This is a genomic window from Sciscionella marina DSM 45152, assembly GCF_000379465.1.
In the GTDB taxonomy this organism is placed as follows: Bacteria; Actinomycetota; Actinomycetes; order Mycobacteriales; family Pseudonocardiaceae; genus Sciscionella; species Sciscionella marina.
This window is the reverse complement of the sequence record NZ_KB905458.1, coordinates 1-111,240: the sequence shown is the minus strand read 5'-3', so window position 1 is coordinate 111,240 and position 111,240 is coordinate 1. Positions and strand designations below refer to the sequence as shown.

The window sequence follows — 111,240 nt, the reverse complement described above, 5'->3', positions numbered from 1 at the left end:
CGTCGATCTCGGTCAGATCGGCGGGGTAGGTGAGCTTGACGACGTACATACCGAGAAGCCTAACCGGCGCGTTACACTGGCCGTATGCAGTGTTCGCAGCGTATGAGTGCGTGGTGGGCCGCCTGACGGCGGCCGAGTCGAACACGCGATGGAAATGGCCGCCCAGAGGGCGGCCGTTCTGCGTATCCGGTGGCTCCTCGGGCGGCGAGAAACCGACAAGGAGCTAAGGCATGATCCGCTTTTCCGGCGCAACTCCGTCCGGCCGGGTCCATCTCGGCAATTACCTCGGCGCGATCCAGCACTGGGCCGATCGCGCCGACTACCACGGTGACCTCTATTTCGTCTCCGATCTGCACGCGATGACCAAGCGGTACAGCCCGGCGCAGCTGCGCGTGCTGACCAGGGAACTGCACGCCACGCTCATCGCCTCGGGCATTCCGGCCGAACGGATCTTCGTGCAGTCCGATCTGCTCGCCGAACACGCCTCGCTCTCCTGGATTCTGGAATGTGTGTGCACCTTCGGCGAGGCGCGGCGGATGACGCAGTTCAAGGAGAAGTCGAAGGGAGAGAACGGGGTCCGGCTCGGTCTGCTCACCTATCCGACACTGATGGCCGCCGACATCCTGTTGCACGGTGCGCAGGAGGTCCCGGTCGGGGACGATCAGCGCCAGCACGTGGAGCTGGCGCGGTCGCTCGCGCGGCGGTTCAACACCGAGTACGGCGAGGTGTTCACGGTTCCGCGCGCGGTGACCCCGCCGGTCGGGGCGCGGATCATGGACCTCGCCGAACCGAGCCGCAAGATGGCGAAATCCAGTGCCGACGCGGTGGGAACCATATTCCTGCGCGATGAACCGGAAATCATCGAGCGCAAGATTTCCCGGGCGGTCACCGATTCTTCCGGAATTGTTCGCTACGCTCCCGAAGAACAACCAGGAGTGACGAATCTGGTGGATATTCTGTCGACCATTCGCGGGGAAAACCCCAGGGAGCTCGCGGAGTCGATAACCGGCTATGCGGAACTCAAGCGAATGGTGACCGATGCCGTTCTGGATCGGCTCCGGCCCATTCGCAAGACGATCGACGAGCTGCTCGCCGATCAGGCCGAACTGGACCGGTTGCGGGCCGACGCCGCCGAACTCGCGGTCGAGCGTGCCCGGCCGCGGTTGCATGCCGCAATGCAACTTGCAGGAATCGGCTGAGTGGTTCGGGGGCGGTCAGTTGCGCTTCGGTATCTGGCCGATCCCTCCGCATTGTTTGCAGGTATTGCCGTTACGATCCATGCCGCTTCCGTGGCAGCCCGAACATTCTTCCATCTCGAAAGCGACCATGGGAACAGGAAATCGCATGGCAGGTGTATTGGCAATCCGCTGTCTGAGGGAAACGTCCCCGGTCGGTACGGAAACGTGATCTTCTCCTCTTGTCATCGCTCGCTCTCTCGGATCGTCCGCAGCCCGGTGATCAGGATATGCAGGCTGTACCGGAAGTCGTCCACCTGCGCCGATCCTTCCCGGTGGCGCTCGAGCAGGCTACGCGCAAGCACCGGATAAGGGAAGCTTTCTCCGGTGATCAGCGCGTGTTCCTCGGTCTGGGGGGCGCGGGTCTGATCCTCGACGGCGCGGCCGAGTACGAAGTGGATGATCGCGCCCGAGGCGCGGGACGCGTCGGAGAGCGGGAAACCCGCCCGGTGCAGGGTTTCGGTGACCAGCTCGGCGAACTCGCCCAGCGCGCGGGCGCGGATCAGGTCCGCGCCCGAGGCGATCCGTGCCCCATCGCGGACGCCGAGCAGGCCCTGCCACAGGGTTTCCGCCGCTTCGGTGAGCCAGGACCACCACGGTTGCCCGCGATGCCCGGCGTGTAACGGGGTCAGCGCCGGGGCGAGCAGTTGGTCGGTCATCTCGTCGAGCAGGGCGCGTTTGTTCGGGAAATGCCAGTACAGTGCGGGAGCCTTGACGCCGAGCTCGGTCGCGAGCCTGCGCACCGTGAGCTTGTCCAACCCCTCGGAGTCCAGTAGCCGCAAGGCGATCTGGGCGGCGTACTTCTTGTCGATCGGCAAGCCCGACTCCTCTCGGCTGGGTTGACAGCCTAACAAAGCCGTTTCATGGTTTAATCTCTTTAACAAGTTAAGGAGATGATCATGGACGCGGATGTGCTCATCGTCGGTGCCGGGCCGGTGGGACTGTTGCTGTCGGCCGAGCTCCGGCTCGGTGGCGCGGAGGTGGTCGTACTGGAAAGATCGGCGAAGCCGAACGAGGAGAAACGGGCGCGGGCGATCGGTCCGCTGGCCTTCGAGGCGCTGTGCCGGCGCGGCCTCGGCCCGGAAATCGCCGAATACACCGGGATCGGGCTCGCCGACCTCCGGCACGATCACGGCAGCACGCTGCGGCATTTCGCCTGGATATTCAAGATCGAGGAGGAACCGGGGCGCGCGGGTGCGCCGATCTGGCAGCCGGATCTGGAACGGATACTGCGGGAGTACGCACGCGGACTCGGGGTGGTGGTGCACTGGGGGACCGGGGTCGAGACGGTCGTGCAGGATTCCGCTGGGGTCACCGCGGGTGCGGCCGGAACACAATGGCGCGCCCGTTATCTCGTCGGCTGCGACGGCGGGCGCAGCACGGTGCGCGGGCTCGCCGGATTCGCGTTCCCGGGAACCGAACCGACCATGATCACCAGGGTGACCGAGGTGGATCCGGAAAAGCTCGGAGAACTACCGGAGGCCGGGGATTACCCGGGCGGCAAACTGATGCACGGCGGAACGTTGCTCGGCACCACGGAGTTCGGCACCGGCACCGACGGTCCACTCACGACGGAGGAGCTGCGCGCCAGCATCCGCAGGATCACCGGCGCCGATGTGCCGATCACCGAACTGCGCGAGCCGCGCAAGTTCACCGATCGCGCGCACCAGGCGAGCACCTATCGCAGCGGGCGGGTGCTGATCGCCGGGGATGCCGCGCATGTGCACTCGCCCAACGGCGGACAGGGACTCAACCTCGGCCTGGTCGACGCGGCGAACCTCGGCTGGAAGCTCGCCTCGGTGATCGCCGGGACCAAAGGGGAGGAGCTGCTGGACAGCTACCCGAGCGAACGTCACCCCGCCGGTGCCGCCGTGCTGCGCAACACCCGGGCCCAGTCCGCCTTGCTGTGGCAGGGCGAACACATCGGTGCACTGCGCGAACTGCTCGCTGAGCTGATGGATCTCCCCGCGGCCAACCGATATTTCTGGCGGCTGCTCACCGGAACCGGGGACCGCTATGAATTCCCTTACCCGGCAAGCCATCCGCGCACCGGGTTCGCCTGCGGTGACCTGGAACCGGGCGGCCGCCCGGTCGCCGAGTACACCGAGGACGGAACGGCTCTGCTCGCGCTGCCGCGCGGTACCGCCGTGCCCGTACCGGAGCGGGTGCGGGTGCTCGAGCTCGCCGCGCCCATCGAGGAGGACCTGAGCGGGGTGCTGATCCGCCCGGACGGCACCATCGCCTGGGCGTGCGCGGGCGAGGACACCGATGGGCTCGCGATCGCGCTGCGCACCTGGTTCGGCGGATAAACTCACGTTTCGCGGGTCAGCGTCGTCTACCGGGTGTGCTACCGATGCTGGAGTCCCATCAATACTGGAGTCCTGTCAAATGAAGGCGTTCGAAGAGATCGTCGCCGAACACGGCGCGACCGTGCTCCGGGTGTGCCGGGCAGTGCTCGGGCACGCCGATGCGGAGGACGCCGCGGCGGAGACGTTCCTCGCCGCGCTCAAGGCGTATCCCGGGCTTCCGGAGACCGCCAATGTGCAGGCGTGGCTGGTCACGATCGCGCACCGGAAGGCGATCGATGCCACCCGCGCGGCGAAGCGGAGAGCGGTCACCGTGCCCGAACCGCCGGAGCGCCACTCCGGGATCGGGCGCCCCGAACAGGCCGATCCGGATCTGTGGTCGGCGCTCGGCGAACTCTCGCTGACCCAGCGGGCCGCCGTCGCTTATCACTATCTGGCCGGTCTGCCGTACAAGGAGATCGCCGAGATCACCGGTAGCAGCACCGCGGCCGTGCGCAGAGCGGCGGCGGACGGGGTGCGGAAACTCCGCACGATCTACCCAAGGGAGTGCGAATGATGACCGCGGACAAGGACATCGCCGGAATGCTCGCCGGGGACGAGACCGAGGCGCTCGCCCGTCTGCATGCCCGGCTCGCCGAACAGGCCGCGAGCGAGGGCGTGCTGGACATCGCCTACCGCACGCATGACACCCCGGTCGGGCGGCTGCTGCTCGCCGCGACCGAGGCCGGTGTGCTGCGGGTGGCCTACGAACGCGAGGAACACGAGCGGGTGCTGGCGAACCTCGCCGACACCGTGAGCCCGCGAATCCTGCGCGCACCGGGCAGGCTGGACCGGCTCGCCACCGAACTCGACGAGTACTTCACCGGAAAGCGGACCGGTTTCGATGTGCCGCTGGATCTGCGGCTGAGCAAGGGATTCCGCCGCGAGGTGCTCAGCCACCTGGCGGACATCGGCTACGGGGAGACCGCGAGTTACGCGGGAATAGCCGCGGCCGCGGGCAGTCCGCGTGCGGTGCGCGCGGCCGGTTCGGCCTGTGCGACGAACCCGATCCCGGTCGTGCTGCCCTGCCATCGGGTGGTGCGTTCGGACGGATCGCTTTCCGGGTACGTGGGCGGAGTCGAAGCGAAACGGAAACTGCTCGAACTGGAGGCGGCGTGAACACCAGCGTGAACATCTACGAGAAACGTGTGGCCGCGGCGGACTGGTCAGCGGTGCACCGCGAGGTCGACGAGTACGGCTGCGCCTTGTTGCCCCGGCTGCTCACCGAGACCGAATGCGCGAGCCTCGCCGAGCTCTATCCGGAACCCGAACATTTCCGGTCCACCATCGATATGCGCCGTCACCGGTTCGGCGAAGGGGAGTACCACTACTTCGCCGAACCGTTCCCGGAGCCGATCGCCCGGCTGCGCGAGGCGCTGTACCCGAGGCTGCTGCCGATCGCGCGGGACTGGGCGCAGCGGCTCGGCAGGCAGGCCGAATGGCCGGACACCCTCGCCGAATGGCTGGAGATCTGCCACGCGGCAGGGCAGCGGCGGCCCACCCCGATCCTGCTGCGCTATGCCGAGGGCGGATGGAACGCGCTGCACCGGGATCTGTACGGGGACAAGGTTTTCCCGCTGCAGGTGGTTATCAACCTGAGCAACCCCGGGGTGGACCACACCGGTGGGGAGTTCCTGCTCGTCGAACAGCGGATGCGGGCTCAGTCACGGGGCACGGCCACCGTGATCCCGCACGGGCACGGGCTCGTGTTCACCACGAGGGACCGCCCGGTGCGCTCGGCGCGTGGCTGGTCGACCGCGCAGGTGCGGCACGGGGTGTCCGCGGTGCGCAGCGGCCTGCGCTACACCCTGGGCCTGGTCTTTCACGATGCGGCCTGACCCGCGGTTCAACTCGGGCCATCGCCGGTCGGCCGCACTCCGGCCTGCTCGATCATGAGCATGGTGGTCCGCTGCGGCGCGATCGGCCGCGGGGCCGCAGGCCCCGGGGAACGGTGATTCCCTGACCTTGGCCCAGTTCGGCGCTGTCGTGCCCGTCCAGTTCGATGATCAGGCGCCCGTCGATGACGGAGCAGAACTCGTCTTCCTCGTCGTGCCGATGCCAGTGGTGCTCACCGGAGACGACACCGAGGCGGATCACCGAATCGTTCACCCGGCACAGCGTCTGGTTGAACCACGGTTCGGTGACCGCCCGCGCCAGAGCTGGGACATCGATGTGCTCCAGCGGCTCGTATTTCGGGTCCATGTGGATGACGTGAGGCATCGGATCAGGCATGGCCGGGCGCCGTTTCCCGCCGGTTCGCGCTATCGGCGGATTCGGCTGATTGCTCGGCGATCGCGTGCACCGTGGGCGCCGCGATCCGGCGATAGTCCTCGGTGGCCAGGGCGAGGGAACGGTCCAGGCGCGCGGCGTTGAAGAAGATCTCCTCGTGCTCGAACAGCGCGGGGTCCACGACGAGCTCGAGTTCGCCGGTGAACGTCAGCGGCAGGATGGTGCCGCTGACGCTGCCGGAAAGCCGTTCGGCCGTCTCGTTGTCGGCGAATCCCGCGTAGCGCCCGTTGCAGAGCGCTTTCAGTGCAGCCAGATCCACCCGGGTGTTCCCGGGAACCACGGCGAGCGCGTACTTTCGCGTTTTCTTGTCCACTTTGATCAGGACGACGACGCATTTGGCCGCCTGCCGCACCGGATGCCCGCGCAGTTCGCTGACCGGTTCCGTCCGGCCCTCCGGAGCATGGTCGATCGTCCGATACCTCGCGCCGTGCTCGTCCAGCAGTCCGATCAGTCGCTCATACGTACTGACACCCACGTTCGCTCACCAATCGTCTTGGAAGGTTTGCTTGATTTCCCGGATCCGGTCCTCATCGCGCCGGTAGAACACCCACTGCTTGCTGCGCTTCGCCCGCAGCAGCCCCGCCGCGGTGAGTACCTTCAGGTGTTCGCCCGCGGTCGGCTGACTGACCTCCAGCTTCTGCGCGATCAGCACCCCGCAGACGCCGTCGGTCAGCAGATCTCCGTCGACCTGCGGGGGAAAGTGTGCGACCGGATCGCGCAGCCACTCCAGAATCTGCAGCCGCCGCCCGCTGGCCAGTGCCTTGAGAACCTCGACCTCCATCAATTAGGGAGTTTGCTAATTGGCTAATCGTTTGTCAAGGTCCGATGCACCGGTGCCGCGCGAGCACGTGCGACCGGGAGCGGCACCGGCTCCCCTCTAAGATCGGCGGTGTGCGAGACCGCGAGCGCCCCGAGCTTCCCCTGGTGCTTCGCGCGTCGTTCGGTCTCGGTCTGCTCGGTGTGGCCACGAGTGCGGCCGGGGTGCTCACGATCGGCTTGCTCGCCTGGCTCAACGGTGCCCCGGAGCGGTTCGGCAGGCATGTCGGTCTGCTCGCCACCGTGGGCATCGGGCTGACCGCCTTCGCGCTCGTGGTCGGTATGTCGGTGAACACGGCGCTGCAGCGGCGGGCGATCGGCCCACTGCGCGAGGGCGGGGAACTCACCGCGGTGCAGGCGACAGCGGTCTATCGGCTCCCCGCGCGGCTGATGCTGGTCTCCGGGGCGCTCTGGCTGCTCGGGGTGGCCGTGATGAGCGTGCTGATGTTCAGCCTGCTCTCCTATACCGACGCGGCGACCGGGGTCGCGTTCATCGCGCTCGGCGGGATCACCACGACCGCCTACGCCTATCTCGCGACCGAGCGGCTGCTGCGCCCGGTGATGAGCCGAGTGCTCGAGTCGTACCAGGCGCGCAGGGGAACGGTGCTCGGCAGGCTCGCGGTGACCTGGGTGCTCTCCGGCGGGGTTCCGCTCGTCGCGGTGGTCATCGCGCTCTCCTACACCCGCTCGAGCCAGGACGAGCGGATCCGCGTGGTGTTCGTGCTCGCCGGGATCGGGGTGTTCCTCGGGATCGCGAGCACGGTTCTGCTCGCCCGCTCGGTCGGGCTCCCGCTGCGCCGGATGCGGACCGCGCTCGAGCGCATCGCCAGGGACGATTTCGACGCCCGGGTGGAGGTCAACAACACCACCGAGATCGGACTGATGCAGGCCTCGGTGAACGATCTGGCCCGCGGGCTGCGCGAACGCGAGCGCATGCGGGACCTGTTCGAGCGCCATGTCGGGGATTCGGTCGTGGACCACGCGATGTCCGTCGGTGCCTCGCTCAGCGGTGAACTCACCGAGGTTGTGGCGCTGTTCGTGGATGTCATCGGTTCCACCGAACTGGCCTACGCCCTGCCGACCGAGGACTTCGTGGCCAAGCTCAACCGGCTGCTCGGCGGAGTCGTCGCCGAGATCGACCGGGAGGGCGGGCTGGTCAACAAGTTCGAGGGGGACGCGACGCTGTGCATCTTCGGCGCCCCGGTGCAGCACGCCGATCCGGCGAGCGCCGCACTGCGGGCCGCGCGCCGGATCCGGGACTCGGTCACCGAGGCCGGGGAACTGGATGTGGGGATCGGGATCGCGGGCGGGCGGGTGTTCGCCGGTCAGCTGGGCACCAGGAGCAGGCTGGAGTACACCGTCATCGGGGACGCGGTGAACGAGGCGGCGCGGCTCACCGAGGCGGCGAAGGCGCTCCCGGGGCGGGTGCTCGCCAGCGAATCGGTGATCGAGCAGTGCAGTACGGGGGAGCGGGAGTGCTGGTCCGAGCACGCGCGCCTGGAACTGCGCGGGCGCGCGGACGAGACGCTGTGCTTCACGAGTCAGCGCTGAGCCGCGTCGTCAGCAAAGCTCGCGCAACACCGTCAGCGCGGCGGTGATCAGCGGATGCCCGCCGGCACCCCTGCGGGTCACCGTCAGCAGCGGCCTGCTCGGCGCGGGATCGGCGAGCGGGGTGCGCACCACGGCCGGTTCCGCGGGCAGCCGCACCAGCCTCGGCAGCAGCGCGATCCCGAGGCCGCGGCCGGCCAGCCCGGCGACCGCGGACCACTCGAACACCTCGTGCGCGATGTCCGGAGTGAACCCCGCGGTCCCGCACAGCGCGAGGATGGTCTGCCGGTAGGCGGTCTCCGGCATGCCGAGCACCCATTGTTCGCGCGCCAGATCGGCCAGCCGCACCCGGTCCGCCCCGGCCAGCGGATGCTCGGGCGCGGTGAGCAGGTCGTAGGGATCCTCGAGCAGCGGGAGGCTTTCGAAGCCGGGGTCCTCGAGCGGCGGGCTCTCCGGGGTCGCCATGGTCACCGCGAGGTCCACCGCGCCGCGGAAGAGCAGGTCGAAGCAGGCGGGCGGTTCGGCCTCGACGATCCGCATCCGGACCTCGGGAAAGCGCTCCCGCATGGTGACCGCGGCGGGTGCGAGCAGGGCCGAGACCGCGGTGGTGATTCCGCAGACCCGCAGCTCACCGCTCGGTGGCGCGTCCGCGTGCAGCCGGGCCTGCGCCTGCTCCCAGCACTGTTCGATCGCCTCGGCGTGGTGCAGCAGTTCGCGCGCCTTCGGGGTCAGGTACACGTGCCGCCCGTGCGGTTCGAGCAGGGTGACGCCCAGCTCTTTGCCGAGCTGGCGCACCTGCTGGGAGGCGGCCGAGGGGGTCAGATACAGCGCGTGCGCCGCGGCGGTGAGCGTGCCGTATTCGGCGAGGGCGCGCAGCACGCGCAGTCGGCGCAAGTCGATCATCAACTGCCGATTCTAAACAGAACCGTTCAGAAATCGAACCTGGTCACGGCGGGTTCACGGCGGCAGACTCGGCCGTCGTGTCCTGGTCGATCGCAGTTCTCATCGCCGTTTCCGGTCTCGCCGCGGGTATCTCGGGAACGGTCACCGGCCTCGGCTCGGTGTTCTCCTATCCGGCCCTGCTCGCGGCCGGGATTCCACCGGCGGCGGCGAACGTGACCAATACCTTCTCCCTGGCCATCGGCACCGTGGCGGCGGTACCGAGCTCCCGGCGCGAACTCGCGGGGCAGTGGGGAGCCGCGCGCGCGCTCGGGCTCGCCTGCGTGCTCGGCAGCGCACTGGGTGCGGCCCTGGTGCTGCTCACCCCGTCCGGCGCGTTCGAGCGAGTGGTGCCGTTCCTGGTGGGTGGTGCGGCACTGGCGATCCTGGCGCCCCGGCCCGCGGTGCACCGGGTACGCACCTGGCCCGCCGTGCTCGGCGTGTTCGCGGTCGCGGTCTACGGTGGCTATTTCGCCGCCGCTGCCGGGGTACTCGTGCTCGCCGTGCTGCTCGCGACGCGCAGCGGCAGCCTCGTCCGGCTGAACGCGCTGAAGAACCTGCTCACCCTGGTCGCCGATGTGGTCGCCGCGGTGGCCTTCGCGCTGTTCGGGCACATCGTGTGGCTCGCCGTGCCGCCGCTGGTGTTCGGCCTGCTCGTGGGCTCCTGGCTGGGCCCGGTGATCGCCCGCGTGCTGCCCGAGCGGCTGCTGCGCTACGGCATCGCGCTCGCCGGGGCCGGGCTCGCCGTGAAACTGGGGTTCGACGCGTTCGGATAGGGCTTGTGCTCGACCTGTTATGTGGTGTCTACTACTGCCCTGCCGCCGTCCGGCGCGACTTCTGGAATACCACCCGTGGTATCGCGCGCCCGGCAGTCCTCTATCACGTGACCCTGGGTCAAGTGAAGACCTTTGTCGCCCTCATCACCCGGTTGTTTTTGTTCCCCCTGGTAGCGCGGCTGTGTGTGAATCGTGTTTCTGAAATTGCGGGCAGGTTTCTGTTAGCTTCGGCTGGCGAGTCGGAGAGCGGTCCCCGGCAGTGTGCGAAAAAGACGTGCATCGCCAGGCGGGCTATTGAGGGACTGGTGACAAGAGTGAGTGATTCGAGTGGCGATACCTCGGGCGTCGTCATAGCCGAGCCCACGGTCGCCGATGGTGCCGAGCTGTGGCGGATCGCCCGCGATTCAGGAAAACTCGACCTCAACTCCTCGTACGCGTATTTGCTCTGGGCGCGAGATTTCTCCGCTACCTCCGCGGTGGCGCGGGTGGACGGTGCGATTGCCGGATTCGTTCTCGGATATCGGCGACCGGAGGCACCGGAAGCGCTGTTGATCTGGCAGGTTGCCGTCAACGCGAGGGCGCGTGGACGGGGTGTTGCCGGGAAGATGCTCGATCATCTCGTGCAACGCCTTGCGCCGGAGGTCTCGCATCTGGAGACGACGGTAACCCCGGACAATGCGGCATCGATCGCATTGTTCGATTCCTTCGCGAAGCGTTGGTCGGCGGATATGGAAACCAACGAGCTATTCGCCTCGACACAGTTTCCGGATGAGCACGAACCGGAGAACTTGTACAGAATCGGTCCGCTCGTAGGGCGTTAGTCACATTCGTTTGCGATGGCGCATGCGATGCGAATCCGAGAAAGCAGATGACAAAGAAATGAATATTTTCGAAACGTTTGAATCCGAAGTCCGCAGCTACAGCCGCGGCTGGCCGGTTATTTTCGATCGTGCGAAGGGTAGTTATCTGTACGAGGAGGACGGCAAGCCCTACCTCGACTTCTTCGCGGGCGCCGGCGCGCTGAACTACGGGCACAACAACCCGATCCTCAAGGAAGCGCTGCTCGAGTACATCTCCCGGGACGGCGTCACCCACGCCCTGGACATGGGCACCGTGGCCAAGCGGGAATTCCTCGAGTCGTTCAGCGAGCGGATCCTCAAACCGCGCAACCTGGACTACAAGGTGCAGTTCCCGGGGCCGACCGGGGCGAACGCGGTAGAGGCCGCGCTCAAGCTGGCCCGCAAGATCACCGGCAAGGAAGCGATCGTGAACTTCACGAACGCCTTCCACGGCATGACCCTCGGCGCGCTCTCGGTCACCGGGAACTCGATGAAGCGCGGTGGCGCGGGTATCCCGCTCGTGCACTCCACGCCGATGCCGTACGACAACTACTTCGACGGGACGACCCCGGACTTCCTGTTCTTCGAGCGGCTGCTCGAGGACTCCGGCAGCGGGCTCAACGAACCCGGAGCGGTGATCGTGGAGACCGTGCAGGGCGAGGGCGGGATCAACGCCGCGCGCATCGAATGGCTGCAGGGGCTCGCCGAACTGTGCGAGAAGCACGGGATGCTGCTGATCGTCGACGATGTGCAGATGGGCAACGGCCGCACCGGTCCGTTCTTCTCCTTCGAGCACGCCGGGATCACCCCGGACATCGTGACCGTCTCCAAGTCCATCGGCGGCTACGGGCTGCCCATGGCCCTGACCCTGTTCAAGTCCGAGCACGACGTCTGGGGCCCCGGTGAGCACAACGGGACCTTCCGCGGCAACAGCCCGGCCTTCGTCACCGCGGCCAAGGCGCTGGAGACCTACTGGGCCGACGACGAGTTGGAGCGCTCCACCCTGGCCAAGGGGGAGCGGCTGGCCGCCGCGCTCGGCACCCTCGCCGAGGAGAACGCCGAGGCCGGGCTCCTGGTCAAGGGGCGCGGGCTGGCTCGCGGGCTGCAGTTCCCGAGCGGTGATCTCGCGGCGAAGGTGTGCGCGAGCGCGTTCGAGCGCGGCCTGCTCATGGAGACCTCCGGACCTTCGGACGAGGTCGTCAAGCAGCTCCCGCCGCTGACGCTCACCGAGGAAGAACTGGAGCAGGGAATCGCGATCATCTCCGAAGCCGTACGCTCCGTCATGGGCTGACGAAAGCCCAGCCGACAGCGACGTTTGGAGGAAGAGTTGATCGTCCGTTCGCTTAGCGACATCGAGGACACCGACGACGACATCAAGAGCGAGAACTGGCGCAGCAAGCGCATCATCCTCGCTCGGGAGAAGCTCGGTTTCTCGGTGCACGAGACGACTCTCTACGCGGGCACGGTGAGCGACTTCTGGTACGCCAACCACATCGAGGCCGTGTTCATCACCCAGGGTGAGGGTGAAGTGGAGAACAGGGAGACCGGAGAGGTTTTCCAGCTCAAGCCGGGCACGATCTACGTGCTCAACAACCACGACAAGCACCAGGTCCGGCCGAAGACCGAGATCAAGTGCGTGTGCGTGTTCAACCCACCGGTGACCGGCCGGGAGACGCATGACGAGAACGGCGTCTACCCGCTGATCACCGAGGACGACTGACAGTCCGCGAGGCACAGGAGGCCAGGCGACGATGACCGCGACCGAAGTGCGTAGCGAGGCCCACGACCGTTATCCCACGAGGATCACCGGCGAGACGCATCTGCTGGAGCGGGTCGAGCCGACGGTCTGGTCCGATGAAGCGGACGGACCGATGGACGCGGGTGATCTCGCGGCACACGCCGCGCGTGGTTACTCGATCGTCGATGGCCTCCTGTCCCCGGCAGAGGTACAGGCCTACTGGTCCGAGTTGCACCGGCTCTATGTGGACGAGGGGCTGCGCTCGGATGAGCGGCTGGCCTTCGACGCGGAGACCGGGGAGCTCACCTCGATCTTCGCGGTGCACGAGATCAGCGAGCTGTTCACCGAACTCGTGCGCGATCCCCGGGTGCTCGACCGGGCCCGGCAGGTGCTCGGTTCCGAGGTGTACGTGCACCAGAGCAAGGTCACCCTGGTTCCCGGGTTCACCGACCCCGGCTACTTCTGGCGTTCGGAGTTCGAGCGCTGGCACGCCGAGGACGGGATGGCGGCACCGCGCGCGGTGAGCGTGTCGATCACGCTCGCCGACGCGTTCGCCTCCGGCGGGGCGATGATGCTGATGCCCGGATCGCACCGCACCTTCGTCAGCTGTGGGCCGGACAAGAACCCACCGCGTACCGATATCACCAAGCTCGCGGCCGAGCACGGCATCGAGCAGTTCACCGGCCAGGCGGGCGCCGCGCTGCTCGCCGACTGCAATGTGCTGCACGGGGCGGGAAGCAACATCACCCCGTACCCGCGCTCGAGCATCTGGCTGGCCTTCAACAGCGTGGAGAACCCGCTGGTCGAACCGTTCAGCGCGGAGGCGCGCCGCCCTGAGCATCTGGCTAGCCGTCAGGTCGACACGATCGAGTACTGATAAGTGCGTACCCCTGCTAAATGTGACCTAGAGCACGCATGGCACTGTGTTGATCACCTGATAGCGCAAGCTAGGGTGGCAGGACGGTACGGAACACGATGGCTCAGTTACGTACCGTAGTTCCTCGCGGTGACCATGCCGATTTCGACGCTCGGGGTCCGAATCGGTGTGGAACCGACGTGGAGTACGGCCCCGTGCCGTCCGCTGTCAAAGCGAACGGTTCGGGGCCGTTTTATGTCTTTCCCGCAGGCACCGGCGACCGGGATCAGCCGGTGAGGACGAGTTTTCCCTTGAGGTGACCGTCGTCGAGCAGCCGGTGTGCCTCGGCGACCCGCTCGAACGGGAACGTCTCCTGCACGTGGACCCGGAGCCTGCCCTGTTCGGCGAGTTCGGCGAGACCGCGCAGGGCGAACGGATCGGGGTCGACCGCGATGCCGCTGAACCGCATGTCGGCCGCCTCGAACCTGGCGGCGAGTTCCGCGTCCTCATCGGCGACCGCCGTCACCAGGTGACCGCCCGGGCGCAGCACTGCGAGCGAGCGCCCGGTGGTGTCGCCGCCGAGCGTGTCGAGCACGAGGTCGATGTCGCGGACCGTCTCGGTGAAATCGACCCTCTGGTAGTCGATCACCTCGTCGGCGCCGAGTCCCTTGACGAACTCCCGTTTGCTTCCGCTGGCGGTCGTGATCACGCGCGCGCCGAGTGCCTTCGCGAGCTGGATCGCGATGTGGCCGATCCCGCCGCCACCGCCGTGGATCAGGACGCGGTCGCCCTCGGTCACGCCGCCGAGGTCGACGAGGCCCTGCCACGCCGTCAGTCCGGCGACCGGCAGCGCAGCGGCCTCGACAGGCGAGAGCGACGCCGGTCTGGGCGCCAGGTGCAATGCCGGGGCCGACACGAATTCGGCGTACGCGTTGGCCGCCCGGGGGAACAGCGGCATCCCGAATACTTCGTCGCCGGGCCGGAACCGGCCGGTCCAGGCCTGCTCGACCACGCCGCTGAGGTCCCAGCCGAGGACGAACGGCGGCTGGCCGATCAGGGGGAACTCCCCGGAGCGCAGGCGCGCCTCCAGCGGGTTCAGCCCGATCGCCCTGACCCGGACGAGGACCTCGGTCGGCAGCGGCTGGGGTTCGGGCGCGTCCACGATGGTCAGTACCTCGGGACCGCCGAACGTCTGCTGGGTGATGGCTCGCATGACTCTCAGATTAGGTTTCCGATAGGTACCGGCAGGTACCTTGGAATCGTGAGCGGATTCGGTCCCGGGGACCCTTTTCTCGCCGATTGTCCGGCGCGGCTGGCGGTCGAGCTGATCGCCGACAAGTGGACGGTGGTCGTGCTCGCCGGTCTCAGCAAGGGCCCGGTGCGCCATGGCGAGCTCGTCGAGGCGATCGGCGGCATCTCGCGCAAGATGCTCACCCAGACGCTCCGGCGGCTCGAAGCGCACGGGCTCGTCCGCCGCCACGCTCATGCTTCAGCGCCGCCCCGCGTGGAATACGAGCTCACCCCGCTCGGCGCGACGCTGACCGGGCCGATTCACGCGCTGACCGAGTGGGCGAAGGCGAACGGCGACGCGATCCTCGACGCGCTGGACGCTGATTCCGGGACGGTCGCCAACCACGGCCGAGACTAGGGCGCGGCGTCGAAGGCCCGGATCGCCGCCTTGGTCGCGGTCATCCGCCAGGCCTGTTCGAGCAGCCCGGCGATCTCGTCCCAGTCCGGGGAAGCGGCATACAGGTCCACGCCGATCCAGCCGCGCGCGCCGAGATAGGCGGGCACGAAGTAGCGCACCGGATCGGTACCGACGAGCGCTTCCTGTTCACCGGGCGGCGCCTTCACCCAGAGCGCGAGCCTGCCATCGCCGTGATGGTCCACGAGAAACCACGCGATCCGCTTGCCACGTACCAGGAATCCGGTGTGCCCGTGCCCGTGCGCGGGTTCGGTCCCGGGCAGCCGTTCGGCGAGCTCGACCAGTTTCGCCCGCGCGTCCTCGCGTTCGGCCGCACCCCAGCCCATCAGGCGAGCCCGTGTTCCCGGGACTCGACCTCGATCGGGGCGAGGCTTGGCCGCTTCGCGGTGACCCCGTCGCCCATCGAGCGCCCGGTCAGCTGGCGGCGCGCCCAGGGCAGCATGTAGGTGCGCATCCAGTCGAGGTCCTTGCGCCGGGAGCGGAACCAGTCGAGCGGGGCCTGCTCCGGCCACGGGGCGTTCCACTCCTGCCCGGTAGGCACCCCGAGGGCCGTGGCCACCCGCAGCGCGATCCTGCGGTGCCCTTCCGGGGTGAAATGCAGCCGGTCATCGGCCCAGGCGCGGGAATCGCCGAGCACCCGCATCCCCCACAGATCGATCGCGGTCGCGCCGTAGCGGCCCGCGATGGACCACAGGTGGCTGTTGTACAGCGCGACCTTGCCGCGCACGGTGCGCATCAGCGGCATGTGCTTGGGATCGGGACCGTTGAACACGACCACATCCGCCCCGCTCTCGGTGAGCCGGGCGACCATGTCTTCGAACCGGCCCGCGAGCGCGTCGATATCGCAGCCGGGCACGATCAGATCGTTGCCGCCGGCACACAGGGTCACCAGATCCGGTCGTTCGGCGAGCGCGATGGGCAGCTGCTCGGTGACGATGTCGTTCATGACCTTGCCGCGCACGGCGAGGTTCGCGTAGGTCAGCCCGGGCTGGACGGCGGCGAGCAGTTCGGCGAGCCGATCGGCCCAGCCGCGGAAACCACCGTCGTCAGCGGGATCGTCCAGGCCCTCCGTGAAGCTGTCGCCGAGCGCCATGAAACTGCGCCACCGCATATGCGTACACCTCCCCGAGCGCCTGCCATGATCAAGGCGAGCATGCCTTATCGGCCGATGGCTACGCCACCGTCAGTTACCATGCCGTAGGTTGTATCGGTGAATCCGCGGGTCGGCGTTACCGAAAATGTGTGCGCTGCGTAGTGATCTGGCACGCGTGCACGAGCAGGGTCACGGTCAGCCCGACGAGCAACAGGGCGACCGGGACATGCGCGGCCATCACATCCGCGTCCCCGAGGGTCGCCTGGACGAAGGTCAGGACGAGCACCACCGCGCCGAGCACGGCCGGCCAGAGCAGCCGGCCGCGGCGCCACAGCCAGAGCGCGCTGAGGGTGGCCAGCAGTGCCGTGGCATGGACGAAGTAGGCGCCGAGGCTGTGCAGGGCGATCGCAGCGCTCGAGCCACCGAGCACGACTCCCGCGGTTACTCCCTGCAGTATCAGAAACACCAGGAGCAGGGCGCTACTTCCGCGCAACAGCCAGATACCGGCGCGATCGGCCCCTGCAAGAGCCTTGTGCATGATGGAAGTATGCGCCTTCTCGGTGTGATTTTCGCGTATTGGTGCCAACGGGGCGAGTTAGGGGACACTAAGTAGGTGGACAAGAGTGCGTCTGAGGACTCTCGTCCGTCGCGAGCGGGAGTCAGCGTGGATGCGGGTGTCCTGCGGGACACCCGCACCCGAGACAGCGGCGGACGAATGAGCCGCAGTGGGTTTCTGCGGTGATTGAGGACGACGCGGCAGATCGCCGCGCTGGCATGCGAAGGTACTTCGCCAACGTTGCAGCGCAGCAGGACATGGAGTTCTCAGATGTGCTCTAAGACTGAGCAGCGGCGGGAATCGTTCGCGAGCCTGCTCGGGGGGCGAACCGCTGCGATCGACGCGAGCCTGCCACCGGTCGGGTTCGTCATCGGATGGCTCGCGAGCTGCCAGTCCATCGAGATCGGCGCGGCTTCGGCGATCGGGCTCGCCCTGGTGATCGCCGTTCTCCGGCTGATCCGCAAGGAGAAACCGCGCGCGGTCATCGTGAGTGTCGCGCTCGTGGTGATCGCCGCCCTGATCGCGCTGCACACCGGGCGCGCCGCGGATTTCTTCCTGCTCCAGTTGCTCTCCAACGCCGCATCGGCGCTCGCCTGGCTGGCCAGCATCGTGGTGCGCTGGCCGTTTCTGGGGATCATCGTCGGCGTGGTGCTCGGCCAGAAGACCCGCTGGCGTAAGGATCCCGCGCTGGTGCGCGCCTATTGCCTCGCCAGCCTGGTGTGGGTCGCCCAGTACCTACTGCGCATCGCGGTCTACGTGCCGCTGTGGCTCGCCGATGAGACGGTCGCGCTCGGGATCGCGCGGCTGGCCCTTTCCTGGCCGGTACAGGTGGTCTGCCTCGCCCTTTCCTGGCTGGTGTTCCAGCGGGTGCTGCCGCGCGAGCATCCCGGGATCCGTCACCCGGTCACCGGGTGAGGCGCGGAGTCGTCCAGCAGTTTCGCGGCGAGCCAGGCGGCACCGTCCCCGCCGTCCCCGGAACCGAGCGGTTCGGTCCCGGTCACCGCTTCGAGGCGGGCGCGCAACCGGTCGGTGAGCGGGCCACCGGGACCGATCAGCCCGCCGGTGAGCACCACCGGCCCGGTGTCCGTGCCGCGTGCGGTCATGGCCAGCCGGACCAGGTGCTCGACCGCGGCGTCCAGGATCCGGATCGCGGACTCGTCCCCGGCGAGCGCGGCCTCGCTGACCAGCGGGGCGAACCGGGCGACCCGGATCGGCGAATCGGCATTGGCCGCGGTGATCACCTCGCTGGACTGGGCGCGCCGCCGGTCGAAGCCGTGTTCCAGGGTGAGCGGGCCGACCGCCTGCTCGTAGACCGCGCGGGCGAGCGGTCCGAGCTCGCCATCGTCCCGCAACAGCGTGTCCAGGCAGGCCCGGATCGCCTCGCGGCCGAGCCAGAACCCCGAGCCCTCGTCACCGAGCAGCCAGCCGTAGCCACCGGCGAGCCGGACCTTGCGGTGTTCGCGCACGCCGACCGCGATCGAACCGGTGCCCGCGACGAGCGCGGTACCGGAAGGGGCGCCGGTCGCCGAGGCGAAGGCGATCTCCACATCGGAGAGCACGGTCAGTTCGCAGTCGATCCCGGTGCTGCGCCAGGCTTTCTCGAAGATCGCGGCGATCTCCGGATCCACCAGTTTGGAGTCCCCGGCCAGTCCGAGTACCGCGGCGCCGACCTGGCCGGGATCGTGCTCGGCGAGCGCGGCGCGCACCGTATCGGCGATCCGGCCCGCGGCCACCTCCGGCGGGTACGAGTTGGGGTTCGAGCCCTCCCCGCGCGCGTTGCCGAGCACGGCTCCGTCCAGGCTGCCGAGCTTGGCCCTTGTCGAGGTGCCGCCGGCGTCGATGCCGACTACGAGCGGATTCATCGGGTCTCGGTGACCTTGTGCAGGCCGCGCGGGTTGTCCGGATCGCCGCCGCGGGCCAGCGCGAGTTCGAGGGCGATCTGCTGCACCGGGATGATCTCCAGCACGGGGGCGAGCTCCTCGGCGCACTCCGGGGTGCGCAGGTTCGCGTTCTCCGCCGAGCCGACGGTGAGCAGGTCCGCGCCCGCGGCTCGCACCGTGTCCAGTACCGGGCCCATGGCCGCGCCGCCCTTGCCCGCGCTGGTGATCGCCAGCACCGGGGTCTGGCGGTCCACCGCGGCCACCGGACCGTGCAGCAGGTCCGCCCCGCTGTAGGAACGGGTCGCCAGGTAGGCGGTCTCGGCGAGCTTCAGGCCCGCCTCGTGCGCGCTGGCCAGCGAGTAACCGCGGCCGCAGGCGATCAGCCGGTCGGCGAACCGGTACCGGTCCGCGGCCTCGGCGACCGGCACCTGCAGCGCGCCGGTCGCGAGCGAGCCGATCTCCCTGGCGTGCTCGGCCCTGCCACCGCGCCAGGCGTCGATGAGCAGGTACAGGGCGAGCAGGGTCGCGGTGTAGCTCTTGGTCGCGGCCACCGCGCGTTCGGTGCCCGCGCCCATGTCCACCGCGAGCTCCGCCGTCTCGTGCAGCGTGGAGTCCGGAGTGTTGGTCACCGCGACGGTGAGCGCGCCCGCGGCCTTGGCGGTCTCGGTGACCTCGAGCAGGTCGGGGGAGCCGCCGCTCTGGCTCGCGGTGATCAGCACGACGTCGGTCAGATCCGGCCGGGCGCCGTAGATGGTCGTCGTGGACGGCGAGACGAGCCCGACCGGCAGCTGGACCAGCGTTTCGATCAGGTACTTCGCGTACAGCGCCGCGTGATCCGAGGAACCGCGGGCGGCCAGCAGCACGAACCGTGGCTTGTGTGCCGCGATCCGTGCGCCCGCCTCGGCGATGGCCCCGTGGTTGGCGACGATGCCGTCGAGTACGGCCGGCTGTTCTGCGATCTCCGCGCGCATGAGCGCCCCTGGTTCGGTCACGCTGCCAGGTTAATGGTCTCCCGCCTCGTACGCTCGGTTCCGGTTCCGGTTCACCGAGCGTGCGTGTCCGTGAGCAGCCGGCCGAGCAGGACCGGGTTGATGTTCCCGCCGGAGACGACCGCGGCGATCCGGCCCTGCGGCAGCGCGGCGCCGTGGTGCAGGAAGGCGGCCGGGGCCACGGCACCGCTCGGTTCGGCGATCAGCCGCGCCTCGAGTGCGAGCCGCCGGACGGTGCCGGTGATCTGTTCCTCGGTCACCGTGAGCACGCCGTCCAGGTGTGCGCGCAGGTGCGCGAAGGTGAGCTCGGAGGGGGTGCTGCGCAGCCCGTCGGCGATGGTGCGGCCCCGTTCGGCACGCGACCATTCGCGGATCACGCCCGCTTCCAGGGATTCCCTGGTGTCCGCGGCCAGTTCCGGTTCCACCCCGTAGACCAGCGCCTTCGGGCGGTGCGCCTTGATCGCGGCCGCGATGCCCGAGGCGAGCCCGCCACCGCTGATCGGCACCAGTACCGCGGCGATGTCCGGCGCGTCCTCGGCGATCTCGCTGCCGATGGTGCCCTGCCCGGCGATCACCGCGGGATCGTCGAACGGGGCGATGAGCGGGTATTCGCGTTCGGCGGCGAGCCGGTGCGCGGTGCTCTCCCGTTCCTCGGGGTCGGTGAGCACCACCTCGGCCCCGTGGCTCCGGGTCGCCTCGATCTTGCGGGCGGGCGCGGTCTCCTCGATCACGATCACCGCGGGCAGCCCGGCGAGCTTCGCGGCGTAGGCGACCGCCTGGGCGTGGTTTCCGCTGGAGTACGCGACTACTCCATTCGGCCGGTCGAGCGAGCGGATCGCATTGACCGCGCCGCGCAGTTTGAACGCGCCGATCGGCTGGAGATTTTCGGGTTTCAGCAATAGTTCGCGGTCAGCCTCGCCGAGGAACGAGGGGAGCAGTGGGGTGCGCACCACGGAACCGGCGATCCGGTCTGCCGCGGCCGCGATCGACGTGCTGTCAACGAGTTTCATAACACCGATCTTATCCTGAGTGTCCATTGTGGACAGATGGGCGTGTGCTCGGCCACGTTCGTGCTAGCCTTGTAACACCGAGGGGGCTTTCGGCGCTAACTGTTCGAGATCACAATTCATCGGCGGGGACGAAGTGAGTAAGGATTCCGAGGAAGGCAAGGGGCTTGGCGTCAGGCCCGTGCAGGTGCTGGCGTATGCCCTCGCGGCGGTCGCCTCCGCCGTGCTCGGTTCCTTCTTCGGATTCTCCGGGACGGTCATCGGCGCCGGAGTGGCGAGCGTGATCTCCACCGTCGGCGCGGCACTTTTCCAGCGCGGCGCGGAGAAGACGACGGAAGCGGCAAAGAAGGCGGCGCGCAATACGGGAGCCCTGCGTGCCCAGCCTTCGGCCGCCCAGCCTCCGAATGCGCAGTCCCCGGGGACCCGGCAGGCGCAACAGCCTCAGCAGGCGCAGCGCACTCAGCAGGGTCCGCAGCCACCGCAGCAACAGCCGCGCACCTCGCCGCTGCAGCAGAACAACCCGGGGCGGGCCACCACGGCCCGCGCCTACCGTCCGGTGGACCCGACCGAGCAGATCGCGAACCTCGCCACCCCGCTGCACGAGCAGCGCACCCGGTACATGGGACCGAACGGCCCGGCGCAGCAGCCGACCCAGCAACAGCGGACGCAGGGTGTGCCGACCGGGCACCGGCCACCGGCCGAGCCGCAGGCCCAATCGGGAACACCCTGGTGGCGGAGGCACCTCAAGCTGCTGATCGGCATGTTCGTGCTGATCTTCGTGATCGGTGTCGGCGGGGTTAGCGCGATCGAACTGCTTTCCGGCGGACCGCTGTCCGGAGGACAGGGCGGTACCTCCTTCGGCAGGCTGGTCAGCGGGGACACCTCGGCCAAGAACAAGGACCAGTCGCCGGCCGATCAGGACAAGGACACCAGCGGCAGCGAGAACGGGACCGAGGAGACCGGGACCACCACGACCACCACGCGGGAAACCACGACGACCACCGAGCAGACCCGCGAGACCGGTGGTAACGAGCAGCCGACCGGGCAGAACGGCCAGCAGCAGTATCAGAACCCCCAAGGCGAGAACGCCCAGGGCAAGAATGCCCCGGAGGCTACGCCGGGAGCCGGCTGACCAGTTCGGCCGCCGCCCACTGTGGATCCTCGGCCTCGGTGAGCGCGCGCACCACGACGACGCGCGAGGCACCCGCGTCGAGTACCTCGTCCAGGCGTTCGGCGTCGATCCCGCCGATCGCGAACCAGGGCCGTTCGGTCGCGAGCTCGGCGACTCCGCGCACCAGGTCGAGCCCGGGGGCGGGGCGACCGGGCTTGGTCGGGGTCGGCCAGCACGGTCCGGCGCAGAAGTAGTCCACCCCGGCCTGTGCCTCGGCGGCCCGTGCCTGCGCGGTGGAATGCGTGGAGCGCCCGATAAGCACATCTTCGCCGACGATGTCCCTGGCAAGTTCGACGGGCAGATCGTCCTGGCCGAGATGCAGCACATCCGCACCGGCGAACCGGGCGATGTCGGCCCGGTCGTTCACCGCGAGCAGCGCACCGTGCCGGGCACACGCCTCGGCGAGTACTTCGAGCGCGGCCAGTTCCGCCGCGGCTTCGAGCGGCGCACCCCCGGTCTTGTCCCGCAACTGCAGGATGTCCACCCCGCCGGAGAGCACCGCATCGGCGAACTCCGCGAGGTCCCCCTGCTCGCCGCGGGCGTCCGTGCACAGATAGAGCCGTGCGCGGTCGAGGCGCTGTCTGCGTTGCTCCCCATCGAATCCAGGCATGGTGTCGACCCTAACGGGCGCCCCGGTGGACGGTGTCCGCATCCACGAAACACATTCGGTCGCCGAACGGATCCGCGGGGTGACAACGTGCTCGGGGATGTCGCTCGGCATGCGGGCGACACCGGCGCGGGGGAGTAAGGTTGTGGTGTTCGCACGGGAGCCGGGGTGACCGGCTGAGAGGGGACCTGAGCCGGTCCCGACCGTCGAACCTGATCCGGATAATGCCGGCGCAGGGAGCGTGGGAATGCGGTCGCAACGGGAAATCATCGTGGTCGGCGCGGGCGTGATCGGGCTGTCGATCGCGTGGCGCACGGCCCGCGCGGGTCATCGGGTCACCATCCTGGATCCGGATCCGCACGGCTCGGCCTCCTGGGTGGCGGGCGGCATGCTCGCCCCGATCGCTGAGGCCTGGCCGGGCGACGAGGAGGCGCTGCGGCTCGGGCTCGCCTCGATCGAGCGGTGGCCGCGGTTCGCCGCCGAACTCGCCGCGGACGGGCACGATCCGCTGCTGCGCACCGAGGGAACCCTGCTCACCGGGGTGGACACCGCCGACCGGGAAGTGCTCGACACCCTCGCCGGGTACCTCGACCACCTCGGGCACCCGGTGGAGAAGCTGACCGGTTCCCGGTTGCGGCGGATGGAACCCCTGCTCGGGCCCGCGGTGCGCGGCGGGCTGCACATGCCGGGTGATCTCGCCGTGGACAACCGTGCGCTGCTGCGCGGACTGCTCGCCGCCGCGACCGAACGCGGGGCGGTGCACATCCCGGAGCGGGTGGCCGAGATCGGGGCCCACCGGGTGCGCACCGAACAGGGCGAGGTGTTCGAGGCCGATGCGGTGGTGCTCGCCGCGGGGGCGTGGAGCGCACGACTGCATCCGGAACTCGCCGAATCGGTGCGGCCGATCAAGGGCGAGGTGCTGCGACTGCGCGCTCGCCGCGGTTCGCTTCCCCCGCAAGGGAAAACCGTGCGCGGCATCGTGCACGGGCGGCCGGTCTACCTGGTGCCGCGGGCAGACGGGGAGATCGTGCTGGGGGCAACGCAGTACGAGGCGGGGTTCGACACCGCGCCCGCGCTCGGCGGGGTGCGTGACCTGATCGCCGACGCCGAGACCCTGGCGCCGAGCCTCGCGGACTATGAGCTCACCGAGGTCTCCGCCGGGGTGCGCGCGGGAAGCGTGGACAACGCGCCCGTGCTCGGCGCGCTCTCCGACGGGGTCATCGCCGCCGCCGGGCACCACCGCAACGGTCTGCTGCTCGCCCCGCTCACCGCGGACCGGATCACCGAGTTGTTCCTGAAGGAGTTGGTATGAAAGTCACCGCGAACGGTCAGGTACACGAACTGCGCGAGGGCGCGCTGACCGAACTGCTCGACGCGCTCGGCACCCCGGAGCGCGGGGTCGCCGTCGCCGTGGACGGGCGGGTCGTCGCGCGCGGGCAGTGGTCGGAAACCATGCTCACCGAGGGCGCGAAGATCGAGATTCTCACGGCGGTGCAAGGTGGATGACGCGCTCGTGATCGCGGGCACCAAGTTCGGCTCGCGACTGATCACCGGAACCGGGGGAGCGGGAAATCTCGCCGTGCTCGAACGGGCTCTGCTCGCCTCGGAGACCGAACTGACCACGGTGGCCATGCGCAGGATGGACGCCGAGAACGGGACGGGCGTGCTCGACCTGTTGCGGCGCAACGACATCGCCCCGTTGCCGAACACCGCGGGCTGTCGTAGTGCCGCCGAGGCCGTGCTCACCGCGCGGCTGGCCAGGGAGGCGCTGGAGACCGGCTGGGTCAAACTCGAAGTCGTCGCCGATGAGCAGACCCTGCTTCCCGAACCGGTGGAACTGCTCGAAGCGGCCGAACAGCTCGTCGAGGACGGGTTCACCGTGCTCGCGTACACCAATGACGATCCGGTGCTCGCGCTGCGCCTGGAACAGGCCGGTTGTGCCGCCGTGATGCCCGCCGGTTCACCCATCGGCACCGGCCTGGGCATCAACAACCCGCACAACATCGAGCTGATCGTGGCGCGCGCGCAGGTGCCGGTCATCCTGGACGCCGGGATCGGGACCGCGTCCGATGCCGCGCTGGCCATGGAGCTCGGTTGCGCCGGTGTCCTGCTCGCCACCGCCGTCACCAGGGCGAGCGATCCGGAGGGGATGGCCACCGCGATGCGGCACGCCGTGCTCGCGGGCAGGCATGCGCACTGCGCTGGGCGCATCCCGAAACGGTTCTGGGCGCAGGCCTCCAGCCCTGGAGTGCCCGAGCCCTGATACGGCGACCCTGACAAACGCGGAACATCGGACATGGTTCGCTCGTTGCCTGCACAACGCAGAGAGGATGCGGGCTATGACGACTGGACAACTATCGAGTTCCTCGGCTTCGGAGGACCCGACGAGCGACGATGCCACCAAGCGGCTGTACCTCGTCGTCGCACGGCTGTCCCGGTCCCTGCGCAGGCGCGGGGACATGCACGGTCTCGGCCACGGCGCCGTTTCGGCCCTGGCCACGCTCGTCGTCTCGGACGCCATGCGGCTCGGCGACCTCGCGGCCAAGGAAGGTGTGGCCGCGCCGACCCTCTCGCGGATGATCGCCGCCTTGGTGGACAAGGGTTATGTGGCGCGGGAACCCGATCCCGCCGACGGCCGCGCCTCGCTGGTCGCGCCGACCGAGCTCGGCCGGGCAATGATCATGGAGATGCGGTCCTCGCGCATGCAGGAGCTGCACCGCCGGCTTGGCCGGCTCGACCAGGCACAACGCCAGACCCTGTTCGAGGCCCTGAATTCGCTCGAGACCCTGATCTCCGACGACTGAGTACGACTGAGATCGAGCTCACGCACCCGCAGCGGGGATGCTTTATGTACCCGCCCGGCTACGCCGTGCTAATACTTGGTTAGTACCACTAAGCAAGTATCAGCCGGTGTGGAGGTGTGGGTATGACGGTCGAATACCAGCAGTGGGACATCGTCTCCAGCGTCGGGCTGACCGCGCTCGCGGTCGCTGCCGGGCGCGCACTGGAGGCGAACGGCGCGACACCGCTGGTGAAGGATTCGTTCGCGGAGCAGTTCGTGCACGCGGCGAACCCGCCCGAACCGTTGCCGACCCGGCCGGACGACGCGGACGGCCCGGTCTGGGGACAGATGGCCACGCACATGGCGCTGCGCACCCGATTCCTCGATGATGTCGTGCTCGAGGCCAAGCCGAGCCAGCTGGTGATCCTCGCTGCCGGGCTGGATGTGCGCGCCCACCGGCTCGCCCTTCCGCCGAACTGCCGGGTGTTCGAGGTCGACCAGCCGAAGGTGCTCGAGTTCAAGCAGCAGGTGCTGGACGCCGAAGGCGCCGAACCGGCCTGCGCCCGCACCGCGGTGCCCACCGATCTGCGCGATGACTGGGTTTCCGCGCTGCGCGAGTCCGGGTTCGATCCGGACGAGCCCTCGGTGTGGCTCGCCGAAGGCCTGCTGCCCTATCTGCCGGGACGTGCCGAGGAAGAGCTGTTCGACCGGATCCACGCGCTCTCCGCCCCGGGTAGCGCGCTCGCGGTGCAGGTGCACGACGGGGACTTCACCGCGATGTTCGAGGATTCCTTCGTGGTGGACACCGCCCAGGCGCTCGGGGTCGACCTGCAGGGACTGTTCAGCACGGAACCACGCCGCGATCCGGGGGAGTGGCTGCGCTGGGCCGGCTGGGCGACCACCGAAACGGGCGCGGCAGAACTGGAGCAGCGCTACGACCGTCCACTCCCGGAGGACGGCGGGACGCTGGCGCGCGCCAACCGGTTCCTGGTGGCGCGCCGGTAGATCATTGCTTTTCCGGCCAGAACAGGTAGCTGATCAGGATCAGCGCCCAGATGCCGATCGGGATCCCCGGCCAGAAGGACCGCAGTTCCCCGTGCGCCAGGCAGATCCCGCCCCAGATCGCGGTCAGCAGCACCGATCCGCCGAGGAAGTAGCTCCACTCCGCGCGCCAGGCATGGCGTTCCTCGCGGTCGAGTTCGGCGCGGCTGCGCGGCAGATCGCCGTGCAGCGCGTCGAGTTCATCGGTGGTGACCGCCTGATTCGCCCGATCCAGCCGGTGTTCGTACTCGGCGAGATCGAGGCGCCCTTCGCCCATCGCGTCGGCGAGCCGCCCCGCGACGGCCTCCCGTTCCGCATCCGAAGCCCGCATGTTCCCTCCTTTTAGATACGAGTGTATCTTAAACATCGTGCCGAAGATTGTCGACCGGGATGCGGTCCGCAGGGACATCGCGCTCGCCTTGCTGCGGGTGCTCGCCGAACAGGGGATCGAGGCGGTGAGCGTGCGCACCGTGGCCGCGGCCGCGGGACGATCCCCCGGTGCGGTGCAGAAGTACTTCGCCACCAAGGAGGAACTGCTCACCGCCGCGTTCGAGCTCTACTGCGAGCGCTCGGGTGACCGGATCGCGGCGGTCCCGCGCGGGGCGGACCGGGCGGAGACGGTCACCGCACTGGTCGCGGCGACCCTGCCCCTCGACGAGCAGAGTCGGCTGGATGCCCTTGTGCTGCACGAATTCGCGCTGCGCGCCGCGCACGAGGAGCGGATCGCCGCGCGGCTGCGCGAACTGGACCGCGACGTACTCGAGGAGCTGATCGCGTTCACCGGGCTGCCCGCGGCCGCGGCCTCGGCACTGTTCGCGGTCTCGGACGGGCTCGCGATGCGTCTGCTCTACGGTTCGCAGTCGCGCACCGAGGCGATGGCAACGCTAAGGACGAGTGTCGCCGCCGTCCTGGAGGCGCCAGAACACTGAAACCGGCCCGACTTTCGCGCCGATGGGGTAGGCGGCGCGCACGGATTCGGTGACGAACCATTTGGCCGCGCGGGCCGCCTCGCTCATCGGCATGCCGTGCGCGAGCCCCGCGGTCAGCGCCGAGGCCATCGCATCGCCCGCGCCGTGCGTGTGGGTGGTGCCGAACCGAGGGCCGGGCAGTTCGGTGAAGCTGGTGCCGTCGTAGAGCAGATCGACGCATTCCGGGTCGGCTTCCAGGTGCCCGCTTTTGACCAGCACCCACCGCGGACCCATATCGTGCAGGATCCGCGCCGCTTCGTGCATTCCCTCCCGGTCCCGCACCCGGAGGCCGGTGAGCAGCCGCACCTCGTCCAGATTCGGGGTCAGCACCGTGGCGCGCGGCAGCAAGCGATCGATGAGTGCGCGCTGCCCGGCCGTGTCGAACAGGGCTTCACCGGTCATGGAGGCGGCGACCGGATCGACGACGAACGGAATGCGGTCCCCGATCCCCAGACGTGCACAGGCATCGGCGACCGCCTCGATGATCGGGGCGGAGGCGAGCATGCCCGTTTTCGCCGCACCGACCCCCATATCGGCGGCCACCGCCTCGATCTGCGCGGCCACCGTCGCGGCCGGGACGTCGTGGCGCCCGTGCACCCCGAGGGTGTTCTGCACGGTCACCGCGGTCACCGCGACCAGGCCGTGCACCCCGCAGGCGAGAAACGTCCGCAGATCCGACTGCAGACCGGCCGCACCGCCGGAATCGGAACCGGCGATGGTCAGCGCGGTCGGCGGCGTGGTCCCTGGCGACGGCAGTGGGAAAGTCACCCGGCCAGGGTAACGCGTGGCTACAGCAGCAGGCGCACGATCGCCGCGATTCCGATGATCACGATCACCGAGCGCAGCACGATCGGGGAGAGCTTGCGGCCGATCTTCGCGCCGAGCAGGCCGCCGAGGATCGAGCTCACCGCGAGGATTCCCACCACCGGCCAGCTGATCGGCGCGATGAACGCGTAGATGACGCCCGCGACCAGGTTCACGATCGCGGAGAGCACGTTCTTGAAGGCGTTGAGTCGTTGCAGCGGATCGTGCAGCAGCAGGCCCATCACCCCGACCAGCATGATGCCCTGGGCCGCGGTGAAGTAGCCGCCGTAGATACCGATGAGGAAGACGAGGAAATACAGCAGTGGCCCGGAATGCCCGGTGTCCTCGCCGCCCCTTCGCTTGCGCACCATGGCGGAGACCTTGGGCTGGACGATCACCAGCAGCACGGCGATCCCGACGAGCACCGGAACCACGGACTCGAACGCGTCCTGGGGAAGGGAAAGCAGCAGCGCGGTTCCGCCGATGGCGCCGAAGAACGAGGCGATCCCGTAGCGCAGCAGGCGATCACGCTGCCCGGTCAGTTCGTGCCGGTACCCATAGGCGCCGGTGATGCTCCCAGTGATCAGTCCGATGGCATTGGAGGTGGTCGCGGTCAGCGGCGGATAGCCGAGCGCCACCAGAACCGGGAACGTGACCAGGGTTCCCGAGCCGACGACGGTATTGATCGTGCCCGCCCAGACTCCGGCGAGCGCGATCAGCACGCCATGCCACCACGTCATGCGGGAAACCCTAGATCGGGATGAGTTCCGGAGATCCGTGAGTTAAGGCACAGGCACCGTTCTCGGTGACGGTGAAGGTCTGGCTCAGCCCGACACCCATGACACCGAACGAGCGGAACGAGGCGGGAATGTGGAACACCATGCCCGCCTGCAGTGGCTGCTCGTTCGCGGTGGTGAGGTAGAACGGCGCGCCGTCCATCCAGTGCGGCGGGTGCGCGATCCCGATCGGGTAGCCGAACATGTGGTGGAACACCTCGTCATCGCGCAGCGGGCCGAGCTCGCGCAGCGCGTGTTCGGCGACCTGGGCGCAGGGAACGCCGGGGCGCGCGGCATCGAGCACGGCGGCGACCGCGGTACCGGCGAGGGATTCGAGCCTGCGCGCCTTCTCCGGCGGTTCGCCGCGGCACAGGGTGCGCATCACCGGGGCGTGGTAGCGGCGATGGGTCCCGGCGAACTCGATGAAGGTGACCTCCGCCAGCGGGGTGCCGCGCCAGGTGGAGTGCGCGATCCCGCCGCGCGGCCCGGTCGCCACGACCGGTCCCCACGCGGATTTCGAGTCGGCATCGCGCAGCAGCGCCTCGCTGATCGCCGCACCGACCTCGTTGTCCAGGACGCCCGGTTCGCGGGCCGCGGCCACCGCCGCGTCCACCCCGCGCTGGGTGATCTCCGCCGCGGCGCGCACATGGTCGAGTTCGGCGGGGGAGAGCACGAGTCGCTGGCGCTCGACGAGATTGTCGGCCTCCACAATGGACACTCCGGCGGCGCGCAGTGCCTCGAGCGCAATCGGCGGGGTGTTCGGCGCGCTCGTGTCGATGGCGAGCCGCCGGGTTTCCGGCAGCACCCGGGCGACGTGCCCGCAGATCGCTTCGAGTGCCCGGTGCATCGTGGAATAGTCGCAGTAGAGGATGTCCGCGCCGACCGAACTGGCCACCGCGCGCCCGATCTCCAGGTCCAGCACGTAGAGATAGCATGCGTCCGCGGTGACCAACAGCGGCTGCGGTGCGGTTTCCGCGGAAAAGTACCCGCTCAGATAGTCCACACTGGACGGGCGGAACACCAGGATCGCGTCCGCGCCGAGTTCGGCAAGCCCGGCGCGGGTCCGCTCGACCCGTTCGGCGTACTCCGCCTCGGTGAAGGCGCGTGGTTCGGCTTCCCCGACGCGCGCCAGCGCATCCGGTTCGAGGCAGTGGGCGGGGCGGACCTCGCCGAGTCCGGTGATGTTCATGATTGCAGTACCTCCGCGATTTCCTCGGCGCAGCCCCAGGAAAGGGTGACGCCTGCACCGCCGTGTCCGTAGTTGTGCACGCACAGCCTGCTGTTCGCGAGCCGTTTTGATTCCAGGCGAACCCCGCCGGCGCGCGCGGGGCGCAGGCCGATCCGGGATTCGAGCCGTTCGGCTTCGGCGATTCGCGGATCCAGCCCGGCGCATCTGGCCACGATCCGGTCCGCCTCCGCGGCGCCTCCGGCGAGGCTCCATTCCGCGGAATCCGTTGTGCCGCCGAGAATGCAGCTGTCCGGCTGTGGAATGATGTAGGCCTCGCCTTCCGGGTTGTCGAAGTCCGCGAGCACCCGCTCGATGCCCGGATTGCGCACCCGGACCACCTGCCCTCGGATCGGGTACATGCCCATGTCTCCGGCGAGTCTTCCGGCGGCGAGACCGGAACAGTTGACCAGCACCTCACCGTGTTCGCTCGCCTCGGCCAGCGAATTCACCCGGATCCGTTGCACCGCACCGAATCGCTCGCGCAGATAGGGCAGGTACCGGCGCATGTCGATCACCGGCTGGTCGAACACGTAGCTGTCCACGAAACCGGGCGGCAGTTCGGTCCGGGGCAGCCTGCCGAGCGTGCCCACCGCATCGGCCCACCAGGGTTCGCGGGTCACCGGGTCACGCCACAACTGGTGACACTCGCGGAGCAACACACCCGATTCCGGCTCGGTGCGCAGTTCCTCGAACACCGCCCTGCTCACCCGCGCCCAGTGGTTGACCCGCTCCGGCGGGTCCACTTTGTACGGGAACCAGGTCGCGCCCGCCACGGCCGACGTGGTCCGCTCCGGTTCCTCGGCGCTGAGCACGGTGACTCGAAAACCCTTGTCCTGTAAGGCGATCGCGGCGGTCAGTCCGCAGACGCCCGCACCGAGGACGGCGATCTCGGCTCGCATTCCACCTCCCCGCTGACCCGGCCGCGCATCAGTACCGGATAGATCGCCCCCGCCACGATCGCGCCGATCACCCAGGAAATATCCCCGCCGTGCAAGGCATCCGCGATCGGCCCGGTGTACACATCGTTGTTCATGAACGGGATCTGCACCGCGAACCCGACGAAGTAGGAGATCATGCCGGGCACGTTGATCCGGCCGTAGATCCCCTTCGGATCGTGCATCTGGTGCACGTCATAACGCCCTTTGCGCACCGCGTAGTAGTCGACGAGGTTGATCGCCGTCCACGGGATCATCAGGGTGAGCACCAGGACCAGGAAGGTCCGGAAGGCGTTCAGCAGGTTGTCCATATAGAGGAAACCCATGTAGGTGGCCAGCGCGGCCACCGGGATCAGGAAGGCGAGCCGCAACGCCAGTCCGCCCTTCCACCGGCGCAGGAAGGTGGTGACGAAGGACAGCGAGGCCATGTAGCCGCCGTAGATGTTCAGCGCGTTGATGCTGAGCACCCCGATCGCCAGGGTCAGGTAGGTGACCACGGCGAACCAGTGCCCGGCGTGGCCCGCGATCGTGCCGATGGCCTCCACCGGACCGCCCGCGAACCGCTGCTGCAGCGCGGCACCGAGCGTCATCAGCCAGACCCCGCTGACCCCGACTCCGGTGTAGGTGTACCAGAACACGCTGGAGATCGAGGTCTTCCCGGGGAGATAGCGCGAATAGTCGGCCACGTACGGGGCGAAGCCGAGCTGCGAGGTCGCGGTGACCGAGACCGCGAGCAGGAACGGCCCGAGCGCGAATCCGGCCCCGGTTTTTCCGGCGCCGACCGGGTGGTCGTCCACGAAGATCAGCAGTATCGAGAGCACCAGGAAGACCGCGGCGACCAGATAGGTCAGGTACTTCTCGAGTTTGTGGATCGCGTTGTAGCCGAAGATCGCGACCAGCAGGCTCAGCGCGGAAAGCAGCACGATCGATACGGGCAGCGGCAGGCCGAACACCGCGGTCAGCGCCTGCGCGCCGAGCACCACCCCGGCCGCGTAGAAACCCAGGTACATCACCACGACGAACACGAGCGGGATCGCCGCCCCGTAGTAACCGAACTGGGCGCGGCTCTGGATCATCTGCGGCAGCCCGAGATGCGGTCCCTGGGCGGAATGGCTGGCCATCAGCAGCGTGCCGAACAGCACCCCGATCAGGATCGCCACCACGGCCCAGCCGAGGCTCAGCCCACCGGCCACGGTGGTCGCGCCCGCGGCGACCACCGGCAGTTCCATGTTCGCGCCGAACCACACGAACATCAGATCCGATGGCTTGCCGTGCCGCAGCTCATGCGGGATGAACTCGATGCTGCGCTTCTCGATGAGGAAGTTCGGCCGCTCTCCGCTCGTCGTTGAGCTACCCATGACGGGGGAGGTTAGCCTGTAGATTGTCAACAATACAACCGTTGACGATCCTACGACCATGCTGCTATGCGGCACGATGCGTGGTTATGCGTGTGCGGTCAGTCGAGATGGGCGTCCGGGGCGAGCCGCCAGAACGCGGAGACCGGGCCGACGCCTTTCCCGTGCGGATAGCCGTCCCGCACGGCATTGGTGACGAACCATTTCCCGTACTCGACCGCGCCCGGCACATCCTTACCCTTGGCGAGGGCCGCCGTGATGGCCGAGGCCATGGTGTCCCCGCCGCCGTGGGTGTTGGAGGTGGCCATTCGCTCGGCGGGCAGTTCGTGGAACTCCGCCCCGTCGTAGAGCACATCCACGCAGTCCGCCTCGTCGTGCAGATGCCCGGCCTTCACCAGCACCCACCGAGGACCGAATCCGTGCAGTGCCCGGGCCGCCGCGCGCATACCGTCCCGGTCGTTCGCCTCGATCCCGGTGAGCAGGCGCACCTCGTCCAGGTTCGGGGTGATCAGCGTGGCGAGCGGGAACAGCTTGCTCCGCAAGGCTTCCAGGGCATCCTCACGCAGCAGCGGGTCGCCGTGCATGGAGGCGGCGACCGGGTCCACGACGAACGGGGAACCCTTCGCGCCGCCGATCCCGACGGTGCGGGCGCTCTGTGCGACGGTCTCGATGATCGCCGCGGTCGGCAGCATCCCGGTCTTGGCCGCACCGACGCCGATATCGGTGGCCACGGCCTCGATCTGGCCGCTGACCACCGATACCGGCAGCTCGGTGAACCCCTCGACACCCACCGAGTTCTGCACAGTGACCGCGGCGACCGCGAGCATTCCGTGCACCCCGGAGGCGAAGAACGCGCGCAGATCCGCGGCTATTCCCGCGCCGCCGCCGGAATCGGTTCCCGCGATTGTGAGCGCAGTCGGTGGGGTAGTCGTTCGCATGATTACCGCCGTCGTTCGAGTGAGTCGTTCAGTCCGCCGAGACGACCGGAAGGTAGACCTCGGATCCGCGCTCGGCGAACTCCTCGGATTTCTTCCGCATTCCGGCCTCGATCGCCTCGACCGTTTCCAGATTGTTCGCCTTGGCGTATTCCCGCACGTCCTGGGTGATCTTCATGGAACAGAACTTCGGTCCGCACATGGAACAGAAATGCGCGGTCTTCGCGGGCTCGGCGGGCAGTGTCTCGTCGTGATAGGCGCGGGCCGTTTCCGGATCGAGCGCGAGGTTGAACTGGTCGGTCCACCGGAATTCGAACCGGGCGGTGGACAGCGCGTCGTCCCATTCCTGCGCGCGCGGGTGCCCTTTCGCGATATCCGCGGAATGCGCGGCGATCTTGTAGGTGATGACCCCGGTCTTCACGTCATCGCGGTTGGGCAGGCCGAGGTGTTCCTTCGGGGTGACATAGCAGAGCATCGCGGTGCCGAGCCAGCCGATCTGGGCCGCGCCGATCGCCGAGGTGATGTGGTCGTAGGCGGGCGCGATATCGGTGGCGAGCGGCCCGAGCGTGTAGAACGGCGCCTCCCCGCACAGTTCCTCTTCCCGGCGCACGTTTTCCGCGATCTTGTGCATCGGCACGTGCCCGGGGCCCTCGATCATCACCTGCACATCGTGTTCGCGAGCGATGTGGGTGAGTTCGCCGAGCGTCTCCAGTTCGGCGAACTGCGCTCGGTCATTGGCATCCGCGATGGAACCGGGCCGCAACCCGTCGCCGAGCGAGAAGGTCACGTCGTATTCCCGCAGGATCTCGCACAGTTCACGGAAATGCGTGTACAGGAAGGATTCTTTGTGGTGCGCGAGGCACCAGGCAGCCATGATCGAGCCACCGCGCGAGACGATCCCGGTCACCCGGTTCGCGGTGAGCGGCACATAGCGCAGCAGCACGCCCGCGTGCACGGTCATGTAGTCCACGCCCTGCTCGCACTGCTCGATGATGGTTTCCCGGTAGATGTCCCAGGAAAGTTCCGCCGGGTCGCCGTTCACCTTTTCCAGCGCCTGGTACATGGGCACGGTGCCGACCGGGACCGGGGAATTGCGCAGCAGCCATTCCCGGGTCTCGTGGATTCGTTTCCCGGTGGAGAGGTCCATGATGGTGTCCGCGCCCCAGCGGGTCGCCCACACCATTTTCTCGACCTCTTCCTCGACCGAGGAGGTCACCGCGGAATTGCCCATGTTGGCGTTGATCTTCACCAGGAAGTTCTTGCCGATGATCATGGGTTCGGATTCCGGATGGCGGTGATTCGCGGGAATCACCGCGCGGCCCGCGGCCACCTCGGCCCGGACGAATTCGGGATCGAGGGCCTCGCGTTTCGCGATGAACCGCATTTCCTCGGTGACGACTCCGGCCTTCGCGTTCCCGAGCTGGGTGGCTCGCTTTCCATTGCCGGAGCCCTTGTCATGCCAGGGTTCGCGCAACTTGGGCAGGCCGCGGTGCGGGTCGATTTCCGCGTCCTCGTCGGTGTACGGGCCGGAGGTGTCGTAGAGGTCCAGATGCTCGCCGTTGGTCAGTTCCACCCGCCGGAACGGAACGGAATCCTGGTAGACCTTGTGTGATCCGGTGATCGGGCCGAGCGTGATAGCCGGGCGGACACGATCGTCGAGCGTGCTCATCAACATCCCCTTCCTACGCCGGTATTACCCGGACAGGTTCTGCGGTCGGCGACGGTGTAGCCGCCCTCTCAGCCCATTTCCATGAGCTCCCGCGTGTTATGTAATTGGCGCTCTCGACGATAGCCGCCCGCTCCGGGCTTGTCGATGCTCGGTAGCCGGAAACCTCGGCGACCGGAAAACCTCGGCGACCGGAAACCTCAGTGCCCGAACGGATCCGGGTCCTCGCCGGGGTTCCAGGAAAGCCCGGGCACCCCCCAGCCGTTGCGCTTGATCATCCGCTTCGCCTCACGCTTGTAGCGGCCGATGAGGCAGTCCAGGTAGAGGAAGCCGTCCAGGTGCCCGGTCTCGTGCTGCAAGCAGCGGGCGAAGTAACCGGTGCCCTCGACCTCGATCGGTTTGCCGTGCCCGTCGAAGCCGGTGACCTTGGCCCACTGCGCGCGCCCGGTCGGGTATCCCTCGCCGGGGGCGGAGAGGCATCCCTCCATGTCCTCGTCCTCGTCCGGCATACCCTCCGGGATCTCCGAGGTCTCCAGCGCCGGGTTGACCACGACCCCTGTGCGCCGGGCCTTGATCTGCTCGTCGGGGCAGTCGTAAATGAACAGCCGTTTGCCGATGCCGATCTGGTTCGCCGCGAGCCCCACACCGTTCGCCGCGGTGTTCGTCTCGTACATATCCTCGATGAGTTCGCGCAACTCCTCGTCGAACTCGGTGACCGGTTCGGTGGCCGTGTGCAGCACCGGGTCGCCTGCGATACGGATCGGGTGAATCATGGTGGGGAGCCTAACGGGGTGGAAAATGCGGACGCGCCGAGCGTCGGTGTACGTGTTACGCGTGTGACTCATGTTGTAATGAGCGCGCATGGCGCCCGTGTGTGGACGGCACGGCGTCGGCGGTGCATGGATGGAGTTCGACATGGAAGCCAGCGGGCTGACCAGCCGTGAGCAGGAGATTCTTGCCTTCGAACGGCAGTGGTGGAAGTACGCGGGAGCCAAGGAACGCGCGATCCGTGAGCTGTTCGACATGCCGTCCACCCGGTACTACCAGGTGCTGAACGCGCTCGTGGACAAGCAGGAAGCCATGCGGGCCGATCCGATGCTGGTCAAGCGCCTGCGCAGGGTCCGCTCGAGTAGACAACGGGCGAGGGCGGCAAGCCGATTGGGGATCGAACTCTCATGACCATGCAGTCACCAGGGAAGGCAAAGATCGCGGGGATCGCGCTCCTCGGGGTCGCCGCGGTCGCGCTCGTGTTCGGCGTGGTCAGCGCGGCAGGCGGCGGATCGGACACCACCACCGCGGCCCAGGCGAGCCAGACCCGGCAGCACCAGGGTCAGGCGCCGAACGGCGGCAAACCCGGCCAGGCACCGAATGGTGACAAGCCGAAGCCGGGCAATGGCGCACCGCCGGCGAACCAGCCCCCGCAGCAGCAGCCGGGCGCCGGTGGCCAGGGGCAGCCCGGTGGCCAGGGGCAGCAGGGCGAGAAGACCACCAAGGTCATCCAGCCGCCGAACCCGGAGCAGGTCCAGCAGGAACAGCAGGCCGGACAGGGCGGCAACCAGGTGCAGATGGCCGGGGTGGACAAGTCGGCCCCGGTGCGCGTGTACAACAACAGCACCATCAAGCACCTCGCCGACAAGGCGGCCAATGCGCTGCGCGGGGACGGCTTCAACGTGGTGCAGGTCGGGAACTATCCGAACGGCGTCATCCCGGCCACGACCGTCTATTACCGGCCGGGAAGCAATGAGCAGGGCACCGCGGAGGCGGCCGCGAAGAAGATCGGCGCGAAGGCCGAGCCGCGGTTCCCCGGGCTGCAGCAGGCCAGCCCGGGCGTGGTCGTGATCGTCACCCAGGACTACCAGAACTGACACGCGGAACTGCCGAACGGGGCGCGGGGACACCTCCTCGCGCCCCGTTTTGCTGGAACCCACCGGTGATCCGGGTGGGCATCACCCACTCGCCCATTTCGCGGTGCTGGAGTCTCGGAGTGGAAGGACCTTCGAACCGGTCGCCGAGGTGCTGGCCGATGAGCGGGCCGGGTTGCGGTCGGCGGGGCTGGCGCGCACAAGCACGACCGGTTCGCCGTGTCCAATGCTCCGGACGGTTCGATTCGGCTGACCTCACCGGCCAGCGTCCCGGCTCGCGAACCGCTGGTCCGGGAGGATGCCGAGCCGCGCGCTTCGCTGTTCCGCCACGCTCGTCCACACCCCGGAGACGGAACGGGCTCACTGATCTGGGAAGTACGAAACAGTACGCGGTGAAGTGCAAGAAGGTGCTGCGCCCGGTCCCGCCGCGCCCTGCTCTGGGAGTCCTATGTGGAAAACCGAGCCCCTGGCAGGTGGCGCATCGGGTGGATCCACGGCCCCGAGTCCGACCACCGGACCATCGTCACCACCGGTCCGCACCCCGACCGAAACCGGTCAGCGTGCCTGGTCGGCGAAGGCGCGCAGTTCGGCGAGCTGGCGTGGATCGAGTGAGGGGCGCACGGTCTCCCTCGCCCGGTCGAAATGCGCCTGCCCGACCGAGGCGGCCTCGATGTCCTCGCGCATCGCGGTCAGCGCCGCCTCGCGCACCAGCGCGGCGCAGTCGGCCGCCGAGTACCCTTCGAGCGATTCGGCGAGCTCGGGCAGCGAGACCTCCTCGGCGAGCGGGGTGTTGCGCGCGGCGGCGGCGAGGATCTCGGCGCGTGCCTCGCCGTCCGGTGGCTGCACGTAGACGAGCCGTTCGAGCCGTCCGGGCCGCAGCAGCGCGGGATCCACGAGTTCGGGCCGGTTGGTGGCGCCGAGGATGACCACATCGCGCAGCGGTTCCACCCCGTCGAGCTCGGTGAGCAGCGCGGCGACCACCCGGTCGGCCACCCCGGAATCGCTGGACTGTCCGCGGCGCGGGGCCAGCGCGTCGATCTCGTCGAGGAACACCAGCGCGGGCGCGGCATCCCGGGCCCTGGTGAACAGCTCGCGCACCGCACGCTCGGATTCGCCGACCCATTTGTCCATCAGCTCGGCGCCTTTGACGGTGAGCACATTGAGCTTCCCGGTCCCGGCGAGCGCACGCACCAGATAGGTCTTCCCGCAGCCGGGCGGGCCGTAGAGCAGCAGCCCGCGCGGGGCGGCGATGCCGAGCCGGGCGAACGAGTCCGGGTACTGCAGCGGCCACAGCGCCGACTCGGTGAGCGCCTGCTTGACCTCGGCCATGTCCCCGACATCGGCCAGGGTGAGGCCGCCGGTGCTGAGCAGGTCCGAGGCGGACATGGAGGCGGGTCGTACGGTCTCGGTGGCGCCGAGCAGATCCGCCTGGCCGATCCGCGGTTGTCCTTCCCCGCCGTTCTGGTGTCGCTGGTTTTCTTGATGTCGCAGCGCGGCGCGCACGGCTGCCTCGCGGCACAACGCGGCCAGATCGGCGACCACGAAGCCGGGGGTGCGGTCGGCGACCTCGCCGGTGTCCACATCGGAATCCAGCGGAACCTCTTTGAGCAGCAGCCGGAGCAGTTCCGCGCGCACCCGGGCGTCCGGGGACGGAATGGTCAGTTCCCGGTCGACGAGGTCCGCATCGCGCAGCCGCTGATCGATCCCGCCCGCGTTCGCCGAGGTCACGATGAGCACGATGGAACCGATCGCCGCGCGCAGGATGTCCAGCACCACCGTCGCGACCGGGGGCGGATCGCTTGCCGGGAGCAGCGCGTCCGCATCGGTGAGCAGCAGCACGGCCGGGGTGTTCGCGCGCGCGGACTCGACGGCGGCCCGCAGCCGGGCGGCCGCGGCGTTCGGCTCCAGTGCGGCGAGCGCGGGCGCCGCGAGTTCGGCGACCGTGGCACCGGCATCGGCGGTGACCGAGCGGGCCAGCGTCGCCTTGCCCACCCCTTCCGGGCCCGCGATCAGCACGCCGAGCTGCGGTTTCGCGCCGAGCTGCTCGAGCAGGGCCGGTGCGGCGATGGTCAGCCGCAGCCACTCGCCGAGGCTGCGCGCGCAGGTTTGGGCGCCGATCAGCTCGCTGACCGGGATCGGCGCTTCCGTGGGCCCGGTCACCGGTGCCGTCTCGGTGACCTCCGGAGTCGGTTCGGTCCGCACGTTCGGGGCCTCCATGGACGGATCGGTTCGCCAGCCGACGACCGTGGAGGGCAGCACGGTCACCGGTCCCTTCGGCTCGGTCTCGGTCACCGTGATCAGTTCGCTGGTCCAGGAGACCCCGATCGTCGCGGAGAGATTGCTGCGCACCCCTTGGGCGTCCGCACCGGGGACGGGCGCGATGTCCTGGGGCAGAAGGGAAACCGCGTCCCCGGTGGTGAACACCTTCCCGATGAGCGCGAGCCGCAGGATGTGGGCGCGCACCCCGCTCGAGGCCAGCCGGGAACCCGAGACGGTCACCGAACGCGCCGCCGGTGCGCTGACCGGGGCCACCACCACCTCGGTGTTCTCCTGCACCCCCAGATTGGACAGAGTCACGTCATCGAGCCCGAGCACCCCGGGCGGGGCCGAGTCTTTGGCCGGTGCGGCGACCGCGGCGGTCTTGCGGGCCCCGGTCAGTGCGACGGCATCCCAGGGCTGCAGGCCGAGCGCGTCGAGCACCTCGGGATGCATGCGGACCACACCGCGGCGGGTATCCACGGCGGAGCCGGACAGCCGGGCGGTGAGGCTGATCTGTGGTGCGGGCACAGCACGAACAGTACCTACCTCAGCGGCGGCGGAGGCTGATCCGGCGCCAGTCCCTGCGGCGCCGCTCGCCCGGCTCGCGCACCGGGGGTGTTCCGGTGCTGCCGTGCCGGTAGACGGCGCGGCGCGCGGCCCCGGCGACCTGGCGGCGCAGCGGCCTGCGGATGGCGAGCCTGCGCGGGGAACGGCGGCGGATCGCCCTGCGGTCCCGCGGGGGCACGGCCCAGGCCTCGGGGTGGTTGGTCAGCCAGCGGTAGCGGTGCACCGCGTAGGGCACGTGCGCCAGATACACCAGCAGCACGGCGACCAGTGCGCCGAGCGGAACCACCACGATCAGCGCGGCGAGCAGGCCGACCCCGACGAGCAGCGGGGCGACCAGTTTCGGCGAGACCTGCACCGATTTCACCGAGAGCGTGGGGATCCGGGAGATCGACAGCGCCGAGACGCACACCGTCCACACCAGCGCGACCACGATCGAGTCCCAGAAGCCGGGGCCGAACTGCACGTGCAGCATCAGCGGGACGAGCAACAACAGCCCGCCCGCCGGTGCGGGGACCCCGACGAAGAACTCCTTGGCGAACGGCGGCTGCTCCTCGTCCTCGAGCAGGGTGTTGAACCGGGCCAGCCGCAGCACCATGCACACCGCGAACAGCAGGCACACGATCCAGCCCGGCCGGAAGTCCTGGAACCGCCAGATGAACACGATCAGCGCCGGGGCGACCCCGAAGGAGATCGAGTCGCACAGCGAGTCGAGCTGCTCACCGATCTTCGAGGTGGCGTCGAGCAGCCGGGCGATCCGCCCGTCCAGGCCATCGAGCACCGCGGCGACCGCGATGCACAGGATGGCCAGTGCCCAGTCGGCGCGCAGTGCGAACATCACCGCGGACAGCCCCGAGCACACCGCGAGCACGGTGACCGCGTTCGGCAGCAGGCGGATTCCGGGCGTCTGGCGTACTGATTCGCGGACCATGGCTCAGCCCGCCGTATCCAGTTCGGCGAGCACGGTCTCCCCGCCGATCGTGCGCTGCCCTTCGCGCACCAGGATCCGGGAACCATGCGGCAGATAGGTGTCCACCCGGGAACCGAACCGGATCAACCCGTAGGTCTGCCCGGCGAGCACCGAATCGCCTTCTGCCACCTCGCACACGATGCGCCGCGCCACCAGCCCGGCGATCTGCACGACCACGATCTCGGTGCCGTCCACCCCGCGCACCAGCAGCGAATTGCGTTCGTTGTCCTCGCTGGCCTTGTCCAGATCGGCGGAGAGGAACTTGCCGGGGCGATAGGCGGCGCGGGTGATCACGCCATCGGCCGGTGCCCGCTGCACGTGCACGTCGAACACCGAGAGGAACACGCTCACCCGGGGCAGCGGGGTGTCCGGCAGGCCGAGCTCCGGCGGCGGGACGGCGTGCTCGAGCTTGGCCACGGTGCCGTCCGCGGAGGCCAGCACCACGTCCGCGCGCAGCGGCGGCACCCGCTTCGGCTCCCGGAAGAACCACGCGCACCAGCCGGTCGCGAGCGCGCCGAGCAGTCCGAGCGGGCGGGCGATGCGGCGCAGTCCGAGGGTCGCCACGATGCCGCCGAGGACGAACGGCCGTCCGGCCCGGTGCATCGGGGGCACCGTCTCGCGCACGAGGCGGGTCAGGTGTGCCGCGAAAGGTTCATCGTGTTCAGGCGTGCCGCTCAATAGTCGTCCGTCGATGCTTGGCCGGTGCTCCGGCGATGGAAAACGGGCAGCGGCCACGCTACGCCATGCGGGTTGTGCCTCGATTCGACAGCACCCCTCGCAGACCCCCACGACGCGGCCGGCGGTGCACCCCCCGACGGTGCACGGGCCGGCCGCGTCTTCAGTGGAACGGCTCTTACGCACTCCCATACCGGCTGTCCCACTGGTGAGACACGGCGGGGGCGCGATTGTGACGCGGTTTTGCGGATTTTTTCACGGGAATGTTTGCCCAGCTCAGTGCAGGTCAGGTCAAGTCAAGGCAGCTGATCTCGGTACCCGCGGGCAGGTGCTCGGCCTCCTCGGGTACCTCGAGCAGGCAGTTCGCCGAGGCCAGCGCGCCGAGCAGGTGCGATCCGGGGCCGCCGACCACGCGCACCGTGCCGTCCCGGTGGATCCCTCTGCGGTACTGGCGCTTGCCCGCGGGGCTGCCGAGCTCCTCGGCCAGTCGCGCGGTCAGCCGCGGCCGGGTGGTCACCGCGTGCCCGGCGGCGGCGCGCAGTACCGGGCGCACGAACACCTCGAAGGAGACCAGCGAGCTCACCGGGTTCCCGGGCAGTGTCACGACCGGAACCCCCCGATAGCGGCCCGCCCCCTGCGGCCCGCCCGGCTGCATCGCCACCTTCGTGAACGTCACCCCCTCCGCGGTCAGCGCGTCCTTGACCACCTCATACGCGCCCGCGCTCACCCCGCCGGAGGTGAGGATCAGGTCCACATCCGTACGCAGGGCGGCCAGGAAAGCGGGCACCTCATCGGCGACCGCGTGCACGGTGAGCGCTTCCGCTCCCGCCTCGCGCACCGCGCTGGCCAGCATCAACCCGTTCGAGTCGTAGATCTGCCCGGTGCGCAGCCGGGAACCGGCGGGTACCAGTTCGGAACCGGTCGAGACCACGAGCACCCGCGGGCGGCGGTACACGCTCAGTTCGGCGAGCCCGAGCGCCCCGGCGAGCCCGAGCACCGAAGGGGTGAGTTCGGTGCCCGCGGCAAGGGCGTCGGCTCCCGTGGTCACGTCCTCTCCCGCGCGCCGGATGTGGGTGTCCACCGGGACCGCCTCGTGGACCAGCACCCGCTCGGTGCCCGCATCGGTGCGTTCCACTTGCACGATCGTGTCCGCGCCCTCCGGGACGGGCGCACCGGTCATGATCCGGTGCGCGGTGCCCGGTTCGAGCGCGGGCACATCCGTGCGCCCTGCCGGGATGTCCTCGGTGACCGGCAGTTCGACCGGGGCGGCCGCGATGTCCGCCGCGCGCACCGCGTACCCATCCATCGCCGAGTTGTCGAAGGAGGGCAGGGCGATCGGGGCGCGCACATCCTCGGCGAGCACCATCTGAAGCGTTTCGGCAATGGGCAGCTTCACCCGTTCGGTACGCCCGAGTAGCGCGGCGACGGTCTGCTCGTGCTGGTGAACCGGAATCATGCTCACAGTGTCGCGCCCCGCGTGCGGCACCGAACGGTTAGGCTGCCCGACGTGTCGGAAGACCTGACCGGAAAGCGCCTCGGCCACTACAGCATCGACGGAGTGCTCGGCAAGGGCGGGATGAGCGTGATGTACCGCGCCACCGATGTGCGTCTCGGGCGCAAGGTGGCGCTCAAGGTCATCGCCGGTCATCTGTCCGCCGACGCCGAGTTCCGCGAACGGTTCGTCGACGAGGCGCGGAACACCTCGGCGATCGATCACTCCAATGTGGTGCCGCTGTACGACTTCGGCGAGGCCGATGGGCTGCTCTACATCGCCATGCGGATGGTGGACGGCGCCGACCTGGCCAAGCTCATCAAGGACGGCCCGCTCGCGCCGGACCGCGCGATCGGCCTGCTCGGCCAGGCCGCGGCCGCGCTGGACATGCTGCACGAGCGCGGACTGGTGCACCTGGACATCAAACCGGCGAACGTGCTGGTCACCGCGAAGGAATCGGCGAACGAGCACATCTACCTCGCCGATTTCGGGCTCACCCGCCGCGGGGCGACCGGGCACCGCACGCGCACCGGGGACTTCCTGGGTTCGCCGATGTACGCCGCGCCCGAGCACCTGCGCGGAGAACCGGTCGACGGGCGCACCGATCTGTACGCGCTCGCCTGCGTGCTCTACGCCTGCCTCACCGGGCGGGCACCGTTCCGCGGTCAGGTGCCGGACGTCATCTCCGGGCACCTCGGCCCGAACATCCCCACGGTGACCAGCGTTGTCGAGCTGCCCGCCGAGATCGACGGGGTGCTCGCGAAGGGAATGGCCAAGCGCGCCGACGACCGGTTCGGCACCTGTCAGGAGCTGGTCGAGGCCGCGAGGCAGGCGCTGGCCGGAGCGAACCGGAACGTGCCGCCGAAGCTGCGCCGTGCGGGGACCGGGTCCGCGGCGGCTCCGCGGGTGGCCGAGCTCCCGGGGGACGCCGCTGCCGGGCCCACTGCTGCCGGGCCCACTGCTGCCGGGCCCACTGCGGAGCACCCGCACTCGGCCCAGCCGACCCAACCGGTACAGCCTGTTCAGCCAGCTCAACCGGTTCAGCAACCGGCCCAGCCCCCTCAGCCGGTTCAGCCGTCCGCTGAATCGCCGACCGCGCCGGGCCGGGCCCCGGTTCCGCCACCGCAGCAGTACCCGCCACCGCAGCAGTTCCCGCCGCCGATGCAGCCGGTCGCCCAGCAGCCGCCGTATCCGCAGCAGCACCCGGCGCCCCAGCAGTTCGGTGGCCAGCAGCAGGGATTCCACCCGCAGCAGGATCCGGTCCGGCTGCGCGATCCGGTGCCGGTGAACACCGGCGCGTTCGGTGCCCGGCCAGGCGAGGGCGCGCACCCGGCTCCGCCCGCGAAACGCCGCTGGGTGGTGCCGGTGATCGTCGGCGCGGTGGTCGTGATCATCGCCGTAGTGCTGATCATCGTGTTCACCAGGCAGGGCGGTTCCGGATCGGGCGGAGTGACCGTTCCGACCGGCGGGACCACCAACACCCAGCAGGCGCCGCCGACCAAGCTTCCACACATCAAGCCGGGCTGACCTGCGGTTCTTGCACTCACCATCCGAGAGTGCTAAAACCGAGACTGGCACTCACACATGAGGAGTGCCAGGGCGTGTCCGCGGACCGGGCACGTCTTTGCAAGGTCGGGACGGTGAGGTCGCCCATCCTACGATGGTCGATCGTCCGTCGCGGGCACCGAGCCTGGCCGCGTATCGAGTCCTTACCGTCGCACAGAGCGTGTCGGCGGTGCCCAATCTCGGAGGACCACACCGCAATGGCCAAGATGATCGCGTTCGACGAGGACGCCCGCCGCGGTCTAGAGCGCGGCATGAACTCGCTCGCCGACGCCGTCAAGGTGACGCTGGGCCCGAAGGGTCGCAACGTCGTACTGGAAAAGAAGTGGGGCGCGCCCACCATCACCAACGATGGTGTGTCGATCGCCAAGGAGATCGAGCTCGAGGACCCGTGGGAGAAGATCGGGGCCGAGCTCGTCAAGGAAGTTGCCAAGAAGACCGACGACATCGCCGGTGACGGGACCACCACGGCCACCGTCCTCGCGCAGTCGCTGGTGCGCGAAGGCCTGCGCAACGTGGCCGCGGGTGCGAACCCGCTCGGCCTCAAGCGCGGCATCGAGAAGGCCACCGAAGCCGTCGCCGAGCAGCTGCTCAAGGCGGCCAAGGAGGTCGACACCAAGGAGCAGATCGCCGCGACCGCGTCGATCTCCGCCGGGGACTCCACCATCGGTGACCTGATCGCCGAAGCGATGGACAAGGTCGGCAAGGAAGGCGTCATCACCGTCGAAGAGGCGCAGACCCTCGGTCTCGAGCTCGAGCTCACCGAAGGTATGCGGTTCGACAAGGGCTTCCTCTCCGGCTACTTCGTCACCGACGCCGACCGTCAGGAAGCGGTCCTGGAGGACCCCTACATCCTGCTGTTCGGCTCGAAGGTCTCCAACGTCAAGGACCTGCTGCCGCTGCTCGAGAAGGTCATGCAGCAGTCCAAGCCGCTGCTGATCATCGCCGAGGACGTCGAGGGAGAGGCGCTGGCCACCCTCGTGGTCAACAAGATGCGTGGCACCTTCAAGTCCGTCGCCGTCAAGGCGCCCGGCTTCGGTGACCGCCGCAAGGCGATGCTGCAGGACATGGCCACCCTCACCGGTGGCACGGTCATCACCGAGGACGTCGGCCTCAAGCTCGAGAACGCCGACATCAACCTCCTCGGTAAGGCCCGCAAGGTCAACGTCACCAAGGACGAGACCACCATCGTCGAGGGCTCCGGCGACGCCGAGCAGATCCAGGGCCGGGTCAACCAGATCCGCAAGGAGATCGAGAACTCGGACTCCGACTACGACCGGGAGAAGCTCCAGGAGCGTCTCGCGAAGCTCGCCGGCGGCGTGGCCGTCATCAAGGCGGGTGCCGCGACCGAGGTCGAGCTCAAGGAGCGCAAGCACCGTATCGAGGACGCCGTTCGCAACGCGAAGGCCGCCGTCGAGGAGGGCATCGTCGCCGGTGGTGGCGTCGCCCTGCTGCACGCGGCCGAGGCGGCTTTCGCCTCCCTCAAGCTCGAGGGTGACGAGGCCACCGGCGCGAACATCGTCAAGGTCGCCGTCGAGGCTCCGCTCAAGCAGATCGCGGTGAACAGCGGTCTCGAGGGTGGCGTCGTCGTGGAGAAGGTGCGCAACCTCAAGGGCGACGAGGGCCTCAACGCCGCGACCGGCGACTACGAGGACCTCATCAAGGCCGGCGTGCTCGACCCGGCCAAGGTGACCCGCTCCGCGCTGCAGAACGCGGCGTCCATCGCGGCGCTGTTCCTGACCACGGAGGCGGTCGTCGCCGACAAGCCGGAGAAGGCCGCTGCCGCTCCGGCGGGCGACCCCACCGGTGGCATGGGCGGCATGGACTTCTAAGAGTCCGCCAACCTGTCAAGGGTCAACGGCCCGGGAACCTCGGTTCCCGGGCCGTTTCGCACGTTCGGCGGGTTGTGCCCGCGCGCCGCCCGGTCAAAAATCTGACCACTGGAGGTGCGCGATGAAGCGTGAAATGGCAGGAATCACTGCACTATTGCTCATGCTGGCCGGGGTTGCCGTGCCGCAGGCGGCGGCGAAACCGGACCCGCTGCCCACGGTCACCCCGGCGCCGCAGCAGCTGACCCGCCTCGGTTCCGACGTGCCGATCCCGGACCGGGTGCGGGTGCTCGCCGGGCGTTCGGCGGACCGGTCCACGATCGACACCGTCCGCACGAGCCTGCGTGACGCGGGAACCAGGGCGGTCGACGTGGTCACCGGTGCCGCGCCCGCCGGCGCGAAGAGCGGGACCTTCACCGTCGTCATCGGCTCGCTGGCGGACGCCGGGATCCAGAGCGCTGCCGCCCGTTCCCGGGTGCGGAACCCGAAGCCGCAGGGGTACGGGCTGGTCATCACGAAGAACTCCGCGCTGCTCGCCGGGGCCGATTCGGACGGCAGCTTCTACGCCGCGCAGACCCTGCGCCAGCTCCTCGCGCATCACACGCTGCCCAGGGTGTCCATCGTGGACGAACCCGCGCTGCCGATCCGCGGTTCCATCGAAGGCTTCTACGGCGCGCCGTGGTCCCATGAGGCGCGGCTCGATCAGCTGCGCTTCTACGGCCAGGTCAAGATGAACAGCTACGTCTACACCCCGAAGGACGATCCGTACCTGCGCGATCGCTGGCGCGAGGAATACCCGGCCGGCAAACTCGGTGAGATCAAGGAACTCGTGGACGCGGCCAAGACCGACCATGTGCGGTTCACCTACGCCGTCTCGCCGGGGCTCTCGATCTGCTTCAGCGATCCGGACGACGTCACGGCACTGGAACGCAAACTCGATTCCGTCTACCGGATCGGGGTGCGCGAATTCTCCGTTCCGCTCGACGACATCGAATACGGAAAGTGGAACTGTGCCGGTGACGAGAAGAAATACGGCAAGTCCGCGCCGGGCGCCGCGGGCCGGGCCCAGGTCGATCTGCTCAATGCCGTCCAGCGCGATTTCGTGCGCACCCATGACGGTGTCGGCCCGCTGCAGACCGTGCCGACCGAATACTCCGACCTGAAGGACAGCGACTACAAAAAGGTCATCCGGGAAAACCTCGATCCCGCGATCCTGCTCATGTGGACCGGAGACGGCGTGGTCCCGGACGGTATCTCGACCGAGCAGACCAGGCAGGCGAACAGGATCTGGGGCCGCAAGGTCTTCATCTGGGACAACTATCCGGTCAACGACTTCGACAAGACCAAGGGGCGGCTACTGCTCGCCCCCTACGACAAACGCGAGCGCGGGATGAGCGCCGAGATGTCCGGGCTCGTGCTCAACCCCATGAACCAGTCGCATCCCAGCAAGGTCGCCCTCTTCGGCGGCGCCGCGTACGCCTGGAACGACCGCGACTACGACGCCGCGCGCACCTGGCGCGCCGCGGCCGACTACTTCTCCGGCGGGGATCCCGCGACCACCGAGGCACTGCTCGCCTTCTTCGACACCGAGCACTTCGCGCCGACCAGCTTCGACACCCCGTGGCAACCTCAGTCGCCCGGACTGCGCGGCAAGATCGCGAAGTTCGACAAGGCGTTCACCGGAACGACCGAGCAGAAGCACGCGGCCGTCGCCGAACTGCGCGAGTACCAGAAGGTGCTCGCCGGGGCCCGCGAACGAATTCGCGCGCACGTCGCGGAAAAGGGATTCCTCGAGGAGAGCAAACCCTGGCTCGACGCACTCGCCCTGTGGGGCAAGGCATTCGGCCGTTCCCTGGACGGTATCGAGGCCAACCTCGACGGCAACGGCGACCAGGCCAAGGGACACTTCTCCGTGGCGGGCGCGCTCGCCGAGAAAGCGGCCGCCATCACCACGATTCCGGGAACCACACGGCCACAGGGACCCGTCAAGGTCGCCGACACCGTGCTGGACACCTTCATCGAGAAGGCCCCGGGCCGAAGCTAGCCTCACTCCTCGGGGATCACGATCCAGGCGGCCAGGTAGAGCAGGATTCCGGTGCCGATCCCGAACACGGCGAGGCCGAGGAAGATCAGCCGCAGGATGACCGGGTCGATGCCGAAGTGTTTGGCGGCACCACCGCAGACACCGGAGATCATCCGGTCCTGCCTGCTGCGCCGGATCTTGCGGATTTCGGTGCTGTTCTGGTCTGTGTTCATACTTCGATGATCGCGGGAGAACCGGCGGGATACATCGGGGTCGGTCCCTGAACGGACCCGGAACTCAGCCTCGGGGGCGTCGCGCGTAGTAGACATAGGCGGGCGGGAGATTCCGCAGCACCGTGCGGGAGACCACGATCTCCTCGAAGGCCGCGTCGAATTCGCGGTGCTGGCGGCGCGCGGGCGGGGCCCACCGGCTCCAGGAGTAGGAGAACTGGGTCAGGGTGCCCTCCGGTCCGAGCGCCCCGGCCAGCAGCTCGATCAGCGGGCGCTGTCCCTCGGGCCAGTACGCGGACCAGGGCAGGCCGCTGATGATGACATCGGCGGGCCGGTCGAGCAGCGCGGGCAGTTCGTGCGCCTGCGCCTTGACCACCTCGACACTCGGGTGGCGTTCGGCGAGCAGGGTGGCCCATTCCGGATTGCACTCGATGGCGAGGTGCCGGCCGCGGCCACGCAGAACCTCTTGCGCGGCAACGGTGAACGCGCCCGTCCCGGCGCCGAGTTCCACGACGAGCGGGTCCCCGGTGCGCGGGATCGGGGCGACCATGCACGCGGCGAGCGCGGCGGAACTGGGCACGGGTGCGGCGGTGATCAGCGGGGTACGCAGGAACTGGCGGGCGAACCGCAGGCGGTCCGCGCGGCAGGTTTCGTGAGCCATGTCCCGACGATCGCGGTCCCGGCGGGACGGCACATCGGGGAGAACCCTGCCGTCAACCCTGGGAAGCACCCTCGAGCGGGTCTCGCAGCTCCGGGGGAATGGGGGTCGGCTTGAAGGTGTCGGGATCGATGAACACGTGCCGCACGGTGCCTTCGACGCGCAGCTGTCCGTCCACTTCGAAACGCGGCTCGATGATCAGGCTGGTGTTACCGACATGGGAGACCGGCATGCACACGTCGAGCAGTTCGTCGAATGTGGTGCTCGCCCGGTATTTCAGCGTGGATTCCGCGACGACGATATCGCAGTGGGGCAATTCGTCCCAGGCGTAGCCGAAGGAACGGAACAGCTCCAGCAGCGCCTGATCGTAATAGAACAGGTAGTGCCCGTTGAACACCACGCCCTGCTGATCGCATTCGCTGTAGCGAACCCGGAATGGATGGCTGAACATCAGAGATTCCCTTCCACTTCACCGAGCCGGCGCAGCCAGCGTTCGGTACTGGGGTGATCGGCCGTGAATTCGTGCAGTGCTTCGGGAGCCTGCGGGGCGCGGGGCACCGGGAGGTAGCCGTGTTCCACGTGCAGCGGTTCGGGCACGATATCCCCGCGCAGCAGGGAAAGGGTGCCGAGCCCGCAGGCGTAGTCGAGCTCGGGGAGCGCACCGGCAAGCGCGAGCCCCGCGGCCAGGCCGATACTCGTCTCCACCGCGGAGGAGACCACGCAGGGCAGCCCGCAGGCCTCGGCGACCCGCAGCGCCTGGTGCACCCCGCCGAGCGGGGCGACCTTGAGCACCGCGATATCGGCGGCCCCGGCGACCGCCACCCGCAGCGGATCCTCGGCCCGCCGGATCGACTCGTCCGCCGCGATCGGCACCTCGACCCTGGACCGGACCGCGGCCAGTTCCTCGATGCTCGCGCACGGCTGCTCCACGTATTCGAGCCCGCCCGCGGCCTTGTCCAGTGCGGCGATCGCGGTCGCCGCGGTGTCCACCGGCCAGGCGCAGTTCGCGTCCACCCGGATCGCGCCCGCCGGGCCGAGTGCCTCGCGCACCGCGGCGACCCGGTCGATGTCCTCGGTGAGCTCGCTTCGCGGATCGGCCACCTTCACCTTCGCGGTGCGGCAACCGGATTCGGCCACGAGCTGCTTGGCGAGTTCCGGCGCGACCACGGGAACCGTGCAGTTGACCGGGATCCGCTCGCGCACCGGTTCCGGCCAGCCCTCGTTCGCGGATTCCAGGGCGCAGCGCAGCCACGGGGCGGACTCGGCGGCATCGTAGTCCGCGAACGGGCAGAATTCCCCGTAGCCCGCGGGCCCGCGCAGGATCATTCCCTCGCGGACGGTGATGCCGCGGAACCGGTTCCGCAGCGGAATGGCGTACACACCGATGGTTTCGGCCACCGCGCACCTCCTTGGCTCGGGGTGATCATCGCAGAAGTACTGTTGATCGGTATGCGAAGCGTGCAGTTGGTGCAGAGCTGGCCGGTCGATCATGCCGCGGCCGCGGTCGTGCGCGGGGACGGCACCGTGGCGGCCACCGGCGGTGAACCGCACCGGGTGTTCGAGCTCGCCTCGGTGACCAAGCTGCTCAGCGCGTACGCGGCCCTCATCGCGCTCGAGGAGGGCGCGATCGAGCTGGATCAGCCCGCCGGTCCGGACGGATCCACGGTGCACCATCTGCTCGCGCACACCAGCGGGCTCGCCTTCGACTCCGAACGGGTGCAGGCGGAACCGGGGACCAGGCGGATCTACTCCAACACCGGGTTCGCCGTGCTCGCCGAGACCATCGCGGCTGCCTGTGAGATGCCGTTCGCCGAGTACCTGCGCGAGGCGGTGTGCGTGCCGCTCGGGCTGGTGGCCACCGAACTGCGCGGTTCGGCAGGCGCGGGTGCGGTGTCCACGGCCGCCGAGCTCGCCGTGTTCGCCGGTGAGCTGCTGAACCCGAGCCTGATCGCCCGGGAGACCTACGAATCCGCGACCACGGTGCACTTCCCCGGGCTCGACGGGGTACTTCCCGGCTACGGTATTCAGCGCCCGAACGACTGGGGGCTCGGACTCGAGCTGCGCGCGCACAAACAGCCGCACTGGACCGGTACCCGCTCGTCCCCGCGCACCTTCGGCCACTTCGGGCAGTCCGGCACCTTCCTCTGGGTGGACCCGGATGCCCGGCTGGCCGCGGTCGCGCTCACCGACCGCCCGTTCGGGGAATGGGCCAAGGAATGCTGGCCCGCCTTCACCGATGCGGTACTGGAGGAACGGTGAACCTGCTCGTACTCGGCGGGCGCAGCGAGATCGGCCTCGCCATCGCCAAGCGGCTCGCCCCGGAGAAGGTGGTGCTCGCCGCGCGGCGCAGCACCGAACTCGACGCCGAGGAACAAGCACTGCGCGCGGCCGGGGCGGGCACCGTGACCAGGGCCGAGTTCGATGCCGACGCGGTAGGCGAACACGAGGAACTACTCACCGGACTGAGCGAGCGGCACGGCCCGTTCGACGTGGTGGTGCTCGCCTTCGGCATTCTCGGCGACCAGCAGCGGGCCGAACGCGAGGCCGAGCACGCGCTCGCGATCACGCACACCGACTACGTGGCGCAGATCAGCGTGCTCACCCATCTGGCGAACCTGCTGCGCGCGCGGGGCAGTGAAAAGCAGGGCAGTGAAAAGCAGGGCAGCGGGACCATGGTGGTGTTCTCCTCGGTCGCCGGGATCCGGGTGCGCAGGGCGAACTACGTCTACGGCGCCGCCAAGGCCGGGCTGGACGGATTCGCGAACGGGCTCGCCGACGCACTGCACGGCAGCGGGGCACGGCTGCTGCTCGTGCGCCCGGGATACGTGCACGGGCGGATGGCCGCCGCGGTCGATCCCGCCCCGTTCTCCAGTACCCCCGATCAGGTCGCCGCGGCTACGGTTACCGCGCTGCGCAAGGGAAAACGCCTCGTGTGGGTGCCGCCGGTGCTGCGCCTGGTTTTCGGCCTGCTGCGCTTCGTCCCGCAATCGATCTGGCGCCGCATGCCGCGCTGAGCCGCGAGTGGTGAACCGATACCGCACGGGGCCATGTGACGATACAGTCCAGTACTGTCTTCGCGATACCGTACTGGACGGTCTTATGTCCGCAGATCGTCCGCGTCGGTGATGGTGTAGGCGTACCCCTGCTCGGCGAGGAACCGCTGCCGGTGTGCGGCGTAGTCGGTGTCCAGGGTGTCCCTGGCGACCACCGAGTAGAAGTGCGCCTGGCGCCCGTCTTCCTTGGGGCGCAACAACCTGCCGAGCCGCTGCGCCTCCTCCTGGCGTGAGCCGAAGGTTCCGGAAACCTGGATCGCAACGGTGGCCTCGGGGAGGTCGATGGAGAAGTTGGCCACCTTGGACACCACGAGGGTGCTCAGCTCACCGTTGCGGAACTGGTCGAACAGCTTCTCCCGCTCGGAGTTCTTGGTGGAACCCTGGATGACCGGGCAGTCCAGCTCGCCACCCAGTTCGTCGAGCTGATCCAGATAGGCACCGATGACCAGGGTCGGTTCCCCGACGTGTTTGTCCACAATGGACCGCACGACGGGGAGCTTGGTGCGCGCGGTGGAACAGATCCTGTAGCGCTCATCGGATTCCGCCGTGGCGTACCGCAGCCGTTCGGCCTCGGTCATGGTGGTCCGCACCTCGATGCATTCGGCGGGCGCGATCCAGCCCTGCGCCTCGATGTCCCGCCAGGGCACGTCGAATCGCTTCGGCCCGATCAGCGAGAACACATCGCCTTCCCTGCCGTCCTCGCGCACCAGGGTCGCGGTGAGTCCGAGGCGGCGCCGCGACTGCAGGTCCGCGGTCATCCGGAACACCGGAGCGGGCAACAGGTGCACCTCGTCGTAGACGACGAGGCCCCAGTCCCGTGAGTCGAACAGTTCCAGGTGGCGGTACTCGCCCTTGGTGCGCCTGGTGATCACCTGATACGTGGCGATGGTGATCGGCCGGATCTCTTTGCGTTCACCGGAGTATTCGCCGATCTCGTCCTCGGTCAGCGAGGTGCGCGCCACCAGCTCGCGTTTCCACTGCCGCCCGGCCACGGTGTTGGTGACCAGGATCAGTGTGGTGGCCTCCGCCTGGGCCATCGCGGCCGCGCCGACCAGAGTCTTGCCCGCGCCACAGGGCAGCACGACCACCCCGGAACCGCCGTCCCAGAAGGCCTTCGCCGCCTGCCGCTGGTAATCACGCAGCGCCCAGCCCTCCTCGTGCAGGCTGATCGGGTGCGCCTCGCCGTCCACGTAGCCGGCCAGGTCCTCGGCGGGCCAGCCGACCTTGAGCAGTTGCTGTTTGAGTCTGCCGCGCTCGGAGGGGTGCACGATGACCGTGTCCTCATCGATGCGCGAGCCGAGCATCGGGACGATCTTCTTGTTCCGCAGTATCTCCTCGAGCACCGGCCGGTCGGTGGTGCTGAGCACGAGTCCGTGCGCGGGATGGTTCGCGATGGACAGCCGCCCGAACCGGCCCATCGTGTCCACGATGTCCACCAGCAGCGGCTGCGGAACGGGGAACCGCGAGTTCGAGACGAGCGCGTCGACCACCTGCTCGGCGTCGTGTCCTGCCGCGCGCGCGTTCCATAGCGCCAGCGGGGTGATCCGGTAGGTGTGTACGTGCTCGGGTGCGCGTTCGAGTTCGGCGAACGGCGCGATCGCGGTGCGCGCCTGCTCCGCGCCGTCCTGATCGACCTCGAGCAGCACGGTCTTGTCGGACTGCACGATCAACGGCCCATTGCTCATGACTACCAGTGTGCCTGAGTGGTCTCGCTGGTCAGTCCGTCACGGTGGCCACCGTGGTGATCAGGTGCAGCGGCAGCCGGGTGGCTTCCCCGGTGTCCGGGTCCTCACCCTCGAGCACTCCGCCGCCGAGCCTGGTGGGTACGAGCACGTGCTGGCTCGCGGTTCCGCGGGTGTCCACGAGGCCGACCCAGACGGTCTCCCGTTCGCGCACCGCATCGCGCAGCGCGCTCAGCGTGGCACTGAGGGTGTCCGAGGCGCCCGCCCCGGACAGCGCGGCCACGGCGGCCCCGCGCTTGGCCGCGGCGGCCCGGTCCGCGGCGCGCATGCTGTCCACGGCCTCGGCGAGCCGGTCCGGATCGGGCGGCTCGGGCTGGCTGCGGTGCGTCCGGTTCGCCGAGCGGGCGGGCACCCTGCGCCCGGGTGGGCGCAGATCGAGCAGCTGCCCGTCCGGTCCCTCGGCGATCGGGGAGTAGCCGTGTTCGCGCAGCACATCCAGCACGTCGACCAATGGTGCGGGGCTGATCACCACCTCATCGGCGATCCTGCGCAGCTCCAGCCGCGCGGCCGCCGGACCGGCCAGCACCTCGGCGAGCAGCGCGGGATCGGTGCTGCGCAGGAAGGAACCGGCCATGCCGCCGCGCAGCTGACCGTGTTTCCGCGCGACATCGTCGATGAGATAGGAAAGCGATTGCGGGACCGGGGTCGCGGAGTGCACCCGGAACAGTTCGTGCAGTTCAGCGGCGCTGCGCCCGGCATCGAGGGCGCGCCGGACGCTGGACTCGCCGATCCGGTACACGGTGGCCCCACCCGCCGATTCCACATCCCCGACCAGGCTCATCGCGGCGGCGAGCTCGGGTTCCAGGGGGCCGGGCGCGATCGCGGTGAGATCGGCCTGCACCAGGATGTGCTCGACCGGATCGGGCAGTGCCCCGGCCATCGCCGCGGCCGCCGAATCGAGTTCGGTGAGCAGCGCGCGACCGGGGGTGCCGCACGCGCCGAGGGCGAGAACGCCCAGGGCAGTGGCCTCGCGGATGGTCTCGATGATCGCCTTGTCCCGCAGCTTGCTCGACTGCCTCGGGGTGCGCCAGTTGAGCAGGGCGATCAGCGTGTCCGGCCCGTCGAGCGCGGTACCCGGGCCGAGTTCGGCGATCGCCTCGAGCACCATGCGCCGCGATTCGGGCGCGAGCGGGCGGTGCAACTCCTCGGTGAGCGGGGCGATGGCGCGGTCCTTGGCGTCCTTGAGCCCGGCGAGCCAGGGCAGCCGCGGTAACTCGAGCCACGCCCCGGCCAGGGTCGCCCAGCGCGTCGCCGGATCGGCGGCGAACCAGCCATCCGCCGCGGTCGTGGGCACCCACACCCCGGCGTCCTGATCGGTCGCGGCGAGCCCGGCCCCGGTGAGCACTTCGACGAGCAGGCTCACCCGCTGCTCGTCCACATCCAGTTCCTTGACCAGTTTGCGCAGGTCCCGAACCGCCGCCCCGCCGGAACGCAGCAGTGCGGCGGGGGTGTGCGACCAGGTGGTGAGGATGGCCTCGGCGTGCCGGAGCAGCGTCATCGCCTCCCCGGCCGCGGCCTTGTCCACCTCCGCGGCCGAACGCGGCACGGTCGCCGGGACCGGGGCCCGTGCGCTGACCCGGCCGATCGGATACTCCCCGCGCACCGCGAGCGCGACCTGCCTCGGCAGCTCGACCGTCTGTTCATCGCGGCGCAGCAACATTCCGCGCGCCAGCAGCGCCTGCACGGGGGTGCGCGCCTGCTCGATCGGCACCAGCTTCGCCGCGTCCCTCGTCTGGCCGATCGGCGGGCCCGCGGCCAGGGTCTCCACGAGCCCGCGCTGCTTCTCGTCCAGCGCGGCGAGCTCGGCGGTGATATCCGTCTCGGCGAAGGAGTCCACGGCGCGTCCCAGACCGGCGGGGAACTCCCCGGTCACCTCGCGGACCGCGCCGGGAACCTGGTACGGATCCTCGCCCCAGAACAGGGCCAGCTCGCGCAGCCGTTCGACGGTGGTGTCCAGGTCCTCGGCGCGTACTTCGGGGCCGAACCACGCGGCGAGCCCGGCGCGTGTCGCAGGCCGGGTATCCGCCTCGCAGAGCACCGCCGCCTCCAGTACGGCGAGCTCGAACGCATTGAGCCGATCACAGGCGCGGGCCACCGAGGTCCTGCTGCCCGCCCGGGTCGCCAGGATGCGCGTGTTCTGCGGGACGGGGCTCGCCAGATCCGGGCGATCGCGCAGCAACGCGACGATCGCCTGCCTGGGTCGCTCGAGCAGCCACGCGAGCAAGGTCACCGACTCGGTCACCTACGCCACGGTAGCGGGCCGGTCGGCTTCGGGCAGGAGCGGTCGCGGTGTCTGCTGCGCCACGGTAGGGGACGGGCGAACTGGAGGGGTGATCCGGCATGCGGCAAAATTGCGGTATCGCGCGCGCAAGGAGGAACCATGGCGAAAGAAGTGCAACGCAGCAAGAACGTCGACCCGGCCTGGCCGCAGGGCGACGGTCATCCGGTGACCGAGCTCGCCGCGGACCGCCAGGGTTCGCTTTCGCCGTTCGGTGAGGTGACGTTCCCGGTCGACGATCTGCCGTACGTGCACCCCGAGACGGAAATCAACTGGAAACAGGACTGAACTCCAGTACGCACTCGAACATTTAGGGGAACGCAATGCCGGCACCTGGCCCTGGTTATGCCATCACCGTCCGCGCCGAGATCCCGCCGACCGCGCGGGCCGCTGGTGACCTCACGACGGCGGTGGGCCAGGTAGGTGGGGTGATCACGGCGTTCGACGTCGTCGACTCGCACCCGGAAATGACGGTCATCGACATCACCTGCGATGCGATGTCGACCGAGCACGCGCAGGACATCACCGACGCCATCGGCACGCTTCCCGGGGTGCGGGTGCGCAAGGTCTCGGACCGCACGTTCCTGATCCACATCGGCGGCAAGATCGAGATCTCCTCGAAGGTGCAGCTGCGCAACCGTGATGATCTCTCCCGCGCCTACACCCCCGGCGTGGCCCGGGTGTGTACGGACATCGCGGAGAACCCCGAGGACGCGCGCAGGCTGACCATCAAGCGCAACACGGTCGCCGTGGTCACCGACGGTTCCGCGGTGCTCGGTCTCGGCAACATCGGCCCCGCCGCCGCGCTCCCGGTGATGGAGGGCAAGGCCGCCCTGTTCAAGCGGTTCGCCGATGTGGACGCCTGGCCGGTCTGCCTGGACACCCAGGACACCGAGGAGATCATCCGCACCTGCGAGCTGCTCGCCCCGGTCTACGGCGGGATCAACCTCGAGGACATCGCCGCACCCCGGTGCTTCGAGATCGAGCGCAGGCTGCGGGACAAACTCGACATTCCGGTGTTCCACGACGATCAGCACGGCACCGCGATCGTGGTGGTCGGCGCCCTGCGCAACGCGCTGCGCGTGGTGAACAAGCCGATCGAGCAGTGCAAGATCGTGGTGTGCGGGGTCGGCGCGGCCGGTTCGGCGATCATCCGGCTGCTGCTGCAGAAGCAGCCCAAGGACATCATCGCGATCGATGTGGACGGGGCGGTGTACCCGGAGCGCGGCGAGCTGGACGAGAACCTGGCCTGGATCGCCGAGCACACCAACTCCGCGGGATTCACCGGCGGACTGCACGAGGCGCTGGTGGGCGCGGACGTGTTCATCGGGGTCTCCGCGCCGAACCTGTTCGGTGCCGAGCAGGTCGCGACCATGGCCGAGGACGCGATCGTGTTCGGCCTGGCCAACCCGGATCCCGAGGTCGACCCGATCGAGGCGCAGAAACACGCCGCGGTGGTGGCCACCGGCCGCTCCGATTTCCCGAACCAGATCAACAACGTGCTCGCCTTCCCCGGGGTGTTCCGCGGACTGCTCGACGCGCAGGCCACGGACATCACCGACGATGTGCTGCTCGCCGCGGCCGATGCGCTCGCCGATGTGGTCGACGGGGAGCGGCTGAACCCCTCGTTCATCATCCCGAGCGTGTTCGACCACGCCGTCTCCAAGGCGGTCGCGGACTCGGTACGCAAGGCCGCGCAGCACAAACCCTCGGCTTAGACTCGAACCGTGGACGAGCTGACCCATCTGGACGACGAGGGCGCCGCGCACATGGTGGACGTCTCCGCGAAGCAGGCGAGCGCGCGCCGCGCCATCGCGGCGGCCACCATGCGCACCACGGCGGAGGTCGTCGACCTGCTGCGCGACGATGCACTGCCCAAATCCGACGCGCTCGCCACCGCGCGGATCGCCGGGATCATGGGCGCCAAGCGCACCCCGGATCTGATCCCGCTGTGCCACCCGATCGCGATCACCGGTGCGCAGGTCACCCTGGAACTGGGTACCGAGACGATCGAGCTGACCGCCGAGGTGAAGACCGCGGACCGCACCGGGGTGGAGATGGAGGCGCTGACCGCGGTGACCGTCGCGGGCCTCGCGCTGCACGACATGGTCAAGGCGGTCGATCCGGCCGCGGTGCTCGACGGCGTCCGGGTGCTGCGCAAGGAGGGCGGCAAGACCGGCATGTGGGTGCGGCCATGAAGGCTTCGGTGCTGATCTCCTCCACCAGGGCGGCGAACGGTGTCTACCCGGACCGCACCGGGCCGCTGATCGCGGAGTGGCTGGCCGGCCGCGGGTTCACCGTGCCGGATCCGGTGGTCGTCGCCGATGGCGAACCCTTCGCCGCGGCACTGCGTTCCGCGCTCGGCCAGGCGCCCGATGTGCTGCTCACCAGCGGCGGGACCGGGATCTCGCCGACCGACCGCACCGCCGAACTGACCGCGCGCGAGCTCGACTTCGAGATACCGGGACTGGCCGACGCGATCCGCAACGCCGGTCTTCCCCAGGTGCCGACCGCGGTGCTGTCCCGGGGTGTCGCCGGGGTCGCGGGCCGGACCCTCGTGGTGAACCTACCCGGATCCACCGGCGGGGTGCGGGACGGGCTCGGTGTGCTCGCGGACGTGCTCGAACACGCCATCGACCAGCTCGCCGGGGGGGATCACGGATGAGCGCAGCCGTGCTCCGCGCCCGCGTGGCCGACGAGTCCCTCTCGGTCGCCGAACACGCGGCACTCGTCGCCGATTCCGGGGCCGGTGCGGTGGTGACCTTCGACGGGGCGGTGCGTGATCACGACGGTGGCCGCGGAGTCACCGCGCTGGATTACGAGGGGCACCCGAGTGCGGGCACCGTGCTCGCCGAGGTCGTAACGGAGATCGCCGAACGCGCCGAGGGGGTTCGCGCGATCGCGGTGAGCCACCGGATCGGCGCGCTGCGGATCGGGGACACCGCGCTCGCGGTCGCCGTGGCCGCCGAACACCGCGCCCAGGCCTTCGGCATCTGCGCCGAACTGGTGGACGAGGTCAAGCGCAGGCTGCCGGTCTGGAAACACCAGCAGTTCACCGACGGCACCAGCGAATGGGTCAACTGCCCGTGACCCGGTAGCGCAGGTAGACCATGCCGTTGCCGAAGCAGCGCTGCTCGAGCAATTCCAGCCGGGTGCGCAGCCGCGCGGGCAGGTAGCGTTTTCCGGCGCCGACCACCATGGGGCAGACGAACACCTGGCATTCGTCCACCAGTCCGGCGTGCAGGGCGTGCGCGGCCAGTTCGGCGCCGCCGATGATCAGATCCCGCCCGGAGGTCGCCTTCAGCTCGCGGACCGGTTCCGCGGTGAACTCCCGCTCGATCCGGGTCCGCGCGGTGACCGGCGATCCCAGGGTCCTGGAGTAGACGATCTTGTCCGCGGCCTGCCAGTCCTGGGCGAAATCGTGCGCCTCGGATGATTGCCCGGCGAGGCTCGGGTCGGTTTCCCACGCCGTCATCGCCTCGTACAGCCGCCTGCCGTACAGGTGGGTGCCCGCGCCGCGTTGCAGCTCATTGGCGAAGGCGTGCACCTGCGCGTCGGGCACCGCCCAGCCGAAGTCGCCGTTCTCGTCGGCGATGTAGCCGTCCAGCGAGGCGAAGGAGCAGTAGATCAGCCTGGCCATGGTGTCCCCTTTTCCTCGGTGGGTACACCGGGCAGACCGGCTCACTCGCCGGAACTCATCGCCGCGATCAGCCGACCAGTTGCAGCCTGCGCGCCATATCGGAGTGGAAGACACCCTCCGGGTCGACCGTATCGCGCACCTTGCGCCATTCCTCGATCCGCGGATACATCTTGTGGAAGGTCTCCGGATCGGTGCGGGAGTCCTTCGCGGTGTAGAGCCTGCCGCCCGCGGCCAGCACTTCCTCGTCCAGCTCCCGGCACAGCCGGGAAAGGCCCTTCTTGATCGGGAAGTCGAGACAGATCAGCCAGCCGGGGTGCGGGTAGGACAGCGGTGCCCGGTTGCTCGCGCCCATCGTCTTGAAGACGTTCAGCGCGGAGTAGTGCCCGGAGTTCGCGACCTTCTGGATGATCCGGCGGAAGTCCTCGTGCGCGTTCAGCGGCGTACTGAACTGGTACTGCAGGAAACCGCGGTTGCCGTAGCCCCGGTTCCACTCGCCGACCAGGTCGAGCATGTGGTAAAAGCTCGTGATGTTCTGGATCGCGCCGCGCCCCTGCTCCGGCGTGGTGCGGTAGTAGAACTCGCCGATCGCGGACAGCGAGAGCTTGTTCATCAGGCCGTTCGGAAAGATGTCCGGGACGGTGAGCAGTTGCGGCGCGTCGAACTTCAGCGGTTCCGCGCGCAGTTTCTGCGGCAGCTCGTCCACCTTGGCCAGCGAGCCACGGCCGAAGGCGCCGCGGCCCAGCTTCGCGCCCTTGGAGATGGTGTCGAACCAGGCCGAGGTGTAGCCGTAGTCGTCCTCGGAGCCGTTGCTGATCAGCTCCAGGGTTTCGTCCAGGTTCTCGGTGCGGTCGTTGTCCACCACGAAGTACGCGGTCTCGGTCCTGGTCATCCGGATCTTCGCGCGCAGGATGATGCCGGTGAGCCCGATCCCGGCCACGGTGGCCCAGAACAGCTCGGATTCGGGGCCGTCCGGGGTGATCGTGCGCACCTGGCCGTCGGCGGTGAGCAGGTCCATGGACACCACGTGGTTGCCGAAGCTGCCCGCGGTGTGGTGGTTCTTGCCGTGGATGTCGTTGGCGATCGCGCCGCCGATAGTCACCTGCCGGGTCCCCGGCAGCACCGGCACCCACAGGCCGTAGGGGAGCGCGGCCCGCATCAGTTCGTCCAGGCTCACCCCGGCGTCCAGGTCCACGATCGCGCTGTCCGGATCGATGTCGTGGATGCGCCGCAGCGGGGTCATGTCGATGACCGTGCCGCCCGCGTTCTGCGCCGGATCGCCGTAGCTGCGGCCCAGGCCACGCGCGATGATCCCGCGCGGTCCCGCCTCGCGTACCGCGCGAGCGAGCACATCGAGATCCGTGGTGCTGACGACGGTCGCGGTGCTGGGTGCCGTTCTGCCCCAGCCGGCCAGTGTCCTGACCTCACCAAGCGGATTCGACATGGGCGCAACCTTACCGTTATGTGCCAGGACACAACGAAGCCCCCGGCCGCTGGGGAGGGGTAGATGCGGCAGGGGGCTTCGTTGTGGGCTAGTCGGCGCACCCACGCGGGCGTGGGCGGTCGGCTAGAGCCTGCTTACTTGGTCTCGAGCTTCTGGCCCGGGAAGATCATGTTGGCGCTGTGCAGGGTGTCCTTGTTCAGCTGGTACAGCTTCGACCAGCCGCCCTGGATGCCCTGAGACTGCGCGATCTTGCCGAGCGTGTCGCCCGTGACAACGGTGTAGTTGCCGTGGCCGCTCTTGACCGAGTAGCTCTTCTTGCTGCTGCTAGAGCTGCTGCTCGAGGAGCTGCTGCTGTAGCTCTTCTTCTTGGAGTAGCTGGAGCTGCTGTAGCTCTTCTTGCTGCTCGAGGAGGAGCTGTCACTGACGTTCTTGGTCGAGCCGCCGGCGCCCTTGCTGCCACAGTTCGGCCAGGCACCCATGCCCTGCGAGGACTTCACGCGCTCGGCAACACGGATCTGCTCGGAGCGCGAAGCGCTCTGCGGGCTACCGCTGCCGCCGTTGGCCTTCCAGGTGCTGGGGGTGAACTGCAGACCACCGGAGAAACCGTTGCCGGTGTTGGTGCTCCAGTTGCCGCCGCTCTCGCACTGTGCGACGGCGTCCCAGTTGGTGGCGCCAGCGGACGGGGCCGCGATAACGGCGGGGACACCGACGATGGCTGCGGCGATCCCGACCTTCGCGACGTTCTTCACGATGGCGGAGTGTTTGCGGTGCTTACCACGGTAAGAAGACATGAGCCTCTCATCGCTACCGCGCCTACGGTTTCGCACCGGGATGATCTTCGATCTCCGGCCGCACGAGGCCGCCGGTGTCGAGTGACCGGGTTTTCGGCCCGGCCTCACCCTTAGGACATTTCGGGATGTCCCGGTGGTGTTTCCCCATTCCCTGTCCGGAAGTAGGTCTTTCGCTCGGGGTCGGGTCCTGGGTGCCCATTGGACAGGGCTCGGCGCGTGAACACCCAGGTACTTCCTGGCTGGTTCGGGGCCAGCCAGAAGCGACCGTACGGAAGGTTCGGCCAGATCGGAAATCTTTCGGCATGTGACGGTCGTCACAGTAACAAATGATTTCTGCTGTCGACCTTGACTTCCGTGCAGGTCAGAGCACCGTTACCGGGCCGTTGCCTGTTCGAGATATTTGACGGTCGGTGAGACCTGGCTCACGTCAAAACAACGTCCGAGGTAGGGTTCGAACGTCCGGTCAACCGCCGGCAAACGGGGGGAGAACGTCGAGTAGTACTTGAGCACCCCGTTCGCCCGAAAGGAAATTCTCACCGAGGGTGGATTGCTGATCACGTACGGCTACTCCGTTGAGGAGCAGGCTGCACGCGGGCAGTAAGCGATCGATGCCGGTTCGCAGTTCCCGGACGCGGCGCAGCGCATCCTCGACCGTCCGAACCCCGTGGATGACATCTGTCTCTACGCCTGCGGCCGCGCGCGCGCCCGCGTAATACCGCACTGTCACGTCCGCCACAAGACACTCCCGTGTACTGATTCTGTCTCAGCCGCCGATCGAGCTCATCGGCCGCAGCGGCTGCGCGAACCCCGCAGAGTTGATTTCATGCCCTGCGAGTTTGCCCCACATGGCGAGCCGCCAGCGTTCGGCTATCTCTTCGTCGCTCGCCCCGCCGCGCAGCAGCCCGCGCAGATCGGTCTCGCCCGCGGCGAACAGGCAGGTGCGCATCTGACCGTCCGCGGTGAGCCGGGTCCGGTCGCAGCCGGCGCAGAACGGGCGGGTGACCGAGGCGATCACTCCGACCTCACCGGGGCCGTCGTTCACGAGCCAGCGCTCCGCCGGTGCGCTCCCACGCTGCCGGTCGGCCGCGGTGAGGGAGAATTCGGCACCGAGCCGGTCCAGGATCTCACTCGCGGTGACCATATCGCCGCGGCTCCAGCCGTGCTGTGGATCGAGTGGCATCTGCTCGATGAACCGCAGCCGGTAGCCGTGCTCGAGGCAGAACCGCAGCAGGGCGGGGGCCTCGTGGTCGTTGATTCCGCGCAGCAGCACGGTGTTCACCTTGACCGGCAGCAGTCCGGCCGCTGCCGAGGCGGCGAGCCCGTCCAGGACGTGGCGGAGCCGGTCGCGGCGGGTGATCCGGGCGAAGGTCTCGGGATCGAGCGAGTCCAGGGAGATGTTCACCCGGTCCAGACCGGCCGCGGCCAGTTTCGCGGCCCGGCGCGCGAGCCCGATTCCGTTGCTCGTGATCGAGGTGCGCGGGGGGTTCGGCAGCGCCGCGGTCGCCGCGATCACTTCCTCGATGTCCTTACGCAGCAAGGGTTCTCCACCGGTGAACCGGATATCGGTGATACCGAGCTCGGTCACCGCGATGCGCAGCAGCCGAATCAGTTCCCCGGTGTCGAGCAGCTCCGGCTTGGGTGTCCAGTCCAGGCCTTCGGCGGGCATGCAGTAGGTACAGCGCAAATTGCACCGGTCGGTGAGCGAAACGCGCAGGTCCGTCGCGACCCTCCCGAACTGGTCCACCAGCTCGGGAGTGTTCGGCCTCGGGCCACCGGATTCCGACTGTGCCGAACCCGGTACCACGGGGATGCCAAGACTCACCGACGTCATGGTTCCAGCGTACGCAGCGTGCGATCACCGCCAAGGATGTGGGAAAGCGCATGCGCGACGCTGCTCGCTATGTATTTCCGTGTCTGCGGATACTACTGTGTCGATCATGCCGCAGTACAGGATTTCCGAAGCGGCCCGGCTGCTCGGTTGCAGCGATGACACGGTGCGTCGCTGGATCGACGCGGAGCATCTGCGGGCGCAGACCGATCCGGCGGGGCGCAAGGTGATCGACGGGGCGGAGCTGGCCGGATTCGCCAAGGTTCAGGCACGCGATATCGCGGACCCGACTTCAGTGGTGCGCTCGGCGCGGAACCGGTTCGTCGGCCTCGTCACCGAGATCCAGGCCGACGGGGTCATGGCCCAGGTGGAAATGCAGTGCGGGCGGCATCGCATCGTCTCGCTGATGAGTTCGGAAGCGGTGCGGGAACTGGATCTGCGGCCGGGCGTGCTCGCCACCGCCGTGGTGAAGGCAACTCAGGTGATCGTCGAAACGGCTGGAGAACAGGCATGAGGAAACCGGTGATCGCGATGGCGGCCCTGCTGGGGCTGGCACTGACCGCGTGCGGATCCGGTGGGGGTGGACAGAACGCTTCCGGGGGCAAACAAACCCTGACCGTGTCCGCGGCCGCCTCACTGACCGAGGCCTTCGACAAGCTCAAGACCGACTTCGAGCACGCGCATCCCGGCGTGCAGGTGAAGCTGAACTACGACGGATCCTCGACGCTGGTGCAGCAGATCACCAACGGCGCCAAGGTCGACGTGTTCGCCTCCGCGGACCAGAAGAACATGGACAAGCTCGTCAAGGCGGGCGACAACCAGGACGCGCCGAAGAAGTTCGCGAGCAACACCCTGGAGATCGCCGTGCCGAAGGGAAACCCGAAGCACATCAAGTCCTTCGCCGATCTGGCCCGCCCGGATGTGCACACCGTGGTCTGTGCGCCACCGGTGCCGTGCGGCGCGGCCACCAAGAAGGTCGAGCAGGCGAGCGGGATCACGCTGCACCCGAAAAGCGAGGAGCAGAACGTGAAATCGGTGCTCGCCAAGGTGCGCTCGACCGATGCGGACGCCGGACTGGTGTACGTCAGCGATGTGAAGACCGCGGGGCCGAAGGTCTCCGGGGTGACCTTCCCGGAGAACAAGGCCGCGGTGAACTCCTACCCGGTCGCCATCGTGAAGGGGACCAAGCAGGAGCAGCTCGCCAAGCAGTTCGTGGACATGCTCACCGCCGCCGAGGGGAAGAAACGGTTGACCGATGCGGGCTTTGCGGTCGGCTGAGCCGCGCTCGATCAAGCCCTACCCGCGACTGCTGCTCGTTCCGGCGGTCCTCGCCCTCGCCCTCATCGTGCTCCCGCTCGTCGGGTTGCTCGCACGCTCGGACCTGAGCCGCTTCGGTGAACTGATCACCAGTGCCTCGGCGCTGGACGCGCTCGAGCTGTCCCTGCGCACCGCGGTGGCCTCGACGGTGCTGTGCGTGGTGTTCGGGGTACCGCTGGCGTTCGTGCTCGCCAGGGGACGGTTTCCCGGGCTGCGGTTCGTGCGTTCACTGGTGCTGCTCCCGCTGGTGCTTCCGCCCGTGGTCGGCGGGCTCGCCCTGCTGTATTCCCTTGGCCGGGGCGGATTTCTCGGCCAAGCGATCGACTTCGGTTTCGGGGTGAGCGTCCCGTTCACCCCCGTGGCCGTCGTCCTCGCGCAGACCTTCGTGGCGATGCCGTTCCTCGTGGTCGGCCTGGAAGGCGCGATCCGGGGCAACGGGCAGCGTTATGAGCTGGTCGCCGGGACCCTCGGTGCGGGGCCGTGGACGGTGTTCCGCAGGGTCACGCTTCCGCTGCTGGTGCCCGCGATCGGGTCCTCGGTGGTGCTGTGCTTCGCCCGCGCGCTCGGCGAATTCGGCGCCACCATCACCTTCGCGGGCAGCCTGCAGGGCGTCACCCGGACCCTCCCGCTGCAGATCTACCTGGCCAACGAGACCGATGTGGACGGTGCGGTGGCGCTGTCGATCCTGCTGGTGCTGCTGGCGATCGTGGTCATCGTGATCACCCGGCCGAAGGCACTGTCATGAGTGAGCTCGCGGCCGACCTCGCCGTACAGCGCGGGGAATTCCACCTGGATGTCCGGCTGCGCGTCGCCGCGGGAGAAGTGCTCGCGGTGCTCGGACCCAACGGTGCGGGCAAATCCACCCTGCTCGGTGCGCTCACCGGACAGCTCCGCCCACAGCGCGCCGCGATCAGCCTCGGCGGTACCGATATCGCCGAGCTCGCGATGCACCGGCGGCGGATCGGGGTGCTCGGCCAGGAACCGTTGCTGTTCCCGCATCTGAGCGTGCTCGCCAATGTCGCATTCGGACCGCGCGCCGCGGGAATGCCACGCGGAAAGGCGCATTCGCTCGCCCACGAACTGCTCGGTGAAGTGGACGCCGGGGAGTTCGCCGCGCGCAAGCCCGCCGCGATCTCGGGTGGCCAGGCCCAGCGGGTCGCACTGGCCAGGGCACTGGCCGCGCGGCCCGAACTGCTGCTGCTCGACGAACCCTTCTCCGCACTGGACGTGGACTCCGCACCGCGGGTGCGCGCCCTCATCGGGCGGGTGCTCGCCGAACATCCGGAGACCGCGAGCATCCTGGTCACCCACGACCCGCTGGACGCGCTGGTGCTCGCCGACCGGGTCGCCGTGCTCGACGGCGGGCGGATCGTGGAGCAGGGGCCGGCGCGAGAGGTGCTTTCCGCGCCCAGTACTCCGTTCGCCGCGCGCATCGCCGGGCTCAACCTGGTCACCGGGACCGTGACCGAACACGGGCTCGACGGGCTCAGCGGGATCCTGGCCGCCGAGGCACGGATCGGTGCGGCGGGTGCCGCGGTGTTCGCGCCCTCCGCGGTCGCCGCGTTCCGCGAACGTCCCGACGGCAGTCCGCGCAACGTCGTCCCCGCCGAACTCGCGCACGTCGAGCGGGCCGGCGACCTCGTGCGGCTACGCCTGCGGGCGAGCGACGGGGGACCCGGCTGGGTGGACGGACTGCGCGCCGACATCACCCCGGCCGCGCTGGCCGATCTCGACCTGCAGCCGGGCGGGCTGCTCTGGCTCGCGGTCAAGGCGACCGAGATCGTGGTGCACCCGCAGCGCGCGGCACGCTGAACGGCACTGTCGTGTAATAGGCTCGGTGCAGTCCTGCCCATCGCGTCGGAAGGCCCGGTACATGCAGCGTTGGAACTACCTCATGGACATGGACGGCGTTCTTGTGCACGAGGAGCACGCGATCCCCGGCGCGGTGGAGTTCATCGCCGAGCTGACCGAGCGCAGGGTCCCGTACCTGCTGCTGACGAACAACTCGATCTACACTCGCCGTGATCTGCGTGCCCGGCTGGCCCGCAGCGGGATCGAGGTCGAGGAGTCGGCGATCTGGACCTCGGCGCTGGCCTGTGCGCGGTTCCTGGAGACGCAGCGGCCGAACGGCTCGGCCTACGTGATCGGCGAGGCGGGCCTGACCACGGCGCTGCACGAGGCTGGCTATGTGCTCACCGATACGGACCCGGACTATGTGGTGCTCGGGGAGACCCGCACCTACAGTTTCACCGCGCTCACCAAGGCGATCCGGCTGATCGACGCGGGTGCCAAGTTCATCGCGACCAATCCGGACGAGATCGGCCCTTCGCGGGACGGGATCCTGCCCGCGACCGGCTCGGTGGCGGCGATGATCAGCCGCGCGACCGGGCGTGAGCCGTACTACGTCGGCAAGCCGAACCCGGTGATGATGCGGTTCGCGCTGCGCACGCTCGGTACCCATTCGGAGAACACGCTGATGATCGGTGACCGCATCGACACGGATGTGCGCTCGGGCCTGGAAGCGGGCATGCCGACCCTGCTGGTGCTGTCCGGCATCTCGGACATGGAGACCGTGGACCGTTACCCCTATGGCCCGACGCGAATCCTCGATTCGGTGGCTGACCTGGTCGGACACACCGATGATCCGTTCAGCCCGCCGCCCTCGGTGGCATGACGGACAGGTGTGCGCATATCGTCGTATGTCATGCAGGACGGAGATGCTGGCACCTTCGTCGTCGGTGATATCCACGGACACCGCGACGGGTTGCTCGCCGCCCTCCGCGCCGAGGGCATCGTCGACGAGGGTGAGCACTGGGACGCGGGCACCAGCAGGCTGTGGTTTCTCGGTGATTTCCTGGACCGGGGACCGGACGGGGTCGGTGTCGTCGACGATGTGATGCGGCTCGCCGATGAGGCCGAGGAGGCCGGCGGCAGTGTGCGCGCCCTGCTCGGCAATCATGAGGTCCTCGCGCTCGGCGTGCACCGCTTCGGCGGGGAGGAACTCCAGGCGGGTCTCGGGCCGCGCAGCTTCGAACGGTCCTGGCGGCTCAACGGCGGGGTGGACGCCGATCAGGAGCGGCTCACCGAGGAACACGTCCGCTGGCTGTGCGAGCTGCCCGCATTGGCCGTTGTGGACGATCACCTGCTCATGCACTCGGACACGATCGAATACCTCAGCTGGGGCGACTCGATCGACGAGATCAACCGGCAGGTGCACGATCTGCTCGCCGGGGAGGACATCGAGGCGTGGTGGGAGTGCTGGCGCAGGCTGACGACCCGCTCGGCGTTCCGCGGGCCGCGCGGTGCCCAGATCGCGCGCGGGCTGCTCGATCTGCTCGGCGGTGAGCGCATCGTGCACGGGCACAGCGTGATCGCCGAATACCTCGGGCTCGCCCCCGCCGAGATCGACGGGCCCGACCTCTACGCGGGGGCACGGGTGCTCGGGATCGATGCGGGGCTGTTCGCCGGTGGGCCGTGCCTGATCGTTCGGTTACCCTACGAGCAACCTGAGTGACTGCAAGGGAGCAGGGATGAGCACCAGTTACGCGTCCGGCATTTCCGATGTTGCACTGCTCGGTGACACCATCGGCGCGAATCTCGCACAGACCGTCGCGCGATTCGGGGACCGGGATGCACTCGTGGACTGTCCGAGCGGCAGGCGGTGGAGTTATTCGGAATTCCTGGCCGATGTGGACGCGCTCGCGCTGGGCCTCGCGGATTCCGGTGTGCGCAAAGGGGATCGGGTCGGCATCTGGTCACCCAACCATCCGGAATGGACACTCACCCAGTACGCGACGGCGCGGCTCGGCGCGATCCTGGTGAACATCAACCCCTCGTATCGGGTGCACGAGCTGGAGTACGTGCTCAATCAGGCCGGCGTGCGCACGCTCGTCGCCGCGCGTTCGTTCAAGACCTCGGACTACGCGGGCATGATCGAGCAGGTGCGGCCGAACTGCCCGGACCTGGCCGAGGTGATCCTGCTCGGCGAGCAGTTCGACGCGCTGCTCGAATCCGGTCGTGGCGGCGATCGCGCGCGGCTCACCGAGATCGAGGCGGAACTTTCCGCGGACGATCCGATCAACATCCAGTACACCTCGGGTACGACCGGATTTCCCAAGGGCGCGACGCTTTCCCATCACAATATCCTGAACAACGGGTTCTTCGTCGGCGAACTGTGCCGGTACACCGAGCAGGACCGGATCTGTATTCCGGTGCCGTTCTATCACTGTTTCGGCATGGTGATGGGCAACCTCGCGGCGACCTCCCATGGTGCGGCGATGGTGTTGCCCGGCGCGGGTTTCGAGCCGGAACCCACCTTGGGCGCGGTCGCCGGGGAACGGTGCACCTCGCTCTACGGGGTGCCGACGATGTTCATCGCGGAGTTGGCGAGCGAACAATTCGGCGAGTACGACCTTTCCAGTCTGCGCACCGGGATCATGGCGGGCTCGCCTTGCCCGGTCGAGGTGATGAAACAGGTCATCGACAAAATGGGCATGACCGAGGTCTCCATTTGTTACGGAATGACCGAGACCTCACCGGTTTCCACCCAGACCCGCGCGGACGATTCGATCGAGCTGCGGGTCTCCACGGTCGGCAGGGTCGGCCCGCACCTGGAGATCAAGGTGGTGGATCCGGTGACCGGGTTGACCGTGCCGCGCGGTGAACCCGGCGAGCTGTGCACCCGCGGCTATTCGGTGATGCTCGGCTACTGGAACCAGGCGGACAAGACGGCCGAGGTCATCGATGCGGCGCGGTGGATGCACACCGGGGATCTCGCGGTGCTGGACGACAACGGTTATGTGACCATCACCGGCCGTATCAAGGACATGGTCATCCGGGGCGGGGAGAACATCTATCCGCGCGAGATCGAGGAATTCCTCTACACCCACGAGGACATTCTCGACGCGCAGGTCATCGGGGTCCCGGACGAGAAGTACGGCGAGGAACTGATGGCCTGGGTGCGGATGCGCGACGGCGCTGAACCACTGACCGAGCAGACACTGCGCGCGTTCTGTCAGGGCAAGCTCGCGCACTACAAGATCCCGCGCTATGTGCACGTCGTCGAGGAGTTCCCGATGACCGTCACCGGAAAAGTGCGCAAGGTCGAGATGCGCGAGCGGGCCGCGGATCTGTTGCGGCTCAAGGAGAAGTAGGTTCGCCGAACCAGGCACGCAGCGCGGTTTCCAGTTCCGTGTCCGGTTCCTCGCCCGCCCAGGCGACGTAGCCGTCCGGGCGCGCCAGCATGGCGGGCAGTTCGGCCGCAGCGGGGGCAGGCGTGACTCGGTCGGCCCAGCCGTGCGGTACCTCGGCACCGAACAGGGAGCCCGTGCCACTGCGCAACGGCGTGATGTCGTCCTCGATCCGGGCGGCGGGCAGCTGGGTGCCGACGAGTGGATGCGAGCCCGGCAGTGCGTAATGGTGCGCGCGCCCGGACATCAGGTTCACGAAGTAGGTGTTTCCGTCCACTGTGGACATCAGCTCGGTGAGCAATCCGCGCAGCGCCGAGACTTGCGGGCCGGGACGCATCATGGCGATCTGGGCGCGGGTGATCTCCAGGATGCGGGCGCCGACCGGATGGCGTTCGCTCGTGTAGCTCTCCAGCAGGCCTTCCGGTGCGGTGCCGTGCAGTGCTGCGGCGAGTTTCCAGCCGAGATTGACCGCGTCGCCGATCCCGAGGTTGAGTCCCTGGCCGCCGAAGGGGGAGTGCACATGTGCCGCGTCTCCGGCCAGGAAAACCCTGCCCCTGCGATAATCCGTGGCCTGGCGTGCGTTGTCGGTGAACTGGGTCGCGCTGTGCACCGCGGTGATGACGATATCGGTTCCGCTGACCCTGCGCAGACTCTCCTGTAGTTCGGCCGTGGTGATCGGCGCGTCCCGATCGGCGGGCGGGCCGTCGAATTCCACGGTGAGAATGCGTCCCGGGCCGGGACCGTGTACCAGCATGCCGTGTTCCATCCGGTTCCAGGATTTCGGCAGCTGCTCCGGATGGTCCATGTCCACGATGGCCTGGTGCCCGGTGAGCGTCGGCTCGGTTCCGGGGAACTCGAAACCGGCGAGTTTGCGCACCAGGCTGCGGCCACCATCGGCCCCGACCAGATAACGTGCTTCGATCCGGTCGCCGTTCGCGCAGCCGACCTCGATGCCGGAGGCCTGTTCGGTGAACCCGATGAGCTCGCTCCCGCGCCGCACCTCGATGCCGAGCCCGGTCACCCAGTCGGCGAGTTCGGCCTCGAGCTGCTGCTGGGTGACCATCCAGCCACCCTTACCGCTCGGCACATCGGCGTACCGGTCGTCGGCGGGGACCTGGCTCGGATCGATGGCGAACAGTCCGCCGAAGTGACCGCCGATCGTCTTCGTCCACGAGCGCACGTCTTCGAGGGTGGGGTCGGGCTCGTCCTCGCGGGCGAACATCGGCAGCATCCGGCTCAGCATCTGATCGTGATACTCCCGCAGCCGTTCCTCGAATCCCCTGCGCCGCAAGGCTTCGATGGTCGGCACATTGATCGCGCCCGCCTTGACGGTCGGATCCGGCTCGGTATCGCGTTCGAGCACGAGGGTGGAGATGCCACGCATTCCGAGTTCCCCGGCGAGCATGAGTCCGGTCGGCCCCGCTCCGGCGACGATCACGTCGTAGTCCATGCGGCGAGTATGCCGATAAACATGTACCGAGTCAAAGTTTGTGTGTGGTCTATTATCGGCGCATGGCCGGACAGGGGTTGCGTGAGCGGAAAAAGTGGCAGACGCGGCGGCGCATTTCGGAAGTGGCAACGGGCCTGTTCTTCGCGCGCGGGTTCGATGCGGTGACCGTCGCCGAGGTGGCCGAGGCCGCCGAGGTCTCGAAGATGACCGTGTTCAACTACTTCCCATGCAAGGAGGACCTGCTGCTGGACCGGACCGCGGAAGGCAGGCACGAGATCTGCGCGCTGATCACGGGGCGTACCGAGGGCGAATCGGTGCTCGAGGCGCTGCGCGCCCATCAGCACCGGCTGCTCGCCGAGAAGAATCCGCTTTCCGGGGCCATCGCCTCGGTCGCGCCCTTCTGGAAACTGGTGCACGAGACTCCGGCGCTGTTCGCCCGGTCCATCGAGCAGCGCGCGGAGACGGCGGCGGCGCTGACCGAGGCGCTGCGCCCGGAATGTGCGACGGAATTCGAGGCGGTATTGCTCGGTGAGCTGATCGGGGCGGCGCTCGGTAGTGTTTTCGATACCGCGAAACGCCGGATCATGAACGGCGATGATCTGCGGCAGGTTCGTGCGGACCAGGTAAAAGTGATCGATCTCGCATTCGATTGTCTGGAGCGCGGATTCGACTCGGTTCTCGAAGAAAAGAAGGCGCCCGGGACCCGGTGACGCGGACCCCGGGTTCGCCGATTCAGGAGAACAGGGAAAGCGAGAATTCGCCTTCCTCGTCGAGTTCGACGAGTCCCGCCTGCCCGGAGTGGGCGCCGAGCACATAGACCAGCCGTTCGGCGATGGCGGCCGCGTCCTCGGTCGATTCGCAGCTCGCGATGTGGTGCTCGATCGGGCCGCTTCCGTTGTCCTGCGGGGATTGCATGGTGGTGCGGACGTAGACGTCGGGCCCGTCGAAGTAGACCTCGCCGATGCTGCTTTCCTTCACGAAGGCCTCGGCCGCCTGTAGCCAGAGCTGTCCAGTGTTCGCTGTCGTCATGACGGAAACGGTATCCCCTCACGCGAAATAAGAAACCCAGGGCCCTTTTATGTCGAACTGGACAAGGTTCGACGGGCCCTGGGTCCGGTAACTGCCTGGTATTCACCGGCCACCGCCGGAACACCAAGAAAGGTGTCGAAGAAACACCGAAAGGCGTCAAAGGGCGACTAGCGGACAGTCACCTCACGAGTCCAATAGCTATTCAACGCTGGACCACCTCCTTTCCCGTGTACTGCCAACGTTAACCGCGTATGCCGGTGTTCGGCAAGTGGTTTTCAACTCCGGGACGGGAGGTAAACATCGCTGTCCACGATTCGGGTACCCAGCGGCGTGAGTGAGATCGGAATGAGCTTGAAATTCGCGATCCCCAGTGGAAGGCCGATGATCGTCACGCACTGCGCGATCCCGGTCACGATGTGCGCGAGGGCGAGCCACCAGCCGGCGAAGATCAGCCAGATGACGTTGCCGAGCAGCGAACCGAGGCCCGCGCTCGGCCGGTGCTCGATGGACCGCCCGAACGGCCACAGCGCGTATACCGCGATGCGGAACGAGGCGATGCCGAACGGGATCGTCACGATCAGCAGGCAGCAGATGATCCCCGCGATGGTGTACCCGATGGCCATCCACAACCCGCAGAGCACGAACCAGATGATGTTCAACAGCAGGCGCATATCCTCGAGTATGCGCCCGCCGAACCGGTTCCGCATCGGGGAGCCCCCGGAGTTCCCCTTGTCCAGCCTGTTCCGGAAGGTCAGCGCGAGCCGACGAGCACGTGGTCGTTGCCGACCTGCCATACTGGATGCGCCGCGCGGAATCCCGAGCGCACGAGCAGCCGCTGGTGCGCCCCGACCGAGAAGCCGTTGGTGCCGTGGTGCCGCTTGTGGTCACTGTCCGCATCGGCCTGGGTCGGGACCCGCTCGGCCCGTGCCCGCGCGAGATCGGCGAGGTCGTCATCGGCGAGCACCGCGTCCCACCAGTCCAGCCAGCCCTCGTTCTCCCGCACCCCGGCGCGATCGAGGCTGCGGTCGTGTACCCGGTCGGCGAGGGTGTCGAGTCCGTCGTCGTCCAGTCCCATGTGGTCGCCATTGACGAACACGCCGCCCGGCACGAGCAGTTCACTCAGCGCGCGGTAGAGCGAGCCGAGTCCTTCCGCGGTCAGCCAGTGCAGCGCGGTCGTGGACACCGCGGCGTGCACCTGCCCGGGCACGTGCGCGCGCCACGCCGGGCCCGCGAGGTCCGCGTCCACCCACTCGGCTTCCTCCGGATAGGCCGCGCGAGCCAGGCCGAGCAGTAGCGGGTCCGAGTCGATGCCGATGATGCGTGCCCGCGGCAGCCGTTCACGCAACCGGATCGCGAGCGAGCCGGGCCCGCAGCCGAGGTCGAGGATCACCGGTTCGTCGACCTCGGCCAGCGCGGCCTCGACCACATCGCCCATCACCCGGAACCGCTCCTCGCGGTCGGTGTAGAAGCTCGACTGCTGCGTGTCCCAGCGCCGCAGCCATTCGCTCGCCTTCTGCCTGGATACCGTTTCCGTACGCATTACCGCTCCCGTCACTGCTGTTAAGCTTTACGACAGTGACTTTAGAACCGGAAGGGTGACTGGTCAAGTGGATTTCGACAGTCATATGAGTGATACCGTCGCTCGGACGGTCACCGCCGTCAATCTGCTGACCCCCGGGCTGGCGCTGGGCAAGGAGTACACCGCGGAGAACGTGGACGACCAGGTGTGGGAGGCGCTCGTGAAACGCACGGACGGGAGCCTCTCGAACCCGGCGGAGATGAATATCGAGGGGCTGCGCGGTTATGCGGTGCGGCTGCGTGCGGTCTTCGTCGCGATCGACGAGGGACGGATCGACGATGCCTGTGGGGTGGTCAACGAGCTGCTCACCGAGACCGGGGCCGCTCCGGTGCTGGCCAGGCACGACAAGGAACCGTGGCATCTGCACTTCCACGCCGTGGACGCGGAGTGGGCGCGCAGCTGGGCGGCGCCCATGGCCACCTCGCTCGCGGTGATACTCGGCAACCCGGTGTACGACCGGCTCGGGGTGTGCACGGCATCCGCCTGTGACCGGGTGTTCGTGGACACCTCGCGCAACGGGACCCGCCGGTTCTGCTCGACGGCCTGTCAGAACCGGGTCAAAGCGGCAGCCTTTCGCGCGAGAAAGAAGAACTGAGGATCGTCCCGCCGCGCCGCCGGAAAAGCGGTCAGGCCGTGCCGGTCAGGGTGAGCACGATCAGCGCGATGTTCAGCGCCACGATCACCGCCGTGACCAGCCAGGCGATCACCGTGGTCGGGCGCCGGTTCACCGAATCGCCCATGACCGAGCGCCGGGAGGTGAACCAGACCAGCGGGATGAGCGCGAAAGGAAGCCCGAAGGAGAGCACCACCTGGGAGATCACCAGCGATTTCGTCGGGTCCGCGCCCGCGGCGAGGAACACCAGGGCCGGGATCAGGGTGAGGGTCCGGCGCAGGAGCAGCCGGATCCGCATGCGCAGCAAGCCCTGCATGACCACCGAACCCGCGTAGCAGCCGACCGAGGTCGAGGCGAATCCCGCGGCGAGCAGCCCGAGCGCGAACAGCAACCCGATCCCGCCGCCGAGGGTCCCGTTGAGTGCGCCGTACACGCCCTCGATGCTGTCCACTCCACTGCGCCCGCCGAGCGCGGCGGCGGCGAGCAGCAGCATGCCGATGTTCACCGCCCCGGCCAGGATCATCGCCGCGCCGACGTCGGTGCGCGTGGTGCGCAGCATGTCCGGCAACCGCTCGGGGCTCTGCTTGCCGTGCCGGTCCCTGGCGAGCGCGGAATGCAGATACACCGCGTGCGGCATCACGGTCGCGCCGAGGATCCCGGCGGCGAGCACCACGCTGTTCAGGTCACCGAACCGGGGAACCAGCCCGTTCAGGGTTTCTGCGCCACTCGGCGGGGCGACGAACAGTCCGGCGAGGAATCCGACGACGATCACCAGCAGCAGCGCGGTGATCACGTATTCGAAGCGGCGCTGGCCGGACCGGTTCTGCACGGCGAGCAGGACCGTGGAGATCACTCCGGTGATCACGCCGCCGAGCAGCACCGGAAGCCCGAACAGCAGGTTGAGCGCGATCGCCCCGCCGAGCACTTCGGCCAGATCGGTGGCCATCGCCACGACCTCGGCCTGCAGCCAGAACGCGATCCGGGACCGTTTGGCCAGCCGTTCGCCGACCGCCTCGGGCAGCGACTGGCCGGTGACCAGACCGAGTTTGGCGGAGAGGTACTGCACGATGCAGGCCATCAGGTTCGCCGCGACGACCACCCAGACCAGCAGGTAGCCGTATTCGGCCCCGGCCTGCGTGTTGGTCGCGACATTGCCCGGATCGACATAGGCGATGGCGGCGACGAACGCCGGTCCGAGCAGTGCGGCCGCGCCACGTGCCTTCGACAGCCTTGGCAGGAGAGCCGTCAACGACACCACGCCGGCCGCCTCCGTTCTCTAGTCCCACTCAGTGTTCGGAGTCATTCCAGATTCCGCGTAGGCCTGGAGGGTAGCGCCTGGCTGTTCCGGTGTCACCGCAAGGTGACGAATGGCGCGCCTGATGATCCCGTAGCCTGCTGCGACGTCGGCGGTGTGCCCGCCGCGTGCCAGCGCGGCGTGCCTTGTCGTCAGTCGCCAGAGAAACCCGCTCTCCTTCCGCTGCCTTGTCGATCTCGGGCGCGGGTGTCCCGTAGGACACGGCCACGCTGACTCCCGCTCGCGACGGCAGTGGACCATCGGGCACGCCCTAACCCGTCGTGGCGAGTGCCTGCTCGTCCTCCGCGCCGAAGGTATCCTCGAGGCGTTCCGGTGAGTAGTCGAGATCGATCTGCTCGACGGGAACCCCGCGTGCCGACTCGATCGCGCCGAGCCGCCGGCCCGCCCGATCGCTGGCGTAGTTCGCCATTTCCTCGGGGGAGACACCGAACGGCGGCTCGTCGAAGCGGTTCATGTCCCAGTTGATCATTTCGAGGGCGACGGGCACGAGTTCGCCCATCCGGTCCTGCACGACCTGCCAGTTCGCGTCGTCCGCCGCGACATGGCGACGGCAGGTGAAGGTGCCCCAGGCCATGTGCCGCCGCTCATCGTCGCCGATGCGTTTCACCAGCTCCTGCATTCCGGGCAGAATGTGCTGCTCGGTGCAGGCGCGCTGCCAGGCGTAGTACCCGGTCAGTGCGAGGCAGCCTTCGACGACGTGGTTGTAGGTCACCGAGGCGCGGATCTGGTTGACCGGCGACGGGTCCTCTTCCAGGATCCGGAGCGAATTCGGCAGCTCGTCGTAGAACAGTTTCCGGTAGTGCGGATTGTCCGCGACCCAGTGCGTGATGTCCTGGTAGACACCGACCGCGTCCAGCCAGAGCCGGAAAACCTGGCAGTGTTTCGCCTCTTCGAAACAGAACTGGCTCAGATACATTTCGTCACCGAGCCGCCCGGTTTTCGCCATGGCCTTCATGAACGGCTGGATGTCCTCGGTCACCGCCTCCTCGCCCGCGATGAACTGGGCGCACAGCAGCGTTGCGCTTTCCCGTTGGTGTTCGGTGAGCCCGGCCCAGTCCTCGGCGTCCTGGGTGAAGTCGATATCGGTGGGGTTCCAGAACTTTTTGTTGCCCTTGACGAAAAGGCGGAGTGGGAACGAGTCCCAGTTTAGGCCGCCCTCGCGCAGGGAGTGGAAACCGTCGCGGACCTCGTTGTCTGCGGGTGTCATGATCATTACCTTTCTTCGGATGCGGATACCAAATGAGGGGATACCAATTCCGTGATATTCCTGGCCGCTTCCTCGGGTGTCGCGGTCGGCATCGCGATATGGCTGACGGCCAGCCGGAACAATTGTTCGGCGAGAATTCTGCCTTTTTCCATGGGGAGCGAGGTCTCCTCGGCGAAGAAGTTCGCGAACACCGCGGCCGCCGAATGCAGCAGTGGCTCGCTCTTGGCTCCGGTCAGGAACGGCAACAGGTCCGCCGCCGCGCCCGCGCCGAGTGCCGCCGCGACGAGCGGGTTCTCCCGCGCGTGCTCGATGGTCCACTCGAGGCTGTCCCGTAGGCCATCGAGTGCCGTGCCCTTCGCCCGCGCCCGCTCGTCGACCTCGGCGAGCAGCCCGGACTCGGTGCGCAGCGCGGCCGCGGCCACGAGCGCCTCCTTGTTCCCGAACTCGTTGTAGACCGTCTGCCTGGAGACCCCGACGACGTTCGCCACATCGGCCATTCGCAGCCGGGCGAAGCCCTGTTCGGGAAGCAACCGGGTCGCTGCCTCGAGCAGTTCCTCGCGCAGCGAGAGCCGGGTCCGTTCGGTGAAACTGGACATGCACTTATCTTGACAGCAAGCCAATATATGTCAACAAAATCGACAAGTGAACCGATTATGTCAACCGATAGGGTGCGGTTGTGCCGCGCAATGTGGGATTCGACCTGGACATGACGCTGATCGATGCGCGGGTGCCGATCGCCGCGCTGATCGACGAGATCGCCGCGGAGACCGGGCTCGGTGTCGACGGGGCGGATATGGCCGCCGCGCTCGGCCCGCCGCTCGAGACCCGGCTCGCCGGTGCGGGGTTCACCGAGGAGGAGATCGCCCTGATCGCCGGGCGGTACCGGCAGCGCTATCCGGCGATCGTGCCCCAGGCGCAGCCGATGCCGGGTGCGGCTGCGGCGATCGAGACGGTGCGCTCCGCGGGTGGCCGGGTGATCGTGGTGACCGGGAAAGCCACCGCTAACGCGAAACTGCACATCACCGCGCTCGGCTGGCCGGTGGACGCGGTCGTCGGTGATGTGTTCGGCGACGGCAAGGGGCTGGCCATCGAAGAGTTCGGCGCCGAGCTTTACGTCGGCGACCACATCGGCGATATGCACGGCGCCGCCGCTGCCGGGGTCACTGGCGTCGGGGTGGCCACCGGTCCGTGCTCGGCGGAGGACCTGTACGCCGCCGGGGCGTCGGTCGTGCTCGACTCACTCACCGAGTTCCCCGCCTGGTTCGCGGGTGAACGCGCGTAACCACTCGTCATACTGCTTCGTTGGCTTGTTGACCGCTCGTCAACAACGTTGTTGGAGGAATCATGCGCCGTCTGCGGTTGGTCGTCCTGCCCGGGGTGCTCGGTCTGCTCGTCTCCGCGTTCCCCGCACTGGCCGCGGCCGAGAGCGCGCCGGGCCCGGAGAGCTGTGCCCGCACCCTCGACTGCGATATCGCGACGATCGACCGGATGAGCATGCCGGACCGATTGGACTTCGTGCGCGCCATGGAGGCGGGCCCGGCCGCCGAGGCGATGCCGGGACACGATGCGAAGCAGTGGCGCAATATCGAGGGCATCATCATGGCCTTCCGCAACCACGGCGCGGGCGCGCGCGGGACCTGGGTCTCGCTGACCGACGCGGGCATCCTCGAGGGAGTCGAACGCGGCCTCGGCATCGCGACCGGGCGCAGCGAGAACACCGGGGGCAATCCCGGCGTGCCACTGTGGGCGCGGTTCATCACCGGGGTGGGCAGCGGGGAACTGGACGCGCGTTCGGCGCATGACAAAGCGTGGAGCACCGCCGAGCAGGCCTCGACCGAATACGGGGACAAGCTCGCCAAGCAGCGTGGTGAACTGCCGAACGCGGCCGAGCAACGGTTCTACACGCTCACCGACATATACCGCTTCGTGGTGCGCAACCGCCCGGCCTTCCTGGACAGCCTCTCCGCATCGGGTCCGCTCGCCGGTCCCGGCAAGGCCGAGCAGCGGCAGAACTTCTTCGACTGGGCGACCGACACCACCAATATCGACGCGGGACGGACCGGTGGCGAGCTGCTGTGGCAGTTGTCCCAGGCGGACCTGCCGAATTCGGCCTCGGGCACGTCCGAGGTGTTCAAGGCCTATCTGGACTATCTCTTCCCCAAGTACCAGGAAGCCATGCGCAACGGCTGAGTTGTTCGCTCGACGGGTGTGGTCGGCGGTGCGGGCCGAGTGGGCGGCTACGCCGCCGGAAGGATGACGGCTATTCGGTCGAGGTGTGCGCGAACCTCTTGTGCTGGCGCACCAGCCCGACCAGTCCGATCACCAGTCCCACCGGGGTGAGCAGGCCCGCGCAGATCATCAGCCACAGCGGCAGGTTGCTCATGCCGGAGGCGAACATGGAGAACACGACGACCACCGCGAGGAGCCCGAGAGCGAAGATCACGAGCCCGGTGTTGATGAGTGGGGATTTTCCCTCGCGTTCGCGCATGGGACCAGCCTAGAGTGTTGCCCCGCAGAAGCCTGCAGGTAGTGTTGTAGCTTACGCGCCTTCGTCGAGCGCCACAGGGACTCGGCGGGGCGCGTAATCAGTGTCGGCGGGAGGTCCGCCGAGGGGTCGACGAGATAGGTGAGGGCTGTGCCGAGCGGCAAGGTCAAGTGGTTCGATTCGGAGAAGGGCTTCGGATTCGTCACCGCGGAGGGTGGCGAGGATGTCTACATCCGCAAATCCGCGCTTCCCGCCGGGGTTGCCACGCTGAAGACCGGCCAGCGCATCGAGTTCGGGGTCGCCGATGGGCGCCGGGGGCCGCAAGCGCTTTCCATCCGGCTGCTCGATCCGCCGCCCTCGGTCGCCGAGGCGCGCAGGCGCCCCGCCGAGGAACTGCACGGCATGATCGACGACATGATCAAGCTGCTCGAGGCGCGGGTGCAGCCGGAGCTGCGCAAGGGCCGCTACCCGGACCGCAAACACACCACGCGCATCGCCGATGTGCTGCGCGCCGTCGCCAAGGACCTCGACCCGTAGCAGGGTGTCTCGGGTCGGATTGCTTGGTGGGTAGCGGCGGCGCCGGTAGCGTGGGTGGTGAAAATGCGTCTGCTACGCCGCTCACGAACTTGCGTTGGGGCACAGCGCTTCGCCGGGTTTCGGCAGCTGCGCGCCGGGAGCGGTCAGCGCGGTCCAGGTGCCGCGTACCCCGAATTCGACGCCGCCCGGGCCCACGGTGACCCGGCCACCCAGCTGGTAGACATTGATCAGCTGCAGCCGCTGGCCCTGCGGTGGCCGCACGGTGTAGCTGAACTGCTGTCCGGGCAGGTACAGCGGAGAGCACGCGGCGGAGAGGTTGCCCGCATCGTCGAGCATCCGGTACTCCACCCGCCACGGCGCGTCGGAGATCTCCCCGTCCACCGAGATCTGCACCGGTTTCCCGGGCACCGCCTCGAGCCTGCCCACGGCGCTGCCGTCCTGTGTGCATTTGGTGCCCTGCACATCGCAGTACTGCAGCGGCTCCATGCGCACCGAGTCCCCGTCGGTGAACGCGCTCACGCCCGGCTTCGGCGCAGAGCAGGCGGTGAGCAGCAGCAGGGAACCGAGGATGACGGGCAGGAGGTATCGGCGCACGGGCCCGAGGCTACAACCGCTCGGTCGGCATGGTCCGCGTCGGTGTGCGCTGCCGCTTCGGCAGGGGCGAATCGTCCACCTTTTCCGGGCGGACCGGGCGGTCCCCACCGACTCCGGGAATGAGACTGCGGCCTTGGCGGGTCAGCAGCACCTGGGCGAGCCCGATCGCGAGCAGCACCGAGATCACCGTGAACCCGAGCCAGAACTTCGCGGGCAGCAGTACCCCGATCGCGCCGCCGATCACCCAGGCCAGCTGCACCACGGTCTCCGAGCGGCCGAAGGCGGAGGCCCGGGAACGCTCCGGAAGATCGCTCTGGATCACCGAATCGAGGCAGATCTTGACCATCGCGCTCGCGGCGCCACCGATGAGCCCCACGATGGCCGCGGTGAACACCCCGGCGAGCAGCGCGGCCACCACGGTCGCGGCGAGCGAGGCGCAGACGCCGACGACCAGGATCTGATCGGGTTTGCGCAACGGGATGCGCGCGCCGATGGCGTTGCCCACGAAGGAACCGGCTCCCGCGGAACCGGCGACCAGGGCGAGCAGCAGCATCTGCTGGAACGGTGAACCGACCGTCTCGGCCTTCACCACGAACGCGCCGAACAGCACCATGAACCCGGTGAGCAGTTTGATCGTGGCGTTCGCCCACAACGCGAGCACCACGTTGCGGCCCATCGACTGGCGCGGCTTGCGGCCCTTGCGCTTGCCGGTTCCGACGTCCCGCGGGATCTCCATGGTCGCGGTGAGTGAGGCAGGCACCTCGTCCTTGGTGTCCTCCACCCAGGACGGGATGCGCATGCACAGCACCGCGTCGGCCACCGCGATCAGCGCGCAGAACACCAGCGCGCCCTGCGAACTGGAGATGTAGGCCAGCCCGGCGGCGACCGCGCCGAAGGCGCCGCTGGCGATCAGCCCGAAGGTGGTCAGCCGCGCGTTCGTGGTCACCAGGGTGCTCGAGGACGGCAGCACCCGTGGCGTCACGGCGGCCTTGAGCACGGTGAACGACTTGTCCAGCACCATGAAGGCGAGCGCGGCCGGATAGAGCACCCAGGAGTTGTAGTTCAGCGCGATGATCACCGCGCAGATCGCCTGTCCCGCACAGGAAGCGGCCATCGCGATCCGCCTGCCCCTGCGGATCCGGTCCAGCAGCGGGCCGATCACCGGGGCGACGAGCGCGAACGGGGCGATGGTGATGAGCAGGTAGAGGAAGACCTTCGTCTTGCTCTCCGCGTTGGCCGCGGCGAAGAACAGGGTGTTCGCCAGCGCGACCGAGAGCGCAGCGGTGGACCCGTAGGAGAACATGTACGCGTAGGTCAGCTGGGAGAGTCCGGACTCGCCCGCCCCATCGGCCTCGGTCGCCTTCTTGAACAGGTGCACACCCTGGCGCGCCCGCCAGGCGGCGACCCGCGCGACGCTGATCTTGTCCGGCGGGGCCGGTCCGTCCGAGGCCGCGCCGCGCCGCGGTTCCTCGCGGTCGACGTGCTCGGTCGGGTGCTCCTGCCGCGGATCCTGACGAGGGTGTTCCTGGCGGGGGTGTTCCTGACGCGGGTGTTCTTGGCGCGGGGGCGGGGTTCGCTGGGTGCGTTCCTGCGACCACGGCGGTGGCTGGTTGCGCGGGGCGTGCTCGTGGCCCGAAGGCCGGGGCGGTGGCTGCCTGCGCTGGGTGGGCTGCTCGGGTGGCGGGGTTCGCCGGGTCGGATCGCCCTGACCTCGCCGTTCCTGGCGCCGTGCCGCCTTGCGTGGACGTGCGCCGGCATTCCACCCCGCGCGCGGGCGGTTCGGATCACCGGGAGTGTTGGTATTGTCCACCCTTCCATCCTGCCGCAGGTTCGCCGTGGATGGTCGTGGGGCACAATGTTTAATTGGGAGAACCACACGGCGGAGGCAGTACGACGACTATGATTCTGCGGCGACTATGACCATGGCGATGACCGAGCAAGACAGCGAGGACGTGCGGCTGCGTGCGGCGATGGAGATCGCCAGGCACGCGGCCGAGACCGACGCCGGTGCCGAGCGTGTCGGGGACTACCTCGGGGCGCAGTCCGAACACGGGGCGCTGACCCACCTGTTCGCCTCGCGGATCGAAGGGTACCGCGGCTGGCGCTGGGCGGTCACCCTGGCGAGCGCCGGCCCGGAGACCCCGGTCACGGTCAGCGAGGTCGTACTTCTTCCCGGGCCGGACGCGCTCACCGGGCCGGACTGGGTGCCCTGGCAGGACCGCATCCGCGCCGGTGACCTCGGAGTCGGCGACTTGATGCCGCCTCAGGAGGACGACGACCGCCTCGTTCCCGCCTACCTCGAATCCGATGACCCGGGCATCGAGCGGCTCGCGATGGAGCTCGGGCTCGGCCGCAAGCGGGTGATGTCCCGCGCCGGACGGCTGCGCACCGCCAAGCGCTGGCGCGGCGGCGAGTTCGGCCCGCGAAGCGATATGGCCCGCAGCGCCCCAGCCCGGTGCGGCACCTGCGGCTTCTACCTGCAGCTGGACGGATCACTGCGCGCGGCTTTCGGGGTGTGCGGCAACGAGATCGCGCCCGCGGACGGCCGGGTCGTGCACGTGGAATACGGCTGTGGCGCGCATTCCGAGGCCGAGGTGGACACCCGGCCCGCGGTGCCGGTCACCGAGATGGTTTACGACGACACGAATTTCGACGTGGAACAGCGCTGATGCCGCCGCGAGTGTTCGGTGGCTGATCCGTTCGGCACCGCCGAGCTACGGGCGCGGGTACTGCGCGCGTGGACCGAATCCCCTTCGCGGTTCCGCGAGGACGCGAACGCCGAGGAAGACCTGCGCATCGGCGGCTACCGGGACCGGGTACTGGTCGAGCTCGCGCAGAACGCCGCCGACGCCGCGGACGAGGACGGTGGCGAGCTCTCGATCGCGCTCGTCGACGGGGAGCTGCGCGCGGCCAATACCGGGAGCCCGCTGGACGCCGAAGGGGTGCGCGCGCTCGCCTCGCTGCGCGCCTCGGCCAAACGCGAAGGCACGACCACCGGGCATTTCGGGGTGGGGTTCGCCGCGGTGCTCGCGATCAGCGCGGAACCGCGGGTGTGTTCGGCCACGGGCGGGGTGCGGTTCTCCCGCGAAGACACCCGGGCCGAACTCGCCGCGATCCCCGAACTGGCCGGGGAACTGGCTGCCCGCGAGGGTGCGGTTCCGGTGCTGCGACTGGTGTGGCCGTGTTCGGATCCGGTCCCCGAGGGCTTCACCACCGAGGTACGGCTGCCGCTGAGCTCCGGGATCGACGCGGGGGAACTGCTCGAGCAGGCGCACCGGCTCGCCCCCGATCTGCTGCTCGCCCTTCCGGCGCTGTGCGCGATCACCGTGGACGGGCAGCGGGTCGCCGCCGAACGGCAGGAGAACGGGCGGCTGGTGATCGGCGGTACCCGCTGGGCGGTCAGCAGGACCGGAGGACAGGTGCGGGAACGCGGTGGGCTCGGTGTCGAGGAGGCCCGGGGGTACGCGGTGACCTGGGCGGTGGAGGTCGACGCGGCGGGCGCCCCGCTCGCGCACGGCCCGGATGTGCTGCACACCCCGACCCCGACCGATGAACGGCTGGCTCTTCCCGCGCGGTTGCTCGCCACGGTGCCGATGGAGCCGAGCAGGCGGCGGGTGCGTGCGGGCAGCGCCGGCGACGAGGTGTTCGACGCGGCCGTCGCGGCCTATCCGGACCTGGTGCGCGCGTTCGCCCCGGAGCATCGTCTGCGGCTCGTGCCCCTTCCCGGGTTTCCCGTCTCCGAGGTGGACGGCCGGTTGCGCGAGGCGCTGCTCGACCGGTTCCGCACCGAGCCGTTGCTGCCCGGCGCGGACGGGGAGGAACTTTCCGCAAACAGTGCTCTCGTTTTGGAACACCGTTCGCGAGCACTGATCTCCTTGGTGAACAGTGTTCTCCCCGGGCTGCTCGACCTCGGCGAAGCACCAGGAGACCGCGAGGCACTGCGCGCGCTCGGGGTACGCACCGTCGGCCTGGCCGAACTCGTCGAACGCTGCCTGGGTATCGATCGCGAGCCGCACTGGTGGCACGAGCTCTATGCCGCGCTCGCCGCGGTCGTCGACGCGGGCGCCGATCGTGATGAACTCGGCGCGCTCCCGATCCCGCTGCTCGACGGGCGGACCACCAACGGTCCGCGCGGGGTGCTGCTGCCGACCGGGGAACTCGCCGGGCTCGACGGGCTCGAGGATCTCGAACTGCCGATCGTGCACCCGGCGGCCGCGCACCCGTTGCTGGCCAGGCTCGGTGCGGTCCGGGCCGGTCCCGCCGAACTGCTCGACTCGGCGGAACTGCGCGCCGCGGTGGAACGCAGCGCCGAGGACGCCGCCGCGGGGCTGGACACCACGGGGCTGGCCGAGGTCGTGCTCCGGCTGGTCGGCGAACTCGGCGCGGACCGGGACTGGCTCGGGGCACTCGCCCTCACCGATACCGAGGGCGGCCCCCGGCGCGCCGACGAGCTGCTGTTCGCCGATGCCCGGGTGCGCCCGGTGCTCGATCCCGAGGCGATTGGACAGGACAGGGCACTCGGGATCCTCGCCGAGGGGATCGCGCAACGGCATCCGCGCGAGGCACTGCGCGCGATCGGAGTACTCGACGGGTTCGCGGTCGTGGCCGATGAACAGCCGGACGGGCCGGATCACGGTCTTGCCGACGAGGATCAGTGGTGGGAGACCGAACCGCGCCTGGTGCACGGCATCCGCGATCTCGACCTGGTCGCCGAGGACTCCTGGGCGGCCGCGCTCACGATCATCGCCGGAGATCCGGAGACCTGGCGCGCGCTCGCCGAACCGGGCGGATACACCGGCTGGTGGATCGCGCGCTATGCCCGCCTCGCTGGGCGCGCGCCCCGGCGGTGGCGGCTCGCCGCGGCCGGTGAACTCGCCGGTCTCTACGATCCGCTCCCGCCGGGCGAACTCCCGGACACCGTGCTGCGCGCCGCCGGGGTGCGGGCGAGTCTGCACGTGGAGGACGCCGAGGATGCCAGGGATCTGCTCGAGGCGCTCGCCGAGGAAGGAAACGAACCGAGTCAGGGCGCGGTGCTGCGCGCGCACGAGGAACTGGGCAGCGCCGTCCTCGAGGGGCGCTTCGAACTGTCCACTGTGGACGCACCGGATCGGGTGCGCACCGTCGGCGGGCTCGCCGATGCCGAGGAAGCGCTGGTGGCCGATGTGCCGTGGTGGTACGGGACCGGGCTCGGCGAACTCGTTCCGGTGCGGTTCGGGCTCGCCGAACCGCTGGCCCGGCTGCTCGATCTGCCGCTGGCGAGCGAGGAACTCGAAGCCGGGGTGCGCGGCGGCGGCGAGGCCGTGCCGTGGCGCGGACTGCACGCCGTGACCCTCGCCGCCGAACTGCTCGGGATCCCGGCGGGGGACGGCGAGGTGTTACTGCACGATCCGCTCACCGTGGCCGTCGACAGCGAGGAGATCGCCGTGCCGTGGTGGTTCGACGGCACGAACGGGCATGCCGAGGACAGCGAGCGGGGCCTCGCCCGTGCCTTCGCCTGGTGCAGCGGGCACTGGGAGGACCGGCATCGCATCGAAGCCCTGCTCGCCGATCCCGAATTGAGCGCCTTGCTCGGCTAGCCGAGTTTCTGGATCACCTCGGGCAGCTCGGCCAACTCGTTGATCACCGCGTCCGGGTGCACGTCCACCGGAACCTGTTGCGCGGCAGGGATGTTCGAATGCGGAACGAGTATCGCATGCATGCCGACGCTCTTGGCCCCGCTGATGTCGTCGAACGGGCGGTCGCCGACGTAGACCGCGGTCGCGGGGTCGGTCACGCCGACCGCCTCGAGTGCCGCGCCGAACGCGTCCGGGTGCGGTTTGGTCCACTCCAGATCGCTCGACCAGACGCAGGCGTCGAAGAGGTCGGCGACCCCGTCGCGCTCGAAGATCTCCTCGTGCCAGCGCGCCGGCCAGCCGGTCGAGGAGAGCACCCCGGTGCGCAGCCCGGCCCCGCGCAGTTCGGTCAGCATCGGTTTCACCTGCGGGTCGGTCCAGGTCGCGTGCTCCCAGAAGTCGCGGAACGCCTGCCAGCCGCGCTCTTCGTGCGGTGCACCGGCTTCGGCGATGACCTCACTGAGCCGGAACGCGGCACTGGTGTCCCGCACCCGGGCCCATGCGGCCGTGTCCGCTTCGTGTAGCGCCGCGGCGAGGGATTCCACATCCGCGGTCACCTCGGCCGCATAGCGCCGCCACCCTTCCAACTGATCGACCGTGCGCCACGGAGAGAGCGTGCCGCCCCAGTCGAAGATCACTGCTTCAATCGCCATGCGCGCATCATGACGTACCGGGAGGCAGCGGCGCATCCCATTTGTGGCACGCGCGTACCTGAACGCACGTGTCCAGGTAACGGCCGTGCTCGCAGGGACCGATACTCCCCAGTGGAGCACTGGCTAGAACAGGGTTATCAACCAGACGATCCAGCCGAGGGTGATGCCGATCATGGCGCCATACGCGACCCAGCGCCATACCAGCAGTGGCCGGATCACCACGATGGTCGGGGCAAGTCCGAGGGTGACGACGATGTTCCCGGTGAAGGCGAGCCAGCCGCTCACCGAACCGAGGGCGAGCGCCAGCGCGATCATGCCGAACACCACCACGAAAACGGTGAACCCGCTCAGGGCGAGGCCGGTGCCCCACGGCGTCGGTTCCGTGCCGGAACGGGCGCGCCCGTCGAGCACGGCGCGTTCGCCGTTGAGTGGATCGGTGAACGACACGATCGTTCCGGTCCGCGCCGCGATCCGGCCGGCCAGCTGGCGTCCCCGGCTGGTGATCAGTCGCGCGGAGGTGGGATTGGCGAGCTGCAAGGCATCGGCGACGCTTGCCCATTCGTCGAGTGAGCCCGCGAGTTCCTCATCGATCGGCAGCGAACGCGGATCGATACCGGCATCGGGTTCGGTCTCGTCGACGAGCACCGCTCGGCCCGCGACCACGCGCAATTCCCAGGCATCCATGGTGTCGCCGAACCTACCGCAAGCGTCCGGGCACCCGCATCGAACTCCGGCTTCGTCAAGAACGCGTGTGCAATCATCCCTGAGTGATCTTCCCCGCAGGTTCGTGCACCGATTGGCCGGTACACAGGCCCGGAATGCTGTGTCACCGTTGACTGGTGCCCGTGTCGATTTTTGTCGGGGTAAGTCGGTGCGCCGCATGACAACTGGAAACGCAACCACAGCGTCTTAACGCGGAAAGGCGACAAGGAACCGGATATGGCGCAGGTATCCGAATCATTGGCCGTCTCGTCACCTCGTGCGGCGTATCGCCGTAAAGTGCACGATTGCCTTGCGGCGCTCGCCGAGTTGCTCACCGAGCGGAAGTTCGATTTCGCGAACCGTCAGATGGGGGTCGAGCTGGAGCTCAACCTCGTCGACGAGGCGATGAGCCCGGCGATGACCAACACCGTCGTGTTGGAGAAAATCGATGATCCCGCCTTCACAAGTGAACTCGGACAGCACAACCTCGAGGTCCACATAGGACCCAGACGATTGTCCGGCGAACAATTCCTCGCACTCGAATCCGAGTTCGGCGAGGCGCTCGAGACGGTGAACACCAAAGCACGGGACGCCGGTGCGGAACTGTTGATGATCGGTACGTTACCCACGATCACCACCGAACACTTCGACCGGAAATGGCTCTCTCCCGGTTGTCGTTACGCGGCGCTCAACGACCATATTCTCGCCGAACGTGGCGAATCGTTGACTCTCGATATGGAAGGGGTAGCCCTTCCGGGAAGGGAAAGCGAGACGCTGCTCGGAACGGCGGCCTCCATCACGCCGGAATCGGCATGCACCTCGACCCAGTTGCACCTGCAGCTGGCCCCGGACGACTTCGCCCCCTACTGGAACGCGGCGCAGTGCCTGGCGGGACCGCAGGTGGCGCTCGCCGCGAATTCCCCGTTCCTGCTGGGTAAAGCGCTCTGGCAGGAGACCCGCATCCCGTTGTTCCAGCAGGCGACCGATACGCGCAGCGAAGAACTGCGCAACCAGGGTGTGCGCCCGAGGGTGTGGTTCGGGGACGGCTGGATCAGTTCGATCTTCGACCTCTTCGAGGAGAACGCCCGCTACTTCCCCGGGCTGCTGCCCTTCATGGGGGATGAGGAACCGCACGAGGCCCTGGCGGCGGGACGGATTCCGCAGCTGGCCGAACTGCGCTCGCACAACGGTACGATCTGGCGCTGGAACCGGCCGGTCTACGACATCGTGGACGGGGTGCCGCACCTGCGGCTGGAGAACCGGGTGCTGCCCGCGGGGCCGACCGTGCTCGACATGGTCGCCAACATCGCCCTGTTCTTCGGCGCGCAGTACGCCCTCGCCACCGCGGAGCGTCCACTGTGGACTCAGATGTCCTTCCGCGCGGCCGAGGAGAACTTCTACTCGGCCGCCAAGCACGGGATGAACGCCGAACTCTACTGGCCGGGCGCGGGTAAGCTCTCCGCAGACGAGCTCACGCTCCGGTTGCTGCTTCCCCTGGCGCACAAGGGATTGAGTGATGCCGGTCTGCCCGGTTCGCTGTGTGATCGCTACCTGTCGGTCATCGAGCAACGGTGCGTGCGCAGGATGACGGGCTCCACCTGGCAGCGCGAGACCGTCGGGCTCTACGAGGAGCGCGGCGCCGACCGGCCGACCGCGCTGTGTGAGATGTCCCGGCAGTACGCCGAGCTCTCCGCGAACGGTGAGCCGGTGCACCTCTGGCCGATCGAGTAAGCGCGAGCAACAATAAGGCCCCGTCCGCTGAAGCGGACGGGGCCTTATTGCGTCCCGAACTGACTGCCGCTCCCACCACGAAGCGACGCGTATTAGGTTAGCCTAACCTGCCGAGAGAACGCAAGCGGTCACTTCGAGATTTCTCGGCGTACCCACCCGGCCGCGATCAGCTCGACCACCACGAGGATCGCCAGACCCTCCACGACCAGCAGTCCGAGCAGCACGACCAGCTGTAACGCCCCCGCTTCCCAGGGGGAGGCACCGCCGAGCAGCATGCCGACGAAGGCACCAGGCAGGGTGACCAGGCCGACGGTCCTGGTCTGATCGAGCGCGGGCACCAGGGCCTCGGCGGCCGGGCGGCGGATCACCTCGCACACCGCGTCCCGTTCGGTGAGTCCCAGCGACAGCGCGGCCTCGTACTCGCCGTACCGATCGTGCAGCTCATCGAGGCCGCGCCGGGCGGAGAGGGTGGTCGCCGTCATCGCCCCGCCGATCAGGATGCCGCCGACCGGGATGAGCGCGATCCCGGTCGCGGGCAGTAGCCCCACGCCGATGAGCGCGGCCAGCAGCGGCACGGTGCCCGCGCAGATCGCCAGCCCGACGGTGAGCCCCCGGCGCCTGGTCCGGGAGCGCACCCGGGGGTCCCGTGTCCTGCTGCGCTGCGACGTTGGCGAAGTACCTTCGCATGCCAGATCGGCGCCTCGCCGCGTTGTCGTCAATCGCCGTAGAACCCCGCTACGGCTCATTCCTCCGCCTTGCCGATCTCGGGCGCGGGTGTCCCGCGGGACACCCGCCGATCTGACTCCCGCTCGCGACCGACGAGAGCCCCCGGGCGCACTCTGGATGCGCGCCGCCGAGGTCGCCGTCGCCACCACAGCCATCACCAGCACGAACAGCAGGGTGAGCGAGAGGTACTGCAGGACGAAGGTGATGATCGCGGAGACCGCGGCGAGCTGCACGATCGCGCGCACGGCCGCCCTGGCGACCGGATACCCGCCGAGCAGGTGTCCGTACCTGCTCACCAGCGCGGCGAGCACGGTCAGGGTGACGCAGACTCCGGTGAGCAGCCGCCAATCGGTATTGAGCACCATGTGCTCATCTTCGCCGGACGGCGCCCCGGCTCACGAGTGCGAGTCGAGAAGGGCGGGATCGAGGTGCCGGAGACCGGCGGTGGCGAAGGACGCGGCGAGCGCACCCGCCCTGCCGAGGTCATCGGGGTGGGCGCGGAGGGCGTACCGGGCGCCGTGCACGGCGATGCCGACGAGGATATCCGCGAGCATGCCGACCGTGGCGCTGTCGATGCGGCGGTCGTGAGCGGTGGCAACCGCGGTGACGCGCTCGGCGACCCGGGCGGTGATCGACCGCAGCAGCTCGCCGCGGATCGGGTGCGGGCTCTCGTCGGCGCGGTCGTCGAACAGCAGCCGGAAGCCGCCGGGATGCGCGGCCGCGTAGTCGTAGAAGGCGAGCATGTCGGCGTGCACCTGTTCGTCGAGCGGTAGCCGAGCGGCCCTGTCGTAGGTGGCGAACAGGGCCTCGGACAGCCGTTCCGCCTGGGAGTTCAGGCAGGCCGCGTAGAGCCGCTGCTTGTCACCGAAGTGCGCGTACAGCGTGGGTTTGGTGGTCTTCGCCCGGGCGGCGAGCTCCTCGACGGACGCCCCTCGGTAGCCGCGTTCGGCGAACACATCGCATGCCGTGTCGAGCAGCCGCTCGTGCACCGGACGCGCCGTGCCGGTTTTCGCAGGTTTCCGCACGCGAGGCACTTTACTATGCGGTAAAGCCGTGCTAGGACTTTACCAAACGGTAAAGCCGGAGTGGTCACGACAAGGGCCGGTCCCGTGGCACAGAGAGGTGTGACGGATGTTCGACAGGTTGCTGCGCGCCGCGGTAGGGGCGGCCGCGATGGTGCTGGTCATCTCGGGCACGGCGCTCGCCACCCCCGCACGGTCCGGCACCGAACAGTGCGCGCTGCCTGCGGCGGGCGCGAAGTTCCCGACAGCGGACCCGGAACGGGTGGCGCTGGACCCGAGGGCGGTGCACGAAGCGATCGGTTACGCGGCCACGCATCTGCGGTTGTCGGTGAAGATCTTCCGGAACAACTGCCAGGTCGGGGCCGGTCCGCTGGACGCGGTCACCGACAAGATCCCGTGGAACATCTGGAGTTCCACCAAGGCGGTCGTGTCGATGCTGACCGGGATCGCAGCGGATCGAGGCGCGCTGGCCCTGGATGATCCGATCGGCCGGTACCTGCCCCATGGCACCGGGTGGGGCGATGCCGCGCACCGGGCGATCACCGTCAGGCAGCTGCTCACCCAGACCTCCGGCCTGCGCCAGGCGATCGTCTCCGAGGCGGGGACCCTCGGCGCGGATTCGCACATCGCCCGTGAAGCCTTGTCCCAGCCGCTGGAGCACGAGCCCGGGACGCATTTCGCCTATGGGCAGCGCGATCCGGATCTGCTGGCCTATGTCGTACAGCGCGCGGTCGGCCAGGACCTCCAGGGATTCGCGCAGCGGTTCCTGTTCGATCCGCTCGGCATTCCGCGGTCGAGCTATTTCTGGCTTCGCGATCGCACGGGTAACACCTACGGCTACGCGAACCTGTTCATTCCGCCCGCGCAGTACGCGAAACTGGGCCTGCTGATGCAGAACGACGGGATCTGGGCCGGGCGGCGGGTCCTGTCCACGGGATACGTGCACCAGGTCGGCATGCCCGGTGACACGAACGGTTGCTACGGGCTGCTGTTCTGGAGCAATCGCGGGAACAGCTGCACCAGCGCGGACATCCCCAGTGCGCAGACGGTCGGGCACCGGATGATTCCCAGTGCACCCCGCGATCTGTACGCGATGGTCGGTTTCCTGCAGCAGAACAACTTCGTCATCCCGAGCCTGAACATGACCGTCAGCTGGACCGGGATCCTCGGTGACACGGCGCCGAACCTCGGCTCGCTGATCTCGGCCAACCTCGGCGCCTCGGATCTCTACTACAACTTCTTCCGCATCCTGATGCGTGGTGTCACGGACCGGCACATTCCCGATCCCGGTCCCTTCCGGACCCCGCCGTTCTCCTTCGACGTCAACCCGATCCACTACGCCGATCCCCGCGTGCTGCTGCACGACCTGGCGCCCGGCCGCAGCTGCAACATCCTGGTCTGCGGTGGAACCATTCCGCTCAAGGGACTCGCGCAGAACGTCGAAGCGATCGCCAGGACGCTGCTGTCCGCCCCGGCCTAGGAGACCGTCGGGCGGGCCCGGAAGGGCGGAATCCGGTATTTCCCGCGCGCGGCGAGCACGAGACCACCCGTGCAGGCGACGAGTACCGCGATGATCCCGCCGACGACCATCGGAGCGCGGCCGCCGAACTGCGCGGCGAGCCAGCCGGATACCGGCCCGCCGATCGGGTTCCCGCCGAGCATCATCAGCATGTAGATGCCCATGACCCGGCCGCGCATGGCGGGGGAGACGGACAGCTGCACGGTGGAGTTCGCCGCGGTGGTGAAGGTCAGCATCGCCGCCCCGGTCGGCACGAGCACCAGTCCGACCAGCCACAGGGTCGGCATGAGCCCGGCGATCGCCTCGAGCACACCGAACACCAGTGCCCCGCCGAGCAGTACCCGCAGGCGCGGTGAACCGCGCCCGCTTCGCCGCGCCGCGAGCACCGCACCGGTCAACGTACCGATGGCGAGCAGGGTGGAGAGCAGGCCGTAGGCGCTCGCGGTCGAACTGAACACATTGCGCGCGACCAGCGCCAGCGTCACATAGAAGTTCAGGCCGAACGTGGAGATGAAGAAGACGAGGACCAACAGGGTGATCAGGTCGGCGCGTTTGGACACGTATCGTAGGCCCTCGCGCAGTTGTCCCTTGGCCCGGGGTACTCGCTCGGGAAGATAGAGCCGTTTCGGGTCCATCAGCCACAGTCCGCCGAGTACCCCGACGAAGGTGGCCGCGTTGATCAGGAACACCCAGCCGGAGCCGACCGCGGTGATCATCACCCCGGCGATCGCGGGGCCGACCATGCGGGCGAGGTTGAAGGTCATCGAGTTCAGAGCCACGGCGTTGGTGAGCTGACTCTTGCCGACCATTTCCACCACGAAGGACTGGCGCACCGGGGTCTCGATCGCGGTGCCGACCCCGAGCGCGAAGCAGAGCACGTAGACCTGCCACAGCACGACCGTGCCGCTGACCGTGAGCAGGCCGAGCACCAGCGCGCACAGGCCGAGTACCGATTCCAGTACGAGCAGCAGTTTCCGCTTGTCCATCCGGTCGGCGAGCACCCCGGCCCACAGGGAAAGGAGCACGGTGGGAATGAATTGCAGTGCCGCGGCGAAACCGAGCGCGGTCGGGGAACCGTGCGCCAGATCGAGCACGAGCCAGTCCTGCGCGACACGCTGCATCCAGACGCCGGTCAGCGACAGGACCTGACCACTGGCGTAGAGCCGGTAATTGCGTTCGCCCAGCGAGCCGAACATCGCGCGCCAGCGGGGTTTCGCACTGTCCGAAGTGGACTGATCGGTGGGTGTGGCTGGCTGAGTTCCGTGCTGGTCATCGGCATCGGCAGCCAAGTGCTATCACCTCAGTTCATACTTAGCCTACCTCACGAACTCAAGGTCTGCTGGAGCGGACCGACGCCGAAGTAGGCGAGGAAGGCCACCGCGACCACCCACATGAGCGGATGCACGGAGCGCGCCTTTCCGCTGCACGACTGCAAAAGCACGTAGGAGATGAAGCCCGCGCCGATCCCGTTGGCGATGGAATACGTGAAAGACATCACCACGATCGTGAGAAAGGCGGGCAGTGCCACGGTGAAGTCGCGGAAGTCGATGCCGGCGACCTGTCCCATCATCATCGCGCCGACCACGACGAGTGCCGGGGCCGCCGCTTCGACCGGCACGATCTCGTAGAGCGGAGTCAGGAACATCGCCACGAGGAAGAGCCCGCCGGTGACCACGTTCGCCAATCCGGTGCGCGCCCCCTCGGCGACCCCGGAGGTGGATTCCACGAACACGGTGTTCGAACTCGCCGAGGCCGCGCCACCGGCGACGGCGCCGAGCCCTTCCACGAACAGGGCTTTCCCGATCCCCGGGAACTGCCCTTTCTCGTCCAGGTAACCGGCCTCCTTGCCGATCCCGGTCATGGTGCCCATCGCATCGAAGAAGTTCGCCACCACGAGAGTGAAGACCAGCAGCACCACGGTGATCATCGGAAGCCGGGTCCACGCGCCGAAGGAGATATCGCCGACCAGTGAGAGATCGGGGAGGCCGAGCACCTGGTGCGGCACGGCGGGATAGGACAGGTTCCAGCCCTTGGCGTTCGTCCCGTTCGATTTCCCCGCGTGCGCGAACGCTTCGACGATGATGGAGAGGACGGTGGTGCCGAGTACCCCGAGCAGGATCGCCCCGCGGACCTTGCGGGCGACCAGGATCCCGGTGCCGAGCAGGCCGAGGACGAACACCAGCGTCGGCCAGGAGGCGATCGAGCCGTTGATGCCGAGCTGCACCGGGGTGGTGGTGTTCGCCGAGTCCGGGATCCGGCGCACGAAACCGGCGTCCACGAAGCCGATCAGGCAGATGTACATCCCGATGCCCGCGGCGATCGCGGATTTCAGCGGGGGAGGGACCGCGTTGAACACCGCCGTGCGGAACCCGGTCGCGACCAGCAGCACGATCACGATCCCGTCCACCACGACCAGACCCATCGCCTCCGGCCAGGTCACCTGCGGGGCGATCGAGGCGGCGAGCAGGGTGTTGATGCCGAGCCCGGCCGCGATCGCGAAGGGATAGTTCGCGATCAGGCCCATCGCGATGGTGAGCACCCCGGCCACGAGCGCGGTCACCGCGGAGACCTGGTTCACCGGGAGGATTCCGCCGAGCACATCCCGTTTGGCGTTGGCCGCTTCCGGGGAGCTGCTGCCCAGGATGACCGGGTTGAGCAGCACGATGTAGGCCATGGTCACGAACGTGACCACGCCGCCGCGCACTTCTCTGCCGACCGTCGAGCCGCGCTCGCTGATCTTGAAGAAGCCATCGAGTTTGCCGGTTGTCGCGGTCATCTCCGCCCCTCGTTAGGCGAGGTCACACGGATGGGGCGAAGTCTGCTGCGCTGCGACGTCGGCGAAGTACCTTCGCATGCCAATCGGCGATCCGCTGCGTTGCCCTCGATCACCATAGCTGCCGCTATGACTCGATCCTTCGCCTTGCGATCTCGGGCGCGGGTGTCCCGCAGGACACCGCCGAGCTGACTCCCGCTCGCGACGACAGCCCCATCCGCGCAACCTCTATGCTGCTAGACGTGTCTGACGCTAGCGAACGGGATGCGCCCGAGCTCGCACCGGTGCCACCGTTACCGAGGAAGCTGACCGATCTGCGACCGGTCGCGTTCATCGGGATCGGCGCCTGGCTCGTGGCCTTTCTCGTGCTCTGCGTCCTCGGTGAGCGGGGCGAATGGTTCTGGGTGACGCTCTACGGCACGGTCGGCGGAATGCTGTTCTTCGGGCTCTCCGAATGGCAGCGGGCCGCGGCGAAGCGGGGCTCACGCGGCGCGCAGACCGGCTTCGACACCGACGAGAGCCCTCAGACCCGCTCCTAACCCTCGCGCCAGGCCGAGGTCAGCGGGAGCCGGCGGTCCCGGCCGAAGGCCTTGGCCGAGACCTTCGTGCCCGGCGGGTACTGGCGGCGCTTGTACTCGGCCCGGTCGACCAGCCGGATCACCTTGTTCACCAGTTCCGGATCGAACCCGGCCGCGAGGATCTCCGCGTAGCCACGGTCGCCTTCCACGTAGTCGGCGAGGATCCGGTCGAGCACCTCGTACGGCGGCAGCGAGTCGGTGTCCTGCTGACCGGGCCGGAGTTCCGCGGACGGTGGCTTCTCGATCGAGTTCGGCGGGATCGGCGCGGTCTCGCCGCGTTTCTCCGCCTCCGCGTTGCGCCATTTCGCCAGCTGCCACACCAGAGTCTTGGGCACATCCTTGATCGGGGCGAATCCGCCGACCGCGTCCCCGTACATCGTGGAGTAGCCGACCGAGAGCTCGGTCTTGTTCCCCGGCGCGAGCACCAGGTGACCCTCCTGATTGGACAGTGCCATGACCAGCGTTCCCCGGCAGCGGGCCTGCACGTTCTCCTCGGCGAGCCCGGTCAGCCCGAGGGTGCCCACGTAGTCGGCGACCATCGCGGCGATGGGCACCGTGCGGAAGTGGCAGCCGATGCGCTCGGCGAGTTCCTCGGCATCCGAGCGGGAGTGCTCCGAGGAGTACACCGAGGGCATGGACACCCCGTGGAGCGCGTCCGCGCCCAGCGCGTCCGCGGTCAGCGCCGCGCACACCGAGGAATCGATCCCGCCGGAGAACCCGAAGACCACCGAGCGGAAACCGTTCTTGTGCGCGTAGTCGCGCAGGCCGGTGACCAGCGCGGACCACACCTCGGCCTCGTCACCGAGCGGTTCGGCGATGAACGGCCCGTGCTCGCTGGGATAGTCGGGGAGCGGTTCGGCGCCGAGCGTGATCCGGCGGGTCTCGAACCCGGCGACCGGTCCCCCGGTGCGCGCCGCCCCGCCGGGCAGGTCCAGGTCGAGCAGCTGCAGGTGCTCCACGAACTGCGGGGCGCGGGAGACCAGCGAGCCCTCGGCGTCCACGATCATCGAGTCCCCGTCGAAGACCAGGTCGTCCTGCCCGCCGACCAGATTGCAGTAGGCCAGCGCCGCCCCGGTCTCGCGGGCACGGCGGGCGACCAGCTCGAACCGGGCGTCGTCCTTGTTCCGCTCGTACGGTGAGGCGTTCGGGATGACCACCAGGTCCACCCCGGCCTCGCGCAGCGCGGCGAGCGGCCCGCCGGCGTGCCAGAGGTCCTCGCAGATCGCCATGCCGATCTCCAGGCCGTGCAGCCGCAGGATGTCCAGACCGGTGCCCTTGGCGAAGTAGCGGCGCTCGTCGAACACCCCGTAGTTGGGCAGGTGGTGTTTGAACTGCCGGGCCACGATCGCGCCGCGGTGCAGCACGGCCACCGCGTTGCGCACCCCTTCGGCGTCGCTGTCCAGGTAACCGGCGAGCACGGCCAGCTCCCCGCAGCCCGCCTCCTCGAGCTCGGTGGCCAGCCGTTCGATGCGGCGCGCCGAGGCGGTCACGAAGGTCTCCCGCAGCGCGAGGTCCTCCACCGGGTAACCGGCAAGCGCCAGCTCACCGAACACGACGAGATGCGCCCCCCGCTCGGCGGCCTTGCGCGACCAGTCGAGCACCTGTGCGGCGTTGCCCTCGAGGTCCCCGACGCACGGGTTGGTCTGGGCCATGGCGATGCGCAGCTTCGGCATGCCGCCATTGTCCGTCATCGCCGTGCGCGACCACACGCAACGTCGGTCACACGGGAGGGGGTGGGAGGATCGGACGGGTGCGTAACGCTTTGTGCCTCGTCGCCGCCATGCTGCTGCTGGTGACCGGCTGCTCCGCGGGCAGCGAACAGGCTCCCGGGCAGCGGACCGTCACCGAGTCGAAGGGGCCAGCCGGTTCGGTGCCCGCCGGGCTCGGCGCCTACTACGGCCAGTCGCTGCGCTGGGGTGCCTGTGCGCCGTACGCGAGCTCGCCGACCGCCGGCCAGGCGTTCGCCGCCTCCGACCTGCAGTGTGCGCGCCTGCAGGTACCGCTCGACTACGCGAAGCCGGACGGGAAGAAGATCAGCCTCGGCCTGCTGCGCCGCCCGGCGACCGGACAGCGGATCGGCTCGCTGCTGACCAACCCGGGCGGCCCGGGCGTCTCCGGGATGGAGGCCGCGGCCTCGCTGGCCAAACAGGCCGCGGGCAATGAGCTCGGCAAGCGCTTCGACCTGGTCGGCTTCGATCCGCGCGGTATCGGGGCGAGCGAGCCCCGGATCAGCTGCCTGACCGGTGCGGAACGGGACCGGCAGCGCGCCGAGGACGCCGATCTGGACACCTCGCCCGCCGGGGTCGCGAAGAACGAGGCACAGCAGCGCGACTACGCGGACAAATGCGCCGAGCGCACCACGGACGGCGCCGACATGCTCGCCCACATGGGCACCAGGGACGTCGTCAAGGACATGGACGTGCTGCGGTCCGCGCTCGGGGACAAGCAGCTCACTTACGCCGGTTTTTCCTACGGCACCCGGATCGGATCGGCCTATGCCGAACAGTTCCCGAAGAACGTGCGCGCGATGGTGCTCGACGGCGCGGTCGATCCCGATCAGGAACAGCTGACCTCGGTGATCGCCCAGCGAAAAGGATTCCAGGAGGCATTCGACAAATTCTCGGCCTGGTGCGCGCAACAGCAGCAATGCGCGGTCGGAAAGGATCCGAACGGGGCGACCAAACAATTCCAGGACCTCACCCGTGGCCTGATCGGACACCCGATCCGGTTGGCCGACGGACGCGAGCTCACCTACGACGACGCGACCACCGGGGTCACCCAAGCCTTGTACAGCAAGCAGTTCTGGCAGCCGCTGAACATGGGGCTCGGTCAGCTGCGGGAAGGAAACGGCCGGGTGCTCATGGCACTCGCCGATATGTACGAGGAGCGGTATCCGAGCGGGAAGTATTCCACGACCCAGGACGCGAACATGGCCGTGCATTGTCTCGACGATCCACGCGAAACCGATCGGAACAAACTCAAAACGGCCGAAGGGGAAGCCGATAAGGTCGCGCCGTTCCTGGACGACGGAAAACCGGCGACCGGGGAACTGGATGCCTGCGCGTTCTGGAAGGTCAAGGCGAATCCGCTGCCCGCGACGCCCAAGGTCGCCGGGGTCGCGCCCACGCTGACCATCTCCACCACCAACGACCCGGCGACGCCGTACCAGGCCGGGGTCAACCTTGCCAAGGCGCTCGGCGGCGGGCTGCTCACCAACGAGGGCACCCAGCACACCGCGTTCCTGCAGGGCGACAAGTGCATCGACAAGGCGGCGAGCGACTACCTCGTCACGAAAAAGCTCCCGCCGGAAGGCACCCGCTGCCCGGGCTGATCAGGCGCGGAACGCGTCCAGCAGCAGGTTGAGCAGCCGCTCCCAATCCTCGCGCGCGCCCGAGACCTGCCCGACCGAGGCGGTGGCCAGGATCGTCAGCGCCATATCGCGGAGTTCGAAGTCGGCGCGCAGCAGGCCGCTGTCCTTGGTGCGTGCCACGAGCTGTTCGGTGCTCGCGATGGCCGCGTGTTTGGCGGACTCGATAGCCGAACCCGCACCGAAATCGCGGCTGCACACCTGCGCGTACCCGCGATCGACGATCTGGAGCTCACAGGTACCGCGTAGATAGCGGACGAAAGCCTCCCACGGATCGGCGACCTCTAGGCAGCGCTTGGCCAGTCGTGCGCTCCGTTCGAAGGTCTCCGCGTACACCGCGGCCACGAGCTCGTTCCTGGTCGGGAACCGGTTGTACAACGTGCCGATCGAGACCCCGGCGGTGCGCGCGATCTCGTCCAGCGCCACATGGAGCCCGCGCGTGGCGAACACGGTCTTCGCAGCCTCGATGAGCAGTTCCCGGTTGCGCGCCGCGTCCTTTCGCATGGGGCCCGAGCCTACGCCGAAGTTGAAAACTCCCTCAACTTCGGCGTAGCTTCATAAGTTGAAGATGAACTCAACTTATGGAGGTGGTCATGTCACCGAGGCTTGCGGTGTTCGGTGCCGGTCCCGGGCTGGGTCTCGCCACGGGGCGCCGGTTCGGGCGGGAGGGATTCGCGGTCACCCTGCTCGCCAGGCGAGCCGAACGCCTGGACGGATTCGCCCGCGAACTGCGCGCCAAGGGGATCGAGGCGGACGCGCATCCCGCCGATCTGGCCGATCGCGCCACCCACGAAGGCCTGCTCGCCGAGCTCGGCCCGGTGGATGTCGCCGTGCTGCACGGCCTGCTCGACCCCGGACTCGTCCGCCCGGTGCTCGAGGTGGACACGGAGAATCTGCTCGCCGCCATGAACGGTGCCCTGCTTGCCCCACACTCGCTGAGCAGGCTGCTGATCGAGGGTGGTGCGCGCACCGTGCTGCACGGACTCGGTGCCTCGGCGGCCCTGCCGATGGCCGAACTCGGCGGCTACGGCATCGCGGGCGCCGGGCTGCGCAATTACATCCACGCCGCGCACGGTGCGCTGGCCGAGCACGGAGTGCATCTGGCTGCCCTGCTGATCGGGGGTGTCGTCGGGCGCAGCGATGTCGCCGCACAGTTCGATTCCTCGGGTGTTCCCGCCACTGGGCGTCTGGATCCGGATGAGCTCGCCGAACGGTACTGGCGAATGCACACCGAGCGGGACCGGATCGAGGAACGTGCCGGTCCCTACGCCGAGGGCGTAAACGTGCGCCGATAGGCCAGTGGTGCGATGCCGAGCTGCGCGCCGAAGTGGTGCCGCAGCGTGGCCGCCGAACCGAGCCCGCTGCGCCGCGCGATCTCTTCCACGCTGTGCCCGCTCGTCTCGAGCAGCCTGCGCGCGTAGTGCACCCGCTGCTGGATCAGCCAGGCGCGCGGAGACATCCCGGTCTCCTCGTGGAACCGGCGCGCGAAGGTGCGGGTGCTCAGGTGTGCGTGCGCGGCGAGTTCGGTGAGGCTCAGCGCGGACTCGAGCCGGGCGAGCGCCCAGGCCCTGGTGGTCGCGGTGCTCCCGCACGGTTCGGGTACCGGCTTCTCGATGAACTGCGCCTGGCCACCGGCGCGCCACGGCGGGACCACGCAGTAGCGCGCGACGGCATTGGCGACCTCGGCGCCGTGATCCCGGCGCAGCACGTGCAGGCACAGGTCGTTGCCCGCGGCCAGCCCCGCCGAGCTGAGCAGGTCACCCTCGTCCACGTAGAGCACCGAATCGTCCAGTAGCACCGCGGGATAGAGCTCGCGGAACCGCGTGGTGTGCGACCAGTGGGTGGTGGCGCGCCGTCCGTCGAGGCGCCCGGAAGCCCCGAGCACGAAGGCCCCGGTGCAGATGGACATGACCCGCGCGGTGTCCGGGATCCGGTCCAGCGCGGCGGCCAATGGCGGATAGAGCACCCCTTCATTGCGCGGTCCCCGGGAGTCGGTCCCGGGCACGATCACGGTGTCCGCCTGCTCGATCGCCTCCGGACCGGCCGCGGGCACGATGCCGAAACCCGAGGTCGTCGGCACCGGGGAGGTATCGCTGACCCCGCACACCGTGACCTCGTACAGCCGCTCGCCGCCCGCGCCTCGCGCGGTACCGAACACCTGAGTGGGGATGGTGAGGTCATAGCCGATGGTGTCCGGGATCGCGAGGACGGCGACGCGGTGCGGGGCAGGCACGGTCATGGCACGATCTTCACACATATTGGCGATTTCGCCACTCGCGCCGGGTGCCCACGCAACCGAGAATCGGCGCCGTGACGCAGACAAAGTCCTCGCCGCCCGCGCCACCCGTGCCTGCCAAGACGAAACGGCCACACTGGGCCTGGATGGTGGCGATCGCCGGGTTCATCGCGCTCGTCGGGGCCGCCGGATTCCGTTCCGCGCCCGGGGTGCTCATCGAACCCATCCACGCCGAGTTCGGCTGGTCGCATTCCACGATCTCCAGCGCGGTCTCGGTGAACATGCTGCTCTACGGCGGATTCTCGCCGTTCGCCGCCGCGTTGATGGAACGCTTCGGCATGCGCAGGGTGGTCAGCACCGCCCTGCTGCTGGTGGCCGCGGGCAGTGGGCTCAGCGTGTTCATGACGGCGAGCTGGCAACTGCTGCTGTGCTGGGGACTGCTCATCGGCGTTGGCACCGGATCCATGGCGCTGGCCTTCGTGGCCACGCTGACCAGCAGGTGGTTCGTGCGCCACCGCGGGGTGGTCAGCGGAGTGCTCACCGCGGCGAGCGCGGCCGGTCAGCTGGTGTTCCTCCCACTGATGGCGAGCCTGGCCGCGCACCAGGGCTGGCGGGCCGCCACGCTGCTGATCGCCGGGGCCGCGCTCGTCGTGGTTCCGGTGGTGCTCGTGCTGCTGCGCGATCACCCCGAGGATGTGGGCGCCCTCGCCTACGGCGCCACCGAACCGCGGCCCCGGCCCGCGCGCACATCCGGTGCCGCGGTGCGGGCGCTGCGGGTGCTCGGCGAGGCCGTGCGCACCAGGACCTTCTGGATGCTCGCCGGCGGCTTCGCCATCTGCGGGGCGACCACGAACGGACTGGTGCAGACGCATTTCGTGCCCGCGGCGCACGATCACGGCATGCCACCGACCACGGCGGCCGGACTGCTCGCGCTGGTCGGCATCTTCGACATCGCGGGCACGGTGTGCTCGGGCTGGCTCACCGACCGGGTCGATTCCCGGTTGCTGCTCGCCGCCTACTACCTGTTGCGCGGGGTTTCGCTGGCGCTGCTTCCCGGCCTGTTCGCACCGAGCACCCAGCCGCCGATGTGGGCCTTCATCATTTTCTACGGCCTGGACTGGGTGGCCACGGTGCCGCCCACCGTCGCGCTGTGCCGCCAGTGGTTCGGCGCGGAGAAGGGCCCGATCGTGTTCGGCTGGGTGTTCGCCTCGCACCAGGTCGGCGCCGCGCTGGCCGCGGAGGGAGCCGCGATCATCCGGGACGCCGCGGGCAGCTACGACCTGGCCTGGTACCTCGCCGCCGGACTGTGCGCGGTGGCCACGGTGCTGTCGCTGAGTGCGTCCGGGGGCTCTCGTCCGTCGCGAGCGGGAGCCAGCGTGACGGTGTCCTGCGGGACGCCCGCGCCCGAGATCGGCAAGGCGGAGGATTGAGCCGCAGCGGGTTTCTGCGGTGATTGACGACAACGCAGCGAGGCGCCGCGCTGGCCCCGCGCAGCAGGACATGAAGCCCCCGGACGTGCTCTTGGATCACGTCTTCGCGGCGGCGGGAGTCACGGCGGTCTCGTCCGTGCCGAACTTGACCCCCTTCGCCTCCTTGCCGAAGAAGGTCAGGATCGCGATCGCCACGCTCACCACGATCACGGTGATCATCAGCGCGTTCGTGTAACCGATCTCGCCGGCCAGCCATTCCTGCAGCGGCAGGTTCAGCGCGGCGAGCAGATTGCCCAGCTGATAAGTGACACCGGGGTAGAAGCCGCGGATCACGTCCGGGGACATCTCGGTCAGGTGCGCCGGGATCACGCCCCATGCGCCCTGCACGAACACCTGCATCAGGAAGGAACCGAGCGCGAGCATGCCCGCGCCGCGGTCCACCGCGAAGATCGGGATGATCGGCATCGCCAGCAGCGAGCAGAAGATGATCGTGTACCGGCGGCCGACCTTCTCCGAAACCCAGCCGAAGATCGCCCCGCCGATGATCGCGCCGATGTTGTACACGATCGCGATCCAGGTCCCGGTCACCTCGGGCAGCCCGGCGCCGCCGTTCTCGTGCGCCGAAAGGAAGCTCGGGTACACGTCCTGGGTGCCGTGTGAGAACCAGTTGAACGCGGTCATCAGCAGCATCAGGTAGATGAACCGGCGCACCACTTTCCCGTTGGTCAGCACATCGCGCATCCGGGTCTTGGTGACCTTCATCTTCTGCTGGGCCTTCTCCCAGACATCCGATTCCTTCACCCGTGCCCGGATGATCAGGCTGATCAGCGCGGGGACGATGGACAGCGCGAACACCCAGCGCCAGGAGAGCCCGGCCAGGTCCACGAGCAGCAGATTGGCCACCGCGGCGAGCAGATAACCGCAGGAGTACCCGGCCTGGAGCAGTCCCGAGAAGAACCCGCGCCGTTCCCCGGGCACCTTCTCCATGGCCAGCGCGGCGCCGAGCCCCCATTCACCGCCCATCCCGATGCCGTAGATCATCCGCAGCACCACCAGCACCGTGAAGTTGGGCGCGAAGGCGCACAGGAAACCGACGGCCGAGTACATGATCACGTCGACCATCAGCGGGATTCTGCGGCCCACCCGGTCCGCCCACAGCCCGAACAGCAGGGCCCCGATCGGTCGCATGATCAGCGTCGCCGTGGTGATGAACGCGACCTGGGCCTTCGACATGTCGAAATCGGCCGCGATCTTCGCGTAGACGAACACCACGATGAAGTAGTCGAACGCGTCCATCGTCCAGCCGAGCTGCGCGGCGATGAACGAGTTCCGCTGATCCGAGTTGAGCTTTGCCAACGGGGGCTCCCTCAGTACTGTCAATTACCCGCGCGAAGTATTACCCTTCCGTCGCTCGTTAGCGCAATCCCGCAGCGTGCGAAACACGGCGTTAACAAGCCGTCCCTACGCTGCCGGACATGGATCGCCAGCAGGAATTCGTACTGCGCACCCTCGAGGAGCGCGACATCCGGTTCGTGCGCTTGTGGTTCACCGATGTGCTCGGGTTCCTCAAGTCCGTCGCGGTCGCCCCCGCCGAGCTGGAGGGCGCCTTCGCGGAGGGGATCGGGTTCGACGGTTCGGCGATCGAAGGGTTCGCCCGCGCCTATGAATCCGACATGGTGCTCAAACCGGACCCGTCCACTTTTCAGGTGCTTCCCTGGGAGAATCCGGACGGCGGAAACTACTCGGCCCGGATGTTCTGCGATATCGCCATGCCGGACGGTTCCCCGTCCTGGGCCGATCCCCGGCACGTGCTGCGCCGTCAGCTGGCCAAGGCGAGCGAGGCCGGGTTCACCTGCTACGTGCATCCGGAGATCGAGTTCTTCCTGCTGGAAAGCCTCCCGGAAGACGGAACCGTGCCCGAACCCGCGGACAACGGCGGTTTCTTCGACCAGGCGGCGCACGCCACCGCGACGCATTTCCGCCGCCAGGCCATCGAGACGCTGGAGTCGATGGGCATCTCGGTCGAGTTCTCCCACCACGAGAACGCCCCCGGCCAGCAGGAGATCGATCTGCGCTACGCGGACGCGCTCACCATGGCCGACAACGTGATGACCTTCCGCTATGTGGTCAAGGAGGTCGCGATCACCCAGGGCGTGCGCGCCTCCTTCCTGCCGAAACCGTTCACCGCGCAGCCGGGTTCGGGGATGCACACCCACATGAGCCTGTTCGAGGGCGACCACAACGCCTTCTACGACGCCTCGGATCCGTACGAGCTCTCACCGACCGGGAAGGCGTTCGTCGCGGGGATTCTCAAGCACGCCAAGGAACTCAGCGCGGTCACCAATCAGCTGGTGAACTCCTACAAGCGCCTGGTCGTGGGTGGGGAGGCCCCGACCGCGGTGTGCTGGGGGCACGCGAACCGCTCGGCGCTGGTCCGGGTGCCGATGTACTCGCCGGGCAAGGCCGCCTCGCGCCGGGTCGAGGTGCGCACCCTGGATTCCGCGTGCAATCCCTACCTCGCCTACGCCGTGCTGCTCGCCGCCGGGCTGCGCGGGATCTCCGAGGGCTATGAGCTCTCCGCCGCCACCGATGACGATGTGTGGTCGCTCTCCGACGCCGAGCGCCGCGCCGCCGGATACGACCTGCTCCCGCAGAATCTCGGCGAGGCGCTCACCGAGATGGAACGCTCTGACCTGGTCGCCGAGGCGCTCGGGGAGCACGTCTACGAGTTCTTTCTGCGGAACAAACGCAGCGAGTGGGATGGTTACCGTAGCGAAGTAACACCCTACGAGTTGCGCACCGGATTGCCTGTCTTCTGATGCTCATTCCACCGCACGAGCAGGAGAAGCTGCTGCTGCACGTCGCCGCGGGCCTGGCCCGGGAGCGCAGGCAGCGCGGGCTGCGGCTGAACTACCCGGAAGCCGTGGCCCTGCTCTCGGATTGGGTACTCGAATCCGCACGGGACGGGCGCGGCGTCGCCGAACTCATGTCCGAGGGACAGCGGGTGCTCACCTGCGCCGACGTCATGGAGGGAGTGCCGGACATGGTCGATTCCGTACAGATCGAAGCCACGTTCCCGGACGGGACCAAACTCGTCACGATCCACGATCCGATCCAGTGAGGCGACGCGGTGATCCCCGGCGAGATCCGTTACGGCGAAGGTGAGCTCCAGCTCGCCCCCGGCGTCGAGCGGCTGAGCCTGGACGTGGTCAACACCGGAGACCGGCCCATCCAGGTCGGTTCGCACTGCCACTTCGCGGACGCGAACCCGGCCCTGGAGTTCGACCGGTCCGCCGCCTCCGGGCATCGGCTCGCGATCCCGGCGGGCACCTCGGTGCGCTTCGAGCCCGGAGTGGACCTGGCCGTCGAACTGATCCCGTTGCGCGGCAACAAGATCGTGCCGGGGCTGCGGCGATGAACCGGGAAGAGTACGCCAAGCTCTACGGCCCCACCACCGGGGACGCGATCCGGCTCGGCGACACGAACCTGTTCATCGAAGTCACCGAAGACCGCTGCCGCGGCCCGCAGCTGGCCGATGAGGCGGTGTTCGGCGGGGGCAAGGTCATCCGCGAATCCATGGGCCAGGCGATGGCCACCCGTGCGGACGGCGCACCGGACCTGGTGATCACCGGCGCGGTGATCCTGGACCACTGGGGCGTCATCAAGGCCGATATCGGGGTGCGGGACGGGCGCATCACCGCGATCGGCAAGGCAGGCAACCCGGACACCATGGACGGGGTGGACATCCTCATCGGTCCGGGAACCGAGGTCATCGCGGGCAATGGGAAGATCCTCACCGCGGGCGGAGTGGACGCGCACGTGCACTTCATCTGCCCGGAACAGATCACCGAGGCGCTCGCCTCCGGGGTCACCACACTGATCGGCGGTGGCACCGGACCGGCGGAGGGGTCCAAGGCCACCACGGTCACCCCCGGCCCGTGGAACCTCGCCCGTACCCTCGAGGCGCTGGACTCCGCCTGCGTGAACATCGGGCTGCTCGGCAAGGGCAACACCGCGAATCCCGAGGCACTGCGCGAAGAACTGCGCGCGGGCGCGAGCGGATTGAAGATCCACGAGGACTGGGGCGCGACCCCGGCCGCGATCGACACCGCGCTCACCGTGGCCGAGGAGTTCGGCGCGCAGGTGGCGATCCACACCGACACCCTCAACGAGACCGGGTACGTGGCCGACACCTTGGCGGCGATCGGTGAACGGACCATTCACACGTACCACACCGAGGGCGCGGGCGGTGGGCACGCTCCGGACATCATCACCGTCGCCGGGCAGGCGAACGTGCTGCCCAGCTCCACCAATCCGACTCGCCCGCACACCGTCAACACGGTGCCCGAGCACCTCGACATGCTGATGGTCTGTCATCACCTGAACCCGGCCGTTCCCGAAGACCTCGCGTTCGCCGAGAGCCGGATCCGCCCCTCCACCATCGCCGCCGAGGATGTACTGCACGACCGGGGCGCCCTTTCGATCATCTCCTCGGACGCACAGGCCATGGGCCGGATCGGCGAGGTGATCAGCAGGACTTGGCAGACCGCGCACGTCGGCAAACGCCGCTGGGGCGCACTGTCCGGAGACACCGCGCACGCCGACAATCTCCGCGCGCGCCGCTATGTCGCCAAATACACCATCTGCCCGGCGATCGCGCATGGCATGGCCGGACACCTCGGTTCGGTCGAGGTCGGCAAGCTCGCCGATCTCGTGCTGTGGTCGCCCGCCTTCTTCGGGATCCGGCCGAGCGTGGTGCTCAAGGGCGGGCAGATCGGGTACGCCGCCGTCGGGGATGCGAACGCCTCCATTCCCACCCCGCAGCCGGTGCTGCCACGCCCGATGTTCGGGGCGAGCAACGCGCCCGCGAACTCCGTGCACTTCGTCACCGGGCAGGCGCTGGAGTCCGGACTCACCGACCGGCTCGCCGTGCGCCGCACCCTGCTCCCGATCGCGGACACCAGGCGACTGTCCAAACAGGACTTGCCGGGCAACGACGCGCTGCCTCGCATCGAGGTGCACCCGGACACCTTCGAGGTGCGCATCGACGGCGAGGTGCTGGAACCGGATCCGGTCGACGAGGTGCCGCTGGCCCAGCGGTACAGCCTGTTCTGATGCTCGCCGCCCTGCTGCTCGCCGATGCGCGCACACCACTGGGCGGACACACGCACTCCGGCGGGGTCGAGGCCGTGGTGCGCGACGGCACCCTCACCGGAGTCGGCGACCTGGAGACCTTCCTGCGCGCGCGGATCCGCACCGCGGGTCTCGTCGGTGCGGCGTTCGCGGCCGCGCGCGGGTTCGCGATCGGTGAACTCGACACCGAATTCGGCGCCCGCACCCCCTCGCCCGCCCTGCGCGCCGCCTCGCGTGCCCAGGGCGCGGCCCTGCGCAGGACCGGATCCCGGATGTGGCCCGCCCCGGAATGGGAGATCCTGCGCAGGCCACATCTGCCCATCGCGCTCGGTATCGCCGCGGTGGCCTCCGGACTGGATCAGGCGCAGGCCGCCGAACTGTCCGTGCACCATCTGATCGGCGGCGCCTGCTCCGCGGCGATCCGGTTGCTCGGCCTCGATCCACTCGCGGTCGCCGCGCTCTCCGCCGGGCTTGCCTCGCTCGCCGAGCAGACCGCCGCACTCGGGGTGAGCGCCGCGAACACCGCGCGCACCCCGGCCGAACTTCCCTCGGCGAGCACACCGTTCCCGGATGTGCTCGCGCAACTGCACGAACAATCGGAGGTGAGTCTCTTTGCCTCGTGAGGCAGCGATCGAGTGAGCATCGACTGAGGGACGAAGGAGGAGCGGAGCGAGTGAGGAGTCAATACTGTGCACCGTGAAGGGCACGAGACCGGAACACCCAACGGCGCGTCCGGTGGCGGCCGCCCGCGCGGGACCGCGGTCCGGGTCGGTATCGGCGGGCCCGTCGGCGGCGGGAAGACCGCACTGGTCGCCGCGCTGTGCCGCACCCTCGGGCAGCGGTACTCGATCGCCGTGGTGACCAATGACATCTACACCGAGGAGGACGCCGAATTCCTCCGCCGCAACGGCGTGCTCCCCGACGAGCGGATCCGCGCGGTGCGCACCGGCTGCTGCCCGCACACCGCGATCCGGGACGACATCACCGCGAACCTGGATCTCGTCGAGGAACTCGAGGCGGAGCACCGGCCTGATCTGGTGCTCGTGGAGAGCGGGGGCGACAACCTCACCGCCACCTTCTCCTACGGCCTGATCGACAAACAGATCTTCGTCGTGGACGTCGCGGGCGGGGACAAGGTGCCGCGCAAGGGCGGACCCGGGGTACAGCGTTCGGACCTGCTGGTGATCAACAAGATCGACCTCGCCGAGCTCGTCGGCGCGGATCTCGAGGTGATGCGCGCCGATGCCAAGGAACAGCGCGGGGAACTGCCGACCGTGTTCAGCTCGCTGCGCACCGGACCGGCCGCCACCGAGATCGCCGACCAGGTCACCGCTTGGCTGCCGCCCGGTGCGCGCTGAGGCCTCGATCACTGCCCGGCCCGGCGCGCTGCACTGGAGTGAGCAGCCGCCGCTGACCGTGCGCCGCACCGGATCCGATCGGTGCCATCTCGTCGCCTCGGCCGGTGGTCCGCTCGGTGGGGACGAACTCGCCCTCTCCCTCGTGGTCCGTGGCCGTCCGCTCACGCTCGCGACCACCGCGGCCACCGTGGTGCAGCCGGGGCCAGGCCCCGCGCGGTTCCGGGTGCGCGCCGAACTCGGGGACGCCTGCCTGAACTGGCACGCCGGGCACACCGTGATCTGCGCGGACGCGGACTACCGCGCGGATTTCGCGATCGCGCTGACCGGGGCGAGCCGACTGTGTTTCCGGGAGAGCCTTTCGCTCGGCAGACACGGAGAACCCGGTGGTGCGGCGCGCACCAGGATCCGGATCACCGTGGACGGTGCCCCGCTGCTCGATCAGGAGACCGTGCTCGATGGCGCGGACCGGGCACTGTGCGGACCCGCGGGCACATCCGGGATGCGCTTCCTGTCGACCGCGGTGCTCGTAGGTCACGGTGATGTCGCGGTCCCGCCCGCGACCGGACGGTGCGCCGCACTGCCATTCGACGGTCCCGGGATGCAGATCCTCGCGCTCGGGGAAACCGGGCGCGCGGCCGATCGCGCTATCGATGAGGCGCTGACCTGCGTTTTCGCCAAAACCGACCCCCCGTGAAAACGGGGTTGGCCAGCCCGTGTATTGTTCTTCTTGTCGCACGGAGCGCCGAGCGGAACGGCCCGAAAGGGACGAGCCAGGAGGCAATGCGGGCGGCCGATCGGTCTGGTACGCTAGATCGAGTCGGCAAGTCCACCGGGGCGCGCGGGTTGACACCGCGAAGCGAACCGGGTAAAGTCTTGCGACGGCCCTAGGAACATCTTACGACTGACGAGATTCTGTTGGAATCCGGCAGCGAGTAAGTTCGCTCCGTACTGGGTACAAAAGAATTGAGCAGTACGCCTTGGAAGATGCAACAAATCAGTTGTAGATGAAGATGTGCGTGTGTTCTTTGAGAACTCAACAGTGTGTCATGCTTTTTATGTTTTTTGGTGTGTTTTTACCCCCGTTAAACAGTGGAAAGCTTGTGGGCTCTGTGTTTTGGGGTCTGGTTTTCTGGTTGTTTGCGGTTTTTGAGTTTATATTTTTTTGCTTGGATTTTTTTCCGACTTTTGGTTTGTTGTTGGAGAGTTTGATCCTGGCTCAGGACGAACGCTGGCGGCGTGCTTAACACATGCAAGTCGAACGCGACCTTCCTTTCGGGGTTGGTTGAGTGGCGAACGGGTGAGTAACAC

Annotated in this window: 115 protein-coding genes, 1 rRNA gene, 1 pseudogene and 2 riboswitches (1 of these 119 only partly in view); of the genes and pseudogenes, 59 read left to right on the top strand and 58 right to left on the bottom strand. The window is 68.5% G+C overall.

Annotated elements, in window-relative coordinates:
* Positions 1-49, bottom strand: the 5' portion of a protein-coding gene (locus A37U_RS0139710) for a YciI family protein (RefSeq protein WP_020502216.1). 242 nt of this gene lie to the left of the window's left edge; only the first 49 of its 291 coding nucleotides appear in the window; its start codon is at positions 47-49; the stop codon falls past the left edge of the window.
* A gap of 181 nt (positions 50-230) precedes the next feature.
* Between A37U_RS0139710 and trpS the strand changes: the two genes are divergently transcribed.
* A complete protein-coding gene (gene trpS, locus A37U_RS0139705) occupies positions 231-1,199 on the top strand; it encodes a tryptophan--tRNA ligase (protein ID WP_020502215.1) in 969 nt (322 codons plus the stop codon).
* Between the two features lie 221 nt (positions 1,200-1,420).
* On the opposite strand, the gene A37U_RS0139700 is transcribed toward trpS, so the two are convergent.
* The gene (locus A37U_RS0139700; protein ID WP_020502214.1) at positions 1,421-2,053 is read right to left on the bottom strand and encodes a TetR family transcriptional regulator; all 633 of its coding nucleotides are present in this window, start codon (positions 2,051-2,053) and stop codon (positions 1,421-1,423) included.
* An 81-nt stretch (positions 2,054-2,134) separates the two neighbouring features.
* Between A37U_RS0139700 and A37U_RS0139695 the strand changes: the two genes are divergently transcribed.
* From A37U_RS0139695 to A37U_RS0139680, 4 genes are all read left to right on the top strand, one after another.
* On the top strand, positions 2,135-3,544 hold the full coding sequence (locus tag A37U_RS0139695) for an FAD-dependent monooxygenase (protein WP_026198110.1): 1,410 nt from the start codon (positions 2,135-2,137) through the stop codon (positions 3,542-3,544).
* Positions 3,545-3,623: 79 nt separating this feature from the next.
* Entirely contained in the window at positions 3,624-4,097 is a 474-nt protein-coding gene (locus A37U_RS0139690) for an RNA polymerase sigma factor (protein ID WP_020502212.1), read from the top strand.
* Positions 4,097-4,699, top strand: coding sequence for a methylated-DNA--[protein]-cysteine S-methyltransferase (locus A37U_RS0139685; RefSeq protein ID WP_020502211.1), 603 nt, complete (start codon positions 4,097-4,099; stop codon positions 4,697-4,699). The genes A37U_RS0139690 and A37U_RS0139685 overlap by 1 nt, the downstream gene beginning before the upstream one ends.
* The gene (locus A37U_RS0139680; protein WP_020502210.1) at positions 4,696-5,418 is read left to right on the top strand and encodes a 2OG-Fe(II) oxygenase; all 723 of its coding nucleotides are present in this window, start codon (positions 4,696-4,698) and stop codon (positions 5,416-5,418) included. Before A37U_RS0139685 ends, A37U_RS0139680 begins: the two co-directional genes overlap by 4 nt.
* Positions 5,419-5,470: 52 nt before the next feature.
* Here the strand turns inward: A37U_RS0139680 and A37U_RS47670 are convergent, their stop codons facing one another.
* Genes A37U_RS47670 through A37U_RS0139665 form a run of 3 tightly spaced genes read right to left on the bottom strand, consistent with a single transcriptional unit; the run spans position 5,471 to position 6,650 of the window.
* Entirely contained in the window at positions 5,471-5,800 is a 330-nt protein-coding gene (locus A37U_RS47670) for a cupin domain-containing protein (RefSeq protein WP_205623125.1), read from the bottom strand.
* Positions 5,801-5,804: 4 nt separating this feature from the next.
* On the bottom strand, positions 5,805-6,344 hold the full coding sequence (locus A37U_RS47665; RefSeq protein ID WP_020502209.1) for a YbaK/EbsC family protein: 540 nt from the start codon (positions 6,342-6,344) through the stop codon (positions 5,805-5,807).
* A gap of 6 nt (positions 6,345-6,350) precedes the next feature.
* Entirely contained in the window at positions 6,351-6,650 is a 300-nt protein-coding gene (locus tag A37U_RS0139665) for an ArsR/SmtB family transcription factor (protein ID WP_020502208.1), read from the bottom strand.
* 110 nt (positions 6,651-6,760) lie between these two features.
* Between A37U_RS0139665 and A37U_RS0139660 the strand changes: the two genes are divergently transcribed.
* Positions 6,761-8,236 (top strand): adenylate/guanylate cyclase domain-containing protein, encoded by a 1,476-nt coding sequence (locus tag A37U_RS0139660; RefSeq protein ID WP_026198107.1) that lies wholly within the window; start codon positions 6,761-6,763, stop codon positions 8,234-8,236.
* A 9-nt stretch (positions 8,237-8,245) separates the two neighbouring features.
* On the opposite strand, the gene A37U_RS0139655 is transcribed toward A37U_RS0139660, so the two are convergent.
* Positions 8,246-9,136 (bottom strand): LysR family transcriptional regulator, encoded by an 891-nt coding sequence (locus tag A37U_RS0139655; RefSeq protein WP_020502206.1) that lies wholly within the window; start codon positions 9,134-9,136, stop codon positions 8,246-8,248.
* A gap of 77 nt (positions 9,137-9,213) precedes the next feature.
* On the opposite strand from A37U_RS0139655, the gene A37U_RS0139650 reads away from it, so the two are divergent.
* The 5 genes from A37U_RS0139650 to A37U_RS0139630 all read left to right on the top strand — a co-directional run bounded on the left by A37U_RS0139650 (position 9,214) and on the right by A37U_RS0139630 (position 13,402).
* Positions 9,214-9,948, top strand: coding sequence for a sulfite exporter TauE/SafE family protein (locus tag A37U_RS0139650; protein WP_020502205.1), 735 nt, complete (start codon positions 9,214-9,216; stop codon positions 9,946-9,948).
* 314 nt (positions 9,949-10,262) lie between these two features.
* Positions 10,263-10,769 carry a diaminobutyrate acetyltransferase gene (ectA, locus tag A37U_RS0139645; protein WP_020502204.1) on the top strand — a complete coding sequence of 169 codons (507 nt, stop codon included), beginning with the start codon at positions 10,263-10,265 and terminating at the stop codon, positions 10,767-10,769.
* 58 nt (positions 10,770-10,827) lie between these two features.
* A complete protein-coding gene (gene ectB, locus A37U_RS0139640) occupies positions 10,828-12,078 on the top strand; it encodes a diaminobutyrate--2-oxoglutarate transaminase (RefSeq protein ID WP_020502203.1) in 1,251 nt (416 codons plus the stop codon).
* A 36-nt stretch (positions 12,079-12,114) separates the two neighbouring features.
* On the top strand, positions 12,115-12,507 hold the full coding sequence (locus A37U_RS0139635) for an ectoine synthase (RefSeq protein WP_026198106.1): 393 nt from the start codon (positions 12,115-12,117) through the stop codon (positions 12,505-12,507).
* A 31-nt stretch (positions 12,508-12,538) separates the two neighbouring features.
* Positions 12,539-13,402 carry a phytanoyl-CoA dioxygenase family protein gene (locus A37U_RS0139630; RefSeq protein ID WP_020502201.1) on the top strand — a complete coding sequence of 288 codons (864 nt, stop codon included), beginning with the start codon at positions 12,539-12,541 and terminating at the stop codon, positions 13,400-13,402.
* 265 nt (positions 13,403-13,667) lie between these two features.
* Here A37U_RS0139630 and A37U_RS0139625 read toward each other — a convergent pair whose 3' ends face one another.
* Positions 13,668-14,594 (bottom strand): NADP-dependent oxidoreductase, encoded by a 927-nt coding sequence (locus A37U_RS0139625; RefSeq protein ID WP_020502200.1) that lies wholly within the window; start codon positions 14,592-14,594, stop codon positions 13,668-13,670.
* 48 nt (positions 14,595-14,642) lie between these two features.
* On the opposite strand from A37U_RS0139625, the gene A37U_RS0139620 reads away from it, so the two are divergent.
* The gene (locus A37U_RS0139620; protein WP_020502199.1) at positions 14,643-15,029 is read left to right on the top strand and encodes a winged helix-turn-helix transcriptional regulator; all 387 of its coding nucleotides are present in this window, start codon (positions 14,643-14,645) and stop codon (positions 15,027-15,029) included.
* Here A37U_RS0139620 and A37U_RS0139615 read toward each other — a convergent pair.
* From A37U_RS0139615 to A37U_RS47655, 3 genes are all read right to left on the bottom strand, one after another.
* Positions 15,026-15,412, bottom strand: coding sequence for an MmcQ/YjbR family DNA-binding protein (locus A37U_RS0139615; RefSeq protein ID WP_020502198.1), 387 nt, complete (start codon positions 15,410-15,412; stop codon positions 15,026-15,028). The genes A37U_RS0139620 and A37U_RS0139615 overlap by 4 nt on opposite strands.
* Positions 15,412-16,197, bottom strand: a complete 786-nt coding sequence (locus A37U_RS47660) for an SGNH/GDSL hydrolase family protein (protein WP_020502197.1) — start codon at positions 16,195-16,197, stop codon at positions 15,412-15,414. The genes A37U_RS0139615 and A37U_RS47660 overlap by 1 nt, the downstream gene beginning before the upstream one ends.
* Before the next feature lie 118 nt (positions 16,198-16,315).
* Positions 16,316-16,717, bottom strand: a complete 402-nt coding sequence (locus A37U_RS47655; RefSeq protein WP_020502196.1) for a hypothetical protein — start codon at positions 16,715-16,717, stop codon at positions 16,316-16,318.
* Positions 16,718-17,005: 288 nt separating this feature from the next.
* Here A37U_RS47655 and A37U_RS0139595 point away from each other — a divergent pair, with 288 nt between their 5' ends.
* The gene (locus A37U_RS0139595) at positions 17,006-17,650 is read left to right on the top strand and encodes a DUF3159 domain-containing protein (protein WP_020502194.1); all 645 of its coding nucleotides are present in this window, start codon (positions 17,006-17,008) and stop codon (positions 17,648-17,650) included.
* Here A37U_RS0139595 and A37U_RS0139590 read toward each other — a convergent pair.
* The 3 genes from A37U_RS0139590 to A37U_RS0139580 all read right to left on the bottom strand — a co-directional run bounded on the left by A37U_RS0139590 (position 17,632) and on the right by A37U_RS0139580 (position 20,614).
* A complete protein-coding gene (locus A37U_RS0139590; RefSeq protein ID WP_020502193.1) occupies positions 17,632-18,597 on the bottom strand; it encodes an N-acetylglucosamine kinase in 966 nt (321 codons plus the stop codon). The two genes, A37U_RS0139595 and A37U_RS0139590, sit on opposite strands and share 19 nt — an antisense overlap.
* Positions 18,594-19,586, bottom strand: a complete 993-nt coding sequence (locus A37U_RS0139585) for an SIS domain-containing protein (protein ID WP_020502192.1) — start codon at positions 19,584-19,586, stop codon at positions 18,594-18,596. The genes A37U_RS0139590 and A37U_RS0139585 overlap by 4 nt, the downstream gene beginning before the upstream one ends.
* Before the next feature lie 71 nt (positions 19,587-19,657).
* The gene (locus A37U_RS0139580) at positions 19,658-20,614 is read right to left on the bottom strand and encodes a threonine ammonia-lyase (protein WP_020502191.1); all 957 of its coding nucleotides are present in this window, start codon (positions 20,612-20,614) and stop codon (positions 19,658-19,660) included.
* A gap of 133 nt (positions 20,615-20,747) precedes the next feature.
* Here A37U_RS0139580 and A37U_RS0139575 point away from each other — a divergent pair, with 133 nt between their 5' ends.
* A complete protein-coding gene (locus tag A37U_RS0139575) occupies positions 20,748-21,743 on the top strand; it encodes a hypothetical protein (protein WP_157183325.1) in 996 nt (331 codons plus the stop codon).
* On the opposite strand, the gene thiE is transcribed toward A37U_RS0139575, so the two are convergent.
* Complete coding sequence (gene thiE, locus A37U_RS0139570; RefSeq protein WP_020502189.1) at positions 21,724-22,392, bottom strand: thiamine phosphate synthase; 669 nt, start codon at positions 22,390-22,392, stop codon at positions 21,724-21,726. The genes A37U_RS0139575 and thiE overlap by 20 nt on opposite strands.
* A 143-nt stretch (positions 22,393-22,535) precedes the next feature.
* Positions 22,536-22,645, top strand: a riboswitch (TPP riboswitch).
* On the opposite strand from thiE, the gene thiO reads away from it, so the two are divergent.
* From thiO to A37U_RS0139540, 5 genes are all read left to right on the top strand, one after another.
* Positions 22,637-23,701, top strand: a complete 1,065-nt coding sequence (thiO, locus tag A37U_RS0139560; RefSeq protein ID WP_020502187.1) for a glycine oxidase ThiO — start codon at positions 22,637-22,639, stop codon at positions 23,699-23,701. (Overlaps the previous riboswitch by 9 nt.)
* A complete protein-coding gene (gene thiS / locus A37U_RS0139555) occupies positions 23,698-23,895 on the top strand; it encodes a sulfur carrier protein ThiS (RefSeq protein ID WP_020502186.1) in 198 nt (65 codons plus the stop codon). The genes thiO and thiS overlap by 4 nt, the downstream gene beginning before the upstream one ends.
* The gene (gene thiG, locus A37U_RS0139550) at positions 23,888-24,652 is read left to right on the top strand and encodes a thiazole synthase (RefSeq protein ID WP_020502185.1); all 765 of its coding nucleotides are present in this window, start codon (positions 23,888-23,890) and stop codon (positions 24,650-24,652) included. Before thiS ends, thiG begins: the two co-directional genes overlap by 8 nt.
* A gap of 76 nt (positions 24,653-24,728) precedes the next feature.
* On the top strand, positions 24,729-25,193 hold the full coding sequence (locus A37U_RS0139545) for a MarR family winged helix-turn-helix transcriptional regulator (RefSeq protein WP_020502184.1): 465 nt from the start codon (positions 24,729-24,731) through the stop codon (positions 25,191-25,193).
* A gap of 122 nt (positions 25,194-25,315) precedes the next feature.
* Positions 25,316-26,176, top strand: coding sequence for an SAM-dependent methyltransferase (locus A37U_RS0139540; protein WP_020502183.1), 861 nt, complete (start codon positions 25,316-25,318; stop codon positions 26,174-26,176).
* Between the two features lies 1 nt (position 26,177).
* On the opposite strand, the gene A37U_RS0139535 is transcribed toward A37U_RS0139540, so the two are convergent.
* Positions 26,178-26,543 (bottom strand): DUF1707 SHOCT-like domain-containing protein, encoded by a 366-nt coding sequence (locus A37U_RS0139535; RefSeq protein ID WP_020502182.1) that lies wholly within the window; start codon positions 26,541-26,543, stop codon positions 26,178-26,180.
* Between the two features lie 37 nt (positions 26,544-26,580).
* On the opposite strand from A37U_RS0139535, the gene A37U_RS0139530 reads away from it, so the two are divergent.
* A complete protein-coding gene (locus A37U_RS0139530; protein ID WP_020502181.1) occupies positions 26,581-27,141 on the top strand; it encodes a TetR/AcrR family transcriptional regulator in 561 nt (186 codons plus the stop codon).
* Here the strand turns inward: A37U_RS0139530 and thiD (A37U_RS0139525) are convergent.
* The 8 genes from thiD (A37U_RS0139525) to A37U_RS0139490 all read right to left on the bottom strand — a co-directional run bounded on the left by thiD (A37U_RS0139525) (position 27,097) and on the right by A37U_RS0139490 (position 35,652).
* Positions 27,097-27,948, bottom strand: coding sequence for a bifunctional hydroxymethylpyrimidine kinase/phosphomethylpyrimidine kinase (gene thiD / locus A37U_RS0139525; protein WP_020502180.1), 852 nt, complete (start codon positions 27,946-27,948; stop codon positions 27,097-27,099). The two genes, A37U_RS0139530 and thiD (A37U_RS0139525), sit on opposite strands and share 45 nt — an antisense overlap.
* Before the next feature lie 20 nt (positions 27,949-27,968).
* The gene (locus tag A37U_RS0139520) at positions 27,969-28,724 is read right to left on the bottom strand and encodes a sulfite exporter TauE/SafE family protein (RefSeq protein ID WP_020502179.1); all 756 of its coding nucleotides are present in this window, start codon (positions 28,722-28,724) and stop codon (positions 27,969-27,971) included.
* A gap of 10 nt (positions 28,725-28,734) precedes the next feature.
* Positions 28,735-29,949: a M24 family metallopeptidase gene (locus tag A37U_RS0139515; protein WP_020502178.1), complete on the bottom strand. Its 1,215-nt coding sequence runs from the start codon at positions 29,947-29,949 to the stop codon at positions 28,735-28,737.
* Positions 29,946-30,887 (bottom strand): FAD-dependent oxidoreductase, encoded by a 942-nt coding sequence (locus A37U_RS0139510; protein ID WP_020502177.1) that lies wholly within the window; start codon positions 30,885-30,887, stop codon positions 29,946-29,948. The genes A37U_RS0139515 and A37U_RS0139510 overlap by 4 nt, the downstream gene beginning before the upstream one ends.
* Positions 30,842-32,281 carry a purine-cytosine permease family protein gene (locus A37U_RS0139505; protein ID WP_020502176.1) on the bottom strand — a complete coding sequence of 480 codons (1,440 nt, stop codon included), beginning with the start codon at positions 32,279-32,281 and terminating at the stop codon, positions 30,842-30,844. The genes A37U_RS0139510 and A37U_RS0139505 overlap by 46 nt, the downstream gene beginning before the upstream one ends.
* 98 nt (positions 32,282-32,379) lie before the next feature.
* Complete coding sequence (gene thiD, locus A37U_RS0139500) at positions 32,380-33,216, bottom strand: bifunctional hydroxymethylpyrimidine kinase/phosphomethylpyrimidine kinase (RefSeq protein WP_020502175.1); 837 nt, start codon at positions 33,214-33,216, stop codon at positions 32,380-32,382.
* A 28-nt stretch (positions 33,217-33,244) separates the two neighbouring features.
* On the bottom strand, positions 33,245-34,882 hold the full coding sequence (gene thiC / locus A37U_RS0139495; protein WP_026198102.1) for a phosphomethylpyrimidine synthase ThiC: 1,638 nt from the start codon (positions 34,880-34,882) through the stop codon (positions 33,245-33,247).
* A riboswitch (TPP riboswitch) is annotated at positions 34,876-34,985 on the bottom strand. Its footprint overlaps the gene before it by 7 nt.
* 94 nt (positions 34,986-35,079) lie before the next feature.
* On the bottom strand, positions 35,080-35,652 hold the full coding sequence (locus tag A37U_RS0139490; protein ID WP_020502173.1) for a peptide deformylase: 573 nt from the start codon (positions 35,650-35,652) through the stop codon (positions 35,080-35,082).
* A gap of 130 nt (positions 35,653-35,782) precedes the next feature.
* Between A37U_RS0139490 and A37U_RS0139485 the strand changes: the two genes are divergently transcribed.
* Together A37U_RS0139485 and A37U_RS0139480 are read left to right on the top strand one after the other, a co-directional pair.
* The gene (locus A37U_RS0139485; RefSeq protein ID WP_205623124.1) at positions 35,783-36,058 is read left to right on the top strand and encodes a DUF3263 domain-containing protein; all 276 of its coding nucleotides are present in this window, start codon (positions 35,783-35,785) and stop codon (positions 36,056-36,058) included.
* Between the two features lie 2 nt (positions 36,059-36,060).
* Positions 36,061-36,744 carry a LytR C-terminal domain-containing protein gene (locus A37U_RS0139480; protein WP_157183324.1) on the top strand — a complete coding sequence of 228 codons (684 nt, stop codon included), beginning with the start codon at positions 36,061-36,063 and terminating at the stop codon, positions 36,742-36,744.
* Positions 36,745-37,296: 552 nt separating this feature from the next.
* On the opposite strand, the gene A37U_RS0139470 is transcribed toward A37U_RS0139480, so the two are convergent.
* From A37U_RS0139470 to moeA, 4 genes are all read right to left on the bottom strand, one after another.
* Positions 37,297-39,528 (bottom strand): AAA family ATPase, encoded by a 2,232-nt coding sequence (locus A37U_RS0139470; protein WP_020502169.1) that lies wholly within the window; start codon positions 39,526-39,528, stop codon positions 37,297-37,299.
* Positions 39,529-39,547: 19 nt separating this feature from the next.
* A complete protein-coding gene (gene pssA / locus A37U_RS0139465) occupies positions 39,548-40,495 on the bottom strand; it encodes a CDP-diacylglycerol--serine O-phosphatidyltransferase (protein WP_020502168.1) in 948 nt (315 codons plus the stop codon).
* Between the two features lie 3 nt (positions 40,496-40,498).
* Positions 40,499-41,212, bottom strand: a complete 714-nt coding sequence (locus tag A37U_RS0139460; protein ID WP_020502167.1) for a phosphatidylserine decarboxylase — start codon at positions 41,210-41,212, stop codon at positions 40,499-40,501.
* A 283-nt stretch (positions 41,213-41,495) separates the two neighbouring features.
* Positions 41,496-42,665: a molybdopterin molybdotransferase MoeA gene (gene moeA / locus A37U_RS0139455; RefSeq protein WP_026198100.1), complete on the bottom strand. Its 1,170-nt coding sequence runs from the start codon at positions 42,663-42,665 to the stop codon at positions 41,496-41,498.
* A 51-nt stretch (positions 42,666-42,716) separates the two neighbouring features.
* Between moeA and A37U_RS0139450 the strand changes: the two genes are divergently transcribed.
* The 3 genes from A37U_RS0139450 (at position 42,717) to A37U_RS0139440 (ending at position 48,137) form a co-directional block, all read left to right on the top strand.
* Entirely contained in the window at positions 42,717-44,228 is a 1,512-nt protein-coding gene (locus A37U_RS0139450; RefSeq protein WP_020502165.1) for a serine/threonine-protein kinase, read from the top strand.
* A 236-nt stretch (positions 44,229-44,464) separates the two neighbouring features.
* Entirely contained in the window at positions 44,465-46,096 is a 1,632-nt protein-coding gene (groL, locus tag A37U_RS0139445; protein WP_020502164.1) for a chaperonin GroEL, read from the top strand.
* Positions 46,097-46,229: 133 nt separating this feature from the next.
* Positions 46,230-48,137, top strand: coding sequence for a glycoside hydrolase family 84 protein (locus tag A37U_RS0139440; RefSeq protein ID WP_026198099.1), 1,908 nt, complete (start codon positions 46,230-46,232; stop codon positions 48,135-48,137).
* A gap of 2 nt (positions 48,138-48,139) precedes the next feature.
* Here the strand turns inward: A37U_RS0139440 and A37U_RS0139435 are convergent, their stop codons facing one another.
* The 4 genes from A37U_RS0139435 to A37U_RS0139420 all read right to left on the bottom strand — a co-directional run bounded on the left by A37U_RS0139435 (position 48,140) and on the right by A37U_RS0139420 (position 50,390).
* A complete protein-coding gene (locus A37U_RS0139435) occupies positions 48,140-48,349 on the bottom strand; it encodes a PspC domain-containing protein (protein WP_020502162.1) in 210 nt (69 codons plus the stop codon).
* A gap of 64 nt (positions 48,350-48,413) precedes the next feature.
* Complete coding sequence (locus tag A37U_RS0139430) at positions 48,414-49,007, bottom strand: class I SAM-dependent methyltransferase (protein ID WP_020502161.1); 594 nt, start codon at positions 49,005-49,007, stop codon at positions 48,414-48,416.
* Between the two features lie 52 nt (positions 49,008-49,059).
* Positions 49,060-49,455, bottom strand: coding sequence for an acyl-CoA thioesterase (locus tag A37U_RS0139425; RefSeq protein ID WP_020502160.1), 396 nt, complete (start codon positions 49,453-49,455; stop codon positions 49,060-49,062).
* Positions 49,455-50,390: an o-succinylbenzoate synthase gene (locus A37U_RS0139420; protein ID WP_026198096.1), complete on the bottom strand. Its 936-nt coding sequence runs from the start codon at positions 50,388-50,390 to the stop codon at positions 49,455-49,457. The genes A37U_RS0139425 and A37U_RS0139420 overlap by 1 nt, the downstream gene beginning before the upstream one ends.
* Positions 50,391-50,453: 63 nt before the next feature.
* Between A37U_RS0139420 and A37U_RS0139415 the strand changes: the two genes are divergently transcribed.
* Positions 50,454-51,263, top strand: a complete 810-nt coding sequence (locus A37U_RS0139415) for a serine hydrolase domain-containing protein (protein WP_026198095.1) — start codon at positions 50,454-50,456, stop codon at positions 51,261-51,263.
* On the top strand, positions 51,221-52,018 hold the full coding sequence (locus A37U_RS0139410; RefSeq protein WP_040590036.1) for a decaprenylphospho-beta-D-erythro-pentofuranosid-2-ulose 2-reductase: 798 nt from the start codon (positions 51,221-51,223) through the stop codon (positions 52,016-52,018). The genes A37U_RS0139415 and A37U_RS0139410 overlap by 43 nt, the downstream gene beginning before the upstream one ends.
* An 83-nt stretch (positions 52,019-52,101) precedes the next feature.
* Here the strand turns inward: A37U_RS0139410 and A37U_RS0139405 are convergent, their stop codons facing one another.
* Together A37U_RS0139405 and A37U_RS0139400 are read right to left on the bottom strand one after the other, a co-directional pair.
* Positions 52,102-53,742, bottom strand: a complete 1,641-nt coding sequence (locus A37U_RS0139405; protein ID WP_020502156.1) for a DNA repair helicase XPB — start codon at positions 53,740-53,742, stop codon at positions 52,102-52,104.
* A gap of 31 nt (positions 53,743-53,773) precedes the next feature.
* A complete protein-coding gene (locus tag A37U_RS0139400; protein WP_020502155.1) occupies positions 53,774-56,041 on the bottom strand; it encodes a helicase-associated domain-containing protein in 2,268 nt (755 codons plus the stop codon).
* A gap of 138 nt (positions 56,042-56,179) precedes the next feature.
* Between A37U_RS0139400 and A37U_RS0139395 the strand changes: the two genes are divergently transcribed.
* The 4 genes and pseudogenes from A37U_RS0139395 to A37U_RS54570 all read left to right on the top strand — a co-directional run bounded on the left by A37U_RS0139395 (position 56,180) and on the right by A37U_RS54570 (position 59,167).
* Positions 56,180-56,365, top strand: a complete 186-nt coding sequence (locus A37U_RS0139395; protein ID WP_020502154.1) for a hypothetical protein — start codon at positions 56,180-56,182, stop codon at positions 56,363-56,365.
* Between the two features lie 35 nt (positions 56,366-56,400).
* Positions 56,401-57,795 (top strand): NAD-dependent malic enzyme, encoded by a 1,395-nt coding sequence (locus tag A37U_RS0139390; RefSeq protein WP_020502153.1) that lies wholly within the window; start codon positions 56,401-56,403, stop codon positions 57,793-57,795.
* Positions 57,796-57,804: 9 nt separating this feature from the next.
* Positions 57,805-58,275, top strand: a complete 471-nt coding sequence (gene moaC, locus A37U_RS0139385) for a cyclic pyranopterin monophosphate synthase MoaC (RefSeq protein WP_020502152.1) — start codon at positions 57,805-57,807, stop codon at positions 58,273-58,275.
* Positions 58,272-59,167: pseudogene (locus tag A37U_RS54570) on the top strand (molybdenum cofactor biosynthesis protein MoaE). The gene moaC and the pseudogene A37U_RS54570 overlap by 4 nt, the downstream one beginning before the upstream one ends.
* Here A37U_RS54570 and A37U_RS0139370 read toward each other — a convergent pair.
* The 5 genes from A37U_RS0139370 to moaA form a co-directional block, all read right to left on the bottom strand.
* On the bottom strand, positions 59,154-59,717 hold the full coding sequence (locus A37U_RS0139370; RefSeq protein ID WP_020502149.1) for a dihydrofolate reductase family protein: 564 nt from the start codon (positions 59,715-59,717) through the stop codon (positions 59,154-59,156). The pseudogene A37U_RS54570 and the gene A37U_RS0139370 sit on opposite strands and share 14 nt — an antisense overlap.
* A gap of 67 nt (positions 59,718-59,784) precedes the next feature.
* Positions 59,785-61,158: a decaprenylphosphoryl-beta-D-ribose oxidase gene (locus A37U_RS0139365; protein ID WP_020502148.1), complete on the bottom strand. Its 1,374-nt coding sequence runs from the start codon at positions 61,156-61,158 to the stop codon at positions 59,785-59,787.
* 134 nt (positions 61,159-61,292) lie between these two features.
* Positions 61,293-61,949, bottom strand: coding sequence for a LysM peptidoglycan-binding domain-containing protein (locus A37U_RS0139360; protein WP_020502147.1), 657 nt, complete (start codon positions 61,947-61,949; stop codon positions 61,293-61,295).
* 463 nt (positions 61,950-62,412) lie between these two features.
* On the bottom strand, positions 62,413-62,685 hold the full coding sequence (locus tag A37U_RS50775) for a hypothetical protein (RefSeq protein WP_083934243.1): 273 nt from the start codon (positions 62,683-62,685) through the stop codon (positions 62,413-62,415).
* A gap of 27 nt (positions 62,686-62,712) precedes the next feature.
* Positions 62,713-63,780 (bottom strand): GTP 3',8-cyclase MoaA, encoded by a 1,068-nt coding sequence (moaA, locus tag A37U_RS0139350; protein ID WP_026198091.1) that lies wholly within the window; start codon positions 63,778-63,780, stop codon positions 62,713-62,715.
* A 106-nt stretch (positions 63,781-63,886) separates the two neighbouring features.
* Between moaA and A37U_RS0139345 the strand changes: the two genes are divergently transcribed.
* The 7 genes from A37U_RS0139345 (at position 63,887) to A37U_RS0139315 (ending at position 70,247) form a co-directional block, all read left to right on the top strand.
* Positions 63,887-64,291, top strand: a complete 405-nt coding sequence (locus A37U_RS0139345; protein WP_026198090.1) for a TOBE domain-containing protein — start codon at positions 63,887-63,889, stop codon at positions 64,289-64,291.
* Entirely contained in the window at positions 64,288-65,055 is a 768-nt protein-coding gene (gene modA, locus A37U_RS0139340) for a molybdate ABC transporter substrate-binding protein (protein ID WP_020502143.1), read from the top strand. Before A37U_RS0139345 ends, modA begins: the two co-directional genes overlap by 4 nt.
* Positions 65,033-65,839: an ABC transporter permease gene (locus tag A37U_RS0139335; RefSeq protein ID WP_051111848.1), complete on the top strand. Its 807-nt coding sequence runs from the start codon at positions 65,033-65,035 to the stop codon at positions 65,837-65,839. The genes modA and A37U_RS0139335 overlap by 23 nt, the downstream gene beginning before the upstream one ends.
* Positions 65,836-66,906, top strand: coding sequence for a sulfate/molybdate ABC transporter ATP-binding protein (locus A37U_RS0139330; protein WP_020502141.1), 1,071 nt, complete (start codon positions 65,836-65,838; stop codon positions 66,904-66,906). The genes A37U_RS0139335 and A37U_RS0139330 overlap by 4 nt, the downstream gene beginning before the upstream one ends.
* A gap of 61 nt (positions 66,907-66,967) precedes the next feature.
* Positions 66,968-67,768 carry an HAD-IIA family hydrolase gene (locus A37U_RS0139325; RefSeq protein ID WP_020502140.1) on the top strand — a complete coding sequence of 267 codons (801 nt, stop codon included), beginning with the start codon at positions 66,968-66,970 and terminating at the stop codon, positions 67,766-67,768.
* 30 nt (positions 67,769-67,798) lie between these two features.
* Complete coding sequence (locus tag A37U_RS0139320; RefSeq protein WP_020502139.1) at positions 67,799-68,608, top strand: metallophosphoesterase; 810 nt, start codon at positions 67,799-67,801, stop codon at positions 68,606-68,608.
* A 16-nt stretch (positions 68,609-68,624) separates the two neighbouring features.
* Positions 68,625-70,247: an AMP-binding protein gene (locus A37U_RS0139315; protein ID WP_020502138.1), complete on the top strand. Its 1,623-nt coding sequence runs from the start codon at positions 68,625-68,627 to the stop codon at positions 70,245-70,247.
* On the opposite strand, the gene A37U_RS0139310 is transcribed toward A37U_RS0139315, so the two are convergent.
* The gene (locus A37U_RS0139310; RefSeq protein WP_020502137.1) at positions 70,234-71,733 is read right to left on the bottom strand and encodes an FAD-dependent monooxygenase; all 1,500 of its coding nucleotides are present in this window, start codon (positions 71,731-71,733) and stop codon (positions 70,234-70,236) included. The genes A37U_RS0139315 and A37U_RS0139310 overlap by 14 nt on opposite strands.
* Positions 71,734-71,795: 62 nt before the next feature.
* Between A37U_RS0139310 and A37U_RS47650 the strand changes: the two genes are divergently transcribed.
* Complete coding sequence (locus A37U_RS47650) at positions 71,796-72,443, top strand: TetR/AcrR family transcriptional regulator (protein ID WP_020502136.1); 648 nt, start codon at positions 71,796-71,798, stop codon at positions 72,441-72,443.
* A gap of 22 nt (positions 72,444-72,465) precedes the next feature.
* Here the strand turns inward: A37U_RS47650 and A37U_RS0139300 are convergent, their stop codons facing one another.
* From A37U_RS0139300 to A37U_RS0139290, 3 genes are all read right to left on the bottom strand, one after another.
* The gene (locus A37U_RS0139300) at positions 72,466-72,762 is read right to left on the bottom strand and encodes a hypothetical protein (protein ID WP_020502135.1); all 297 of its coding nucleotides are present in this window, start codon (positions 72,760-72,762) and stop codon (positions 72,466-72,468) included.
* 275 nt (positions 72,763-73,037) lie between these two features.
* The gene (locus A37U_RS0139295) at positions 73,038-73,433 is read right to left on the bottom strand and encodes a YccF domain-containing protein (protein ID WP_026198088.1); all 396 of its coding nucleotides are present in this window, start codon (positions 73,431-73,433) and stop codon (positions 73,038-73,040) included.
* An 80-nt stretch (positions 73,434-73,513) separates the two neighbouring features.
* Positions 73,514-74,302 carry a class I SAM-dependent methyltransferase gene (locus A37U_RS0139290; RefSeq protein WP_020502133.1) on the bottom strand — a complete coding sequence of 263 codons (789 nt, stop codon included), beginning with the start codon at positions 74,300-74,302 and terminating at the stop codon, positions 73,514-73,516.
* A gap of 85 nt (positions 74,303-74,387) precedes the next feature.
* On the opposite strand from A37U_RS0139290, the gene A37U_RS0139285 reads away from it, so the two are divergent.
* Positions 74,388-74,936, top strand: a complete 549-nt coding sequence (locus tag A37U_RS0139285; protein ID WP_020502132.1) for a CGNR zinc finger domain-containing protein — start codon at positions 74,388-74,390, stop codon at positions 74,934-74,936.
* A 31-nt stretch (positions 74,937-74,967) separates the two neighbouring features.
* Here A37U_RS0139285 and A37U_RS0139280 read toward each other — a convergent pair whose 3' ends face one another.
* The 3 genes from A37U_RS0139280 to A37U_RS0139270 all read right to left on the bottom strand — a co-directional run bounded on the left by A37U_RS0139280 (position 74,968) and on the right by A37U_RS0139270 (position 78,072).
* Positions 74,968-76,212, bottom strand: coding sequence for an Nramp family divalent metal transporter (locus A37U_RS0139280; RefSeq protein WP_020502131.1), 1,245 nt, complete (start codon positions 76,210-76,212; stop codon positions 74,968-74,970).
* A gap of 307 nt (positions 76,213-76,519) precedes the next feature.
* Positions 76,520-77,476, bottom strand: coding sequence for a R2-like ligand-binding oxidase (locus A37U_RS0139275; protein WP_026198085.1), 957 nt, complete (start codon positions 77,474-77,476; stop codon positions 76,520-76,522).
* Positions 77,477-77,481: 5 nt separating this feature from the next.
* Positions 77,482-78,072: a TetR/AcrR family transcriptional regulator gene (locus tag A37U_RS0139270; protein WP_020502129.1), complete on the bottom strand. Its 591-nt coding sequence runs from the start codon at positions 78,070-78,072 to the stop codon at positions 77,482-77,484.
* A gap of 80 nt (positions 78,073-78,152) precedes the next feature.
* Between A37U_RS0139270 and A37U_RS0139265 the strand changes: the two genes are divergently transcribed.
* Together A37U_RS0139265 and A37U_RS47645 are read left to right on the top strand one after the other, a co-directional pair.
* The gene (locus A37U_RS0139265) at positions 78,153-78,758 is read left to right on the top strand and encodes an HAD family hydrolase (protein WP_020502128.1); all 606 of its coding nucleotides are present in this window, start codon (positions 78,153-78,155) and stop codon (positions 78,756-78,758) included.
* 62 nt (positions 78,759-78,820) lie between these two features.
* Entirely contained in the window at positions 78,821-79,666 is an 846-nt protein-coding gene (locus A37U_RS47645) for a hypothetical protein (RefSeq protein WP_020502127.1), read from the top strand.
* A gap of 70 nt (positions 79,667-79,736) precedes the next feature.
* Here the strand turns inward: A37U_RS47645 and A37U_RS0139255 are convergent, their stop codons facing one another.
* Positions 79,737-79,964 (bottom strand): hypothetical protein, encoded by a 228-nt coding sequence (locus A37U_RS0139255; RefSeq protein ID WP_020502126.1) that lies wholly within the window; start codon positions 79,962-79,964, stop codon positions 79,737-79,739.
* A 147-nt stretch (positions 79,965-80,111) separates the two neighbouring features.
* Here A37U_RS0139255 and A37U_RS0139250 point away from each other — a divergent pair, with 147 nt between their 5' ends.
* Entirely contained in the window at positions 80,112-80,498 is a 387-nt protein-coding gene (locus A37U_RS0139250; RefSeq protein ID WP_020502125.1) for a cold-shock protein, read from the top strand.
* An 81-nt stretch (positions 80,499-80,579) separates the two neighbouring features.
* Here the strand turns inward: A37U_RS0139250 and A37U_RS47640 are convergent, their stop codons facing one another.
* Both A37U_RS47640 and A37U_RS0139240 read right to left on the bottom strand, forming a co-directional pair.
* Positions 80,580-81,092, bottom strand: a complete 513-nt coding sequence (locus A37U_RS47640; RefSeq protein WP_020502124.1) for a DUF2771 family protein — start codon at positions 81,090-81,092, stop codon at positions 80,580-80,582.
* 10 nt (positions 81,093-81,102) lie between these two features.
* Positions 81,103-82,902, bottom strand: coding sequence for an MFS transporter (locus tag A37U_RS0139240; protein ID WP_020502123.1), 1,800 nt, complete (start codon positions 82,900-82,902; stop codon positions 81,103-81,105).
* 118 nt (positions 82,903-83,020) lie between these two features.
* Between A37U_RS0139240 and A37U_RS0139235 the strand changes: the two genes are divergently transcribed.
* Together A37U_RS0139235 and A37U_RS0139230 are read left to right on the top strand one after the other, a co-directional pair.
* Positions 83,021-83,761 carry a DUF3027 domain-containing protein gene (locus A37U_RS0139235; RefSeq protein WP_240437821.1) on the top strand — a complete coding sequence of 247 codons (741 nt, stop codon included), beginning with the start codon at positions 83,021-83,023 and terminating at the stop codon, positions 83,759-83,761.
* Between the two features lie 18 nt (positions 83,762-83,779).
* Entirely contained in the window at positions 83,780-86,668 is a 2,889-nt protein-coding gene (locus A37U_RS0139230) for a sacsin N-terminal ATP-binding-like domain-containing protein (RefSeq protein ID WP_020502121.1), read from the top strand.
* On the opposite strand, the gene A37U_RS0139225 is transcribed toward A37U_RS0139230, so the two are convergent.
* Both A37U_RS0139225 and A37U_RS0139220 read right to left on the bottom strand, forming a co-directional pair.
* Positions 86,665-87,357: an HAD family hydrolase gene (locus tag A37U_RS0139225; protein ID WP_020502120.1), complete on the bottom strand. Its 693-nt coding sequence runs from the start codon at positions 87,355-87,357 to the stop codon at positions 86,665-86,667. The genes A37U_RS0139230 and A37U_RS0139225 overlap by 4 nt on opposite strands.
* A 123-nt stretch (positions 87,358-87,480) precedes the next feature.
* Positions 87,481-88,041, bottom strand: a complete 561-nt coding sequence (locus A37U_RS0139220; protein ID WP_020502119.1) for a DUF2537 domain-containing protein — start codon at positions 88,039-88,041, stop codon at positions 87,481-87,483.
* 255 nt (positions 88,042-88,296) lie between these two features.
* On the opposite strand from A37U_RS0139220, the gene A37U_RS0139215 reads away from it, so the two are divergent.
* Positions 88,297-89,790, top strand: a complete 1,494-nt coding sequence (locus A37U_RS0139215; protein WP_051111847.1) for a glutamate-cysteine ligase family protein — start codon at positions 88,297-88,299, stop codon at positions 89,788-89,790.
* 128 nt (positions 89,791-89,918) lie between these two features.
* Here the strand turns inward: A37U_RS0139215 and A37U_RS54265 are convergent, their stop codons facing one another.
* Entirely contained in the window at positions 89,919-90,881 is a 963-nt protein-coding gene (locus A37U_RS54265; RefSeq protein WP_020502117.1) for an ABC transporter permease, read from the bottom strand.
* Between the two features lie 30 nt (positions 90,882-90,911).
* A complete protein-coding gene (locus tag A37U_RS47635; protein WP_169527022.1) occupies positions 90,912-91,541 on the bottom strand; it encodes a TetR/AcrR family transcriptional regulator in 630 nt (209 codons plus the stop codon).
* A gap of 106 nt (positions 91,542-91,647) precedes the next feature.
* On the opposite strand from A37U_RS47635, the gene A37U_RS0139200 reads away from it, so the two are divergent.
* Positions 91,648-93,018: a serine hydrolase domain-containing protein gene (locus A37U_RS0139200; protein WP_020502115.1), complete on the top strand. Its 1,371-nt coding sequence runs from the start codon at positions 91,648-91,650 to the stop codon at positions 93,016-93,018.
* Here the strand turns inward: A37U_RS0139200 and A37U_RS0139195 are convergent.
* Entirely contained in the window at positions 93,015-94,346 is a 1,332-nt protein-coding gene (locus A37U_RS0139195) for an MFS transporter (protein ID WP_020502114.1), read from the bottom strand. The genes A37U_RS0139200 and A37U_RS0139195 overlap by 4 nt on opposite strands.
* 32 nt (positions 94,347-94,378) lie before the next feature.
* Complete coding sequence (locus A37U_RS0139190; RefSeq protein ID WP_020502113.1) at positions 94,379-95,833, bottom strand: NCS2 family permease; 1,455 nt, start codon at positions 95,831-95,833, stop codon at positions 94,379-94,381.
* 239 nt (positions 95,834-96,072) lie between these two features.
* On the opposite strand from A37U_RS0139190, the gene A37U_RS0139185 reads away from it, so the two are divergent.
* A complete protein-coding gene (locus tag A37U_RS0139185) occupies positions 96,073-96,369 on the top strand; it encodes a DUF2530 domain-containing protein (protein ID WP_240437820.1) in 297 nt (98 codons plus the stop codon).
* Here the strand turns inward: A37U_RS0139185 and A37U_RS0139180 are convergent.
* Positions 96,366-98,081 carry an NAD+ synthase gene (locus A37U_RS0139180; RefSeq protein WP_026198082.1) on the bottom strand — a complete coding sequence of 572 codons (1,716 nt, stop codon included), beginning with the start codon at positions 98,079-98,081 and terminating at the stop codon, positions 96,366-96,368. The two genes, A37U_RS0139185 and A37U_RS0139180, sit on opposite strands and share 4 nt — an antisense overlap.
* 107 nt (positions 98,082-98,188) lie before the next feature.
* Here A37U_RS0139180 and A37U_RS0139175 point away from each other — a divergent pair, with 107 nt between their 5' ends.
* Complete coding sequence (locus A37U_RS0139175) at positions 98,189-99,739, top strand: alpha/beta hydrolase (RefSeq protein WP_040590049.1); 1,551 nt, start codon at positions 98,189-98,191, stop codon at positions 99,737-99,739.
* On the opposite strand, the gene A37U_RS47630 is transcribed toward A37U_RS0139175, so the two are convergent.
* Positions 99,740-100,279: a TetR/AcrR family transcriptional regulator gene (locus A37U_RS47630; RefSeq protein WP_020502109.1), complete on the bottom strand. Its 540-nt coding sequence runs from the start codon at positions 100,277-100,279 to the stop codon at positions 99,740-99,742.
* Positions 100,280-100,368: 89 nt separating this feature from the next.
* Here A37U_RS47630 and A37U_RS0139165 point away from each other — a divergent pair, with 89 nt between their 5' ends.
* Positions 100,369-101,070, top strand: coding sequence for an SDR family NAD(P)-dependent oxidoreductase (locus A37U_RS0139165; RefSeq protein ID WP_157183321.1), 702 nt, complete (start codon positions 100,369-100,371; stop codon positions 101,068-101,070).
* On the opposite strand, the gene A37U_RS0139160 is transcribed toward A37U_RS0139165, so the two are convergent.
* Positions 101,040-102,014: a GlxA family transcriptional regulator gene (locus A37U_RS0139160; protein ID WP_020502107.1), complete on the bottom strand. Its 975-nt coding sequence runs from the start codon at positions 102,012-102,014 to the stop codon at positions 101,040-101,042. The two genes, A37U_RS0139165 and A37U_RS0139160, sit on opposite strands and share 31 nt — an antisense overlap.
* A gap of 143 nt (positions 102,015-102,157) precedes the next feature.
* Between A37U_RS0139160 and A37U_RS0139155 the strand changes: the two genes are divergently transcribed.
* Positions 102,158-103,441: an MFS transporter gene (locus A37U_RS0139155; protein WP_020502106.1), complete on the top strand. Its 1,284-nt coding sequence runs from the start codon at positions 102,158-102,160 to the stop codon at positions 103,439-103,441.
* Between the two features lie 96 nt (positions 103,442-103,537).
* On the opposite strand, the gene A37U_RS0139150 is transcribed toward A37U_RS0139155, so the two are convergent.
* Positions 103,538-104,797, bottom strand: coding sequence for an MFS transporter (locus A37U_RS0139150; RefSeq protein ID WP_020502105.1), 1,260 nt, complete (start codon positions 104,795-104,797; stop codon positions 103,538-103,540).
* Positions 104,798-104,916: 119 nt separating this feature from the next.
* Between A37U_RS0139150 and glnA the strand changes: the two genes are divergently transcribed.
* From glnA to A37U_RS0139110, 8 genes are all read left to right on the top strand, one after another.
* Complete coding sequence (gene glnA, locus A37U_RS0139145) at positions 104,917-106,260, top strand: type I glutamate--ammonia ligase (RefSeq protein ID WP_020502104.1); 1,344 nt, start codon at positions 104,917-104,919, stop codon at positions 106,258-106,260.
* Positions 106,260-106,562 carry an urease subunit gamma gene (locus tag A37U_RS0139140; protein WP_020502103.1) on the top strand — a complete coding sequence of 101 codons (303 nt, stop codon included), beginning with the start codon at positions 106,260-106,262 and terminating at the stop codon, positions 106,560-106,562. The genes glnA and A37U_RS0139140 overlap by 1 nt, the downstream gene beginning before the upstream one ends.
* 9 nt (positions 106,563-106,571) lie before the next feature.
* Entirely contained in the window at positions 106,572-106,859 is a 288-nt protein-coding gene (locus A37U_RS0139135) for an urease subunit beta (RefSeq protein WP_020502102.1), read from the top strand.
* Positions 106,856-108,556, top strand: coding sequence for an urease subunit alpha (locus tag A37U_RS0139130; protein ID WP_020502101.1), 1,701 nt, complete (start codon positions 106,856-106,858; stop codon positions 108,554-108,556). Before A37U_RS0139135 ends, A37U_RS0139130 begins: the two co-directional genes overlap by 4 nt.
* Positions 108,556-109,197 (top strand): urease accessory protein UreF, encoded by a 642-nt coding sequence (locus A37U_RS0139125; RefSeq protein WP_020502100.1) that lies wholly within the window; start codon positions 108,556-108,558, stop codon positions 109,195-109,197. The genes A37U_RS0139130 and A37U_RS0139125 overlap by 1 nt, the downstream gene beginning before the upstream one ends.
* Before the next feature lie 66 nt (positions 109,198-109,263).
* The gene (ureG, locus tag A37U_RS0139120; RefSeq protein ID WP_020502099.1) at positions 109,264-109,932 is read left to right on the top strand and encodes an urease accessory protein UreG; all 669 of its coding nucleotides are present in this window, start codon (positions 109,264-109,266) and stop codon (positions 109,930-109,932) included.
* The gene (locus A37U_RS48955; protein WP_020502098.1) at positions 109,922-110,626 is read left to right on the top strand and encodes an urease accessory protein UreD; all 705 of its coding nucleotides are present in this window, start codon (positions 109,922-109,924) and stop codon (positions 110,624-110,626) included. Before ureG ends, A37U_RS48955 begins: the two co-directional genes overlap by 11 nt.
* A gap of 499 nt (positions 110,627-111,125) precedes the next feature.
* Positions 111,126-111,240: ribosomal RNA gene (locus A37U_RS0139110) — 16S ribosomal RNA — on the top strand; the annotation flags it as partial.

Bases quoted from the DNA above. Each gene is read 5' to 3' on its own strand.
- trpS (WP_020502215.1), top strand. From the start codon at position 231: ATGATCCGCTTTTCCGGCGCAACTCCGTCCGGCCGGGTCCATCTCGGC.
- A37U_RS0139695 (WP_026198110.1), top strand. From the start codon at position 2,135: ATGGACGCGGATGTGCTCATCGTCGGTGCCGGGCCGGTGGGACTGTTG.
- A37U_RS0139690 (WP_020502212.1), top strand. From the start codon at position 3,624: ATGAAGGCGTTCGAAGAGATCGTCGCCGAACACGGCGCGACCGTGCTC.
- A37U_RS0139685 (WP_020502211.1), top strand. From the start codon at position 4,097: ATGACCGCGGACAAGGACATCGCCGGAATGCTCGCCGGGGACGAGACC.
- A37U_RS47670 (WP_205623125.1), bottom strand. From the start codon at position 5,800: ATGCCTCACGTCATCCACATGGACCCGAAATACGAGCCGCTGGAGCAC.
- A37U_RS0139665 (WP_020502208.1), bottom strand. From the start codon at position 6,650: ATGGAGGTCGAGGTTCTCAAGGCACTGGCCAGCGGGCGGCGGCTGCAG.
- A37U_RS0139655 (WP_020502206.1), bottom strand. From the start codon at position 9,136: ATGATCGACTTGCGCCGACTGCGCGTGCTGCGCGCCCTCGCCGAATAC.
- ectB (WP_020502203.1), top strand. From the start codon at position 10,828: ATGAATATTTTCGAAACGTTTGAATCCGAAGTCCGCAGCTACAGCCGC.
- A37U_RS0139630 (WP_020502201.1), top strand. From the start codon at position 12,539: ATGACCGCGACCGAAGTGCGTAGCGAGGCCCACGACCGTTATCCCACG.
- A37U_RS0139625 (WP_020502200.1), bottom strand. From the start codon at position 14,594: ATGCGAGCCATCACCCAGCAGACGTTCGGCGGTCCCGAGGTACTGACC.
- A37U_RS0139615 (WP_020502198.1), bottom strand. From the start codon at position 15,412: ATGGGCTGGGGTGCGGCCGAACGCGAGGACGCGCGGGCGAAACTGGTC.
- A37U_RS47660 (WP_020502197.1), bottom strand. From the start codon at position 16,197: ATGCGGTGGCGCAGTTTCATGGCGCTCGGCGACAGCTTCACGGAGGGC.
- A37U_RS47655 (WP_020502196.1), bottom strand. From the start codon at position 16,717: ATGCACAAGGCTCTTGCAGGGGCCGATCGCGCCGGTATCTGGCTGTTG.
- A37U_RS0139595 (WP_020502194.1), top strand. From the start codon at position 17,006: ATGTGCTCTAAGACTGAGCAGCGGCGGGAATCGTTCGCGAGCCTGCTC.
- A37U_RS0139590 (WP_020502193.1), bottom strand. From the start codon at position 18,597: ATGAATCCGCTCGTAGTCGGCATCGACGCCGGCGGCACCTCGACAAGG.
- A37U_RS0139585 (WP_020502192.1), bottom strand. From the start codon at position 19,586: ATGCGCGCGGAGATCGCAGAACAGCCGGCCGTACTCGACGGCATCGTC.
- A37U_RS0139580 (WP_020502191.1), bottom strand. From the start codon at position 20,614: ATGAAACTCGTTGACAGCACGTCGATCGCGGCCGCGGCAGACCGGATC.
- thiE (WP_020502189.1), bottom strand. From the start codon at position 22,392: ATGCCTGGATTCGATGGGGAGCAACGCAGACAGCGCCTCGACCGCGCA.
- thiO (WP_020502187.1), top strand. From the start codon at position 22,637: ATGCGGTCGCAACGGGAAATCATCGTGGTCGGCGCGGGCGTGATCGGG.
- thiS (WP_020502186.1), top strand. From the start codon at position 23,698: ATGAAAGTCACCGCGAACGGTCAGGTACACGAACTGCGCGAGGGCGCG.
- A37U_RS0139545 (WP_020502184.1), top strand. From the start codon at position 24,729: ATGACGACTGGACAACTATCGAGTTCCTCGGCTTCGGAGGACCCGACG.
- A37U_RS0139540 (WP_020502183.1), top strand. From the start codon at position 25,316: ATGACGGTCGAATACCAGCAGTGGGACATCGTCTCCAGCGTCGGGCTG.
- A37U_RS0139535 (WP_020502182.1), bottom strand. From the start codon at position 26,543: ATGCGGGCTTCGGATGCGGAACGGGAGGCCGTCGCGGGGCGGCTCGCC.
- A37U_RS0139520 (WP_020502179.1), bottom strand. From the start codon at position 28,724: ATGACGTGGTGGCATGGCGTGCTGATCGCGCTCGCCGGAGTCTGGGCG.
- A37U_RS0139515 (WP_020502178.1), bottom strand. From the start codon at position 29,949: ATGAACATCACCGGACTCGGCGAGGTCCGCCCCGCCCACTGCCTCGAA.
- A37U_RS0139510 (WP_020502177.1), bottom strand. From the start codon at position 30,887: ATGCGAGCCGAGATCGCCGTCCTCGGTGCGGGCGTCTGCGGACTGACC.
- A37U_RS0139505 (WP_020502176.1), bottom strand. From the start codon at position 32,281: ATGGGTAGCTCAACGACGAGCGGAGAGCGGCCGAACTTCCTCATCGAG.
- thiD (WP_020502175.1), bottom strand. From the start codon at position 33,216: ATGCGAACGACTACCCCACCGACTGCGCTCACAATCGCGGGAACCGAT.
- thiC (WP_026198102.1), bottom strand. From the start codon at position 34,882: ATGAGCACGCTCGACGATCGTGTCCGCCCGGCTATCACGCTCGGCCCG.
- A37U_RS0139490 (WP_020502173.1), bottom strand. From the start codon at position 35,652: ATGATTCACCCGATCCGTATCGCAGGCGACCCGGTGCTGCACACGGCC.
- A37U_RS0139485 (WP_205623124.1), top strand. From the start codon at position 35,783: ATGGAGTTCGACATGGAAGCCAGCGGGCTGACCAGCCGTGAGCAGGAG.
- A37U_RS0139480 (WP_157183324.1), top strand. From the start codon at position 36,061: ATGCAGTCACCAGGGAAGGCAAAGATCGCGGGGATCGCGCTCCTCGGG.
- pssA (WP_020502168.1), bottom strand. From the start codon at position 40,495: ATGGTCCGCGAATCAGTACGCCAGACGCCCGGAATCCGCCTGCTGCCG.
- moeA (WP_026198100.1), bottom strand. From the start codon at position 42,665: ATGATTCCGGTTCACCAGCACGAGCAGACCGTCGCCGCGCTACTCGGG.
- groL (WP_020502164.1), top strand. From the start codon at position 44,465: ATGGCCAAGATGATCGCGTTCGACGAGGACGCCCGCCGCGGTCTAGAG.
- A37U_RS0139440 (WP_026198099.1), top strand. From the start codon at position 46,230: ATGGCAGGAATCACTGCACTATTGCTCATGCTGGCCGGGGTTGCCGTG.
- A37U_RS0139435 (WP_020502162.1), bottom strand. From the start codon at position 48,349: ATGAACACAGACCAGAACAGCACCGAAATCCGCAAGATCCGGCGCAGC.
- A37U_RS0139430 (WP_020502161.1), bottom strand. From the start codon at position 49,007: ATGGCTCACGAAACCTGCCGCGCGGACCGCCTGCGGTTCGCCCGCCAG.
- A37U_RS0139425 (WP_020502160.1), bottom strand. From the start codon at position 49,455: ATGTTCAGCCATCCATTCCGGGTTCGCTACAGCGAATGCGATCAGCAG.
- A37U_RS0139415 (WP_026198095.1), top strand. From the start codon at position 50,454: ATGCGAAGCGTGCAGTTGGTGCAGAGCTGGCCGGTCGATCATGCCGCG.
- A37U_RS0139410 (WP_040590036.1), top strand. From the start codon at position 51,221: ATGCTGGCCCGCCTTCACCGATGCGGTACTGGAGGAACGGTGAACCTG.
- A37U_RS0139405 (WP_020502156.1), bottom strand. From the start codon at position 53,742: ATGAGCAATGGGCCGTTGATCGTGCAGTCCGACAAGACCGTGCTGCTC.
- A37U_RS0139395 (WP_020502154.1), top strand. From the start codon at position 56,180: ATGGCGAAAGAAGTGCAACGCAGCAAGAACGTCGACCCGGCCTGGCCG.
- A37U_RS0139390 (WP_020502153.1), top strand. From the start codon at position 56,401: ATGCCGGCACCTGGCCCTGGTTATGCCATCACCGTCCGCGCCGAGATC.
- A37U_RS0139370 (WP_020502149.1), bottom strand. From the start codon at position 59,717: ATGGCCAGGCTGATCTACTGCTCCTTCGCCTCGCTGGACGGCTACATC.
- A37U_RS0139365 (WP_020502148.1), bottom strand. From the start codon at position 61,158: ATGTCGAATCCGCTTGGTGAGGTCAGGACACTGGCCGGCTGGGGCAGA.
- A37U_RS0139360 (WP_020502147.1), bottom strand. From the start codon at position 61,949: ATGTCTTCTTACCGTGGTAAGCACCGCAAACACTCCGCCATCGTGAAG.
- moaA (WP_026198091.1), bottom strand. From the start codon at position 63,780: ATGACGTCGGTGAGTCTTGGCATCCCCGTGGTACCGGGTTCGGCACAG.
- A37U_RS0139345 (WP_026198090.1), top strand. From the start codon at position 63,887: ATGCCGCAGTACAGGATTTCCGAAGCGGCCCGGCTGCTCGGTTGCAGC.
- modA (WP_020502143.1), top strand. From the start codon at position 64,288: ATGAGGAAACCGGTGATCGCGATGGCGGCCCTGCTGGGGCTGGCACTG.
- A37U_RS0139335 (WP_051111848.1), top strand. From the start codon at position 65,033: ATGCGGGCTTTGCGGTCGGCTGAGCCGCGCTCGATCAAGCCCTACCCG.
- A37U_RS0139330 (WP_020502141.1), top strand. From the start codon at position 65,836: ATGAGTGAGCTCGCGGCCGACCTCGCCGTACAGCGCGGGGAATTCCAC.
- A37U_RS0139325 (WP_020502140.1), top strand. From the start codon at position 66,968: ATGCAGCGTTGGAACTACCTCATGGACATGGACGGCGTTCTTGTGCAC.
- A37U_RS0139320 (WP_020502139.1), top strand. From the start codon at position 67,799: ATGCAGGACGGAGATGCTGGCACCTTCGTCGTCGGTGATATCCACGGA.
- A37U_RS0139315 (WP_020502138.1), top strand. From the start codon at position 68,625: ATGAGCACCAGTTACGCGTCCGGCATTTCCGATGTTGCACTGCTCGGT.
- A37U_RS0139310 (WP_020502137.1), bottom strand. From the start codon at position 71,733: ATGGACTACGACGTGATCGTCGCCGGAGCGGGGCCGACCGGACTCATG.
- A37U_RS47650 (WP_020502136.1), top strand. From the start codon at position 71,796: ATGGCCGGACAGGGGTTGCGTGAGCGGAAAAAGTGGCAGACGCGGCGG.
- A37U_RS0139300 (WP_020502135.1), bottom strand. From the start codon at position 72,762: ATGACGACAGCGAACACTGGACAGCTCTGGCTACAGGCGGCCGAGGCC.
- A37U_RS0139295 (WP_026198088.1), bottom strand. From the start codon at position 73,433: ATGCGCCTGCTGTTGAACATCATCTGGTTCGTGCTCTGCGGGTTGTGG.
- A37U_RS0139290 (WP_020502133.1), bottom strand. From the start codon at position 74,302: ATGCGTACGGAAACGGTATCCAGGCAGAAGGCGAGCGAATGGCTGCGG.
- A37U_RS0139285 (WP_020502132.1), top strand. From the start codon at position 74,388: ATGAGTGATACCGTCGCTCGGACGGTCACCGCCGTCAATCTGCTGACC.
- A37U_RS0139275 (WP_026198085.1), bottom strand. From the start codon at position 77,476: ATGACACCCGCAGACAACGAGGTCCGCGACGGTTTCCACTCCCTGCGC.
- A37U_RS0139270 (WP_020502129.1), bottom strand. From the start codon at position 78,072: ATGTCCAGTTTCACCGAACGGACCCGGCTCTCGCTGCGCGAGGAACTG.
- A37U_RS47645 (WP_020502127.1), top strand. From the start codon at position 78,821: ATGCGCCGTCTGCGGTTGGTCGTCCTGCCCGGGGTGCTCGGTCTGCTC.
- A37U_RS0139255 (WP_020502126.1), bottom strand. From the start codon at position 79,964: ATGCGCGAACGCGAGGGAAAATCCCCACTCATCAACACCGGGCTCGTG.
- A37U_RS0139235 (WP_240437821.1), top strand. From the start codon at position 83,021: ATGACCGAGCAAGACAGCGAGGACGTGCGGCTGCGTGCGGCGATGGAG.
- A37U_RS0139225 (WP_020502120.1), bottom strand. From the start codon at position 87,357: ATGGCGATTGAAGCAGTGATCTTCGACTGGGGCGGCACGCTCTCTCCG.
- A37U_RS0139220 (WP_020502119.1), bottom strand. From the start codon at position 88,041: ATGGATGCCTGGGAATTGCGCGTGGTCGCGGGCCGAGCGGTGCTCGTC.
- A37U_RS0139215 (WP_051111847.1), top strand. From the start codon at position 88,297: ATGGCGCAGGTATCCGAATCATTGGCCGTCTCGTCACCTCGTGCGGCG.
- A37U_RS54265 (WP_020502117.1), bottom strand. From the start codon at position 90,881: ATGGTGCTCAATACCGATTGGCGGCTGCTCACCGGAGTCTGCGTCACC.
- A37U_RS0139200 (WP_020502115.1), top strand. From the start codon at position 91,648: ATGTTCGACAGGTTGCTGCGCGCCGCGGTAGGGGCGGCCGCGATGGTG.
- A37U_RS0139190 (WP_020502113.1), bottom strand. From the start codon at position 95,833: ATGACCGCGACAACCGGCAAACTCGATGGCTTCTTCAAGATCAGCGAG.
- A37U_RS0139180 (WP_026198082.1), bottom strand. From the start codon at position 98,081: ATGCCGAAGCTGCGCATCGCCATGGCCCAGACCAACCCGTGCGTCGGG.
- A37U_RS0139175 (WP_040590049.1), top strand. From the start codon at position 98,189: ATGCTGCTGCTGGTGACCGGCTGCTCCGCGGGCAGCGAACAGGCTCCC.
- A37U_RS47630 (WP_020502109.1), bottom strand. From the start codon at position 100,279: ATGCGAAAGGACGCGGCGCGCAACCGGGAACTGCTCATCGAGGCTGCG.
- A37U_RS0139165 (WP_157183321.1), top strand. From the start codon at position 100,369: ATGTCACCGAGGCTTGCGGTGTTCGGTGCCGGTCCCGGGCTGGGTCTC.
- A37U_RS0139160 (WP_020502107.1), bottom strand. From the start codon at position 102,014: ATGACCGTGCCTGCCCCGCACCGCGTCGCCGTCCTCGCGATCCCGGAC.
- A37U_RS0139155 (WP_020502106.1), top strand. From the start codon at position 102,158: ATGGTGGCGATCGCCGGGTTCATCGCGCTCGTCGGGGCCGCCGGATTC.
- glnA (WP_020502104.1), top strand. From the start codon at position 104,917: ATGGATCGCCAGCAGGAATTCGTACTGCGCACCCTCGAGGAGCGCGAC.
- A37U_RS0139140 (WP_020502103.1), top strand. From the start codon at position 106,260: ATGCTCATTCCACCGCACGAGCAGGAGAAGCTGCTGCTGCACGTCGCC.
- A37U_RS0139130 (WP_020502101.1), top strand. From the start codon at position 106,856: ATGAACCGGGAAGAGTACGCCAAGCTCTACGGCCCCACCACCGGGGAC.
- A37U_RS0139125 (WP_020502100.1), top strand. From the start codon at position 108,556: ATGCTCGCCGCCCTGCTGCTCGCCGATGCGCGCACACCACTGGGCGGA.